Source organism: Paenibacillus sp., assembly GCF_048976745.1.
In the GTDB taxonomy this organism is placed as follows: Bacteria; Bacillota; Bacilli; order Paenibacillales; family Paenibacillaceae; genus Paenibacillus.
In genome coordinates, this window is the sequence record NZ_JBHGUU010000014.1 from 1 (window position 1) to 115,343 (window position 115,343).

Consider the following 115,343-nt stretch of genomic DNA (forward strand, 5'->3'; position numbering starts at 1 on the left):
GGGCCTTTAGCTCAGCTGGTTAGAGCGCACCCCTGATAAGGGTGAGGTCGGTGGTTCGAGTCCACTAAGGCCCACCATATTCCCTGATAGCTCAGTTGGTAGAGCACTCGACTGTTAATCGAGTTGTCACAGGTTCGAGTCCTGTTCGGGGAGCCATTTATGGAGAGGTGTCCGAGTTTGGCCGAAGGAGCACGATTGGAAATCGTGTAGGCGCCACAAGCGTCTCGAGGGTTCGAATCCCTCTCTCTCCGCCACAAAGTTTATTAGCATGGCCCGTTGGTCAAGGGGTTAAGACACCTCCCTTTCACGGAGGTAACATGGGTTCGAATCCCATACGGGTCATAACATGGAGGCTTAGCTCAGCTGGGAGAGCATCTGCCTTACAAGCAGAGGGTCGGGGGTTCGATCCCCTCAGCCTCCACCATAAACATCCCCAAAAAGTGAAGTTAATGCTTCGCTGCGGATTCCGGGTACTTTCCGGGGGCCCAAGGGATTTAATACTTAAGAACGACGCGGGGTGGAGCAGCCCGGTAGCTCGTCGGGCTCATAACCCGAAGGCCGCAGGTTCAAATCCTGCCCCCGCAACCAATTTTCACTTATGCATTATGTCTTTGGAACCGTGGTGTAGTTGGCCTAACATGCCTGCCTGTCACGCAGGAGATCGCGAGTTCGAATCTCGTCGGTTCCGCCATTTAGTTAATTATTGTTGGGGATTAGCCAAGCGGTAAGGCAACGGACTTTGACTCCGTCATGCATAGGTTCAAATCCTATATCCCCAGCCATTTATGAGAGCCATTAGCTCAGTTGGTAGAGCACCTGACTTTTAATCAGGGTGTCGAAGGTTCGAGTCCTTCATGGCTCACCATTATTTTTAAAGTGTGCGCGTGTGGCGGAATGGCAGACGCACCAGACTTAGGATCTGGCGTTTCACGACGTGGGGGTTCAAGTCCCTTCACGCGCACCATATTTTGCGGAAGTGGCTCAGCGGTAGAGCATCGCCTTGCCAAGGCGAGGGTCGCGGGTTCGATTCCCGTCTTCCGCTCCATAATTTTTGCGCCCTTAGCTCAGCTGGATAGAGCGTTTGACTACGAATCAAAAGGCCGGGAGTTCGAATCTCTCAGGGCGCGCCATTTTTATTAATAAGTAATTACATGTTTTGACGGGATGTAGCTCAGCTTGGTAGAGCACCTGGTTTGGGACCAGGGGGTCGCATGTTCAAATCGTGTCATCCCGATTTTATGCTTATGCGGGTGTAGTTCAATGGTAGAACTTTAGCCTTCCAAGCTAATAGCGTGGGTTCGATTCCCATCACCCGCTTACATAATGAAAAAGCCTTTGCAGATGCAGAGGCTTTTTATCTTTATATAGGAATAACAGTTGATTTTATGTAAGAGTATATTGTTAAAGAGCCAAGACCCCCTTACTGTTCAAATAGGGAGGCCTAGGCTCTTCTGTGTATCTCTGTGGATGTGCTGCTTCTAAGACAAAGCAGCTATTATTACGTGATGTGATTCAGTTTAACGTTCATTGTGATCGGTCACTCTTTTACGCATGCCAGCTAAACCAAGCAGACCCAGCAAACCAAGCCAGCCCCAATCCATGCCGTTGTCACGGTCGGTTGTTGTGGCATTTGCACGAACACTGTTGGTACGATAGTCACCATTGTTGCGGTAGTTTCCATTCATATTCACGTTGGTGTTTGTGCGATCCATGTAGTTGATGTCCTGATAAGACCGGACGCGTGATCCGTTGGTGTTGGTATCCATTCCTTTAGCCATTTGGCCATCAGCAGCAGCAGCTGGACCAGCCAGTGCTGCAACCAGGAGTAAGGATGCAATCGTTGTAGTCACTTTTTTCATGATGGGGATTCCTCCTTTTTGGTTAGATCTATAGATTAATCTGCCCAAAAAGCGAAGGACATTATGTAGAAATGGTCTGTTAAAGTATCCCTATGATTACAGCAGGTTAGGAACATACATAAGAAACTCCTCTAATAAGCAGACTTGTAGTGGGAAGAAATTTATAATTATATCTTTAATTTATTGCGTCACTGTGGTAAAGTATACAAAAGCTTGCTTTGCCGGTCATGTTTCTTTGTATATCATCTGTTCTCAAACAATGAATTTATGCGGTTTAACCTCAGTATCAGGTATATTGGACTATATCTAAAAGAACTGTATATTTATGAATTTTTAAGTATAGGTATGAGACATTTGATTTATGTAAAGTACGTGAAAAAGGTATCATGCGACAGCATATGACCATTAAATGAAGCAGAACAAGAAAATGAATAAAAAAGCGTGTTTTTGTGCTGTAAATCGGGGATAATCCCCATTTTTTCTAGTAGAAAAATAAAGATTTTCGTACCATTTTATTGTATGATGTTATGAAGGTGTCAAATTTACGTGTACGAATGGAACGATCAGATGGGAGGATAAGCATGACTGAAACTATGGTAACCGCCAGCAAAAGCCAATCCAACAACCTGCTTCGTAGAGACGTGCGGTTCCTGGGCAATATACTCGGAGAAGTTCTTGTCCATCAAGGCGGCACGGAGCTTCTAGATATCGTTGAGAAGATTCGGGAAACGAGCAAATCGTTACGTGCAGAATTTTTGCCAGAACTGTATGCAGAGTTCAAAACGATGATCCAGGAATTAGACTCGGACAATCGTCACCAGGTTATTCGGGCTTTCGCTATTTATTTTCAATTAGTTAATATTGCTGAACAAAACCATCGGATCCGGCGTAAACGGGATTATGAACGTTCTGCAGGGAACGCTGTGCAGCCAGGATCGATTGAGAAAGCAGTACAGGATCTTAAGGAACGTGGATTGTCTCATACAGAGGTGGAAGAGATTCTCGACGATTTGTCGTTGGAACTCGTTATGACAGCTCACCCAACCGAAGCCATGCGCCGGGTTATTCTGGATATCCATAAACGGATATCTGAAGATGTCATGCTTCTTGATAATCCTACGCTGACGTTGCGTGAACGTGAACAGTTGCGTGAGAAACTGCTGAATGAGGTTATTACTCTTTGGCAGACAGATGAACTTCGCGACCGCAAACCGACTGTACTCGATGAAGTGCGGAACGGGATGTACTACTTTCACGAAACGTTGTTCCACGTACTTCCGGATGTATATCAGGAGCTGGAACGCTGCCTGAACAAATTTTATCCTGACCATGACTGGCATGTGCCGACGTATTTGCGGTTCGGTTCCTGGATCGGTGGAGACCGGGATGGAAATCCTTCGGTAACTTCAGATGTAACATGGCAGACGTTGTTGATGCAACGCAAGCTCGCTTTGCGTGAATACCAACGGATTATGATTGAACTTATGGGTCATCTCAGCTTCAGCACAAACATCATTCATGTATCGGATGAGCTGGTGCAGTCGATTGAGCAGGACCGCAATTCTGTTACATTGAAAAAAGTGGATATCTGGCGGAATGAAAAAGAGCCATATCGCATCAAATTGGCCTATATGATTGCCAAGCTGAACAATGTGCTGGATGAGAACAAATTAGGTCAGGCTGACCGTTATCATAGCGCTCAGGATTTGATTGATGATCTGATGATTATTGATCGAAGTCTGCGCCATCATTTTGCCGATTACGTAGCAGATACGACTATTCGTAAAATGATTCGTCAAGTCGAGTTGTTTGGTTTCCATACCGCTGCATTGGATGTGCGTCAGCACAGTCAGGAACATGAAAATGCGATGTCGGAGATTTTGGCGAAAATGAACATTGTAGAAGATTATGCACGTCTCACAGAAGACGGTAAAATCGATCTGCTTGCTCGTTTGCTGGATGATCCACGTCCGCTTACTTCTCCTTATCACCAATACTCAGAGGGGACCAAAGAGTGTCTGGATGTCTTCCGCACCATTAAGCGTGCCCAGAACGAATTTGGAACCGGCTGTATTACAAGTTACCTGATCAGTATGACGCAGGGCGCAAGTGACTTGCTGGAGGTTATGGTGTTTGCCAAGGAAGTGGGCTTATTCACCAAAGGAAACAATGGTGAGGTTGTAGCTACACTTCAAGCGGTACCGCTGTTTGAAACGATTGATGATCTTCATGCGGCTTCGGACATTATGCAAAAGCTGTTCAACCTTCCTGTATATCGCGCAAGCGTAAAAGGACGGAATGAACTGCATGAAATCATGCTTGGTTATTCAGACAGTAACAAGGATGGCGGAGTGGTTACAGCCAACTGGGAACTGCGTGTAGCCATGAATGCGATCACGGCTGTAGGTAATGAACATGGCGTTAAGCTGAAGTTCTTCCATGGACGCGGCGGGGCTCTTGGACGTGGCGGCATGCCGCTCAACCGCAGTATTCTTGCTCAACCACCGCATACGATTGGCGGAGGCATCAAGATTACAGAGCAGGGAGAGGTTATTTCTTCTCGTTATTCCCTTCAGGGGATTGCATACCGTAGTCTGGAGCAGGCAACTTCTGCTTTGATTACCGCAGCACTGAATGGTCTTGAGCCGCAAGAATCAGAATCCGAGCGTCATTGGGACAGCATCATCAAAGAGATTTCGGAAGTATCCCTGACGAAATATCAGGATTTGATTTTCCGTGATCCGGACTTCTTCACTTTCTTCAAGGAATCCACACCGCTTCCAGAGGTGGGTGAACTGAATATTGGTTCACGTCCATCCAAGCGGAAAGGGAGCGACAAGTTCGAAGATCTGAGAGCGATTCCTTGGGTATTTGCATGGACGCAAAGTCGTTATCTGCTTCCGGCATGGTATGCTGCAGGAACAGGGCTGCAAAGTTTCTATCAGGATAAAGAGGAAAACCTGGTTGTCCTGAAAGAAATGTATGCAAGCTTCCCATTCTTCCGCACGCTGATTGATACGGTTCAGATGGCTGTAGCCAAGGCAGATCTGGTGATTGCCAAAGAGTACTCAGCCATGACTTCCAATAAGGAAGCTCGAGATCGCATATACGGTCAGATTGAAGCCGAATTCAAGCTTACCAAAGAGCTGATCCTGAAAATTACCGGAGAAGCTGAGATTCTGGATGATGTTCCAGTTATTCAAGAATCCATTCGTCTTCGTAACCCTTATGTGGATCCATTGTCCTACATGCAGGTTCAACTGCTAAGCGAGCTTAGAGATATGCGTGAACGTGGTGAGGATGATACGGAACTGCTCAGAGAAGTGTTGCTGACAATCAATGGCATCGCTGCAGGGCTGCGGAATACAGGCTGATCATTGAAGGGCTGCATTTGAATAATGATGTGTAACAAAGTACCCATTACTTTGTTGAATAAAAGCTCCATTCTCTCCTTTACGGAGTGAGAGATGAAACGGGACTCCTGCGGGAGTTCCCGTTTTTACTGTTTTTGGAGGATATTTGTCATACAGTCTTGATTTTTGACCAAAGTTGATTTACGATTTGATTGGTGAATTACAAGTGTGGACGGGTATTAGAAGACGGAAGACCCATCAGCATGTCTGGGGGAATAAGGGTGGACAATTTGGAGAATAGGCTTGTGAAACTGGTGCTCAAGGGTGACCAGAGAGCCTTCGCAGAAATCGTTGAACTATATAAGGACAAGCTATTTCATTTGGCATACCGGATGCTGAACAATCGTCATGAAGCTGAAGACGTTGTGCAGGAGACGTTTTTACGTGTGTTTCGCAATCTGGAGAAGTATGATCCGAACCAGAAGTTCTCAACCTGGATATACCGGATCGCGACTAATCTGTGTATTGACCGACTGCGTAGAAAGAAACCTTTATACTCTTTGGATGCTGAACTGAACGATCAGGAGGGATCTGATGGTTATGCGATGCTTCCAAGTGATGATCGTACACCGGAGAGTGAAGCACTCCTGTCGGAAACGCAGACGCTCATTCGTGAAGCCATTGACAGTTTGCCAGCCAAGTATAAGTCCGTTATGATTCTGAGATATTTACAGGACTTGTCGCTACAGGAAATCAGTGACGTGACAGGTATGCCCGTAACAACGATCAAGACACGCGTTCATCGAGGCCGTGATTTTCTGCGTAAAAAATTGGAGTATAAGTTATAAATGTTAAACGCCTTTAAATATGGGCGAAATTATTTGAAACATATCCGAAACGGATGCGTATGTAATGTATGCAAGTCTTATGTGTGCTATTTAATGGCTCATGGACTAAGTGATTTAAGAAAGGATTGGCTCTCATATGGATTGCAACTCGGCCGTCTCTTTAATGCATGAATGTTTGGATGAGTCGTTGTCCCCGGCCCAGAAGGTTGAATTGAAAAGTCACCTTGTGATCTGTCCGGATTGTCGCATGCGCTTTAAAGAGTTGGAACAGACGGAAATGCTACTCTTTGCCATGAAACACTATTCACCGTCTGCCTCTGATGAGCTGACCAATCGAATTATGAATGCTCTGCCCCAGCCCAAGAGACAGCAAGTATGGCTCAAATGGGTCAAAGGACATCCCGCGCTGACGGCGGCAGCCTTCTTTTTGGTCGTGATGCTCTTTAGCGCCTTGAATTTCTGGAATCAGAATAACGAAATGGTCGTTAAGGGAAATAATTTGGACCAGATCGTGATTCAGGGTAACACGGTTATTGTTCCTGAAGGTAAGTCAATTGCTGGCGATCTTACGATAGAAAATGGAACCGCGCAAGTATATGGGGATGTGAACGGCAATCTGACGGTTATCGACGGACAACTGTTTCAGGCTTCAACAGCGCATATTTCAGGTCAAGTGAAAAGCATTGATCAGGCGCTGGACTGGTTCTGGTACAAAATAACCAATATGGTAAATGAAGTGGCTTATCGCTAGAACAGGGTAAATTCTTCAATGGTATATACCAAGCAGGGTACTCCAGATTGCATGGGGTACTCTTTTTTATACGTAAACTTTGTAATTCATGGTAAATGTGATGTTTATGCGCAGTTTGAGACTGCCGTAACTTGCAACCTGAACGTTAACGTTATAACCTAGATACTAAAGAGAACATACTACTACATATAGATACGCATCTTGCACAAATCAAATGATGCAAAAATGCGGAGACAAAGGATTATATAAAATCCTAATGGGTTAATATGAGATCAGGGTTTACTCATCAATGGGGATAGCGGGGGCTGGCTTATGAATTATTTTGCTGACTTAACGTGGACAGAGTCCATTAAGGACGTTATCGATATATTGATCGTTACCTATATTATGTACAAACTGATTTTGCTTGTGCGGGGTACACGTGCGGTTCAGCTCCTGAAAGGAATTCTGTTCCTTGTGCTGATCTGGGCATTAAGTACGTGGCTAAACCTGTATACGCTCAAATGGTTAATGAACCAGATGTTTACGTTTGGTGTGGTTGCGGTGTTCATTATCTTTCAGCCGGAACTGCGTCGTGGTCTGGAGCAATTGGGACGCGGTAAGCTGTTTGGACGTTCAGCGGCAGCGAGTGATGAAGAATTAACGGTGTTAATTGGTGAGATTATTAAGTCTGTTAATTATTTGTCACGGCGTAAAATTGGCGCATTGGTCGTATTTGAACGTGAAACGGGTCTGAACGATTACACGGAATCGGGCATTAAAATGCACTCTCTGGTCAGCTCGGAGCTGATGATTAACATCTTTATTCCAAATACACCGCTCCATGATGGAGCCGTCATTATACAAGGGAAACAGATTTCGGCGGCAGCCTGTTATTTGCCATTATCAGAGAATCCGTTTATCAGTAAGGAACTGGGAACGCGTCACCGTGCGGCAATCGGGATTACCGAAGTTGCAGATGCGATCTGTTTGGTTGTCTCGGAGGAGACAGGGCAAGTGTCGCTGGCAATGAATGGACAGGTCGTTCGTGATATTAAGGAAGAATCACTGATTGCCAAACTGTATGAGGAGTTGCGCCCTACATCCAATCTGAAAAAGAATGGCTGGACAACCTTCTGGAAACGGAAGGGAGGACGTAACAATGGATAAGTGGTTTAACAATAATAACTTTGCCAAAATACTTGCGCTTGCAGTGAGCCTGCTGCTCTGGTTTATGATTCATCTGGACGAAGTACCAACCACTCCTACGATCACAACTGGGACAACCAACAAGATTGTGGAACGTACGGTGCCTGTTCAACCTTATGGATTAGACAGCAACAGCTATGTGCTTACTTCATTAAGTACGGATGAGGTCCGGCTGGAGATCAAAGGGCAGCGCTCGATGTTAACATCGATTTTTACCAATGACGATTACAAGGTACTGGTCGATCTAAGTCAGGTTAAGGATGGGTCCAATACACTGCCGCTGGTACCTGATTTACCTTCCGGTGTAGAAGTGGTCAGTATGGAGCCTTCCATGGTTACCGTGAATGTAGAAAAATTGGGCACCAAATCCTTCAATGTGAATATTGTACCCGAAGGGGAACCATCCGCCGGATACAGCGCTGGAACGCCCGTAATTGAACCTTCTACGCCAGTTAAGGTAACTCTTCCCGAAGGGCAACTCGAGGCCGTAGCGAAGGTCCTGGGCAGTGTGAGCATCAAAGATGCCAAGGAAGATGTCATACAGAAAAAAGTGAAACTTCAAGCATACGATGCTGAAGGTAAAGTCCTTGAAAACGCGATTATAACGCCTCAAACGGTTGAAGTCCGAGTTCCGGTCAATCAGCCCTATACATCTGTACCCTTAAGGATCAAATATTCGGGACAGCTACCAGAAGGCCTGGTTCTCTCCACAGTAGAGCCTAGCGTGAAAGAAGTCTCGGTGTATGGATCAGAGGATGCACTTGCGGGTATACAGTCCTACGACCAAGTAACCCTTGATCTTACACAGTTTGATCAGTCGGGTACATCGACAGTTAACGTGGACTTGACGCCGCCTTCCGGTTTTGAGAAAATCGAGCCTAGTTCGATTCAGATCAAGGTAACCATATCACCATTTGACGAGGCAGAGAAGACAACCAAAGTCTTTCCGAACGTGCCCATCACACTTACAGGTGCGGGGAATGGACTGGAAGGGACGCTGGTTACGCCTCGAAGCGGCGGTCTGAACCTTACACTCACAGGCTCACCAAGTATGCTTGAGGGTCTAAGCAGTGAGGATCTCACGTTGACCGGTGATCTTGCTGGACTTGCGGTGGGAACGCATGAGATCAAGCTTGAAGCCGACCTGCCCCGTTTTGCCAAACTGGATGAATCATCCAATGCTCTGAGTGCAACGGTCAAAATTAGCGAAAAGGCTGAAGACACAACGACTCCTCCTAGCGAAGATCCGACTGACGAGGGAACGGTAGCACCTGACCCTTCACCAGCCGAGGTCGAAAATGGGGAAACGGAGCCTGTTCCTGATGAAGATGAAACGGAATCGAATACGGATACTCAGGATCAGGGCCAACAGGGGAGCACAAGCAGTCGAGGTAATTTAAATAATAATAACAGCGGTACTGGCAGTAAAAGTGGCGCGAATCCGTAAACGTTCTAATTTTAAAATTCTCAAAAAATAATAATAGTGCTCGTATATGATGCGAATAGAAGGAGTTAAATCATGGGGAAATATTTTGGAACAGACGGTGTAAGAGGGGTTGCCAATAAAGAGTTAACGGCAGAGCTGGCTTACAGCATTGGACGTTGTGGTGGTTACGTGCTTGCAGGTGGTGTGGAAAGACCCAAAGTGGTTATCGGCATGGATACTCGTATCTCGGGATTGATGTTGGAATCCGCACTGGTTGCAGGTCTGTTGTCCATTGGCGCTGATGTGATTCGTCTGGGCGTTGTATCCACTCCGGGAGTGGCGTATATTGCACGTTTGTTGAAGGCTGACGCGGGAGTGATGATCTCGGCTTCCCACAATCCGGTTGAGGATAACGGAATCAAGTTCTTTGGCGGAGATGGCTTCAAGCTGTCTGATGAAACAGAGAACCGGATTGAAGAGTTGATGGATGCGGAGACAGATCAATTGCCACGGCCAGTTGGTGGCGGGCTGGGTACCGTAACGACGGATGAAGAATCTCGTTATCGTTACCTCGACTTCCTGAAAACGACTGTTAATGAGTCGTTCTCTGGTCTTAAAATTGTTCTGGACTGTGCAAACGGAGCAGCTTATGAGCTGGCACCGAAATTGTTCAGTGAACTTGGTGCAGAAGTCATTGCCATTGGCGCTGAGCCTAACGGCCTGAATATCAATGAGCAATGTGGATCAACTCATCCAGAGAACTTGAAACAAGAAGTGCTGAAACATAAAGCGGATCTGGGTCTTGCTTTTGACGGGGATGCGGATCGACTGATTGCTATTGATGAGACAGGCGCTGAAGTGGATGGAGACTTCATTCTCTGTATCTGTGGTGATGCGATGAATCGTGCAGGCAAGTTGAAGGACAGTACCGTTGTATCAACGGTTATGAGTAACATTGGATTCTACAAAGCAACAGAGAAACTTGCACTGAAAACAGCTAAAACAGCTGTAGGTGACCGTTATGTAATGGAGGAGATGCGTCGCGGTGGTTACAACCTGGGCGGAGAGCAGTCTGGCCATGTTATTTTCCTGGATTACAACACAACGGGAGACGGTATGCTGACTGCGATTCAACTCGTGGACACGCTCAAGGCTTCAGGTAAAAAACTGAGTGAACTCAAATCACTAATGACCCAGTACCCACAAGTATTGGTGAATGTGCGTGTTGAAGATAAGAGCAAATACGAGGGCAATTCTGCAATCGAGCAAGCTATTGCTACAGTAGAACAACAACTCGGCGATAATGGACGTGTACTCGTTCGTGCTTCTGGTACAGAATCCCTGATCCGTGTTATGGCGGAAGGACCAGATAAAGGTGAACTGGAGCAGTTTGTATCCCAGATTGCAGACGTGGTGCAAAAGGAACTGGTTTAACACCTTAGATATACATTTTGTGTACACATTCCCACTGTGGGATTGCCATCATAGAATGTTATAATAAAGGGTATATGCTTGAAGCTAGAACAGAAAACCCGCGTCCCGATTGGCAAGGCCTAAGGTCTGATATTCCAGTCGGGATTGTGGGTAAATATGCTGAAATTGTCACAGGTACTTTGCTCCATTGCAAAATGGACCTGACGTGCATATAATGAGTGGAGTCGTCATTCAGACACAGAAAGTGAGGAACGTAAGGTTACAGTTACACAAGCGCCAGAGCTTGGAGTTGCGCGGGAAGATGTTGAACACAGGATTTCTTCAAGATTGAAGGAAAGCTGATTAACATCAACGGCAATCAAGCTGACGAGGTGGAGGTGTTCGGATTGTTCGGCGGGGACCTCCCGGTGAAGCACCAGAGCCGTAAACCGGATTGCGGAAAATGGATAGGTGACTGTCCACACAACGCGCCGGTGCAGGTGCAAGAGTTAAACTAAAATTCAAATGAATGTGCGCGAAGGGCGTAAACAGTACGCGGACGGGAAAATGATGTACATTCATGATTGCATTCATAACAGCTTATGATGACTGCGGGGCGACACGAGGTCGCTCTGATCATTGATAATTGAATAAGTAACAAGTATTCATGAAACGCTAGGCAATCACTCATTTTTTCGATATGCCGCCTCTGCCTGTTTCCCTTCGTGACACAGTATTCATATACAAACGGAGGAAATAAACTATGTGCGGTATTGTTGGATATATTGGTAATAAGAACACTCAATCGGTATTGGTCGAAGGATTGAAGAAACTTGAGTATCGTGGTTATGATTCTGCAGGTATCGCGGTATTCACACCGGAAGGTCTGCAAATCACGAAAGCTCTGGGTCGTCTTGCGAACCTTGAAGCCAAGCTGGATGGTGCACCACTGGTAGGTAATGCCGGAATTGGACACACACGTTGGGCAACTCATGGTAAACCATCAGATGAGAACTCCCATCCACACACGGATGGAAGCCAGAAGTTCTCTGTTGTGCATAACGGTATTATTGAGAACTACCTGGATCTGAAGGACGAATTGATGGCTCAAGGTCACACGTTCACTTCCGAAACAGATACTGAGGTTATCTCTCACCTGATCGCACGTGAATATAATGGTGATATCGTTAAAACAGTGCAAAAAGTAATCACGTTGTTGCGTGGTGCATTCGCACTGGGTGTATTGACAGAGCATGAGCCTGAGAAACTCGTAGCTGTGCGTCAAGCAAGCCCATTGATTATTGGTATTGGTGAAGGCGAGAACTTCATTGGTTCCGATATCCCGGCAATTCTGGAACATACACGTAACGTGTACATTCTGAATGATGGCGAAATGGCTGTATTGACACATGATGCTGTCGAATTGATGACGATTGAAGGCAACTTTATTTCTCGGGAAATGATTCGTGTCGATTGGGATGCTGTAACCGCAGAAAAAGGCGGATTCGAGCACTTCATGCTGAAAGAAATTCATGAGCAACCAAAAGCATATCGTGATACAATGCTTGGTCGCATCGATAATGAAGGCAAAAAGGTTCAACTTCCTGAATTGAAAATGACTGAAGAACAAATTAAAAATATCCGTAACGTTCAAATCATTGCATGTGGTACAGCGTACCATGCAGGTCTGGTTGGACGTACAGTGATTGAACAATTGGTGCGTATTCCGGTTGAAACAGATGTGGCTTCCGAGTACCGTTACCGTTCTCCAATCGTGCACAAAGATACACTCGTGATCGTAGTGAGCCAATCCGGTGAAACTGCCGATACGCTTGCTGCATTGCGTGAAGCACAATCCAATGGTGCACATGTACTGGCAATCACAAACGTAGTGGGCAGCTCCATTGCACGTGATGCAGATGATGTTATCGCAACATTGGCAGGCCCTGAAATTGCAGTAGCTTCTACCAAAGCGTATACTTCACAGTTGATCGCGTTCAATTTGCTCGGTCTGTACCTTGCACAAGTTCGTGGTACACAGTCTGCTGAAGAGATTGCGCACACGCTGGCAGCGATGCAAGCATTGCCTGAGCAAGTGGAATCCATGTTGGAGCAAGCAGAAGCAATCAAAGGATATGCAGAGCAAATCTCCAAACATGAACATCTCTTCTTCATTGGCCGTGGTCTTGACTATGCAGTAGCTCAAGAAGGATCGTTGAAACTGAAAGAGATCTCTTACATTCACTCCGAGGCATATGCTGCGGGTGAGTTGAAACACGGTACGCTTGCCTTGATCGAAGACGGTATCCCTGTTATTGCCTTGGCAACGCAGGAGAACGTACTCGAGAAAACAGTGAGCAATATCAAAGAAGTGAAAGCACGTGGCGCGGATGTACTGGCAATTACGTACGAAGAGCACGTAGCACCATTGCTGAAATCCGTAGACCAAGCGTTTGCGATTCCTAAGACGCTGCCACTGCTTAGCCCGGCTCTGTCTGTAGTTGTTCTGCAATTGTTGGCATACTACGCTTCTCTGGCACTGGGTCACGATGTGGATAAACCACGTAACCTGGCGAAGAGTGTAACGGTTGAGTAAGGTGATAAGAGTCTGGATTTAATAATCTTATAACAAGTAAAAGTTATTCAAAAAGATGATATGACCTGGTCATATCATCTTTTTTTGTTATCCGGTATACTGATCATAGGAATTTTTCATCATTAATGGATCTAAGTTGAATGACCATATCGCAAATCAAGAGAGGTGAAAATGATGGAGACTTGTACAGATGTATTGATCGTGGTCGATCTACAAAATGGTGTATGTTATGATGGGAATCATTTGTATGATTTGAATAATCTACTCCATAGAGTGAATAGAAGAATAGCTATGTACAGAGAATTACAAAAACCAATCATTTTTGTTCAACACTGTGATGAAGCATTAGTGCCTGGAGAAGAACCATGGGCTATACATGCCGATCTTGATGTTCAAGAGCAAGATTTTTTAGTGCGGAAAACACATGCGAATTCGTTTTACGAAACAAATCTGAAAAGTCTCTTGGACGAATTAGCTGTACATCGTATCGAGTTTTGCGGCGCCCAAACAGAGTACTGTATGGATGCTACAATAAAATATGCGCATGGATTGGGATACGAAAACTATATGATCCAGAATGGAACGTCCACTTTAGATAATCTATGGATGTCTGGAAAAGAAACGATTTCTTTTTATGAAAATATATGGAACGACAGATTCTTGAAATGGATAAATGGTGAATCGTAGAGAAACGGATCGTACAAACTCACTACATGATAACTCACTACATGAGAATTCTCATTTGAAACGAAACATCTGTATTTTGATATATGAAATTAAAACCATACAGTACAGAAAGGGTCCTAATGACATAAAACATTGTCATAGGACCTCTTTTTTATTTAAATACAAAGTACGCGTTTTCTATGTTAACAGTAGTCTAGATAAGAAGCATTTACTGATTGCCAAGCTTGAAATACACGTTCAAAACTATACAAATAGATCATCTGTTGTCTCTCCGTGTAATATGAAAAGAGTAAAACCATTGGTTACGCCCAAGTCGTAGTTGTTTCAACGGGGAGACGATAGGAAGGATAACCATCTTTGGCTGCTTTACCTATGGAGATCAACATCACGGGCTGGAATCGTTCTTTATCCAGGCCGAAGGCCTCAGCAATCTGGGCTTTGTCATAACCGGCCATAGGGTTCGTATCATAGCCATGTGCACGGGCAACGAGCATGAGTTGCATGGATATGAGGCCTGAATCAATGAGGTTCATATCACGGAGTTCCGATGCACTTATGTTTGCATAATAAGGTTTTACCTGTTGCATCTGCATATCCATAATGTCTTGGGGCATGTATCCAAGTTCCACCGATTTGCTGAAGATCTCTTCCATGTAATCAACGTTGTTAGCATCGTAAAATATGGCAATGACAGCGGAAGACGTTAGTGCCTGGGTCTGGTTAAAAGAGGCCAGTGGTGCAAGTTTCTCTTTGCCTTCAGCACTGTCAATGACAAGAAAACGCCACGGTTGCATGTTAATGGCCGAAGGAGCACGTGAAGCTTTCGCTAATATTTCGGTCATCTCCTCACGACTGATTTTCACTTCAGGGTCATAAACTTTAACGGAATGGCGCTCCAAAACGATGGTATCAAAATCATTTGTTTTGTTGAATTGGCCAGTAATTGTATTCATATTGAAATCTCTCCTCATATCTAATTTTGGTGAGATTGGGGTATGGGTTATATCTCCATCCGTCTCACTATGAGGAGTGTAAACTATGAAGTATACTTTATAGCAAGAAGAAGAAAAGGAGAGATCCATATGAAAATTAGTGAAGTAGCGAACAGTGTAAACCTTCCGATATCCACGATTCGGTACTATGAGAAAATAGGTATTATCACAGATGAACATGTGCTGAGAGATCATAATAACTATCGCATCTATGCGCAGAGCATAATTCAGCATCTGGAAGTTGTGAAACAATGTTTAGCTGTGGGGTTTACGATTCATGAGATACAGTTGATGATCTCTAAAAATGGGTTTTCAAGTACAGATCAAGCAAGTATTATCCAAGCCAAAATATCAGAAATTGAAGAAGCACAAAAACAATTAGAAAATTCCAAACAAAATTTGTTCGAAATTCTTAAAGCGGATATCACGTGTGAGGATGGTTTTGGTAAGTATTGAGCCGGACGTTCCTCTTGAGCTTTTCAGTCAGCAGGTTTGTACGTCAAATCGAAACAATAGAGTACAGACCATCCTGTAAACGTAGATTACCGGGTAGCCCAGTTTCCACCTTAACCTCAGTAGCAAATACACCGGGCATGCGCCCGTCCGGGAACCAGGGCATCTGTTTATCAATGACAATAAACATGCCTTCTGCATCACCCGTGGGGGAGAATTTCTTTCCGTCTCCAGCAAAGGGTTCAAGTTGATAATGCCCATTCAGTGTGTTCATTGTCTGAGGAACATCATCCACGGGCATGCCGATTTCACTAATACATAACAGATGGTTCGTTTCAAAAGCTTCATCGACTGTATTTTCGAGTGAGTGGTGAGCGATGAATTCCATCAAGTTGCCACTTGGATCATAGAAATAGATGGCCGTTGCATCCCAGTAAGAGAAATAGAATTCATCCTCTCGATCTTTGGAAAGTAACGGAATGTTACGGTCTTGGGCCCACCTTTTCGCGTCAGCAAGTTTATTCGTTGGAATCGTAAACGCTACATGATAGTATGGCTTCTCTTGTTCTGTAGCCTTTTTGAAAGAAATGACCGAGCTTCCTGCACGGAATGAAACAAATGTTGTACCATCCTCCACAAGCTCCAATTCGAGTAGTGTACCGTAAAACTCTTTTATGGCCTCGATCTGATGTGTCAACAAACCAACTTCTCTTATTTTCATTTCAAAATCCTCCTTCTAAACTCATCCTTGATTAAAATACTCGATCGTTTTCTCAATAAATGCCTTGGCTGATTGTGTCAGATAACGGTCGGAGCGATGGATGATCTCAAAGTGTCGGTATGGCGGATCATCTGTTATCCGAATGCAACGTAGCGTGGGCTCATTCATGGCTTGGATCAGAGGATAAGGCAGCAATGTTCCTCCGACGTTGGCTTTGACCAGGCTAATGATGGAGGTTGCCGAACTGGTCTCCATGATGGTGTTTAGGCTGAATCCATATTTACGGCAATAACCGTCAACCAATTCTCTACCCGTGAATCCTTCGGGGAACATCACCGTTTGAATATCACGTAACTCCTGAATTTCAATCGTGTTTCGTTCAGCCCAAACATGATTTTCGGAAACGACAAGTACGTATTCTTCACTGCATAAAGGAATGCGAACAAGCCGATCATCTGGGGCAGATGTGATCTCAATGCCGATATCGACTTCATTCTCCAACACCTGATTCACGACATAGATCGAAGAGATCACCTTCAATTGCACTTTGGGGAAGCGAGCATGAAAATCAACGAGCAATGGTGTGATACGGTAATCCAAATCGGATGGAAGAACACCGATAACCAATCGTCCCCGCTGATCATTGCGGAATTCTGCTAGCGCATCTTGGGTATTCTGAAGATGCCGGATCATCTGTACACAGTGCTCCAGAAACAGAGTCCCTGCCTGGGTCATCACAATCTTTTTGCCGACACGGTCAAACAAAGGGACACCAAGTTCATCCTCTAATCCACGTATTTGTTGACTCAACGTCGGTTGAGATATGCCAAGTTTCTCAGCTGCCCGGGTAAAATGAAGCTCCTCGCACACCATAATAAAGTTTTCCATCTGACGAATCTCCATGAATTCACCTCTAATCATTGGTTTTAGTAATCATTTTAATAGAAATAATAGTATTGTTCAATTATTATGATCATCCTATACTTAATCTTGCACCACCTAAAGATACTGTCATTAACCAATAGGAACTATGGTGAAGGCAAGGATACTACTATCACGAGGTGATCCATAATGAAACTTTTTTATATTATATTGGCGCTGATTCTGGCTTCACTGAACTTAAGACCACCGATTACCTCCATTTCTCCTCTCATGAGCACCATACAGAATGATCTGGGTTTGAGTGGCATGACGGCCAGTCTCTTAACAACACTACCGGTATTATGTATGGGCATATTCGCTCCGTTCTCCGTAAGACTAAGTAGAAGGTGGGGAAACGAAGGGGCCATTGCACTGGCTTTAATCCTTATTGGGATAGGTACAGGATTACGATTGTTCGTGGGCGCATCCCCTCTAATGATGTTTACTTCTTTTCTGTCGGGTGTAGGGATTGCATTGGCAGGCCCGCTGCTGTCCAGCTTTATTAAGCAGTATTTCCCTAACCGAGTGGCAGCCATGGTAGGCATCTACTCTACAGCGATGGTGATGGGGGCCAGCATTAGTGTGGGATTATCGGTTCCGCTTCAGCATACGCTGGGTGGATCTTGGAGAAGGTCTTTAGCCATATGGGCATTGCTCGCATTCATTGCATTGCCAATCTGGTTGAAATTAGCCTGGTCTGCGCGTATAAAGCGGCAATCCGGACAAACTTCATCTGTCATTCATGCACCACTTCCGGTGAAGAACAGGCGTGCATGGGTGCTGACATTGTTCTTTGGACTGATGGCAGCGATCTTCTATTCATTAACCGCTTGGCTTGCATCAGCCGTTCAAAGCCAGGGATATAGCCAAGAGACTGCTGGCAACATCCAAACGTTATTTACATTGATATCACTGCCCTCAACGTTATTCATTCCGATGCTTGTACACCGGTATCAAAGACGAGTATTCTGGCTTGTTGGATGTGCGATGTTGGAGTTGATAGGTGTCCTGATGCTGAATCTCTCTGTTAGCCCGTGGCTCGCGGCGATTCCGCTTGGCATTGGTGCAGGTGGGCTATTCCCGATCGCACTGATGCTGCCGATAGATGAGACAAACAATGCACAGGAAGCCAGCAGCTGGTCCGCTATGACGCAATCTGGCGGTTATATTCTGGGAGCACTTGGCCCGCTTGCGATCGGTTGGCTTCATGATCTGACAGGCAGCTTTGTGCAAGCATTCTATGGTTTGGCTATTATTATTGTGCTGCAGATTATCGTTCAAATAGCTATTGGTAACAAGAAAAGCTCAAAAGTTGTTGACCCAGCGCAGGAGCTAAAAGGCATGTAAAGTAAAATGATTATAGAAATATGATCGTTATACCTGATCCAACAAGTCCATATAGTACTGCCGCAAGGCTTCCTTTAATGTGTCGGGTTCCAAGATCTTAATGGATTTACCGAATCCTGCAAGGTACCGAGTGATGAAATCAAGTTCATGAGGTTCATACGAACCTGCAAGAAACCTTTGTGCCGATGCACTGCCCGACTCTTTGACGTGTATGATCTGCATGGATGGAAAATGTTCTTGCTGGAAAAGTTCAACTCCGGCTTCATCAATTCGACATTGAAATGGAATAGCATCTGGTGATGGTTGCCATAACGAATGGGTATCCTGTGCATGAAGGTCAATAACATGAGGCAAAGGTTCAATGTCGGACACTTCGGTTGAAATGATCCGGTCGCAGCGGAACACACGATATGCCTGCTTATGCAGATCATAAGCCTGGCAATACCAGTAGCCCTTCCTTGCATAAAGTGCAATGGGTTGAATGGTACGGACGCTGGTGCTGGATGTACGAGATGATGAATCTGGTTGCTCAGAATCAGGAAGATTTGCAGGAGATGGCCTGTGATCAGGCGATCTACGTTGATTAGCGTACGTAATCTGGATCACTATACTCTGCACAGCAGCCACCAACAGAAACTCCAAATGTTCACTATCCCGGATCTGCTCCGTATGTCGGAAGGAAACACGGTGTTGGATGTTCTCAATATCCTGTCGTTGCTTGTCGGATAACGCGCTCATAAATTTCTCATGAATGGTCCGGAAAGAGACCTGAAAGGGTAAGCTGGAGAAGCTTCGGAGGGCCTGCATCGCAAAATAAAGGGCATGAAGTTCACCCGTATTAAACGAAATGGGTGGCAGCTGCATCTGTTGCAGCAGTCGATATCCGCCGTAGCGTCCATATTCGACATAGATGGGCGCACCCAACGCTTCCAATGAAGCGATATCTCTTATCGCGGTTCGTTTGGAGATCTGGAACTCCTGCATAAGATCTTGCAGGGTAAACTGTTGTTTTTGATTAATAAAGCGCAGCATCTGGTTCATGCGTTCTGATTTTTTCATATCGAATCCTCTTAATGGTGCCATAGATTGACACCTTTCATTGTTATAGTGATAAGTGTAATCCAATAGGAACAAGGAGGCAAACTAATGAATGTTGAAGTGATACCATTTTTGTCAATGAACGGGGATGCGGCGGCAGCCATTGCTTTTTATGAGGAGTTTCTGGGCGCTAAAGTCATATTCAAGAAAAGTTATAAAGAGATGAAGGAGATGAACCCGGGCTTCGAGTACCCTGCTGGTCAAGATGAGTATATTACACATTCGGTACTTGAGATTGGGGTTAACAAAGTGATGATTGCGGAAGAAGCAATGGACACCGAGAGAGCATGGCAGCTGGGGAACAGCACGTCACTATGTATTCAATCCAAGGATAAACAAGCAATCGATCAACTGTATCATTCTTTGGTGCAACATGAGGGCGTGAAGGTACTGGTTCCGTATGAACAAAATGAATTTAGTCCAGGTTATGGCATTGTGCGGGACCCGTTTGGCATTGCGATACAGCTATGTGTGACTGTGCACGATTTTTAAAATGAGTCCATGCCCCCGGGTACTCACTCGGCAAGTAAGCCTACAACTAACTTCAAAACATCAACAAAGAAGAGCCATGGATATCATGTGCTCTTCTTTCTTCGGTTTCTCACTATCAATCAATTATTTGCTAAGCGTTACCGCTTGAGCTTGGTCATTTTTTTCACTGAAAATCAGAGCTAATGCAGCCAACATCAGGATGAGTGAGACAGCTCGCTGCCAAGAGAATGCAATGAATTCACCACCAAAAAGCCCCATGGCATCGATGATAAAACCGGCAACAATCTGACCTACGATCGCCGTAAGGTTGGCAGGTGTTACGCCCAGCTTATTAACGGCCAATGTGGACAGGAATAAATATCCGAAACCAAGGAAAACCGCAGAAAGCTGTAATTTGGGCGCATGAAGCAAGTCGAGTAGATGTCCACTGCCAAAAAAATTAATGAGTACAGCCAGAATGAGTGTACCTGACGCAAACGTAAAAAAAACGGTTTCCAACAGCCCAATATTTCGGCTAATCGTACCATTGATCGAGGACTGCGCACTAAGTACAGCTCCACCAACTAAGGTGACAAGAACAATCAATAAACCTATACCCATCGTAATCCTCCTCTAGAATAAAGTAAGAGCCAGCGCGCCCAGCATAAGTACCAAGGCGGCAATTCGTTTGCTTCCTACCGCTTTGCGATTGCTCCCAAGCCATCCGTAATGATCAATCAGAATACTGGTCACCATCTGCCCAACAACAATGGCAATCATGGAGATTCCTACACCCACAATGGGAACACCAATGACTAATGTAAGCAGGTAGGTGACCCCAAGCAAACCCCCGAGCAGGTTCCACTTAGGAAATTTGGTGATGGCAGCGAGGTTTCCTCTACCGAAGAAAATCAGCAGAATCAGCGAAATAATTGCCCCCATGAAGAAGTTGTAGAAATCAGCTTCCAGTGTGCCGACTTGTTCTCCAAGTTTGCCGTACAGTGCCCCTTCAAAGCTTAGAAGAGCACCTGTTGCAATAGCGATCATGTAAAAAATCAGCTTTTTCAATCTATTCTCGACTCCTTAAAATGGGTTGAATGTAAAGGTGCATGACTCATCATAAGAAAATGGGGAGGGGAAAACAATGAAAGATCTTGCTTTATTTTTCTGAAAGATTATAGATCTTGCTGTGGCAAAAGGGTATATTAATACATCTAGAAAACAATACACGAATGCAGGAGGAGACTGGAATGACCGAGACAAGCAAACGAGAATCCTCCAGATTGTTATATATAGGAAAAGTGAACGGCAATCCCAATTGGAATTTTCCAAGCCACATGCATGAGGATATCAGCGAAATGGTGTATGTGTCTGATGGAGAAGGTGTTATTAAGATTAATGAACATCCATATACAGTCAAAAAAGGCGATCTGTTAATCTACAACCAAGGTGTAATTCATGAACAATGTACCTCTCCCGAATGTCCACTCAGTCTTTATTATTGTGGAATAGCGAATATCTATTCGGATGGAACGCAAACGGAGCTCATCATTCCTGAAAACGCTTCTCCGTATATCGAAACGGAAGAATATGCTAGCAGGATTGGCAATCTGTTCGAGTTCATGTATGAGGAGTCCTCCAATCAAAAGGGGAGTTATGAGAAGATCTGTGAGGGATTGCTTGGTGTGCTGCTTGCCATCGTTCAGCGGTTAGCTCAACCAAATGCCTCACAAAAACAAGATTCGGACCATCTCGCCGTACGGATCAAGGATTTTCTCGATGACAACTACCTTCAGCACCTGAAGCTTCAGGATATCGCTGCGTACTTTCATATGAACCCTTATTACTTATCTCATGTGTTCAAGGACAAATATAATGATTCCCCGATTCGATATATCGTCTATCGAAGAATGGGAGAAGCGAAGCGGCTGCTAACCACAACGGACATGAAGGTAAGTGAAATTGCACATATATTGGGCTACCAGAATGCAAATTATTTCACAATTTTGTTCACAAAGACGATGGGCGAGTCGCCTACCCAATATAAGAAGAATGAAAGGGTGGAACGTGTTGATTTACTGGAAACTTGAATCTGGGCATGTCTTCCTTGATGGCACGCGATGGGAAGGGGTGATGGTTATAGTGGATACAAAATAACATAAAAATGTTAGAAATACAGAAGTGTAGGCTGCATTGCTATGTGTTACGATACGTTAAATGTAGATACAGAGACAGAGACATTTTACGGATGAGATAAGCCATTTACCAGCGTATGAGGTGAAGCAGATTCTATTTTTTAAAAAAAATGACAACAGGTGATCCAAAAGGCTGCAAATTGGGTATCAATAGTAGAGTCATTAGAAGCTAATGGGTACATATGTTGTTTTTATTGTTGTTTTGCTAGTTAAAAGGCTGTCTATTATGGAATGAACTGTGGGGGTTATCAAGTGCCTATATTAGCTATGGAAAAGAAAGATGTTGTCACCGATGCACTGGTCATCAAGGCGATGGAGAAAAGTCTGGCTATTATTCGATTCGATCTGAATCGACGGGTAACTTATGTGAATGAAGTTTTTGCCCAGACCATGGGATATACGGTCGATGAGATGTATGGCATGAAGCATGAGCAACTATGCTTTGGCAATTTTGCGAATACCCCGGCATATGATGCTTTTTGGAATAGTATATTAAATGGTGTGAGCTTCCAGGACAAGGTTGAACGCAAGGATGCACAGGGAAATTCCGTATGGCTTGAGGCGACGTATATGCCGGTGTACGATGAGATGAATCAGAAGATACTGGGTGTCTCCAAAATTGCCACCAACATCACCAATCGTCAGAATAATATTTCGGTCGTAGTGAATGAGCTCAAAACGATGTCACATGAGCTGAATGGGCAGGCAGATGTAGGTATTGAACGGAGCCAGGAATTAATGTCCAGTATCTCCTATATCTCAGAGGTGTCGGCTACTAATCGTGCAACATTGACTCATTTGCAGGAACAAGCGGGATCGATTCAGGGCGTGGTACGAACCATACGCGAGATTTCATCACAGACACAGTTGCTTGCACTAAATGCTGCCATTGAAGCTGCCCATGCAGGGGAATACGGACGAGGATTCGATATTGTGGCGAAGGAAGTCAAGAAACTATCCGCAATGGTGGAGAGTTCGATCAATGAGATTCGTGATAGCGTGACTGGGATAACCAAGGAAATTGGTAATATTACAGGTGGCACCAAAAAAGTAGAGGAGTACGTCGAGCGGAGCCAGAAGCAGATTGAGATCGCTTTGAATGACTTTATGGCAATTGCTGCATCGGCTCACTTGCTGGATGCCAAGGCGGAGCATGTAACCAGAATCGTATAAGAATATATAGTGATAGCGGTTCCTTACACAGGAACCGTTTTTTTGTCGTTCAGTATACAAAAAAACGGGAATTTTTGTGATCAAACGGGGACACAATACTTGGGAATACCTGCAGCTTCACATGCAGAGAAATGTTGGGGTGGGAACATGTGGTCAACAATTGTATCCTACGTGCCTGATTGGTCCATATGGATTCAGGCATTCTTGGTCTTCATCGTTCCAATTGGTATTACCTTAAGCATGCGCTGGATCAATGCTGCCATTAAGCGTGGAAGCTTCTCTCGTTCGAAGCAATCGTCCATATCCTCGAAGGATATCTCGCCAGCAGCTCAAGGGAAGGGCGAGGGGAACGAAACGGGCCACTATGCCAATATTAAAATAACCGGCAAGTACAATACGGATCTGACCAGTGTAAGAGAAAGTTTTGGTCAAAATGCTGACGTGCATATTCGGGAGTTTACTATTAGGGGTACGAATACACGGGCAGCCGTTATATATACCGAAGGCCTGGTAGATCAAGATTTAATCGATGATCATCTGATTACACCGTTAATGTTGGAGGGCGTTCCAGAGCTTAAGCGGGAGGGTTTCCTCCATCCGGATAATGCACATTTACTGTCGGCCTACCTGCAAGATCAATTACTACCTGTCAGTCTGATTGAGGAGACCCAGTCCCTCCAAAAGGTCTCAGTTGGCGTTCTTTTTGGCAAGAATGCACTATTGGTCGATGGATTGCCGGGGGTTCTGTTAATTGGAGCTCATAAGATCAAAACACGTGGTGTAAATGAACCGGTGTCAGAGGGGTTGCTCCGTGGTCCACGGATCGGTTTTACAGAACAGTTAAGTGATAATACAGGTATTTTACGACGTTATGGAAGTGATCAGAGCCTGTTTATTAAGAAGTATGAAGTGGGTTCACGGATTAAAAAAGATTTGGCGATAGCTTATATTCAGGATATTGCCGATCCGAATCTCGTGGCTGAAGTATGCAAGCGAATTGAAGAGATGGATATGGATTCGATGTTGGAATCAGGTTATGTGGAACAACTCATCGAAGACAGTACCCTGAGTCCTTTTCAACAGGTACTGAATACGGAAAGGCCTGACCGGGTGATGGGGGCACTTCTGGAAGGGCGAGTGGCCATTTTGTTGGATGGAACGCCATTTGTATTAATTGTACCGGTGACCTTTAGCATGTTGCTTCAGTCTCCCGAGGACTATTATGAACGCTGGATTCCCGGAACATTTTTGCGAGTGCTGCGTTTTATGGCCGCGATGCTGGCTTTGCTTGCTCCTGCGCTCTATATCTCGTTTATCTCGTTCCATCCGGGTCTTATTCCTACCAAGCTGGTATTGACGATTATTGAAACGCGTACTGGAGTTCCATTCCCTTCAATTATTGAGGTGCTCATCATGGAGCTATCAATTGAAATTCTGAGGGAAGCCGGGATACGCCTTCCCAAACCAATTGCGCCAGCGATGGGAATCGTGGGAGGTCTGATTATTGGCCAAGCAGCGGTACAGGCGGGAATAATAAGCCAATTTCTGGTCATTGTTGTTGCGGTAACAGCCATCTCTTCCTTTACGATTCCGGTCTATAGTGCGGGATTAACGCTAAGAATTCTGCGATTTGCCGCTATGTTCAGCGCAGCCGTACTCGGATTGTTTGGCGTGGTTATGTTCTTTCTGCTTGTGTGTACGCATTTGGCACGACTCTCAAGCTTTGGCGTACCTTATGTCGCACCAGCGGTTCCTTACCGGTTCGGAGAATGGAAGGATTTTATTATTCGTGCTCCGCTGAATATGATGCGAATGCGTCCTAAGCTGACAAATCCAGTAGATCAGGACAGGAAAAAGTAAATATAGGATCCAAGGTCTGGAGGTGAAATGAATTGAATAATGGCATTCAGGAAAAAATCAGCACAAGGCAAGCCACTGTAATCATTGTCAACTATATGCTTGGTGCCGGGATCTTAACGCTCCCTCGAACTACAAGCAAAGCTGTTGGAACCCCGGACGTTTGGATTTCGATTATTCTCTCTGGAATGATTATTGTAGGTGTCGGAATTATTCTGGTTACCCTGTGTCGAAGATTTCCAGGGAAAACCGTGTTCCAGTTCACCCGTGAGATCACGGGGAGCTGGATTGCTTACATATTGGGATTTGCCATGATTATGTACTTTATGGTGATTGCCGCATTTGAAATTAGGGTTATGGCTGATGTAACAGGAATGTTTCTGCTTGAGCGTACTCCGACTTGGGCGATTATGATGGTCTTCATGTGGATTGGTGTATATATGATCTCCGGTGGACTTAGTGTCATTGTAAGGGTATTCGAGATTATTCTACCGATTACAATCATTATTTTTATCATTGAAATATTGCTTAGTAATCAGCTATTCGAGATTGGGAATCTAAGACCAGTACTGGGGGAAGGGCTTATGCCTGTTTTCAAAGGACTGAAGCCTTCGCTACTGTCATACACAGGTTACGAGGTGATGTTAATCATGACTGCTTATATGAAAAATCCGAAGAAGAGCAATAAAGCGATGACCTGGGGGATATTTTTATCCACTATTATTTACTTGATCACGGTAGTGATGGTTATCGGCAGTTTATCGCTTGATGGTATCAAAACCAGAACCTGGCCAACGCTGGATTTGGTAAGAAGCTTTGAGATACAAGGTCTGATATTTGAACGGTTCGAATCTTTATTGCTGGTCATCTGGATTATGCAAATCTTTTCGACTACAGCGATTACACATTACTGCGCGTCGGTGGGTATTCGTGATTTGTTCCGTTCCAAAAAAATCAAGGGCATTATGTATGGTTTGCTTCCGTTCATCTATTTGACAGCAATGATGCCCAAAAAGGTGGACGATACTTTTGCGCTTGGAGATATGCTGGGTAATGCATCTGTGTTTTTATTTGGCATTCTACCCCTAGTATTACTCTTGATAAGTCTGATTCGCAAAAAAGGAGGCAAGCATGTATGATTCCATTTCGTATGCTTTTGCGTGCAGCCTCTGCCTTTTGCATTCTGTTATTGATATCTGGATGTTGGAGCAGTCGGGAAATAGAGGATCTAAGTCTCTATGTCGGTCTTGGAATTGATGTCGGCCAAGTGACAGAATTTGAGAAGAATATCGCAGCTCAGGGGGGCAATTATGCTAAACAGGAAAATGTGACAGCAACAGTGCAGATCGCTCCAGGATTTTCTGATAGTAAAAAGAGCCAGCAACCCGGCTCGCCTTCTTCTGGAAAAACATCCTATTCCAACGAACAGCTTACTGGAGATTCCTTGCTGCAAATCTTTCGTCAGTTTGCATTAAGGCGAGATCGTCCTCTAATCGGACATCATCTGAAAGTCATTGTAATTTCCAAGGATATTGCCAAAAAATATGGCCTGGATCAACTGTTGGATTTTGTGCTTCGGGATAACGATATTCGCCCGAACTGTCTGGTGCTGATTAGTCATCATCGTGCAGTGGATGTACTGACTTCTCAGGACCCGTCTCGAATCCCAGCATTTTATCTCACAGGAATTACGAAAAATTCGTATCTGTCTAACAAGATTCTTGCTCCCGTCTTACTTTCTAAATTGGATGCTCAAATGCAATCGGGATCCAGCTTCCTACTTCAAAATGTGCTAAATTTCAATGGAGAGGACAAGTTCTCTGGAGGCAGTATTTTTGATGGAAAAACAACAAAATTCATCGGAGAACTTAGTCAAACGGATCTGGAAGGATTGTCGTGGCTCAACCCCGAAGAAAAGGGAGGCATCTTGAAGACATACAACAAGCAGGGATTTACGGTTGTATATGAACTCAAGAAGAAGAAGGTGAAGATCAATCCTATAGTGGTTGGTGATGATATTTCATTTGACGTGAAAATTGAAACCAAAGGATGGCTGATGGAGGATTGGCGTGCTCCAGAGGAAGAGGAGAAAGGTGCGTACCTCAGAGAGTTGGAAAAAGAGTTTTCTGATATGGCTGAACAACAGATTCGTCAGTTATTATACAAACTTCAGCATACCTATAAAGTAGATGTTGCAGACTTTCGGGACAGCTTGCGTATCAAACATCCAAAAACATGGAAAAAAGTTAAAGACGATTGGGATAAAATTTTTAGCACCGTGCCAATCACGTATGAGGTAAAGACCACCATCACCAATCTAGGGTCATCTACAGAATAGCGAGGTGTGCCATTTATTATTTAAATGTTGACACATTCATGATCAATCGCTATATTTATAAAAAATCATTTTCTTATCCAGAGAGGTGGAGGGACTGGCCCTTAGAAACCTCAGCAACAGATCTGAAGGATACTGTGCTAATTCCAGCGGGTGAACAGCCTGATAGATAGGAGCGTTTGTTTTTATTTGTCAGTAACGGCGCACTCTTTAGGCAGAGTGGGTCTTTTTTGTTTTTCTGGATGAAGAAGTAGGGAGCAGCAGGTATGGAGAATAACAACAACAAAGGGCATTTTCAACGGAAAATGCAGGCACGACATGTGGTCATGCTCTCTCTCGGAGGAGTCATTGGAACGGGATTATTTCTGAGCTCGGGTTACACAATCCAGCAGGCGGGACCACTGGGAACCATTCTTTCCTACCTGATCGGAGCCGTCGTTGTATATCTGGTGATGCTCTGTCTCGGTGAACTGTCTGTTCATATGCCAGAGACGGGAGCATTTCATAGTTATGCAGCCAAATATATCGGACCGGCAACAGGTTACACGGTGGCTTGGTTGTACTGGTTAACCTGGACTGTTGCACTTGGTTCTGAATTTACGGCTGCCGGTCTGTTGATGCAGCGCTGGTTCCCCTCGGTAAACGTATGGATATGGAGTGCCCTTTTTGCACTGATGATCTTTCTGTTCAATGCTTTAACGGTGAAATTATTTGCGGAATCCGAGTTCTGGTTCTCATCTGTGAAAGTAGTTACCATTGTTATCTTTATTATTATCGGTGGTGCAGCCATGTTTGGCATCATTCCCATGGCGGATTCAGAACCAGCTCCGTTTCTATCGAATATTACCGCATCCGGGTGGTTCCCTCATGGGGCTACAGCGATTTTGATGACCATGCTTGCTGTAAACTTTGCATTCTCAGGCACGGAGTTAATCGGTATTGCCGCTGGTGAGACGGAGAATCCGGAAAAGACGATTCCCAAAGCTATTCATACCACGCTATGGCGTTTGGTTATTTTCTTCATCGGAACAATTATTATCTTGTCGGCCTTGCTGCCCATGTCGGATGCCAGTGTATTGGAAAGTCCGTTTGTAGCGGTAATGGAGCGGGTAGGAGTACCCTATGCAGCAGACATTATGAACTTTGTTATTCTGACCGCGATCCTCTCTGCTGCGAATTCAGGTCTGTATGCTTCGTCGCGGATGCTCTGGTCTCTCGCAGATAAAAAGACGATCTCCCCATGGTTTGCCAAATTGACCAAACAGGGGGTGCCATTGAATGCACTTCTGATCAGTATGGTTGGTGGTGCACTGGCTTTGCTGTCTAGCATCATTGCGCCAGGTACCGTGTATATTACACTGGTTTCCATCTCAGGTCTGGCTGTCGTTGCGGTATGGATGAGCATCAGTGCCTCCCAATACATGTTCCGCAGACAATATATCCGGGAAGGACATGCGGTCAAAGATCTGGTCTACCGCACACCACTGTATCCGGTGGTACCAATTGTTTCATTTATATTATGCCTGGCTTCATGCATAGGTATTGCTTTTGACCCGACACAGCGAATTGCGCTGTATTGTGGTGTTCCGTTTATCGCAGTATGTTATGCTGCTTATTATCTGACAGAACGTGTGAATAAGAAAAGAGGTCAAGTACATGACGCAAGCACAACAGACTAACCCCATAGAACAGATCCTTCGTGAACATCCGGTCATGATTCTGGATGGAGCGTTGGCAACGGAACTCGAGCAGCATGGATGTGATCTCGATGATCCGCTATGGTCGGCTCGTGTATTGCTCGAAAATCCAGATGTTATCGTTCAGGTCCATGCGGATTATTTTCGCGCAGGAGCCGACTGTGCAATTACATCCAGTTATCAGGCGACGGTGGATGGTTTCCGCAAGAGAGGAATTGGAGAGCAAGAAGCGTTGAACCTGATTCGCAAGACGGTGCAGCTGGCTGCACAGGCAAGAGATGAAGTATGGGCAGAAGTGCAGGACGGGGGATTTGAAAACACGGCAGTCAAACCGGAGGGCAATCTGGTAATCGGCATGGAAAGTCATACATCTGATGTCTTGGAGACAGGGATCTTGTCTCGGCCACGACCGATGGTTGCTGCATCCGTTGGGCCCTACGGCGCTTATCTAGCTGATGGATCGGAGTATGTCGGTCACTACGGTGTGACAGATGAGACGTTGGCTGCATTCCATCGTCCGCGGATGGCCGCATTGCTTGAAGCGGGTGCAGATATTCTGGCTTTTGAGACCATTCCATCCTTGCAGGAAGCACAGGTGCTGGTTGATTTGCTGAAGGAGTTTCCTCATGCATATGCCTGGTTATCTTTTTCTTTAAAAGACGGGACAAGCATCAGCGAGGGTACACCGCTTGAGTTATGTGCACAGACGTTTGGTTCCGAGCCGCAGATTGCTGCGATTGGCCTGAACTGTGCTCCCATGGAAGTGGTGACAGAAGCCGTAAGTATTCTCAGCCGTGCCAGCGACAAACCTGTTATTGTGTATCCGAACTCGGGAGAGGTATACGATGCAGCAACGAAGACGTGGAGTGGACAGGGAACATGTGGCAGTATGAGTGATGCTTCGGAACAGTGGGTCGCTGCGGGCGCAAAAATCATTGGCGGCTGTTGCCGTACTACGCCACATCAGATTGGCGAACTTGCGAAGAAGTGGCGAAATTAAATCATATCATTATGAGAAGCCCTTTCACATCCTATAGAGGTGTGAAAGGGCTCTTTTATGATGTTAGAGCATCCTTATTACATTATTCGATAACCAGCATACGTGGCGATGTTTCCCGAATGATTTGGGAAGAGAACCATGAGCCAAGACCTGCTGCAACGATGCTTAGGCAGGCGAACAGTATCATTCCACCCCAATGCAGGATCAGTGGAAGTTGCACGATACCATAACCGGAAAGGACCATTTCGAGCAGAAGAGGCAGTACATATACGCCAAGAAATATGCCAAGTATGGCTCCCATAGCGGATAGCAGGACCATTCCCATGGTGATCGATAACCGAATTTGACGGGATGTCATCCCTAGCGATTTGTATATCCCGTACGTTCTGCTCTCTTTGCGGATATTGATCCGGCAGGTACTGAAAATAATGATGAACGTCACAAGGATAAACATCAATCCAATCAGGCTCATCGGATAGATCAGGATGTTTGCAGCTTCCGCGTAAACCGAATCAAGCAATGTCTTCTGGCTGATTACCGAAGCGAAGTCCTTAAATTGCTCATTCAACTCCCCGGCAACCTTATCCGCTTGTGCCATATTATTAACATTAATGAAGATAGTATCAAATTCACCATAACCTGGGTTCACACTTCTCATGGCATCAATGGTGATTCGACCTGAAACAGACATGTTGGCAATGGCCTGATAGATGCCTGTGATGAGGAATGTCCGCTTTTCTCCTTCAATATAGATGTCGATGAGATCACCTATATCTTTGTTCGATGTTTTGGCGATACTTACTCCAATGGCAATTTCATTCACGTGCTGTGGGTTATTCCCTCTCAACGTTTCGAATCCAAGCTCCTGATAACTCCCGTCCAGTACACTCAAGTTAAGACTAATGGATTGACCCTTTACTGTTGCCGAGGACTCCAGGCTAATTACACCAGTGATGTTCCCTTGCCAGCCTACATTGCTTATCCTTGAATCCTCTTCTAACGCTTGCTTCAGCTCAGCCTTCGGGAATGTACTTCTGTTTACCACTACTGCTGCGATGTTGGCATTGTCATACCCCCATTTAGCTGCTGTCTGTTCAATCCCGATTATACTGGTCAGCAGCACATATCCTAAGACCAGTACAGAGGAAGCCATGGTGGTCAGTAAAAGTGTGAGAACAGAACTTTTGGTGTTTTTGAAAACATGTCGAAGTCCGAGGACCGCGGTCACAGGCATTCGTGTGAACCCGACCCAGTGTTGTGCCCATGGCGAATTCATTCTACTGGCCATCCGGCTGTGATCTGTTTCCGACATACCATAACGAATCGCCTGAACGGGTTGGATGCTGCGTGCTTTTTTGGCGTATAACACAGTAAACAAAATCACTAAAGCAAATAGAAGCACACCAGCCAGTATGGCCGCGTCCAACCCTTGGACTGGAATGTTCCGATTGTTCACTCGAAGAGAGGACGCGGATATATTAATGATCCACTTGGAGATCCATACGCTGAGTGCAAGTCCTGGGATAATGGCTGCGATGGATAGCATCGCATATTGAATAACATAGGTGCCTATCGTTCTCCGGGCAGTTAGCCCGAGTGATTTGAGAATACCTATCGTTCTGTAATTGGCCAGTATGGCATCCGAAATTGTGAACCCGATGGTCATCAAAGCGATGGAGAGCATGACAACGCCCATGAAGATCATAATGAAGCCAATAACCTGGTTAATAATCAGATAGAAAGAGGAGATCGCTTCGAACTCCATTTTGGATTCCAGGAACGGAGTTCCTGTCTCACGATTGTATCGTTCCCAATACTCCGAATTCATGCTGTAATCGTTAAAATGGATGCCGATCATGTGATGTTCGTTGCCTGCGATTGTCGCGAAATCATGTTGATAGTCGGTAGGATTCATCCAGACCCGTGCTGTATTGGAGAAAGGGGCTCCGTAGGGTACATCGATTACAATTCCGGACACCTTCAGATTCAGCGTACTTGAGCCGGTTTTGAACCCAATGGTATCGCCTACCGAGATTTGGTAGGCATTCGCCATGGACGTTGGTATCCAGACGGAGCCTTGCTCGGGAAGTGTACTGGGCATCCCACTTGAGAACATAAGCTCATCCACATCCCAGGGCGGTAAAGGCGTATTAAACATATACAGATACAGGTTGGGAATGTCCGTTTCATTAAAAACGATGCCTGATAATGTGCGATACGTTAGCACTGGGGATACCTCAACACCATCTTGGGAAGCCCACCAGTCGTGCACAATTTCTGGGTCATTCAGTCCTTTCTCAAACGTCAGGATCTGATGAGATCCATGGGTACGGGTATGCATTTCCTGAAACTGATTACCCGTATTCGCCAGTATGACAATAGCTGTAGATACAAGAAGTGTCGAGAGTAGTAGGAGCAGCGCAATTAACGTATTTTGTATTTTATTTTTACTCAGATAAGAAAAACTCAGCTTCAGTATGGCAGCCATAGATTACTCCTTCCCCGTAACCAAAGCAAAGATGATCGCTTCACGATCCTGAATTTGATGTTCGTCATAGGTATCAAACTCAAGGATTCCACCAATCTTGCCGTCCTGAATATAGATCAGGCGATCTGCCCGGCAGGCCGCCTTAATATCATGCGTGACCATCACTACGGACTGTCCTTTACGATGGATATCCGTAAGGATATTGAGAACGGCTGTGCCGTGTTCCAGATTCAAGCTTCCGGTCGGTTCATCTGCAAAGATGATATCCGGCGAATTGATCAAAGCCCGTGCAATGGCAGCTCGCTGCTGCTGTCCTCCGGATGTCTGGGAGGGGAGACGATTGCGTTGTGCATCGATATCCATCGCAATCATCAGCTCATCAGCTCGGGATTGGATGTCATTCTTCTTGTTTCCCGCGATATATCCCGGTAAAGCAATGTTCTCTTTGATGGAGAGGTCCGGGACCAGATTGATACTTTGATAAATATAACCGATCCGGCGGGTGCGGAAGTTGGACATTGCCCGTTCACTGTAACCATCAATCCGCTGGTCGTGAAAATAGACCTCACCAGCTGTGATCTGATCCAGTCCGCTTAGCAGATATAAGAGGGTTGATTTGCCAGAGCCAGAGTTACCCATGATGACCGTGAATTCCCCTTCATAGATGTCGAGATCAATATTACGGATGGCATGATGTTGATCACTTCCGCTGTTGTATGTCTTGCACAGATTCTGTGCACGGATAATCACTTTTTTGGACAAGTCGAATCACTCCCGAGTGCAGTATAGGATTCATTCTAGAGGAGGGATGTTGAGAAAGCCTTATCAAATTATGAATAAAGTATTACAGGCATCTAAGTTAATTCTGAAATGGAAGGCTGCTCCGCACAATAGCTTTGGAGTGTGGGCTCAGCAGATCGGCAGATAGAATCGGAAGGTCGTACCTTCTCCTTCTTTACTAGTAAAAGAAATACGGCCTCCGTGTGCTTCAATAATGCTTTGGCAGATGGAAAGACCCAGACCTGTTCCTTCCTGAACATGTTGGTCTGCATGACTCGCCTGGCCTTTGAAATAACGCTGGAAAATAAACGGCATGTCCTGTACACGTATTCCCTGACCCGAGTCGGTAATGGTTACTTTCAAATGCCCAGATTCCAGTTCCGTGTCTATACGTATCGTATCTCCCTGAGCTGTATGTTTGAGGGCATTCGCGGCAAGATTGGAGATCACCTGTTCAATTCGGGTGGGGTCGATAGCGATTAACACATTTGGGATGTAGTTGGGCCCTTTATAGATAAGCCCCTTTGTTAGGACAACATGTTCAATAGGTTTCAACATCGTCCCCAGTATAGGCCCACTGTACATTTCACGGGTTTCTACCGAAATTTGCCCCAGCTCCTGAAGTGCATGAACCAGTAGATCCTCCACAAGTCGGGCTGTTTTATCCGTATGGGTCCGCATGACTCCCATATATTCCATCAGCGTCTCCTGGTCATTGCAAAGTCCTTCCTCAATAGCTTCTATGTATGCTTTTATCGTGGTAATCGGTGTTTTAATATCATGAGATATATTGGTGATGAGTTCTTTTTGTGCTTGTTCCTGCTGGATACGCAGGTCGTTCATATGCTTGATTTCTGTGCGCATCAGGTCAAACATGGCAAACACTTCGCCCCATTCATTGATCTGGTTGTACTGAATCTTTTCTTCATAATTACCTTTGAGGATGGATTCCGCATGAAGCTTCAATTGATGGATTGGAGAGAGCAGGTGTTTATCCAGTTTTCGTTTCATCCAGACTAGAAATAAACTCAGGATCAGTGACAGGAGCAAGAGTACGCTAATCAATATAACCGGAAAAGTTATCGGTCTCTGAACCGTAACCATGGCTTGGGGGAGGGAAAAGATGACATTGCCGATCTGGCTTCCCAACGGTCCGTCCAACACGGGAAACGCAATATCAAGGGATTCGTTACCATCCGCAGCCTGCCCGGCGGCATGATGTAGATCATAATGAAGCGATGAACGCAGATTAACTTGGGTTTCTTCGGAGGTAGGGACAGAGGACAGGATTACCGTTCCATCCAAATTCACATAGGTAAGCAGAACCCCGCTTTCTCTGGCGATGGAACGTATATCTTCACGAGTATTTTGTTCACCCAGATGTTGATGATTTTGCTCCAACGCGAGTAAAAGCGGATTGACCTTGAGGCGAACCTGATTCAGGGACAGATTGGATTCATCTGAATTTCGATCATGTAACAGCATCATCGACAGCGCGAGGATACATAAAACCATAATAATGAGAAGGCCAAGTGTTGTTAACAACCAGCGTTTGGACCAGCTGTCCATTGACATGAGGATGCCTCCAATCGTGCTTATTCGTAATTAAATTTGTACCCGACACCCCATACCGTCTTCAGAACGGCCGGATGTGAGGCATCTGCCTCGATTTTTTCGCGCAGTCTGCGAATGTACACAGTTACGGTATTTTCATCACCGTAGGTTGCGTATCCCCAGATAGCGTCAAGCAACTGGGCTTTGGAGAATACCTGATTCTTATGGCTTGCCAGATAATGAAGTAATTCGAATTCCTTGGCGGACAGAGAAACTTCCGATCCGTTCAAAGTAACTTTATAGGCTTTTTTATCAATCACCAGGTTTCCAAGATGCAGTAGATCTGTTCTGTCCCGATCTGATGTCATGCTGTCATAACGCCTGAAGTGAGCATTAATCCGTGCTAACAATTCGCTCAGCGAAAAGGGCTTCGTCATATAATCGTCTGCTCCAAAGCCAAGACCAAGCACCTTATCGGTATCGCTGCCTCTGGCACTCAAAATGAGGATGGGGATATTATTGCGCCGTCTAATCTCTCGGCAGACCTCAATCCCGTCCATGTCAGGAAGCATAATATCCAGAATAATGTAGTCTGGTTGAATAAGCCCCATGATCTGAAGCCCGTCTTGTCCAGTGGTTGCCACGGCGGCTTCATATTGATTTTTGGTTAGATAATCTCGCAGAATGCGCGAAATATCTGGTTCATCCTCAATGATGAGGACTTTACGCGGATGGTTTAGCATATGTATCGCTCCAGTATGATAGATGTCAATCGAATATATATGTATGAATTTGTAAAATGGATGTCTCTATAATTGTACAGTCTTGTTCTGTGGGAGTCACATATAAAAATATTGAAGTGAACTTCATTTTATAAAAATGGTCTGACTTCCATTCGCACTAAAAGCTGTTTACAGTTTACCGTATCAAAAATAACCCATGAACCTCTTTAAGGTCATGGGTTTCTGATCTGATACTGCTCGTCACACATGCTCCAGATCATCGATAGGCTCATGCTGTCTGGATTTGAGATACTCCGCCGGAGACACACCGAAGTGCGCCCGGAATACCCGGTGGAAATAGGAATAACTTGCAAAACCGCAGGATTCGGCGATATGCTCCAGTGTCATTTCACTGTATTTCATTCGTTCCAGCGCTGCATTCAGACGGATCTCAATCGCATATTGAATCATGGTCTGATTGTAATGCTCCTTGAATAAACGGACTGCACGAGACAGGCTGAGTCCGGCATAACGTGCCGCTTCCTCAAGCTTGAACGTAACCGTGGCATGTTCCTCAATATAACGTTTTAACTTTAGCGCAGAGGAAACTGCCCGATCGGTCTGAATATTCTCGGTGATTGCCCGGTCTATATATAGACATAATCCGCGCAGTAACGCATCCTTTAGTTCCGCATTTTCCTCAAGAGGTCCGCGACGCTTCTCAAGTAACATATTTCTCCACAGGCTGATGAGCTTGTCATCAAGTCCAATCCGGCTCACAGTAGAACGTTGCTTCCTTTTCCACCAGTTCTCGATCCAACTGCCCTCGCAGAACAGATAATAATCTCCGCTGGACAACCGTCCTTCCTTATGTGGTTCATCAACCACGAGATGATAGTCGTCGCCAGGTTTGAGCAGCAGCAAATCCCCGCTAGTCATCCTGAATTCTTTATCCTGTACATACACTTTGCACGAGCCTTCGGTCTGCAGACGGAACAGATAGGTTTGCAGCTCGCCCCTCATATTGTGAGTGAACGCTTTATAGTGGTATGAGTAGTCACAGATCAGCACGGATGTCTCTAACGTATCCAAAGATAAAATCCCCCAATATATCGATGTTTTACATAATAGATTAACTTAACATTTACACGATAACGGAGAGGACAGAAAGAACCTGAAGAAACAGAGTGTTCGCCTTTATCCCCGGATTTTATCCATTTGAAAAGGAAATCAAGAAAATCTGGGGATAACAGCGATCGGAAGGTTGTTCTGTCATCGGAGTGCCAGTGTAAATATCTTCAGTTGAATTTAGGTACATTGAATAGATGCAAAATGATGGAAATAAAATTTGACCAGATAGTTCATGTTCTGACTATATTGTATATGTTCATTCTAGCCTGTTTTGCGTTAGGATGATACCAGATAGAGCAATGAAAGCAAATTTGAGAACAGAGGTGTATCCTACATGAAAAAACTTAATATTGGTTTGCAATTGTTTACACTCCGTGATGAAACTGCAGCAGATTTTCGTGGTACGTTGCGTAAGGTAGCGGCCCTTGGATATGAAGGTGTGGAGTTTGCCGGATATGGCGATATTCCAGCTGAGGAAATGAAAGCGCTACTAGACGAACTTGGACTGAAAGGATTCAGCAGCCACGTTTCACTACATGCGATGCGCGAGGACTTGCAAAAACAAATCGATTACCTGAAAACGATTGGTGCACAATATATCATTTGTCCGTACCTGATGCCTGAGGATCGTCCTGAGAATGCAGAAGGCTGGACCAAGCTGTTCGAAGAATTGCAACAATATGGAGCTGAAGCAGCGAAACAAGGATTAATCTTCGGATACCATAACCATGACTTTGAATTCCATGGCCAGGTTGGCGATGAAAATGCCTTTGATGCCATGTTCGCTCAAACATCACCGGAAGCGGTGAAAGTGGAAATGGACGTATGTTGGGTTCAATTTGCGGGACAAAATCCGATCGAGTATATTAATAAATATGCGGGCCGCTTGCCGCTGCTTCATCTGAAGGACTTCAGCAAAGACGAACAGGGCCAGATGAAAACCCTGGAACTGGGACAAGGTTCGGTTGACCTGCCAGCTGTTATTGAAGGCGCTACGAATGCAGGCGTGGAATGGCTGATCGTGGAACAAGACGTATGTCAGAACCCTCCGCTTGAGAGCGTATCCAATAGCTACAACTGGCTGAAACAGAACTATTTGAACCAATTTTAATAGAACCATTGAACGCTGCTAAAATGCTAATCTATATGTCAAAGGAGACTTATATACATGAGTAAAATTAAAGTTGCTGTATTCGGCTGTGGTGCCATTGCCCAGCGCAGACATATTCCTGAGTACGCTGCCAATGAGAACGTAGAACTTGTTGCTTTTGCCGATCCGATCGTGGAGCGTGCGGAAGAAATGGCCGAAACTTATGGAGGTAAAGCTTACTCCAGTTACGAAGAATTGCTTGCTAATGAAACGGTTGATGCAGTCAGTGTGTGTACACCGAACTATCTGCATGCGCCAATGGCGATTGCTGCTGCCAATGCAGGCAAGCATGTATTGGTTGAGAAACCAATGGCCGTTTCCACTGAAGAAGGCGAGCAAATGATCGAAGCTGCCAAGAAAAATGGCGTGTATCTGATGGTTGGACACAACCAGCGTCTGATGCCTCCACACGTCAAAGCAAAAGAAATTCTCGACTCCGGCAGACTCGGAAAAGTCCTGAATTTCCGTACATCATTTGGACACCCCGGTCCGGAAGGATGGAGTGTGGACGGGGCTGAAAGCTGGTTCTTCCGTAAAGAAGAAGCTATTATGGGCGCGATGGGCGACCTTGGCGTGCACAAATCCGACTTCATCCGTTACTTGCTGAATGATGAAGTATCTGAAGTGGCTGGTTTCATCAGCACACTGCACAAGGAAGGTACTCAGGTTGACGATAACGCAACTTGTTTGCTGCGTATGAAGAGCGGAGCGATCGGAACGCTGGTAGCGAGCTGGACGCAATACAGAGCTGGAGACAACAGTACAGTGCTGTGGTGCGAAAATGGTGTCATGAAGATTGGAACAGTGGAAGGCGATGAAGTTATCGTTGAACTGACCAATGGCACAGTTGAGACGTACAAAGTTGGTGCCATGGCTACCAACGAGAAACAAGTGCCGAGTGGTGTCATTGACGCATTTGTAGAGTCAATTGTTACTCAAACCCCTCCAGCGATTTCCGGGGAAGAGGGCTTGCGTTCCCTGCAAGTGATTCTGGCAGCATTCGAATCGGAGAAAACAGGTCAGATCGTTAAACTGTAATCCATACGAATGACAGTACAATTTCTAACATTCTATAGGGCTTAATCAATGGTATAAGGGACTTATCTTCAGAGAAGTGTTCTGGGATAAGTCCTTCTTTATGTGATTTTAGAGATATCATCAAAAAGACTGACGCTTCCGATATCATGCAGAAGTGTCAGTCTCCATATGAAGGTTGAACCGTTCAATCATTTAACCGAAAATCCGTTTTAGATGCCAGCAGGTACATCACTGCCCAGATCCAGCCATGTGATTTCAGCAGGAGTCAGCGTGATGCGGGAGCCTTCGTCACAGGACAGCAGTTCCGCCTGATTCTGGGCACCGATCAGGGCACAGGTTGGGAATGTCTGATTCAATACATAAGCGAGTGCAATCTGAATGGGTGATGTGTTCTTCGAATTAGCCAATTGTTCAGCCCGGCGCAACCGTTCCCAGTTGCCATCACTGTAGAATACACGCACCAGATCTTCGTTATCGCGAACTTCAGGTGTGAATCTTCCCGTGAAGAAACCACGCGCCTGGGAGGACCAGGATAGCAATGGCAGCTTGGTTTGGTCATGCCATGCCAGGGTCTCTGCATCTGCTGACACACAACCTGCCCAGAAAGGTTCGTTTGCTTTGGCGAGACTGAGGTTCGGACTGCTGAAGGTGAAACCCTTCAAGCCGTTTGCAGCTGCATACGCATTGGCTTCCTCAAGCCGCTGCCAGGTCCAGTTAGAGGCGCCAATCGCGCCGATTTTGCCGGATTCAATATGTTCGTTCAATGCTTCAAGAATCACACTTACAGGGATATTTGGATCATCCCGGTGCAAGGCATACATCTCTACGTGATCCGTCTGGAGACGCTCCAGACTATCCATCAAGTCACTGCGGATGGCATCAGCGTTCACGCGTGGCCCATTCTGGTCATGATGTGCGCCTTTGGTGAGAATGACGATCTGGTCACGGTTACCACGTTCCTTCATATAACGACCAAGAACTTCTTCACTCTGTCCGCCACAATAAATATGAGCTGTATCTACGGTGTTACCACCAATCGACAGGAAAGCATCCATGTTTGTAGCTGCCTTATCGTAGGCATCATGCACGAAATAATCGGTTCCTTTAATCAATCTGGAGACGCGTTTACCTGCACCAGCAATTTCGATATATTCCATAAGTCAGTTTCATCCTCTCAATTATAGTGTAATTCGTGTACGTTCTTCCGCTGAACGAAGGCAGGCTTCGAGCACTTTCATATTAGCTACCGCATCGGAAGGTGCAAAGCGCAGATCCTTGCCTTGAAGTACGGCACGAGCCATATCATCTCCCTGTAGGGAGTAGTGGTTCACTTGCGGGACTTCAATCTCTCTGCGTTCACCACCAGCCGTTACATAAAAGTTGGAACTGGAATCCTGACGGCCGATAAATGCAGAAGGAACTTCAATGATGCCATCGGACCCTAACACCTCCAGCGTGTTGCGGAAGGCTGCCCACATGCTGCTGTCAAACGTCACACCAACGTTATTATTGAATTCCAGGAGTCCGGAAGCCATCATATCGACCTGATCATGTTGTGGGGAGAACATGCCAATAACGGTAACTGCGCTTGGTTCCTGACCTAGCAGCAGGCGAGCAACGCTGATGGAATAACAACCGATATCATAGAGTGCGCCGCCACCCCATTCTTTACGAAAGCGAACGTTGCCTGATGAATCAGAATTGTTGAATGAAAATGTGCTGTGCATACTGCGGATCTCACCAATCTCACCACTGGCAATGATATCTCTGATCTGCTCATATCGTGGATGATGCCGATACATGAAGGCTTCAGCCAGATGCACACCTGCATCTGCACAAGCTTGCACCATCTCCTGAGCTTCCTGCGCTGTCAGAGCCAGTGGTTTTTCACACAATATATGTTTGCCTGCTTCAGCAGCCCGGATCGCCCATTCCCGATGCAGATGATTCGGCAGTGGGATATATACGGCATCAATGGAATCATCAGCGAGCAAAGCTTCATAACTGCCATAAGCCTTGTCGATCCCAAGTTGTTCGGCCGTCTGTTTGGCTTTATCTTCGTCTCGACTGGCAATCGCGGTTACTTCATTCAACTCGGATTGCTGCAGGCCTGGAATGACGGATCCCACAGCAATGCTAGCGCTACCAAGAATGCCCCAACGCAATTTTTGAACTGAATTCATGTGTTGTATCCTCCTGTGTATAAATGTATATTGTGATTATAAAGAATAGACGAATGAATTAAAATGATAATATATTGAAGTTAGTTAACACAATATTGTTGATCAAGGAGAACGGGCTATGATGAGACAAACCGTATTGCTTACCCTGCAGGATATTCCATATTTTTGTTATCCCGAATCCGTTGGACATTATATGGATCACCCCCAGCATTCCGTGTTGCGGGAGGCAGGTGTACTGAACAACTTTAATATTCACTACGTCGCTTCGGGCAAGGGATATGTGGAAGTGGACGGGGTGGAGCATGAACTGCGTGCAGGTCAGGCCGTACTCTATTTCCCGCAGCAGCGACAGCATTATTATAGTAGTGAAGATGATCCGTGGGATGTACGATGGGTTCATTTTTACGGTGAACGTCTGCATGATTATATGATCGAGCGTGGGTTACATCGCAATCTATTATGGACACTGCGGCAGCGCAACTCTTGGGAAGAGGCTCATCTGGCCTTGCTGACTGAAGCGGAACAGAACACGATGCTGCGTCCGGCTCAGCTATCCACGTTGACCTATGCCGTACTTGCCGAATTCGTGCAGCATGCGGTACCTCTAAAGAGCACACGTACTACAAGTAAGGCGGAGAGTCGGGTACTTGCCCTTCTTCCACAGATGCAGCAAGAGGCCTGTCAACCGTTCCTGTTACAGGACTGGGCGGATCTTGCAGGTGTGAGTTCGTATTACTTTTGCAAAATGTTCAAGAGTGCTGTAGAGATGACGCCTATGGAGTTTATCACCCGTTCACGTCTACAGATGGCGAAGCAATGGTTACTCGAACGGCCTACGGCCAACATTGGACAGATCGCGGAGGAAGCGGGGTATCCCAATGCCAGTTATTTTAACCGCCAGTTCATGGCTCATGAGGGGATGACACCTACGGATTATCGCGGATTGTACCACAATTAATCGTTAGTCTTTCGATGTTGCCACGCTTGAAGTGTAGTAGTTTGACAGTAAGCTCAATCAAGTCTATTATGGATAAATTAAATCCGTGTATAATGAGGTGCCCTCATGAAATATTCAAAAGCGACCAATTATGCTTTGCATACGATGCTTCATCTTGTAAGCACTGCCCCCGAACAGCTGGTTAGTGTACACCAACTTGCAGAATTGCAGAAGGTATCACCAACCTACCTATCCAAAATTTTGACCAAATTGGTTAAGGCGGGCATGATCGAATCGACTTCTGGTGCCAATGGTGGCTACCGGCTTAGTCGTAAAAATCCCGACCCTTCTTTCCTGGAGATCATTCATGCTATTGAGGGTCAGGCCTCTCTGTTCGAATGTTCCCTGAATCATAACGCAGGCTGTTTGATCCAGCAGGTGATGGTGCAGGCGGAAGAAGAGATGGAGAGTTTCTTGCACAATAAGAAAATGTCAGAACTGGCCTCCCAGATGAAAAGTTGGAGTGCACACTCTCAGTAAATTGTACTGGAAGTGAAGCCTCAGTCGACTTGTGGACTCTTCTGGCACATAGGTATATCCAGATCTTCCTTCAACCTCGCAAGAGGTAAGGAAGATCTTTTTGTATCGTTGTACCTCATTGAAGTCGAATGGTACAATAAGGAAGGTATAGTTGCATACATACTTGATCCAAATCTTACATTATATTTTACATCTCTGGAGGGACAACACATGAGCCAATCAACGATCACAGGACTGGAACAATTGCTCGCGCTGGAAAACATTCGGAACACCAAGGCGCGTTATTGCCGCTATATTGATACAAAACAGTGGGATACCTTGGGTGATGTGTTTGCTCCCGATGCAGTGGCCGATTTCAGCACAGAAGGCAATCCGATTCCGGTATTAACGGGCCGCGATACCATCGTACAAGTATTCCGTGATCTGGTGGATGTTGCTGTAACCGTACATCATGTGCACAGCGCCGAAGTTGAATTTGTATCCGAGAATGAAGCAAAGGTCATCTCCCCAATGGAAGATTGGGTGACGTTCCCGGAGGGCAATGAGAACAAATCCTTCCACGGATTTGGGCACTACCACGAAACTTTTGTCAAAATCGACGGCCAGTGGTACATCAAACATACAACTCTGAAACGTCTTCGTCTGGACCTGTTTGAATAGTAGAATCCGTGTAGAAGAATAGAGAAGTTGGTCAACCCTAAAATAACGGCCCCGAGGAGCGTGATCAACGCGTCCTTGGGTTTTTTTTATATTTGTGGGAGAGGTGCAGCAGCTGACACATGCATAGAAAATAGGTAGAAAAAAAGTCAGGTTCAGAACCCGTGGGTCCTTTCCTGACTTCTTTTAGTTAAGATGAAATTTTAGATCCGAATACTTGTTTTCGTGACTTTCCGTGACTGCATTCTCAGATACACCTGAGAGAAAATAACGGATGCCAGTGCGACCACGGTCATACCCCAGAAAATATTGGTGTACGCCGAGGAGAGTGGCAAGTTCTGCATCGCCGTTAAGGCTACGCCCGTAACTGCAACGCTGAAAGCACCGCTGAAGAACTGACTGAGTTGGAACAGTCCCATACCTGCGCCCACCTGATCCATGGTCAGGTTACCAGACAATTCATTTGACACGCTGGTGGTCAGGGATGAGAAACCAACGCTGAGCAGGACATACACAGCCATAATGGCGTAGATGTTATTGTCTGCAAATAAGGCGAACAATCCGGCAGCGGCCAAGAGCAACCATGGCGCAAACTTCAGTAATAATGTATTGCCGTGTCGGTCAATCATGCGGCCGATTCGATTGGAGAGCAGCATGGACACGACTGCACCCGGGAAGATGACGAGTCCGGATTGAGCAGGGGTTAATCCATACAGATGCGCCAAAATTTGCGGCAGCAGGAACAGCGTCGAGAAGTTATTGATGTACGATACAATACCCAGCGAGCTGAGCATCATGTATTTTTTGTTTTTGAATAAAGCAGGTTGTACAAATGGGTCTGCCGCGCGCCGAATTCGGAGCCAGAACAGAAGCAGTGCCGCTGCACCGATGACAAGTGTGAACCACTGCCGGGAAGTCAGGAATAACAGCACACCGGTCGTACCGATGGCAAGAAACACGGCACCGAGCAGGTCAAATGAACCTTTTTGCGGTGTTTCCCTAGGAAGCAGTTTGAAGAATACAGGAATCAAAAATAACGTTAATCCTGTAACGATAAACAGATCATGCCATCCCAGAAATTGAGTAATACTTCCGCCGATGACGGGACCAAGTCCAAGCCCCAGTGAACTGGCGGACATGATGACAGCCATCGATTTACCCCGGCGATCATTGGGAATGTATCGTGTAATCAGTACAATGGCGAGCCCCGGAACAGAAGCAGCACCCGCAGCCTGAATCAGACGTGCAATAAGCAAAATGATGAAATGATTACTGAAGAAGCCAAGAACGGATGCTGCACCAAGTAATGTAAGTCCGGTCGTGAATAAGGTACGAATGGGTATGAAATCCGATAGACGTGAGAACGTTATCGAGGAAATGGCAAATACAATGGAATATCCAGTAACTATCCATGAGGAAGCGACAGAAGTAAGCATGAATTCAGCTGCAATTTTGGGCAGCGCCAGATTAAACATCATTGTATTCATAACAACGAGTACAACGGTGAAGCCAAGCAAGCTTACAATTAATCCTTCCTGTATTCCGGTCCGTTCCCCTGATGATGCGGTTGCGGTGTTGTTCATAAAAACCTCCTAAAGTGATGTGTATTTCGCAACATTTCAGAAACGGTGTGTAACATTTGCAAAATGTAGTATGATGTCAATCCCGTGCCTGACAGCAGGGGTTACATAACGAAATCATTAAAGTTCGATTGGTGTCGAACATTAGAAATATATCATGGATTTGTGTTAAAATACAATGGATAGTCTGAGAAAAGGGGACTACAGTATGAAAATTTTACATCATCCACAGGTGTCAGATATTGAACTTTCCTCCGTGTTGTATGCGTTAAGCGACCCAACCCGTCTTGGGATTGTTGCGGAAGCAGCCAGAAGCGGGGAGCAACCGTGCAGTCATTTTCATGCACCTGTTGTGAAGTCAACGATGTCACACCATATTCGCACGCTGCGGGAAGCCGGAGTTATTCGGGTCAGAGTACAGGGCACACAGCATTTTCTCACCTTGCGATCCGATGATTTGGAAACGCGTTTTCCAGGTCTTTTGCAACCGTTATTGCAGGCCGCAGCTCAGTCGAGTACAGATCCTTCCTAAATGTTGTCCTTTCTTCAGGTCGAAGAGGGGACATTTTTATTTTCTGATACTGAACAACCTCTAAAACTGATGCGACATTCTGTGTCGTACCATGCCATATATAATAACGGTGAACACACAAACCATATCGAAAAGAGGTTCACAACCATTGGCAAAAACTAAAAGAGGACGCGTCTTGTGGAGTCTTCCTTCCAGGGGCCGGGGAACATGCCCGGTGTGCAGCAGTACCCGAATTAAATTGTTGTATACGCAAACAAAAACAGACGGTACAAGTCTGAAAGTATGCAAGAAATGCTTCAAAGCCGTGCAATCCAGAGTGGATAATGCACACGTATAACATAACTGGCCTGTTCTGCGGAATGGGCCATGTCTTTTGATATAATGGAATATATTAGGAATGGAATGAGATGGGGGCGGGAAGATGAGTAACATGCATCGGATTCACTGGTTTGACGAACAGATTCGGGGTGGACGTTTTCCGAATAGCAGCTGGCTTGCCCGTGAATTTGAAATCTCCCGTCGTCAGGCTCAGCGTGATATTGAATATATGGCAAGTTCCCTGCGAGCCCCTTTGGTGTATATGGCAAAATATCGGGGCTATTGTTATGAAGATCAGACTTTTCGATTGCCCCATTTGTATATGACCGAAGAAGAGCAGCGAGTGCTGAAATATCTGGCCCATCGCTATAGACATTACAATTATGATCAAGCAGACACGGTGAAACGTGTAGCACATTTGCTGGAGCGTTTTACATTGGAGGAACAACAGATGAGAACTATCGATCTTCCGTTGTTTTCTGCACAACCGAAGCAGCTACAATTCTTTGAATTGTTGTCCTATGCTATAACTGACTTGCGCAGAGCACATATTCATTACAGGGATCATGATGGAGAAAGGCAGTTTGCCTTGTGTCCATTGAAGATGATATCCCAGTTTAACGCCGATTACGTGGTGGGTTATGAAGCAGATCCTGTGCAGCAAGTGGCCATTCGATTGGAGGGCATTGTTGGTGTATCGATCTTGGATGAAAGATTCGATTACAGGCCAGATGCTCTGTTAGCTGGATGGGAAGAACCACTGCCTGTGCGTAAACCGTTTGTAGCTGAGATTCGATTAAAGGAATTGCAGGAAATGGACCTATGGCAAGGGTATCGTATTCGGGCTAGGCAAGATCAGATTTATTCTATTGAATTTTATGATACGGACACTTTCCTGCAGCATTTGTTTATTAGCGAATGGGAAGAAATTTTGTCTCCTGGGTGGCTTAGACGCAAGCTTCAGCAAAGCGCAGAAGAATTAATTGACAGGCTTGCGATAGAACATAAACAAAACGTGGAGTAAACCGGCGTAGAGAGGAGAAGGTACGTTCTTGGCTGAGAATATTTTAGATCACCTCATCATGAAGCGGGAGTCCAAATCGTACGTGGATAGTCTGCATGCGATACTCACCCATACGGGCAAGTTTCAAGGTTCCAAGGTTTTACTTGCCGGATATACGGGCATGGCTTTTAAGCTGGCGGTACATCGCAGACTACTTCCCATGTCGGTTACAGCGTATGGGCAGTGGGGGGAAGCGCACCGTCCGGGAATTGATAACCTGGGGATATTCACGATCTGGGATGGGGGACGTACACGTCATTCCACGTTCGGTTATTACCAGCGAGATGCAGTGAATTGGGTGAGACGGAGTATCGATGAAGGTACTGGAGTGATTTACTGGATTCCTGAGTTCGGTGTCATTCATGGATATGATGACAGTGATCGCATCTTTTATGTGCAGGACGGATGGAGCAAGGAACCTCAGATACTGCTGTATGATAATTTCGGATTGAACTTTACTGGATTTTGGTATTGTCAGGTGTTTGGTGATCAGGTCCGTATTCCTGAACAGCAGATGCTGCTGGAATCCCTGCGACTGGCGATTGAGGATTGGGATATCCCGTATCGTCTGCTGCCTGATCGGAATATTGCTTCAGGAAGACAGGCATATGATGTGTGGGTGCAGGCCCTGCGGAGTGGGGATTTTGATGAATCAGGTGCGGCTTATATTTTGGAATCCTTCTGCCATGCTCGAACTGAAATAAGGATGTATTTGCAGGATGTTCGAGGGATATGGAACGAACTGGACCAGGCTTTTGCATGTTATGAACATCTTGGGACGTTAATTGACCAAATGAAAGGTTATATGGTTCAGCAGAAGAATAGACGTGTCTTGCGACCAGATACGACAGAAGATCTAGCGCAGGTACTAGTGAAGGCAAAAGCATTGGAAGAGCAGGCTATTGATAATTTTCGATTGATCTCCAGGAAGTATCCAGACCGTAAAAGGTCCACTATACCACGGTGGGGAGCACATTCAGCACGATAGGATAAGGGAGGAAGGAGTGACGGACGATGGCAGCCAAAGTATTGCAGGACTTGATTCGCTTCCCGCAAGCCCCAGCCTCTGCTGATGCACACCTATCATGGAAAGGTGTGGGTTCGTATATCGATGCGATGTACCGAATTTTATTGCACACACAGTGGATGGATTTCCCGCGTCACATGATTGCAGGTATGACGGCAAGTGCATTCCGATTAGTGGTGGATCGGCGTCTGACCGCAGAATCAATCTCGGCATACAACTGGATGGCAGAGAACTTTGTGGCGGCTGATTTTCTTGGCGTAACAACGGGACAACATGGTGGATTTTCATTTGAACCGACTTTTTCGCTCTATCAGAAGCAGGCTGTGCTGGACATCAAGGCGTCCATTGACCGGGGCGTAGGTGCGATTCTCTGGCATGATCAATTTGTCATTGCTGCCGGATATGATGATGAGGAGCAGGTGCTGTTTATTGGAGAAAGTGAAGGACATGAAGTCATTCGTCTGCCCTATGATTCATTTGGCAGGAACAGTACGCCATACTGGTACTATCAGGTGCTGGAATCTCATGAATCTGTGGATCTATGGGAAGTCTGCAAGGAATCATTAATTCAGGCCGTATACAAATGGGAAAACCATGACTACATGCTGCCGTCCCAGGATTACGCCTGTGGAGCGGCTGCGTATACGGTTATGGCTGCTACTTTGCAGTCTGGAACATATGACACAGAACAAGCGGCAACTGTACTGCACTATTATGCCAAATCAAGACTGGACATTGCCTCTTATGTTGCAGGGCTCAAGCATCTGTCCATTCATATGGATCAGGTTATAGACGAGTATGAGCAACTCGCAAGCCTGTATACAATGATCGTTGAGGTGATAGATGACTCCATCTCGTGGGATTCAAGAGAACCAGAATGTGTGCAGAGCGTGATGGAGCTTATACGGAAAGCGGGGGCTACGGAACAGCGTGCCATTGATGCCATTAAACTTGCCTTTCGAGAGACGATAGGCAATCGTTTTGATGACGTTGGTTTAAGATGAATAGCATGATAGATAAAATTGAAAAGCTCAGCATGAATAAAACCGGACAGGCCGCAGCCGATCCGGTTTATTTGCATTCAACATATATGCACATCAGGTTATGTGATCCACGCTAATAAAATTTTTCACAAGAAAAAATAACCAAAATTTTAATTTTGGGGTAATCCAAACCCCTTGTTGTTCCGAATATTATATTAGATGGTCTTTTTTGGATGTTGGATATTCAAGGACAACAGGGGGCGGGAGTATGGTACATAATCCGGAAACCATTCAGGAATGTATCGAACATGCACGGCAAAGGCTCTACCAGATTGCTGATCAATATGCGGAATTGTGGCATCCGGAGGTTATTCGCCAATCCATGGTGCTGGATGAGTTAATTAATGAATATAACAACGCAACTCGCGGAAGAACGAATTCGAATCAACTGAAATAATGAACGTATAGAATGCACTTATAAAATGAAGAAGAATAGAATCCCATGACGGGATTCCATGTGTTTGTGTTACTCTTTTACCGCCCCGAGCACAATTCCCTTTACGAAAAAACGCTGCAAGAATGGATAGACGAGCAGGATTGGCAGAGCGCCAATAAAGATCTGAGCAGCGTTCACCGTACGCTGAGACATGTTCTGGAGCTGTGTGGCATCCACGTTCATGTTGGAGAAATCCTGCTGTACGATAATAGTTTGCATTAACGTGGCGAGTGGATATTTGGAAGCATCATTCATATAGATCAGCCCGTCGAACCAGGAATTCCACTGCCCTACCATGGTGAATAAGGAGATCGTCGCAATGGCGGGCATGGATACGGGCAGATAAATTCTGAATAGCGTCGTGATGTGGTTGGCTCCGTCAATAAATGCGGCTTCTTCCAACTCTTTTGGCACGTTACGGAAAAAGTTCATCATGAGAATCAGGTTCCAGACAGCCACCGCTCCCGGCAAAATGAGAGCCCACATCGTATTAATCAGTCCAAGCTTCTGGATTAAGATATAGGATGGAATTAATCCCCCGCTAAACAGCATCGTGAAGATGAAAAACCACGCATATAACGAGCGCCCCTTGAAGTGCAGACTCTCCTTGGATAACGGATAAGCCGTCAGAAAGACAAGTGTCATACTGAGCAGTGTGCCCAGAACCGTACGCTGGACTGAGATCCAGAGTGCACTGAGAAAGTTACTGTTACCAAATGTTTTGGTGTACGCGTCCACCGTAAAATCAATCGGCCAAAGTGTCACCAGATTGGCGGATGCTGCCGCTTTGCCACTGAAGGAAACGGCCAGAATATGGACCAGCGGCAGGATGCACAGGATCGATACGGCCGCGATAAATATCAGGTTGAAACCATTGAATATACGGTACCCGGTTGTTTTGTGATACACCTTGATTCCCCCTTAATGCATTATGCTAACCCTTTAGAAAATACGATAATTGGCGATTTTGTAAGCCATCCGGTACGCAGAGATGACCAGGAACATCGCGACAAATGATTTGAATAGTCCAACGGCGGTCGCAAAGCTCATTTTGCCATTCAAAATCCCCATCCGATAGACAAAGGTATCGATAATATCGCCTTTCTCATACACCAGCGGATTGTACAGGTTAAAGATCTGGTCAAAACCTGCATTCAGGATATTGCCCAGCGATAACGTACCTACCACGATAATCATCGGCACAAGTGCAGGCAGGGTAATATGTAATGTCTGTCTGAGCCGAGTTGCCCCGTCCACCTCGGAAGCCTCATACAATGCAGGATTAATGCCCGCAAGTGCTGCCAGAAATACAATTGTACCGAATCCAAATTCCTTCCATACATCACTGACAACCACGGTTACACGGAACCAGTCCCCATCCCCCAGAAAGAAGATCGGTTCAACACCAGCCGCCGCCAGCACCTGGTTTACCAGACCACCTTCCGGTGATAACATATCGAGCAGAATGCCGCCCAGGACAACCCAGGACAGGAAATGGGGCAGATACACCAAGGTCTGTGAGAAACGTTTGAACGTGGAGTTCCGTACCTCATTCAGCAAAATGGCGAACACTACGGGGGCCACAAGTCCGGCCACAATCTTCATCGATGCGATCAGTACCGTGTTCCAGATGACCTGAACGCTGTCGGGATATTCGAACATGAACCGGAAGTTGTCCCAGCCCACCCATTTGGAGCCAGTGAACCCCAGCCACGGTTTGAAGTCTTGAAAAGCAATAATAATGCCGCCCATGGGCACATAGGCAAACAGTAAAGTGAGCAGTACAGCAGGCAGCAGCATCAGATGCAGCGGCCACGTGCGTTTGAAATTCCAGCGAGTACGTTTGCGTGGATGGGGTGTCATTTTTCGTACCGGCGTATTGGTTGTTAGCGGTTGTTCCATAGCCATCAGGGTCCCTCCTTTATCTCGTCCACCCCCGGCAACATGAGGCGAGCAAGCCTCTGCACAGAGTGGAGCAACTGAATTATAACAACGGAAAAGGGCGGACTATAGAACAACATTTCAATGCGGATGTTGAAATATTAACTTGTTGATGGAAACAGGGGATTACGAGTTGCAGGAAAGCAGGCGAATATAAATTCAACTAGAAATGTAAGGGTTTTCAATATAAAATAGGACTTCGATGTAGAACGACTTCAAATCAGGGACAGGGTGAAACGATGAAATTCACAGTATTTGCGAAGACGGTCATTCTCTTGATCTGCCTGCTCGTACCGATTCTGCTGCTCTATACGTACGCGAACCAGGCAAATGTCGATATGGTCGTCGAAGAGAAACAGCAATCGAGTCTGAATCAGTTCAATTATTTCAGTTCCCAGGTGGATAAAAATATCGAGCAGCTCTCGCTGTATGGCCTGACATTGCTGCGAGATCCGAGTATTCTGCATTACCGTTACATGACGGACTCAACCAGTCAATATGAGAAAAACAGCATCTATCTGGATATTCTCGACAAACTGTCATTGTACCAGTCCACCAGCCGTTGGAAGAACGATATTACCATTGTCTTGCCACAGGCAGAACTTGTGTTATCCACCATGTCCAGCCGGACGGTCTACGATGAAAAGATGTTGACGTTCCCGCAACCTGGCCAATGGCAGCTGGAGAAGGGGAGTTTCACCTACTTTTTCACGGACAACTACGAGTGGAATGAAAAACCGGTGAACACGGGCGTGCGAACGGTGATGGAGATTAATTTTGACCCGATGAACGTGGTTGCCATGTTGGATGATTTCAAAGAAACGCAGGGCGGAGATCCATTCTTAATCGTCCCAGGTAACGAACCGTTGCTGAACCGTACGGCAGACCCTGAACTGGTCGAAGCGATCATGCGAGATATCCCCTTTGACGGACCGGAGCGGGAAGGCAATCATCAGCTGGAGGTAGGTGACAAACAGTATCTGGTCAGTTACGTGCATTCGAAACAACTGCAAGCGGTATATGTGAACCCGGTCGTATTGGATGATCTGTTGAACCCGATGGACAAGAGCCGAAATATGTTTATTACCTCCATTCTGTTACTGCTCGTGCTGAGTATCGGGGCTGCACTGCTTTTGTATCGAAAAGTCCAGGTGCCCATCCATCGCTTGATGAGAGGGCTGCAACAGATTCGCAAAGGGCAGTTGTCCACGCGGATTCCAGTCGATCACTCCCGTGATGAATTCGCGTATCTGACCCAGAGCTTCAACCATATGGCAGAGCAGATTCAGGAATTGATCGAGAAGGTATACGAGGAACGTATCCGCTCACGGGAAGCAACATTGAAACATCTGCAATCACAGATCAATCCGCATTTCCTGTACAACTGCCTGTTTTATATCAAAAATATGACCCAGCTCGGCAACCGGGAAGCGGTTATTGCCATGTCGCTAAGTCTGGGAGACTACTACCGCTACATTACGCGGGGCGAGAATGACATGACGACAGTGGAAGAAGAAATCCGGCTGCTGGACCATTATCTGTCCATTCAACAGATGAGAACCAACCGGCTGACCTACGAGATCGCCGTACCGCAGCAATTGATGCAGCTCCATATTCCACGGCTGCTCATTCAACCCATCGTAGAGAATGCGGTGATCCATGGCATTGAACCGATGGAGGGCAGTGGGCATGTCGTCGTAACGGGGATGGCGGTACCCGAATATATTGAGGGCCGCAAATATACCAGATATAGCCTGTTTGTTGACAATGACGGTGTCACGCTGACAGCGGAAGAGATTGCGGAATTGGAACGGGAGATCAATGAACCGATGGGCGAGGAGATTGGAACAGGCACGTGGAATGTACACCAGCGTCTCGTTACGCGATATGGGTTCTCGTCCGGCCTTCATTTTGGAGCGATTCCCTATGGTGGACTTAGTGTAGAAATTCGATGGTTTGAGGAGGAACAACCGCATGATGAATCTGATGGTCGTGGATGATGAACATTCCGCAGTTGAGTCGATCGCTGTCTCCATACCGTGGAGACAACACGGGATTGGTCAGGTATTTAAAGCTTATTCAGTCAAAGAAGCACTGGAACATATGGCAACACATCAGATCCATATTATTATCACAGATATCCGAATGCCGGGGTTGTCCGGTCTGGATCTGGTCAGTCACATAAGGCAAAAATGGGAACAGACAAAATGCATTATTTTATCGGGGCATGCTTCCTTCGATTATGCGAAGCAGGCGCTCAAACATGGGACAGTCAGTTATCTGCTCAAACCGGTCCGGGATGAGGAACTGATCGAATCCGTGCAGCAGGCCGCCGTGCAGATTCGCCTGGAGGGGGAGAAACAAATGCTGCATCAGCGGGCTATGTATTCGGTAAGGGAACATCTGCCGGAGAAGCGGGCGGAGCTGATGAAGGATGTACTGTTGGGGCATAAATTTGCGAATGCCGAACTTGTAGGCAAGCTTGAGCAACTGGAGATCGGATTTCGTCCTCAGGATAAAATGCAACTGCTGCTCATCCGGTATGATGACCATCAACCCACACATAAAGCGTTTCGACTGATGAAGTATGCCATCTCCAATGTGGTGGAGGAGATCTACGGCAGTACCTATCATCTCTGCCATACGGATGACGCCTATGATGATCTGGTCTTCATGGCCAGTCCCAAACAACCCCAAGCCGAACCGGAAATACGAATGGGCCGACTTGGAGAACGGTTAATCCACAGTGTAAGGCAGTATCTGAACGCGACCATTTCCCTGTCCGTTAGTCGTATGGGACGTTTCCCGGATCAGGTGCCCCAGTTATATCATCAGGCCGTGAGTGCACTTCGCAAGCAGGCAGAGGCGGGCAAAGGATTGCATTTGAATGCGGCGGCAGGAACCAGCGGGGCCACATTAAAGTCACTTGCGGCGCTGTATGAACCGCCGGGTCTTACGACGTTAATGGAAGCGGGGCGCATGGAGGATGCTCACCGCAAGATTGATCAGATCTTTGCCGAACTGTCGAACAGTGTGTTCCCGGAGCATGTGTATGTCGCTTTTCATTATCTGGCGGCTGCATTCTCAACCATGGCTCATCGGGAAGGAAGACAGTTAACCGAAGTGCTTGGCGAGCAGTATCAGCAGTTGCTCAAGGACGGCTATGGTATCTCGCTGCGCAGTCTGGAAACGTGGACTCGGTCTGTGATGCAGCAGTGGGCTGAGAGCACCAGCGATGCGGGTCAGGATGCCGGATCAACGCTGATTCGGCAGGTGCAGCAATGGATCGACCATCATCTGGGCGAGGATCTGTCGTTGCAGGTCATTGCCGGTGAGGTGCATCTGCACCCGGTATATCTGTCGAAAATGTACAAACAATCCACAGGTGAAGGCATTAGTGATTATATTATTCGTTCCAGAATGGAACGTGCGGTTCATTTGCTCAAGCATACAGCGATGAAGATCTATGAAATCGGTCAGGAAGTGGGGTACAACAACACGCCTTATTTCATTCAGGTGTTCCGCAAACATTATGGACTGACCCCGCAAGATTTTCGGAACGGTTAACAAATCAATATGAACATTGAAATTGTGATATATGTTTGCCTCCCCGGCTGCACTATCCTTTTCATGTAAGGTGCATTTGGCATCAATCGACTTGGCACAAAAGGGTATCCAAGTTACCTGAGGAGGGGTTAGTTCATGTATAGAAAAATGATGACGACATTGCTCGCAATCACGATGGTTGCCGTAACGGCATGCAGTTCGGGGGCCAAGGAAGAACCAGCGAAGGAAGCCGCGGCACCACTTGCTCTGCAAGACGGGAAGTATGAACCGGCGGTACAGATGAGTTATTTGCGGGCCTGGAATGATGATACGAAATTCAAGAATGGGGAAACGGCACAGAACAATGTGCATAGCAAATGGGCCAAGGAACGACTTGGCATCGATCTGACTACGCCATGGGCTGTATCGGTGACCAATGATGCATTTTACACGAAATTGCGCTTGTCTCTGTCCGCTAACGAAGAATTGCCGGATATCGTCTCCATACGGGGAGATTACAATCTGGTACGGGAATTAATTGAGTCTGGCAAGTTTGCCAATGCAGGCGAATTGTTTGACAAGTATGCTTCGGACACCTGGAAACAGGCATCTGAATCAGCACCAGAGGAATGGTATCCATACATGTATGAGGGCGAGCGTTATGGCATTCCAATCTTCGATTATGCATACAACGGTGATTCGGTCATGTTCATCCGTGAAGACTGGCTGAAGAAGCTGGGACTGGAAGAACCCAAAACCATGGATGAGCTGGTTACGGTCATGGATGCTTTTACGAATCAGGACCCCGATGGGAACGGCAAGAAAGATACGTATGGTCTGACCGTGGGCATGAAGAATGCGCTCAATACCTGGATGACGGAATCCGGCTGGATCTTCGGCATGTACAACACAATGCCTGGACAGTGGAATGATGCCGGAGACGGTACATTGCAATATGGCTCCATTCAGCCTGGTGTGAAGGAAGGCCTGGCAACGATGAAAGATTGGTTGTCCAAAGGTTATCTGCCCAAAGAAGCAGGTGTCTATGACGAGATCAAGGCAGCAGAACTGTTCACCGCAGGTAAAGCAGGCATTATCGTGGGGCCACACTGGATGCCAAACTGGCCGATTGATGATGTGAAGAAAAATGTGGACGGTGCCACGTACAAGGCTATTGCCTTACCTACAGGACCCACTGGCGAGAGCCACCAACATGGTTCCGGGGCAAGCAACGGGGTGGTGCTGATTAACAAGGACATGGCGAACCCGGAGATTTTCTTCACATATCAGAATTATCTGTTCGACAACTTTGCCAACCCGGAAGTGGGCAGCGAGTTCGAACATGGCTTCGCGCAAGGATACGACTATGACATCGTGGACGGCAAAGTGGTTGGTGAAGCCGAAGTGAAGGACGGGGTATCACCACTCAAATATACGATTACGTATGATGGTGCACGGATTCCGAATCTGATGATGGATACGCTGGCGGAACTTGCGAAGGGTAAAGAGCCGGAGACCCCTTTCGAGAAAAATACGAAGATGGCCAACAAACCTGAAGTATTTGCAGCCGCTGAAGTCGTCGTTGCGAATAAAGATAATGCGATTAAGAACAAGTTCACCGGGGCACCGACGGAGACGATGAAAATGAAGAAGGACGCAATCGACAAGCTGGAGAAGGATACGTTCAGCAAGATCATCTATGGTCAAGTGGGCATTGAGGAATTTGATGCGTTTGTGACGAAGTGGAAGTCCATGGGTGGCGATGATATTACCGCCGAAGTGAACGAGTGGTATAAAACAGTCAATTAAACAACAAAAGCAGGGTAGAACGATGAATTCATCGGATCTACCCTGCTTTTTGGTATGTCTCAGACCGATGATGACTCGCACCGGACAAAGGTAACGTTTTTTCCTAAAATCACATGATCCACCTTCCATCCGGCATTTAACCAGGATAGTGCCTGTGTATGATTCATGGAATTATTCACCCACCATTGCTCGCGATTATAGGCTGTCGGGGGTAACGTAAATCCGAGAATTTCCTCAAGCTCTGCATATGTAAGGGTGATTGAAACCTGATTCAAATAGTTTTCCAAAGGGAAGTATTTGCTGTAGCTCATTTAGTCAGACCTCCTGAAAAGGAATACAATGATTATACAACGTGGGAATGATGATAGCGAGGGCATACCGAGAGCCTACATAGATGTGAAAGGTATCCGTAGATCTCTTTGACTAGGGCGTGTCTTAAATACCACTTATGGACATCTTTCACCACCTTTTCTCCCCCTGCTGCCTTATTGTTCCCGGTGTACTTGAGAGAGTAAAATAATAGGTAGTATGCGAACATCAATACGTATTTATAACAGAGATGCCCTGGATTGGTCCGGGATTCATAGAGGTTCAAGTTTGGTTGATGAACATCATTAGATGCGAGGGAAGGCAGGAGATTCGATGAGTACACTTTATGACCAGGCAATGGAAGAGATGATGACGACAATTCATGAATGGTTTGATGAACAGGAAAAGCGGGATGACTTGGAAAATGTTACGAAGCGAACTACGCTGCAAATAGGCATCTTCAATGATATTTTGCTGGATTATAGACCTGGACGGACTACAGTGGATAGTGTGGATTTGGGCCTGGATGATGGCCTGAAATCGAAGCAGGCAGGAGCCTTTACCGAAGAACAGGTTCGTAACGAGATTGGACCTAAGCTTGTAGAGGTTGTTCAGGGAAGATTGGACAAGCTGTCCGATTCCCCGTTGATTGACTATCAATTTACCTTCCGTGGTAAATTCCCTACAACAGAAGGAAAGCTGCAACTGACTTTGCTGGAATATATCCATGAAGAGAAAAAGCAGCAGTTGCTTGAGCGTATTCATACATACATTGATCAGAAGCTGGAGAACGGTGCATATCCAACAAAGCCCTTGGAGTCCTTCTTTTTGACACGTCATCTGCTTGACCCGAAACTGTTTCCTGAGCTGGATGTAGCCTGGGTCATCAGGCAGTATGACCGGATTCAAGAGTTGAATCAGGGTCGCCCGGAGGCACTTGCCGAACACCGTGGTGATATTACTCGTGCGTTGAAGGCATGGGCGGAGAGTCAGTTCTTGCCACAGTATTATGATGTGCAGTCTTCTGCGTATCGTGCCAATGAATATTCGCTTAAGCCAGGGGCGACGTTGGAATGGAATGTTGAATCACAGACAGACCAATTGTCGGATAAGAAGCAGAAGGCGCAAGTAGCCGGGACTCAACCGATAGATCTACTGTTATACGCGGCGGTGATGATTCTACGATATGAGCCGAATTATAGCAAAGTCGAAGGTCAGACTTACCTAGAACTCGCGAAGCAACTCGGCAGCAGACGAGCGGCACTGATGATGACGGAAGGTAGCGGGACGTATGCGAAGGACGATATTTATGTGAAAACGGAAGAAGTGGAATGCAAAGCAAATGATGTATTTGCTCTGATGACCATTCACATTCGGAAGGAAGAGCCGGGTGCCTATCAGCAAGCACTTACCTTTATCACTCATTTGTTGAAGCAGGGCTTTCCGAAAAGTTATAAGATCAAGCTGAAATCTGCCGTAAAGCAGTATTTGTCGATCAAAGGTCTCGCGAAGTCGGATACCCACCGATTTTTTGCCAATGCACTGGCGTATCCGGAGTTGCATCCACTTCTGGAAGAGTATGCGCGTGAGGCTATCCAGGAGTTCGAGTTCTACGAGGATACCGAGGGCGAGAAGAATTGTATGCCAGGCAGTTATGCAACCTTTGGACTGGGGCTCATAGATGAGCGGTATTTCCCGCTGGTTGAATATTACATGGGTGAAGTGGATGATGAGCATCAGTTAATTCAGGACAAGTTCATTGGGGTATTTGTAGAAAAACAGGGAGTAACGGCTCAATCCATACCTGCCTTAGTCGCCAGCTTGCGTCGTTCTACGGACAGCTTGAAGCTGAAGATTCAGACTGAGCTGGAGAATGACGAGATACTTGAACGGTTGGTTAGGCAGATTCAAGGACTTGAGCATTACGAAGTGGAACGTGTACTTTACCCAATCTTCGGCAAGATGGAGAAGCTCACAACGCTCGCTCGCAAAGCGGAAGGAATACGGAAGGAATTATTGCTGAAACTATTGCAGGCCGCAGGAAAATAAAAGTGTAAACAAGACAAGTAAGATTGTACTGGGCCAGACAGTGGAGCATTTTAGCGAATTGAAAGTGCATTAGGAGAGGCGGGGGAAGTTGTGGAAGCTTTGAGTCGAGACATGTGGCAGGAGTTGAATGCCCAAGACAAAGATGCTTGGATGCGTAGGCTGGTTCGTCAGTTACCAGATGGCATGCAATATGAGGGGCTTGAAACATTTGAACGATTCGGTCAGCGAATGGAGACAGGTGTATTTACGGAGGATGGGCTTAGATTTGTATTTGTGCCAGGGGATCAGGTCACGCTTGGCTGGGATCGTTGGCAGCATGGCATGAACCAAGAGACCTCAGCCGACTTGCATGAAACGGTCAGTGAGTATGGTGTGGAGGACGTGGATTCGTTTCTGGCGAGTCAGATGTCACCTGTGAGAGAAGTTACTATTGCGCCGATGCTTGTGGAATGTGAACTGATCTCGCTTGGCTGGATTGAAGTGTCCGAGGAGGAAGCATTTGCACAGGAAGATCCTGATTTCCCCGCAGCATTGGAGCAGTTTAAGCAGTCGGATATCCGTGAGTATGAATTGCATCAACAATTCCGTCTGATTCGCCAAAGTGAGGATGAAGTGCGAATCCTGTGGTTCAACGAAGGAATAGAGCTGGAAGACGTGGTGAGAGAGGAAGCAGCGGCGGGCTTTGGTTTGCTGACTGAAGATGAATGGGAGTATATCTATGGTGGCGGTTGTCGCACGTTATTTCCCTGGGGGGACAGCTTCGACTATACGATGAGATTGAAGCACTTTGGAATTCTGGAAGGTGTGGATGGGATTGTGGATGGATCGGGAGAGTCGGCCTCTTCACGGGTTGAAGAAAAGGAAGATGATCGTGCTTATGATCTGGAACTGCCGAATTTCTTCGGGGTGCAATTTGCCGGTGATCCCTACAAGGTTGAGCTTACGCTCGATTCGGATGGAGACGTGATGCCTAAAGGCGGGGACGGCGGTAGCCTAATATGTGGTGGTACAGGTCCATTGGTTGGTTTCTTGCCTGCTGCTGCGGTGTATTATCGAGACGTTAATGCCAGTGAACTCGACTGGGAGGATTTGATGGATGCGATGTACTATCGCAGGGTTGTTCGTTTGCCAGAACTAAAGGTTTGATGGGTTAACCGAAACAGCTATTAAGCGGTAGCATCCCATACGTAGAAAGAGATTTAGTGAATTCTAAAGAGCAGTTGACAGATAAATGAATAGATCTGTCTCTGTCCTTTGGAATGTTCCATTAGGGCCAGAAGATGGAAGAAAAAGTAATGAATATTTAGATCAAAAGTTCTATACTTAACGAGTCTCAACCAAATCCATTACACAGAGAAGGAGTTAAGTATGTCCAGAGTATCCAAATGGCTCATCGTTAGTTTAGTTTCAATTTTTATACTTAGCATGTCGGAATTCACAGTCTCAGCGTCTACTTCAATAGTTCAAACCGCACAGAACGCAGAGCGATCCATTTCATCCAAAGATCGGGTACAACACAACATTCGTTTTGCAGTCAGAGGCACGGAGGTGGCCGTGACTACGCTTCGAACGAGTTTTGATACTGGTGAACTCAAAGAAAATGAGTACCATTTTACCGATCCAGCTATTCTCCCTAGAATACATACCGGTCTGACGACAACTTCCCATCAGTATGATCCTATTGTTAGTGACACACCAGCAGGATTAAAAGGATACATAACTTATTATGCCACGGATGATAAGCAGCATTATTACGTTTTGTATGAGTATGACTATAGATCGAACACACTTCGCAAAGTCCATGAGGGAGAAAACCGTATCTACTTGGAACCTCAAATCGGAATATATTATACGATCTACGAGAAAAACGTTCCTAAATCCAACTACTATTCCATGGTCACAGGAAAAAAAGTATACACTCGCGGAAATATTTTGCTGGAAAGGGATTTTACAGATACTAAATATGTGGTATCACCGATTCCACAAACCCGTAATTTTGGGGTATATTGCACAGATACTTTAGATTGCCACTATCTTGAATATGGCGGTATAAAGGGGAAAAAGGCCAAAGTAAGCGACTTGTGGATGAAGCCTGACCAGAAGACAGGCTTGTCTACTAAAGCTTTTCAGGTAAGTGCAGATGTTCATTTAAATGTTTCTCAAGGTAACACGAGGGATCGTAAATCAGACTGGACCGTGGTTGTAACCAAGAATGGTGAAAAAACCACACTGATTAAAGAGCGAGTAGGCTATGTGCATTCATTTATCTCGCCCGAAAGAAAAACATTGGTTCTGGTCACAGAGAACGGTCTGGATAGTAAGATGGAGTCTTCCAAGGTGCAAGTTTATGATCTGAAGACCCTTAAACGGATTCGATCCTATGATTCTCCATACCGTGCTCGTACCCAAAGTATCCAGTGGATTACTGAGGATGAGTATATTATTGAACAGTACTTTTCCAATCCAGGTTCTTACCCGCCATCCTTATATGTTATTTCAGAAAATAAACATCTTAAATTGAATTATGAAAGGTACATTGACTGGAAAAATTACTGGAATTCCTTTCAGTTCTCTACTATCTTTTTCCCCATGGAGCCTGTAGGCATTAAGTCTGATCAGGGTGTATTGGAGTATAAAGGACAGCCCACCTTCTATATGGAAGGGCAGCATTATGTTCCTTTAGAAGAATTCACTAAAGCATTTCATATTCAATATAATCTGGGCAAGGATAAGATCACCTTCACTCGTGGACAGCGTTCTTCCAGTGTGAATCAACCTTCAAAACAATTGTTGACGCTATACAATCAGACCTTTATTCCTTTAGGTCAGTGGAGTAAGGACTTGGGGCTCAAAGTATCGGAAACAAAAGGAAGTAGGTACAACAAACAATTAAGCATAAGCGATGAAGAAAAGGGTACTGATCTGGCCATGGAGCCCAAAATTCTCCCTTTTCAGGCAAGTGCACGATGGATGGATCGGGTAGGGGACAGTTACCAATTAGATCCGGTAAATACAAGGCCGATGGAATCAGCTGTGCCAGACCGAATTGATGGTGTAGTGCTAAATTTTGATCGAACATTGACCATTTCCTCCTCTAAAGATTCAATTACAGAGTTGCTGTTCACCAATCCAGACTACACTTCGGTGCTCGGGAAAGTATCTTTAACGGACATACCTGAGAGGAAGTGGGGATTTAGCACAGCCGAGATTCCAGAAAACATGTTACAAGATGGTGTGCTTAACGTGATTGTTCCCGTGAAAGAAGGAAAATCAACGATGGTGTACTCCTTAAAGCTTCCAGAACCATTTGATAAAAATAAATTCTAAAGAAAATAAGCAGTTCCGGTACAGCATCATTTTTGCTGTGCCTTTTTCATTTTTTTGGGTAAATATAATCAGGCCTAATGGCTTAAGATCAGGAGTGGGGGCGCATTGAGCCCAGCCAAGGTTCCTTTTACAATAAAAGAATAGAATCTTTTGCCAACGTCTTTAAATTGACAGCATGGAAAAGGGGAATGACTTTGCCTTCATATACATCATTTCAGTGTTGCGGCCGGGAGGCCTTGTTGTTGTTCCAACTGATGAATATTCCGGAAGCGGATCAGCTTCTCATGGATCTGAAAGACCCTCCATTACAGGGTGAACAGGCCAAGCATAGTTATGAACAAATTCTCACAGGTCTTGTTGAAGAAGGTATTATTGAATTGGACAATCAACAGATCATCATAGACCCGCAAATATACAACCTGCTTACAGGCTGTAAGCTCAGTAGTGCAATAACCAGACTAGATTTGCGTGCAACAGATGGAAAATCATCGGTGACCTATGGATTTTTGTCAGGCATGCAGTTGGTTGAGTTGGTCTGGGAACCTGCACAAGATCAGGCGCTACTCACTTCTTTTGACGAATTCGAAAAAATGTTTCAGGTCATTGGGAATCGGATTGAACTACCTGATCCATTAGCTTCCAATGTAAACCCTCAATCACAGGATACAATTCGTACACCCATGCAGGTAGAAACGTTGCAGCGTCTGTCTGCATTGGCGGTCGATTCAGTACTGGAGATGTTCGAATCTATTTTGCAAGAGGACCGGCATCTGGATCAGGCTTTGATGCAGACATTGGCTAAAGGCTTTGCCGCGCTGGAGAAGTGGGGGCAGTATGAAGTGTACACCCGAGGACAGGAAGGACAGCCGCAAACCATTTATTTTATAGGTAGTATCCACGGTAATTGGTTGTTCCTTGAGGGGGAAGAGAATGGTCTATTTACAGCTTTCAAGATAACGGAAGAAGAACTGGTGCAAAGCCTGTTTCTGCTAACGACGCGTTCATTATCCGTACTGTCCGGAGTTTAAGTCCGATATGAGTCATACATATATGTAAACTAAGGGGGAATCCAGTTGACCAAAATTGTCATGAAGTCAGACTATCTGAATTCACTCGCACAGCAGATTGAACAGGTGACGGCACAACTGCAACAGGTGGACAGTGTTCTCCAACATGCCATTCAGGGAGTTGCCTGGCAGTCGGGGAATCGACAGACTATTATTGGTCTGTACCAGACACATCAGCATCGGTTTCAGACGGCTGGACAGAGCATGCAGCAGCTGGCTGCATATGTAAAGACAACCCGTGAGAAGATGGAACAGGAGGATCAGTCAGGGGGGACATTTGGGCTTACGGGTATCAATCCACTCGCTCCGTTTGATGGCCCTGGGAGCACGGTAGGAACATTGACAGGAGCAGCAGCAGTTGCCAGATTGGGTTATCGCGTGAAGAACGGTTATATGATCAAGGCTCAATTGGATCGGAATTCTCCTCGCGTTCTGGTCCGTGAGAGCTATGATTCAGTTAAAGACAATAAGGCTGCGAACGGCAGACCAAGGGATTACAAAATACATTATGTGCGTGATATCGAAGCCAAAATTGCCAATGGAACGGCTACTCCTCAGATTAAAGAAGTAGCTTCTATGATCAAGCCTGGTTATGCCGTAAAATCGGCCTTGACAGACAAGCTTGGCTGGGCAAGTGTGGGAATAGACGTGTTTACAGATACCCAAGAGAACATCAATCAGAACGCGGGCAGTGACAAAATTGCTGGTGATATCATTGGGAATGTTGTCGTAGGCGGTGCAACAACGGTAGGTGCAACGCTGTTGACTGCGGCCATCTTGCCTGCGGCGGCACCTGTGCTTGCAGTAGGTGCAGTGGGGTTGGGCGTTTCCGTAGGTCTGACTTACCTAGCTGAAGGGGTTACGGTGAATATGGATTTGGACGGTGACGGAAAGGATGATTCGGTGAAGGATGTTGTTAAGCATGGTGCAAAGAAAGCCTGGTCCACAGTGGCGGGGTGGTTTAAATAAATGGCGAACAAAAAACGTTCAAAACCCTCGGCCCGTGACGTCGTTGTTTCTACAATGTATGAAGGCACTCCTTACCCAAGGGAAACATTTGAGAACTATCTGGTCATCTATGCGGCAGATGGTATTCGACTGAGTGTAGGTACGCTTGTTCTGTTTTTTCTTAACGTATTTCTGCTCATTCCCGTGTTCAGTGTCCCGTTCCAATCTATGTATGCGTATATTCTCGTGCCACCGCTAGTCTTTATGAATATATGGGCGATTGCCCTTATTGCTGCCCCACGCAGACTCCAACTGAATTATGTATTGTTCCGAGGGGTATTTGGCATCGTTTGTTCTGTGGGATTTATGGTGATTATACAGAAATTTGCCTACGGGACACTTGCTCTGACGACACCTTGGTACGCCATTGGATCATTTGCAGTATATGGTTTTGCCTTGTTTCAATACGTGAAGTTTCGTTTGCGTAAGCTACGGCAGCCCCCTCAGCGGAAAAAAGGGGATAAAAGCCCGGGTATGCCTGTTGCCACATTAACGATGATTACGGGCGGAGCATATCTTCTGGCCAATATTTCACTGGCCTTTGTTACGCAGCAGACTGTGGCTGTTGTGCTGATGTGTGTATACATTATGCTGGCCTTTGTCGTGTTTCACTTCATTATGGACTTGCATCGGTATTACTGGCTTCGCCAGGTTATGAACAAATCAGAGGGGTAATTGCAGGATAGAGTCATAATTAAGGAGGGCGATCATTTTGGAAAAAAATATAGCTTCGTTTCTACCGAATGGGTCTGTTATTCGTTTAAAAGAAGGCACCAAGAAGCTTGTCATCTATGGACGCAAGCAGATGTTAATGACAGAACCACCCCGTCAATTTGATTATATTGGCTGTCTATACCCTGAGGGTTACATTAATCCGGATTATACGTATGTATTCAATCATGAAGATATCGAAGAGATCATTTTCAGAGGGTATGTGGATCAGGAGGAAGAGACATTTGCGGCGGAACTGGAGCGTAAGTAGCCCGAGTTGTAAAGGTCGGTCCTACATATGAGGAAATGAAAAAAACGGATCAGTCCTAACGTGACTGATCCGTTTCGCGGAAACGCGTCGCTGTCTGTTGAAGACTGGTGCTGGTTTCCTGTAAACCGCGCAAATAATGACCTATGTTTGTCATGCTGTCATTCATACGCCCGAGAAACTCTCGCTGGCGTTCCCCTTCCCACTGTCCCTCAGACTGATCAATCATCGTTTTGAGTTGGGTAAGAATATCATGTCCGTTCTGGCATGCCTTATTGAACTCACCCGCAAGTTGTTGCAGTTCTTCTGGGGACAGATCAATACGCTGGTTCATGAGGTCCACTCCGTTTCTCTTCTTGCATAAGATAATGTATATTCCATTATAACCCCATCTTTTTCAAAATGAAGCTGGACAAAAGCCTTGTTTTCAGATCAGTGTAGCCTGTCTTACATAGGACAAAACACACATCAAATCAGCCCCAGCTCATAGAGCGGGACCGAAATGATGTGTGTTATTTTAGTTTATTTCACTTTTTGTACGGATACCGCCATTTGCTCCAGTTGATTGTGAGTCAATTGGTTATTCGGTGAGCTGATGGTTACATAACGATCATCCAGCTTGAACGTGAGCATATCCGTTTGGTCTGGTGTATACCATTTGGCGGATACGCCATTAGGCAGTTTTACCGTTTTGCCATCATAGCTGAAGGAGTAGTCTTTAGGAGATACCGTGACATTCATGCGATTAAAAACAAAGTTTACACCATCACCGCCTGCACCTACACTTTTGAACGTATCTCCAGCAACCATATGTTGTGGGGCATAAGCTGTTGTAAACCCGTCAAACTTCGCAAATGCTTTGCGAATGTTATCCAATTGTTGCTTGCTGTAGTTCACATCTGCGAATGCAGTGATCCCTTGATCGTTGTTGCTGTTAGACTTTTGAACAGAGACAGCGACTTGTTGCAACTGAGCTTGACTCAGCTTATGATCCGGCGAGCTAAGGGTAACGTAGCGATCATCCAGTTGGAATGTGAGCATGCCCGTTTGATCGGGTGTGTACCATTTGGCAATTACGCCATTGGACAGTTTCACGTCTTTGCTCGTATAGCCGTCCGAATAATCTCTTGGAGACACATCCACTTTCATATGGTTGAAAATAAAGCTTACGCCGTCGCCACCCGCACCCACACTTTTGAACGTGTCACCTGCGATCATCTGCTGAGGGGCATAAGCTGTCTCGAACCCATCAAATTGTGCAAAAGCCTTTTGAATGGCCTCTTTTTGTGCGCCGCTATACGTTACATTTGTCAGAGCTGATGGATTGCTCGTAGCTTGGCCGATAATGACTTGCCCTTTTTTGCCGTCATAGGATACAGGCACATGCAACGCATCGGCAAGCGCACGTACAGGCAGATAAGTAGAGTTGTTATAGGTAATTGGCGCCAGTTTGTTGCCATTGCCATCCGTTGGTGAGTAAGCCGCTCCATCGACATTAAAGCTGATTCCATGGTTAAGATATGCGGAGATCTTCTCCAGTTGCGTTCCGGCAAATACGCCCGTTGCTCCTGTTAATGTCATGCCAAGTACCATCATCGTTGCTACGGATTTCTTCATGTTTTTTTTCATCATATATCTCTCCTTCAAGTTGGTGTTTGGTTTGTTTAATGGGCTCGCTGTCCCTTATGGCTTTATATTAAACGCCGAACATATCCAGAATAATTCTGAATTGTCTCCAACTTGTAAACATGTGTATATAGACAGGAGAATGTAGAACGAAAACTGAAGCTGCTAGGCATGTTTGAGCGTATTCTTTGCGGAATCGAAACATTTTAGTTAAACAGATAGAGGATTAGTCCGCCAAAACCAAGTACAATCGCACCAACGTATACATAGGAAAGTTTGCTTAGGTTTTGTTTGGTGCGGCGGTCATATTCGGGGTTGCTGGTCTGATTGGCTTTGGAATTTCCGATGATCATGGTAGCAACACCTCCAAATAAGGCGATACCTATAATTAAAACATAAGGCAGCCAGGTCATGAATGGACCTCCTTCGCGAATAAGTTGATATGTCTTTATTGTACTTCAGGATAACCTTTGATGTAAGCTTTAGTTGAGAAAATAAGGGAAATGAAGTATCTGTCTTACAGTATCTATGACGTCTTGGATCGGAAAGATCACTATAATTTAAAATTTTTTAATTCAAAAAAACCTTGATATAACAGGCATTCGCAGCTTTCTTCACTGAAGGTTGCGAATTTTTTTGCCTACAGAGTGATCCAGACTAGAGAACCTTGCGTTACACCCTATGAAGACAACGACAAGGAAAGAAATTATACACAAAACATAATCGAGGAGTGAACACGTAATGAAAATGAAGATGAAGAAGTTTATCGCACCTGTACTTAGCTTGACACTGTTGATGCCGGGAATCGCTGGAGCAGCTTCCGCACCACAGACACCAATGACCATGATGAAAGCATCCGTGAACACACCTGCAGCTGACCTGAGAGCGAACCTGGACCACCTGCTGTCCGAGCACTTTGCACTCGCCGTAACGGCCATGGCAAAAGCATATGACGGAGCAAAAGATGCAGATGCAGCTTATAAAGCACTCGACCAGAATGCACTGGATATGCAACCAGCGATCGCTTCCCTATACGGGGATGCAGGTGCCAAAGAATTCGAACGCATCTTCCGCGCTCATAACAAATACACCGATGATCTGGTGAAAGCAACCAAAATGGGCAACCAGGCTGGCATCAAACAAGCACAGGCAAACATCAACGGTTTTGTGGATGAGTTCTCCACATTCCTGAGCACAGCTACCGAAGGCAAGTTGCCAAAAGCAGCAGCCAAACAGGCGCTGCAAGTACATGAAGATCTCGTGCAAAAAGTATTTGATGAGTATGTAGCTGGAGATTATGCGGATGCATACAAGGCTTACCGTGAAGGTTTCAAAGAAATGTTCGACGTAAGTAAGGCACTCTCCACGGCAATTACTACACAAATGCCTGAGAAATTCGAAAATACCAAAGCGGATACCAAAGCAGCCGATCTGAGATCTGCACTCAACCACTTGGCTTCCGAGCACTTTGCGCTTTCGGCACTGCAAATGCAAGAGGAGTTTGATGGACGTACAGCCGCTTCCAACGCACTGATTACGGCTGAAGCTGGAAACACAGCTGACTTCAAAGCAGCGATTGCTTCTGTTTACGGTAATGATGGTGCCAATGCTTTCGAGAAAATTTGGGTAACCAATCATGTTAATGCGCAAAGCGACTACGTAAAAGCGGTTAAAAACAACGATGCTGCGGCTCGTGCAGCAGTAGAGAAACGTATTGATGGATTTACAACAGAGTTTGCTACATTCCTGGATTCTGCCACAGCTGGCAATCTGCCAAAAGCAGCAGGACAACAAGCGCTGACAACGCATGAAAAACAAGTGCAAAACGTATTGAATCAATATGCAGCAGGTAACTATGATGCTTCTTACACAACCAATCGTGAAGGTTTCAAAGTGATGTTTGGTGTAGGTCAAGCCCTGGGTAACGCTATTGTGACTCAATTCAATGACAAATTCCAAGAGCCAGCAACACCTGCACCAACGCCAGAAATGACAACGGTGTGGATGAAACTGAACAGCAAAATGCTGAAAATTAACGACAATACAACCAACATGGACACCACACCAGTGCTTTGGAAAAACACAACATACATTCCACTGCGTTTCTTGAGTGAAGGTATTGGCGCAACGGTGAAATGGGACAAAAAAGCACAACAAGTAACGGTAATGGCTGGCGATGATACCCTTGAATTCTGGGTGAACAACAACGTTATGGAAGTGAACGGCGTGAAGAAAAACGTGGGTGCAACGGTATTTGTAAACAAAGATGGACGTACGCAAGTACCCCTGCGCTTCATTGCTGAACTTCTGAACTGGGACGTGAAATGGGCACAAAAAGATGGTTCCATTACACTGACAAAATCCATGTAATACAACGTTTTTTATATAAGTCCAACAAAAGAGCTGCCCCATACGGCAGCTCTTTTGCATTCACCCATAAGTTCAAATATTTGGTATAATCATCGAGTAATGACCTACATAACAGCTTGAATAGCCGATGGAGTCTAGAATGATGTATGATAATTTGGTATAAGCAAAATGAAAAGGGGGACAGAGGAATGAGTACATCATCAACATCATCTAAATCGGAACGCCCAGCGAGAAATGTGGATACCCGGTTATTTATTGCTTGGGCCGTTTCCGTTATTGCCACAGGGGGGAGTCTCTATTTCAGTGAGATCAAGGGCTTTCTTCCATGTGATCTGTGCTGGTTCCAGCGCATATTCATGTATCCACTAACCATCTTGCTGGGCATTGCGTACTTTAAGGATGACGTGGGCATCACCAAATACGTACTCCCACTTAGTTTCATCGGGGGCGGCATTTCGTTATATCATGTAACGATCCAGCGTATTTTTTCGGCTACAGGTAATGCCGTAGCCTGTGGGAAGGTTCCGTGTTATACCGACTATTTGAACTGGTTTGGTTTCATCACCATTCCATTACTGGCACTGATCGCCTTTATTATCATCATCGTGATGCTGTGGGGCATCGGCAAAACACCAAAATCTTCTTAATAAGAAAGGATAGATGGTGATGAGCGGACAAGCTCGTTGGTTCATGCCCTTCATTATTCTGCTCCTCCTGACGGTGGGATGCTCTTATGAGGAACAGTCACAATCGGGCGAGATGCCAGAGATGATCAAAGTGAAGCTTGACGTTCCAGAGAAGGCTTCTCTTCATCAACCAATACAGTTGCAGGTGAAGCTTACACAGGGCGATGCACCATTAAGCCATGCCGACCATGTGCAATTTCAGATCTGGAATGAGCTTGAAGATCCGCCTTCTGTATCCCCGGAACAAGGTATGATGACAGCAGAAGAACTGGAGAATCAGGGGGCTATTACGGCCAATGAGACAGAGGAAGGACTGTATGAGATCCAGCATACCTTTGAAGAACCAGGCACGTATGTGGTACAGGTCCATGTTACACACGGAGCTATGCATAGCATGCCCAGAGCAAGAATTGTAGCGGAGTGAAGCAGCGGGTGGATACCGGGGGTTTGGTTCAGGGTTAGCAATAGGTTTATAATAATATGGGTATGAAGAATGTTGTAGGAAAAGAGGCTGTTATGGCAACTATTCATGATGTTGCACTCAGGGCAGGAGTTTCTGTAACTACCGTCTCGCGTGTATTAAACAATCGGGGATATATCAGTCAGAAGACTCGGGACAAAGTGTATCAAACCATGGACGAATTGAACTATCGACCCAACGAAATTGCCCGTTCTCTTCTGCGTAAGCAATCCAATGTGATAGGCTTGATTATTCCGGATGTATCCCATCCTTTTTTTGGAGAACTGGCTAGCTATGTTGAGTATCATGCTTACCAGAATGGATTTAAAATTATGTTATGCAATTCCCACATGGACCCTTCCAAAGAACGTGAATATGTGGAAATGCTCAAGGGTAATCGCGTGGATGGCATTATTATGGGAAGTCATACACTGGAAGTTGATGAGTATATGAATCTGCATTCCCCAATCGTAACCTTTGATCGTAAGATCGGTGAAGACATCCCGTTTATCTCATCTGATAACTATCAGGGAGGGGTTATGGCTGCTGAATTGCTGCTCGCGAAGAACAGGCGGCATCTGGCACATATTTGCGGTAATTTGGAATTGCAAATGCTGTCCAATCGCCGGACGACAGGTTTCGTTGATACATTGCAGGCTCATGGAGTCAAACCAGTCATGATTCATGAAACCGATCTGAATGTGTTTGATCAGCATCAGTATACGGAATTGGTGGATCAGCTGCTTGCACAACACCCGGAGGTGGACGGGCTCTTTGTAACGAGTGACCTGATGGCGGTGCATGCGCTGAAGCAGATCGTGTTAGGCGGGCGCAAGGTACCCGACGATATCGCTATTGTTGGTTATGATGACAGTCGTGCGGCAGCGTATACGATGCCTGGCATAACAACGATCAGGCAGCCGGTGGAGGCTATGGCTAAGCTTGCGATTGATCTGATTCGGCACCAGCTCGCGGAAGAGCAGATTGGTATGGAGCATATTTTGCCGGTTACCATCGTGGAGAGAGAGACGACCTGATACAGGTCGTTTTTTCCTGTTTTTCCGTTTACCACGATAAAATCAAGGCGGGATAATTTTTTAAAAATGTTATGTCAAACGATTGACATGTCAAACCTTTGACATTATAATTCGATTTGTAAGCGTTTCCTTTTAAACTATTGAACGGGGGCCATAACAAGATGAAAAGAGAACAGAGATGGATGATGAAATTATCGGTATTGTCTTTGATTATGATGCTTGTATTGTCGGCATGTGGAAGTAAAGCGGCAACGGATTCCAACTCCTCCTCAGAGGAGAGCAACAGTGGGAGTGTCAAAATCACCTTGCTCAATTCCAAGTCGGAAATTAATAATCAGCTGGAGCAAGCGGCTAAAGACTTCCATGCCGAAAATCCAAATATCACACTCGAAATTGTACCTGTCGGCAGTGGACAGTCTCCGTTTGAAAAAGCGTCTGCATTGTATGCCTCTGGCAGCCCTACAACGATGATGATGCTGGATACAGGGGATGTTGAGAAATTCAAGGATCGTGTTCTGGATCTGACATCCGAGTCTTGGATGAAGGATGCTGTGGAGAACAGCACCGCGGCTACAACGTTTGATGGCAAAAATTATGCCTTCCCATTCTCAATTGAAGGATATGGATTCATCTATAACCAGAATGTATTGGATCAGGCAGTAGGTGGAACATTCGATCCAAAGTCTGTACAGACCACTGCACAGCTTGATGAACTGTTCCAAAAGATCGCTGCTACTGGAAAATCCCCTTTGATTGTATCTCCGATGGATTGGTCGCTTGGTGCGCATTATCTGGGGCTTGCATACGGTGGGCAGTCGGCAGACCGTGCGAAGGTTGATCAATTCATTACTGATCTGAAGGCTGGTCAAGTGGACCTTGCTTCCAATGCCGTGTTTAATGGCTTGTTAGATACATTTGATCTGATGAAAACCTACAATATTGACAAGGCTTCTCCACTGTCCGGAACTTATGAGCGTGGACCTGAGGTGCTTGGCAAGGGTGAGGTTGGCATCTGGTTCCAGGGCAACTGGGCTTGGCCGCAAATTTCAAGCTTTGATACAGCAGATGGGAAATATGGTTTCCTCCCGGTACCTGTGAGCAATAATCCGGAGGATTTCGGTAATACGCAAATCTCTGCTGCTGTATCCAAACGAATATTGCTGGATAAGGAAAAGAGCACACCAGCACAGCAGGAAGCGGCAAAGAAATTTTTGGATTGGATCGTTTATAACGAAAAAGGTCAGGATTTCCTGGTGAATCAAGCCAGTATTATTCCGGCATTCAGCAACATTACACTGGAGCCAACCGACCCGCTTGGCAAATCCATTAGTGAATACATCAAGGCAGGCAAAATCGAGGAATCAATGAGCACACTTCCTGCGGATCACTGGTCCAAACTGGGTGCATCCATGCAGAAATATTTGGCTGACGTCATTGACCGTGCCGGACTTGCCAGCGAAATTCAGGCATACTGGAGCAACGTGAAATAAAGGAATTAATTTTAGCACTATGTAGCACATAGAGAGAGACTTGCGGTACGCCGGAGATGAATGTACAGCTTCCACATGAGGTCTGTTCAATTTGTTTCCGGCATAACCGTTAGGCTAATTATTTGGATAGAGTGGAGGTTGACAATGCTGACCGAAAAAGGATTATGGACACGTCTGCGCACCCGCCTGATCTTTACAGGCCCGACATTATTTGCGTTTGCTACAGTGATGATTATTCCATTTTTGTATGGTATTTATTTGACGTTTACGAACTGGGATGGCATTGCCATCGATCAAACCTTTGTTGGCTGGGATAACTATATTGGTGTGTTCAAGGACACCGTGTTCTGGAAATCATTCGGGATGACGCTGGAGTACGTATTTATTACCGTTGTGCTGACCAATGCGGTTGCCTTCCTGCTCGCTTACGCGGTAACTCGGGGAATGAAGGCACAGGGCTGGTTTCGGGCCGGATTTTTCCTGCCGAATCTGGTGGGTGGAATCGTGCTTGGTTTCATCTGGCAGTTTATTTTTAATCAGGTACTCGTTTTTGCAGGACAAAAAATGAACCTTTCGCTGTTCTCCAGCTCTTGGCTGGCTGACCCGGATAAAGCATTCTGGGCACTCATTGTGGTGACCGTTTGGCAGTATGCGGGCTATATGATGGTTATCTACATTGCAGGACTGATGAATGTGCCGAAGGATGTTATGGAAGCAGCCAGCATTGATGGGGCTAGTAATCGTAAAATGCTGGCGCGCATTGTATTGCCACTGATGGTTCCCTCATTTATTGTATGCATCTTTTTGTCACTGCAACGGGGGTTCATGGTGTATGATCTGAACGTCTCCCTGACCAGTGGTGGACCCTTCAAGAGTACAGAGATGGTATCCATGCACGTCTATGAGCAGGCCTTTCTTGCTCGTGACTACGGTTTGGGTCAGGCAGAAGCCTTTGTTCTGTTTATCCTTGTAGCCGCCATTACATTGCTCCAGGTCTATTTCAGCAAAAAACTGGAGGTCGAGGCATGATGGCTGGACAATCGCGTATTCTCAACTGGATGAAGTTTATTGCATTAATCGTTGTGATGATTTTGTTTGTATTTCCGTTTGTACTTCTAATCGTCAATTCGTTCAAGGCTAATCAGGCAATTACCTCCGATCCGCTGGGGTTGCCAAGCTCCTTTCAATTCGATAATTATGTCAATGCGTTTGACAAAATGGGATATGTATCCGCCTTCAGCAATTCGTTGCTCATTACCATAGCAGGTGTATTACTGATTGCTCTTTTTGCGGCGATGACAGCCCATTACTTTGTCCGTCACAAAAGCAAGCTGAATCAGTATCTCTTTTTCCTGATGGTAGCTGCAATGATTATTCCGTTTCAGGCCATTATGATTCCGCTGGTTAAAATATACGGATCGCTCAGCCTGCTGGATAACAAGTGGTCGCTGATCTACATGTATATTGGCTTTGGCAGTCCGCTCGCCGTATTTATCTACCATGGCTTTATCAAAAGTATTCCACTGGAGCTTGAAGAAGCGGCTCTAATGGATGGCTGCGGCAGAGTGCAGACCTTTTTCCGCATCGTACTGCCGGTGTTACTGCCAACAACCGTTACCATTAGCGTACTGAATGTATTGTGGATATGGAATGATTTTCTGCTGCCTTCCCTGGTACTGACTTCATCCGAGCAGCGAACGCTGCCGCTGTCCACGTTTTATTTTTATGGGACTTACACCGTGGATTACGGCCCATTGATGGCCGGTCTGGTGTTGACTCTCCTGCCTGTACTGATCGTTTATCTGTTTGCGCAGAAGTACATTATTCAGGGGGTCATGCAAGGAGCTATTAAATAAGTTCAGTTGGGTGATATAGAGAGAGACAGGAGTGAAGGACATATGAATCAGGAACGATACGGGAAACAGGAAATAGACACAAAGCAAGAGACAGACCTTGGACTGACGAGTTCTTCGGATCAAACAAAGGAGAGTTATACACTCGCTCGGGCCAACGCATATATCAAGGAGCATCGACATCAGGTTGATCCAACCTATCGAATGGCCTATCATTTGATGCCAGAGGTGGGCTGGATGAATGATCCTAACGGCTTCATATACTTCGGTGGGATGTATCATATGTTCTATCAGCATTATCCGTACGAGCCGGTATGGGGGCCGATGCACTGGGGCCATGCGGTGAGCCGTGATTTGGTTACGTGGTCTTATCTGCCTGTTGCTCTGGCACCCGATCAGAGCTACGACAGTGGAGGCTGTTTCTCCGGAAGTGCAATCGTGCAGGATGGCAAATTGGTGCTGATGTACACGGGGCATGTTGTGACTGGACCCGACAAGGATAACGATTACTTGCAGACACAGAATATCGCTGTCTCGGACAATGGAATTGATTTTGTCAAAAGCGTGATGAATCCGGTTATTCGGCTGGATCAAATCCCAGCGCATACCAGTCCAAAGGACTTTCGTGATCCAAAAGTGTTTGAACGAAACGGTGTGTACTATTGCGTCCTTGGATCAAATGATGCTGCGGGCAAAGGTGTCATTCTATTATACCGTTCAACGGACTTGCTGGATTGGAGTTATGTCAACATTATGGCCCAGAGTGACGGGACGCTTGGCGACAATTGGGAATGTCCCGATTTGTTCACACTGGATGGCCGAGATGTGCTGATCATGTCTCCGCAGCGCATGCCTGCTCAGGGAGATAACTATCGCAACTTGCATTCGACCGTTTATATGATGGGAACGTTGGATGAAGCCCAGGGGTTGCTGAAGTATGAGCAGTACGTTCCGTTGGATTGTGGCTTCGACTTTTACGCTCCTCAGACGATGGAGGATGCACAGGGGCGACGAATTATGATGGCCTGGATGGATACGTGGGAGACGGAAATTCCGACACAACAGTCCCATGCCTGGGCGGGAGCGATGACTTTGCCTAGACAATTGATTCGCAGGGGAGAACGATTGATATTCCAGCCTCTTCCTGAGCTTAAACAGTACAGGTCGGAAGGCACCCAGCAGTATGATATACATTTAAACGGTGATGAGCATGATCTTGATCTTGGCGGTAGCGGAGACTGTTACGAACTTTATGCTGTATTCGAAGCGGAACAGGCACGACACTTCGGGTTGAAGCTGCGCACGGGTGAGGATGAAGAAACCGTGATTTCCTATGATGTAGAGCGGCGTCGTTTATGTTTAAATCGCGAGCACGCCGGGCAAGGGCCGGGCGGAGAACGAGCTGCGACAGTGGAACTGTTTGACGGGAAGCTGGAACTTCATATTTTTATGGATGTCAGCTCCATTGAGGTGTTCATTCAGCAGGGAGAGCAGGTCATGACAGGGCGAATATATCCTGGGCCGAACTCAACAGGTATTAAGGCTTTCTCGTCTGGAACGTGTACGTTGACCGAACTTCGCAAATGGGATATACAAATTCCTCGTTAAAAAATTAAAAAAATACAGCCTTGACCTTGAAGTATACTTCAAGGTTTATCCTTGTTTCATCAAGAAATATTGGAGGCTGAATGATGAAATTAATGGAATGGATATTGGTACTTGTAACGATTGCCGCAGCGGTGTGTATCCCCATGTATTCGAAGCGTCGGAAGCTCGTGGCAGGCATGTTTGCTGCCATGATATTGGCAGTGGCACTTCACGGCATACTGGATTCGTTTCGCGTGATGCTGCTGCCAACGTATCTTGTTGCAGGCATAATCTTCATCGTATTAATCATTAAGTTAGTGAAAGGGTATCGTAACAGAGTCACTGGGCAATTAGCAGAGAAGCAGAAACCGAAATGGCGTTTGTGGCTTCAACTCACGCTGGTTGGGGTGCTGGCTCTGGTCTCTGGCGCCGGATCAGGTCTGCTCACTTGGTATTTTCCAGCGTTTACAATGCCTGAGCCTACAGGGAAGTTTGCTATCGGTACGTTTTCTCAACAATTGGTGGATGAAACCCGTGAAGAGACGTTTTCTCCCGAAAGCGGGGACAAACGGGAACTGATGATTAACGTGTGGTATCCGGTAAACCCGGAGGATGCGAAGGGGTTATCTCCTGAGTCTTACCCGTCTGAACTCGGAGAAGCCATCAGTCTGGTATTTGGCATCCCGCCTAAGGTGTTCAGCTACCTCGATACCATTCCGACACATGTGGTTAAAGGTGCAGCCATGTCAGACGCAAGCCGTTCTTATCCGGTGGTGCTGTTCTCTCCTGGTGTCCGTTCTGCCCGTTTCCAGAGCATGACTGCTGTCGAGGAACTGGTAAGCCATGGCTATATTGTTGTAGGTATGGATCATCCATATACCTCAGCACGTGTTACCTTCCCCGATGGGCGTAAAGTGTCTTATGAAGCCGGGCCTGAATTTGCAACGTCAGAAGAACTGTATCAATATAATGTGGAAGGCATAGGTATTCGTGCAGCAGATGCACGGTTTGTACTCGACACGCTTGAACAGTGGAACCTGAATGATCCCAATCAGGTGCTGGAGGGCAAACTTGATCTGGATCACGTCGGCATCATGGGACATTCGTATGGCGGGGCTACAACAGCCGAAGCACTCGCACAGGATGAACGTTTTCAAGCAGGCCTGAGTTTGGAAGGCGGATTCTGGGGATCGGTATCCACGACAGCCCTGAAACAGCCTTTTATGTACATCATGTCTGGCGAAACAGCTAAAAGCTTCGATCCGAATGCTTCGTCCAAAGATAAAGTGTTTTACCCTGAATTTGAGCCTGATCTGGACCATGTGATGACAAGTAGTCTTAATGATACCTATTATCTGACGGTGGACAACTTCTTCCATCAAAGCTTTACGGATATTTCATTAATTTCACCGAAACTATTTGCCAGAGGCATGACGCCAGAACATAATGTGGATATAACAAGATCCTATGCGCTGGCATTCTTTGACCGTTATCTGAAAGGGGAAGAACAGCCATTGCTGCAAGGAACTTCAGTGAATTATCCCGAGGTCACTTATGATGCCACATATACTAAGATACGCAGCGAACAAACACAATAAATCCGCAGAAGGGTGGAGGAGTAGGCATGGAAACCATGACAAGAGGAATGTTGGCCAGGCGTACCGGTGTGAGTATGGCAACCCTCCGTTACTACGAGGATAGTGGAATTCTGCCTGCTCCCCGTCGTTCCTCCAACGGATATCGGGTGTATACCGAGGATTATCTGGTCAAAATTAAGTTCATTAAGGATGCCCAGTTACTGGGTTACTCCTTAAAGGAGATACAAGAGACCCTGCAACTGCTTAGCCAGGAAGACATGGAAAAGGATACGTTAAAAACACTCGTCCGTGACCGAATCGCTGATATTCAGAAGCATATTGAGCATCTGGAACAGATGCAGATCCATCTGGCACGACTGTTGCATACACCGGAGGACGATATCGACAATTATATTCAATCGTTCAGAGTGCAGAAGAAAGAGCCGTAATCGCGGCTCTTTTCCTGTTTAGGAGAAAACAAGGCGTCGGCTAACAAGCAGGGAATCGGAGATGTAGAACGAATACATAATATAGTTTGCCAATACATAGTGGTGGTTAACGTGACTTCAATCTTCAATGATAAAATTCACACCATAAAAGGAGTTACATTTTCTATGAGGGATTTACAAGGTTTTGTATCCGATTACATTAAGGGCAAAAAACATCTGCATCTTGAGATTGGCGTTATTACGAAGGAAGATATCGAATATCACTCATTAGGCAATCCCCAAAAGAAGAGTACGGCTGCTCCTGAACACAGATTGTTTGAAATCGGCTCTGTAACCAAACTTTTTACATCGATCCTTCTGTTAGAATTGGAACGTGAACAGCAGCTTTCCACGGATGACACGGTAGGCAAGTACATACACAACGGTAAAAACGATTATTTGAATAAGGTTACCTTAAAAAGTCTTGCTACGCATACCTCTGGATTACCAGGAGTTGCCACCAATCTGTCCTCGAAGAAAAATCGATACAATCCGTTTTCAAATTATACCGAGGATGATTTACTTGCTTTTTTATCCGATGCTGATTTTACGGATCAGATGGGTTCATTTGAGTATTCCAATACCGGCGTGGGCTTACTGGGTTATATCCTATGTAAAGTATCAGGCAGTACATATGACGATCTGCTGAAAAAATATATCACAGGTCCATTAAAGATGACGGAGACAGCTGTTATGCTGAATGCAGAACAGAATGGCAGATTTGTGGATGGACATACGTCAACAGGGAAAAAGATGCCTCACTGGGATACGGGTGTACATGAAGGCGCAGGGGCGATCAAGTCATCTCTTCACGATATGTGTTTATTTGTGCAGGCCAATTTGAATGAAGATCATCCTGCAGTCTCTGCAATACAACAAAGTCACATGCCCGTAATGATTGGAGATTCAACTCAGCGTTACGGATGGTTTAGTGATACTATCTCAGATCAGAATATTCTCTGGCATAACGGCAGCACATTTGGTTTCTCCAGTTATTTGGCCATAAATAAAGAACAGAGTATGGGCGTTGTATTATTGTCCAATTATTGTTTTGGATCAGCCTCCATTGTGGATGAGTATCTGGATGCGATATTCAAGTACATAACTAAAAAAGACCTTTATCCACTCATGCCGCTGGAACCTGTGGGCAATAAAATATTGGAAGCGATGATGCAGAGATAAATGCACGAACAGAGAGCACCTGAGGATGTACTTTGGGCGCTCTCTGTTTGTGGTTTCTTTTAGGTTGATCTTCATGGTTTCAATCATGTCATGCCCGCTTCACGCAGAAAATGGTGCACAATCTCCGTCTGATACTTGATACGGGTCGAGCGTTTCAGACTCCAGCAGGTCTCAACTGTAACAGAACGGGCTTGCAATAGTCTTGAAGCCGCTGTACGGGCAGATCCCGGCAATTCATGCTGCTTGAGGTTAAAGTGACGATCACGAATGGATATCGACCGATTCATCCGTTCGATCACTCTTCTGCAAGCCGGAATGGTACGACTGCCCGGATTGGTAATCAGCGTCTGTCCAAGCACTCGTGAACTCAGTTGAGACAGGCCGTTGGCTTCATGCAGATCGAGCCACCAGTCGGCCTGATATTCACGCGCCAACTGATAAACCGCCGCAGCGAGCGGATGTTTGGCCTTGCCTGACATACGTCGTGGAAACGTACGATTCAGATCCGGCTTGCCTCTGATTTTCTTAGCGTAGGCTTGCTGGTTCACACGTGGCACGATAATTAACAGCCCTCGCTGAATGACGTGACGACCTGTCGCACAATCATCTGCGAGTTTTTGCGCAGCAGCCATGCTCGCCGTTTCGTTCCCGTGAACCCCGGATGTAATGAACATCACCGGTCCCGACATCATGCCACGTACGATGAAATAGGGAGTGGCGTGTACGCTGGATGCTGCAAGGACATGTTTGGTCACAAGCATGACGCTTCACCTCCATTAGTACAGTACGCCATGTCCCTCTTTCATGTAACGGCGTAAGAACAGGTCTTCATCCTATTTCCTCACAAAATGGGCCAATTAATACACCCGGTGGATGATATCTTCGAAATCGGGTTCCTTCATCTCTACATCTTCAATCTCACCCCAATGTTCCAGCTGTTTCAGAATCTCCATCGTGCTCCATTCCTTCCGGTTCACTTCCACGGTGACAATCTGCCCTTCCACTCCTGTAATGTGTATAACGGACGGAATAACGTCAGGGAGGTGAAACGCTCCCCGGAACGTTACCCGAATCAATGTAGGTAGTCCGATGGTTTCGCGAAGGGATGAGATCGTGCCGTCATATGTCAGTTGACCATGGTTAATTACCATGACCCTGCTGCATAACTGCTCAATGTCGTCCATATCATGTGTGGTCAGCAGAATCGTTTTGCCAAATGTTTCATTTAAAGTACGTAGGAATTGGCGTATGTTCCGTTTCGCATTCACATCCAGGCCAATCGTGGGTTCATCGAGAAAAAGCAATTCGGGATCATGCAGCATGGAAGCTGCGAGATCCGCACGCATGCGTTGTCCAAGCGAGAGCTTGCGGACAGGCGTGGCCCAGAACGATTCAAGATCCAGCAGCTCCGCGAACTGGGACAGGCGTTTCTTTTTGTCCTCGGTACGGACGCCGTACATCTCGGCCAGAATATCATATGAATCTTTCACGGGCAGATCCCACCAGAGCTGGCTGCGCTGTCCAAACACAGCGCCCAGTCGACCAACGGTTCTGCGCCTGTCCAGATGCGGGTTCATACCGTCAAGCCTTACCTCACCCGAGGTTGGGTGCAGGATACCTGTCAGCATTTTAATCGTGGTAGACTTGCCAGCCCCGTTTGGGCCGATGTAACCCACAAACTCACCTGGGCCGATATCAAAACTGATATCGCGTACCGCTTCCTTGGACACATACTCACGTGAAAATAACGTACGTAACCCGGAGAAACGTCCTTCGCGAATAACAGGAGTTTTGAATTCCTTTTGCAGATGCCTTGCTGTGATCATGTTCATGATTCGTTTCCGCCTCCTTAGCTACCTGTACTTTGATATTTGGTCATGCCGAATTGCCAGAAACGCAGACTTGCAGTCAAACTCAGTACGGCAACCGCCGCAACAACAACAAGAACCCACGCTCCTCCTTCACCTCGTAGCAGGTAAAGTGATGGAATATAGTTGACGAACCCCACGGGAATCACCGTTAATAGAATGCCGGACATCCATTTGGGATATAACGTTAGCGGATATTGGGCAGCCGTTCGTGCTGCATCCTCGGTGATCGTCTGTAATTCCTCGATGCGTGTGGTCCAGAATCCGAGTGTGGCAGTAGCGAGACCAATGGAAAAGAGAATGACTGCCCCCGTCAGGATTATGAACAGGGAGAAAGGAATGGCAGTCCAGCCGATCTGTCCGCTCTGCATCATGCCTGCCAGAGACCAGCAGAGAATGAACCCGCCTTGCAGGACTTCTCCAGCCATGATGCGGAAGTTTTGGGGCAACAGTGCCAGCAATACAGGCATGGGACGGGTTAACAGTTGATCGAGCTCACCATTAACCAGATATTTTTCCAGATGATGAACCTCGTTGCCAAACGTTCGATACAGTGTTTTGGATAACGTCATGATGGCAAAGAGATAACCGATCTCATGGAGGGACCAGCCTTTAATGGCTCCGAATTGGTGCAGCACGAGAGCAACCATCAGAAACTCGGAGATCTGTATTAAAGCAGCCAGTACGGACGCCATGATGAAATTGAACTTGTATTGCATCCGGCTGCGGATGCTTGTTCGAATGAGCATTTTATATAAATTGAACCAGGAAGTTTGTTTCATCCGCCCTGCACCTCCACTTTACGACGTAACACGTGGGTGATCATAAGACAGATTAACGTCATGAAGACGCACCAAAGCAAGGTTCCCCATAACAAGGAGCCATCTTCGAAACCAAGATAGATTCGGGTAGGTACATAGAGCAGGAATGGGTAGGGTGTTATCCAGGCAAGTTGTTCAAGCCAATTCGGTAGCCATTCCAGCGGAATGAAAAAACCAGCCAGCAGATTCATCATCGCGTGATTGCCCCAGTGAAGCCAGGAGGACTCCGTGGTCCACATCGACGTGGCGCCAATGATGTAGTTCATACAGATGGACAAGTATGAGGCGCCGGCAAGACCAAGTGCGGCATAACCAAGTGTTGAAACGTCTGAAGGCCAATGTAGGGAAAAGACAATGGAGAAGAGCAGGTAGATCGGAATACTTTTGTACACGAACTGGTAGGCAATCTGCCCCCATTCGCGTGCCATCAGGTGTGTGAACAGATGAACTGGCCTCATCAGGTCCAGTGCGATCTGCCCTGTCCTGACGGACAGGGGAATACCCAATCCATTCGTGAGAAAACCCGAGATCCAGAGAGAGGATTGCGTGAACGCAATGTAACTGATCATCCCTTGTGTCCCGTATTCTCCGAGAGTATGGTCGGCCCCGATGCCGATCCAGAGGCAGGCATACATGTATCCAAACATGGCGCTTGCCAGGTTATGTACCATGTGTGCCCCGCGGTATTGCAGATTCCGGGCGTAGGCTTTGGAAGCCAGAGTGAAATAAAGCATGTGACACCTCCGATAAGTGGATTGAACGGCGTTTCCGTTCACTTCAGTCAAGGCGAAAAAGAGAGAAGGACAACAGCATACCAATATATTCCTTCACAGGCAAGACATTTTTTTAGCTAATAATGGTAGTAATAGGGGTGTTCATGATTGCGCCACAAGACAACGCTCTGTCCGTTCATTTATAATTGAGAGGTAGTATCGCAAACGTTTACAATGTGAAATATTCAAATTTTAAATAAACCGCCGGGCTTGTGCCTGACGCTTGAGGATACAGAACGAACAATCCGGCAAGAGAGAAGGATGTCATGAAGAAAATTGCATGGGTCACCGATAGTACCAGTACACTGGATCCCGTTTTTGCGGAGCAAAATCATATCTACATCGTACCGCTGCGCATCGTATTTGGAGAGGAATGTTACCGGGAAACCGATGACATTACATCTGAAATGTTCTATGAGAAACTTGCGGAGGCTTCACGTGCGAGCAGTTCGCAGCCACCCATTGGCGAGTTCATTGAACTGTATGAATCGCTTAAAGACAAGTACGATGAGATTATTACGATTCATTGCTCTACTGAGCTAAGTGGAACGCTGCATACATCTATGCAGGCTGCGGAGATTGCAGGGGTGACGGTGACCGCAATTGATTCAAAGGCAGGCGCCTATCCTCTTCGCGAGATGGTTATGCAAGGGTTGGAATGGCAGAAGCAGGGGTGTTCGGCTTCCGAGATCAAAGCAAATATTGAACAGATGATTGATAATATGTCCTTTTACCTCATACCGGCCAGCCTTCAGCATCTTCATCGCAGTGGTCGGGTGTCCGGCACCCAGCTAATCATCAGTCAACTGCTCAAGATCCATCTGCTGCTCCGATTTGAAGAGGGCAAAGTGGTTGTGAATGAGAAGATTCGCACGTTCAAGCGGACGAAAGATCGCATGCTGGATATGCTTAAGCTGGATATGGAGAAAGTGAAACATGTGTGCATTATGCATGCAAACAATCAAGAAGAAGCCGTCACGATCAAGAAGCAGATTGCTAATCTGCTCCCCAAATTAAAGACCGAAATTATGCCGTTCATCCCTGTGGTAAGTATCCATGCAGGTGCAGGAACCATTGGACTGTGCTGGATACACAGCGAGAACGGATATAGGAATTAAAGCATAAATACTCAGCTATAGACCACATAGACCTGACAGGAAGCACACTTTATCCCAAAGTGATGACTTGTCAGGTCTTTTTGTAATGTCATTGCCAATTCATACAAACTGTGAGGTAATAAAGGAAAATGTTCGTGTTGGAGGGAAACTTGTGTCAAGTCAGCGCTTATTGCTTGTTGAAGATGATCGTTCAATTAGTGAAATGGTTGGACCTTATCTGGAAAAAGAGGGATACGACGTCACGTATGCATATGACGGCTTAGAGGCAGAGCGTCAGTTCAGCCAATCACAACCGGGGTATGACCTGGTTATTTTGGATTTGATGCTGCCCCGCAAGAGTGGGATGGATGTGCTGCAAACCATTCGAGCGGTCAGTTTGGTGCCTGTGCTTATTTTGTCTGCGAAGGATGGGGAGGTGGACAAAGCACTGGGTCTGGGTTTTGGCGCCGACGATTATTTGAGCAAACCATTCTCATTAATTGAGCTGACTGCCCGCATTAAAGCTGCGATTCGCCGCGCCAATTATACCGCTTTGCCTGTGACTGAAGTGGCTAAAGATCAGCGTATTCGCATTGGCGGACTTCTGGTCGACATGGAGACGTACGAGGTGGAGCGTGAAGGTACACCCGTCAAGCTGACGTCCAAGGAATTTGGCATCCTGAAGTTATTGGTTACTCATCCCGGCAAAGTGTTCACCAAGGCTCAGATCTACGCTTCGGTCTGGAACGATCATTATTATGGAGACGAAAATATCATTAACGTACATATGCGTCGGTTGCGTGAGAAATTGGAGGCGGACCCTTCGGCTCCCCAGTATATCAAGACGCTCTGGGGCATCGGATATAAGTTGGAGGCAGAGCAAACATGACACTGATTTTTGCTATTGCAACAGGTATTCTAACCATTGTAGTCATTGGGTTGTGGATGAGGTTGCGGAAACGCAGTCAACACCTGTCCTATATTCATCACAAAGTATCCGATATCCTGGATCAAGGTACCTTTGAGCGCTTGCTCGTATTCAACAGTGATGATCAAGTTAGCCAGCTTCTGAAAGATATGAACCAGCTGCTGGATCATGCGCACCGCGCTAAGGCCGGTTATGCAAACCAGGAGAAGGAGATGCGCAATATGCTCTCCAACATTTCGCATGATCTGAAAACACCGCTTACGGTTGTGCTGGGTTATAGTGAGACTTTGCTGCACAGTCCATCACTGACTGATGAGGAACGGAAGAATATGACGGAGAAAATACAAGATAAAGCACAGGAAGTGTTGCGTCTGATCCATTCCTTTTTTGACTTGGCAAAGCTGGAATCTGGGGACACTGAGCTGGTGCTTAGTCGAGTAAATATAAGTGAATTAAGTCGCTTGAAGATGCTCTCCTTTTATGAGATGTTGACGAATCTTGGATTGCACGTGCAGTTGGAGATACCTGATGGGGATATCTTCGTGCAAGCGAATGAAGAAGCTCTGGATCGTGTGTTGGATAATCTCATTACCAATGGGATGAAATATGGGGCAGAGGGTAACGTGCTGGGGCTATCGCTTGAACATTCGATAGGTGGATCTGTGACGCTGCACATCTGGGACAAAGGGAAGGGAATTCCTGAAAGTGAGCATAGCCGTGTGTTCGAACGTATGTATACACTGGAGGATTCTCGCAATCGACTCTATCAGGGCAGCGGCCTTGGGCTGACGATCACGAAGCGACTAGTCGAACGGATGGGTGGAAGGATTCATTTACATAGTGTGCCACATAAAAGGACTGTATTTTCAGTTACCTTAAAGGCCTGGTAGGAGGACCTGTTTTGGCGTTTTTGGTCAAGCTTAAGGTTTTTGTAAGATTTGATTAATAAAAAAGCAGACTTTTCTCTTTACAATACAGATATAGGAACCCGGACAGGGTGCGTAAAGGAGAACAAGACGATGAATTATATCGCACGAACGATAGATGTGACCAAAGTATATGAAGGGACAGAGGTTGTATCCAACGTTAATATGAATATTAAACAAGGTGAGATCTATGGGTTCCTCGGTCCAAATGGTGCAGGCAAAACAACCATCATGAAGATGCTGACCAATCTCGTCAAACCAACAACAGGGGAGATTGAATTGTTTGGGGAGAAGCTTACGCCGACCTCCTATGAAGTGCTGAAACGAATGGGCAGCATTATTGAATATCCTTTTTTCTACGATAGACTATCTGCTCGCGAGAATCTGGAGCTTCACTGTGAATACATGGGATTTTACAATAAAAAGATTATCGACAACACGATGGAAACGGTAGGTCTGAAGGATACAGGCAAAAAACCGGTTAAGGATTTCTCACTGGGCATGAAGCAGAGGCTGGGGTTGGCTCGTGCACTCATAACAACACCCGAATTACTCATTTTGGATGAACCCATCAACGGATTGGACCCTGTAGGGATTCGGGAAATGCGAGATTTGTTCAAGCGCCTTAGCAATGAGTATCGAATCACCCTGTTGGTCTCCAGTCACATTCTTGGCGAGATGGAGCAGATTGCTGACACGGTTGGTGTCATTCGCGGCGGTCGCTTGGTGGAGGAGGTGTCGATGGAGAGCATTCGGGGAAGTCAAAATGAATACATTGAGTTACAGGCGGTGGATATTCGCAAAGCGACCTATATCATTGAGCATCAGCTTGGTTTGAGTAATTATAAACTTGTCGATGACCATACGTTACGCATCTATGATCTGGGAATCATTCCATCAGAATTGAACACAAAGCTGATCCAACACGGCATTGAGATCGAATCGATATCCAAACGGGCGCATTCCCTGGAAGAGCACTTCATGAAGCTGGTAAAAGGGGATGAAGATGTTGCTTAAACTGATTAGGCTTGAGTTGCGGAAGCATCGCTTTGCACGAAATTTTGCAGTTGCAGGAATTGCCAATATAGCCATTCTTCTTTTTCTGATCATGATTGGATTTGTGGATGTGGGGGCAGAAGATTATGCCTATGCCAGTTACCAGACCGCCTTCATGATTGTTGATACCTTTGTGAGAGCGACCTTTATCGTATTTGCAGGAGTGTTATTATCCAAGTTCGTCATTAGTGAATATCGAAATAAAACGATGAACGTCATGTTCACGTATCCAATCCAGCGTCATAAAATCATAGCTGCCAAATTGATTATCGTGTTTGTTTTTACATTTGTGATGATTATGTTTACCGATCTGTTGATGGGTTCACTGTTATTGATTGCTAATCATTTCTACTCCTTTATTCCTGGATCATTAACGAATCGGGATGCACTGGAATTTCTGGTGAAGTACAGTATGAGTTCCTTATCGGCTGCGAGTATGGCACTCATTCCCTTATTCTTCGGTATGCGTAAGCATTCTGTTACAGCCACAATGGTCTCGTCCATTCTGCTGGTTTTGATTGTCTGCTCCGGATTCAACGGGTCTGAATATTCCATTCATTCGCTTATTATAATCCCCCTGACCCTTGGAGCTGTTGGGATATGGATTGCTTCCATGTCCATGATTCGTCTGGAGACCAAAGATGTGAACTGAATCATCGTGAAAGCCATGCACCGTATGGCTTCAGATGCCATTGACATCCGCTCGTACAAGGGATAGGATAATGTCAACTGAGACACGAAGGAGAATGCAACGATCATGACGATTCCAAAGACATTAACAATCGCTGGTTCGGACACGAGCGGCGGTGCAGGTATTCAAGCTGATTTGAAAACTTTTCAGGAGCTGGGTGTGTATGGCATGACCGTACTGACTACAGTTGTGGCGATGGAGCCCGATACTTGGGATCACCAAGTTTTTCCTGTGGAATTAAATGTGGTTGAAGCCCAGCTTCGCACTGTTCTGGATGGTATCGGTTTTGATGCCATGAAGACAGGTATGCTTGGTTCTGTAGATATTATTGAATTGGTAGCAAAACATATTCGCCGTAGTGGCCTGCCACAGATCGTTATCGATCCAGTGATGGTCTGCAAAGGTACAGATGAAGTGTTGCAACCGGAAAATACGGAAGCGATGATCGAATTCCTGTTGCCAGGTGCTGATCTGGTTACACCTAATCTGTTCGAAGCATCTCAACTGGCGAAGAGTGGACCGATCCGTTCCAAGGAACAGATGGAAGCAGCGGCAGCAGCAATTCATGCCCATGGCTCGAAACATGTTCTGATCAAGGACAGAGGTGTAATTAGCCCGGGTAAAGCAATGGATCTACTCTATGATGGAACCAACTACGAATGGTTTGAAGCCGATGTTGTCGGCTCCGGATATACGCACGGTGCGGGCTGCACAACATCTGCGGCGATTACCGCAGGATTGGCTCGTGGTCTTTCAGTGAAAGAGGCTGTTCGTGAAGGTAAAGCCTTCGTGACCAAAGCAATTGCCGGCGGATTCCCGCTGAATCGTTTTGTGGGTCCTACACTGCATGTGGCACACCGTCTGGAGCAACAACGTTAAGTGTTATCTGTGAACGCGCAGCAGCGCATCACCTCTGGATAACACACTTCGATTTCATTCAAGTAGCTGTCAATGAGCAAGAGATTGCTCGTTGATGGCTTCTTTTTTGTGCGAATTTTGATAAAAATTAGTAACTTTTGGCTTATATTAATCGTATATATCATGGGGTTCATTCCAAAACATGTATGGACACATGAACGACACATGGAATAGGTATGTTATCATCAGAAATCCAAAAAGGAGAGTCGGTCATGATCAGAACAGTGCTTCTGGTGGAAGATGAAAGCCGCATTCGTGAGATTGTGGCCGATTATTTCATAAAAGAACAATGGAACGTTATAGAAGCAGAACATGGAGTACAGGCATTGGAACTGCTGGCTCTGCATGAGGTGGATCTGGTCATTCTGGATGTTTTGATGCCTGAAATGGATGGATGGACGTTATGTGGGCATATTCGTTCCCAATCTACCGTACCTATTATCATGCTGACTGCACGGTCCGAGGATGACGATAAAATTCATGGATTTCAGCTGGGCGTAGACGATTACGTTACCAAGCCGTTTAGTCCGCGTGTGCTGGTTGCACGTGCAGAGACATTAATGAAACGTGTTGAAGGCGCAGTTGGACGAGAGCAAGGTGTCATTCGTTTCGGACAGGTAACCCTTGATCCATGGGCTCGGCGGCTGGAGAAGGACGGAATTGAAGTGGAACTCGCGCCAAAGGAATATGATCTGTTGTTATATTTGGTACGAAATGCAGGTATTGTGTTGTCCCGGGATGCCATTTTGAATCGGATCTGGGGATTTGATTTTGAAGGAGACTCACGTGTTGTGGATACCCACATCAAGAAGCTGCGCAGCAAACTGGGTGATGAGGCCAAGTGTATCCGGACTGTGATTGGTACTGGATATCGTTTCGAGGCAGAAGCATGAGAAGAAATGGCGTAACGATGAAGCTTTTCCTGGTCATGGCAGGATGTCTGGTTCTTCTATATGGGACGACAGTATTTGCCCAATTGGTTTGGTTTCCCGATTTTTATCAGCATCAAAAGGTAAGCAGTATGAAGAAAAAGCTGTCCAAGTTCGAACAGCAATATTCCAATGGACATTGGAGTGATTTGCAGCTAGCCAAGGAGACCGGCAAGTTCATGCGTCAGAATCAGTCACATCTGGTCATTCTGACGAATACCGGAAGACTGGTTAATGACCCGTTCCACATTACCTTGCTTCAGGAGGATGGGAGTCACGTGAAGGTGTCCTTGTCCTTGTTTATCAATAGTGAGAATGCTGGCTGGATTACATCCCATCTGAAATATGGGCAGAAACTGACGGTGAGAGGCCCGGCCAGCAGGTCCATGGTCTACCCATTCAAAATCCAGGATGCCACATCTGCCGCATGGGGAACCGAAAGCTTTCAGGAATCAATTGAACCGGTGAAGGAATGGTCAGGTGTATTGACCGAGGTGGTTCTCCCCAATCTGGCAACGTGGAGTCAGAGACAGGGATTGCTGGTGCAAGCACTGGATAGCCGGTTCCCTTTGTCGACGGAAGATCAACTTGCGTTGGCCAATGGCAAAATGCTCAATGAAGAATGGATGGATAGCTGGAGTGGTGTTCGCAATGTCATCACCATTGCTCCAGTGCATCGTTCCGGACCCGAGCAGCAACTGATTTTCTCGCTCACCTCTCTTCAGGAGATGAGGGAAGCAAATGAGGCAACACGTTTGTTCTATGGGTATTTTGGCATCGGGGCATTTATATTGATTCTGTTACTGGCATTGCTCCTGTCCCGAATTGTAACGAAGCCGCTCTTGGCCCTGAACCATGTCGCCAAGAAAATGTCTACGCTGGATTTCACGGTGAAATCACCCATCCGGCGTAATGATGAAATTGGCAGTCTGTCTAACAGCCTCAATGCCTTATCGGGAACCTTGGGTCAGACATTGGAAGAGCTGAGGCAGGCCAACACGCAGATGCGCACAGATATGGAAATGAAGCAGCAGATTGAACAGCGTCAGCGCAAGTTTTTTGCCGATGCATCTCATGAACTTAAGACACCAATCAGCATTATTAAGGGATATTCCGAAGGGCTGAAGGATGGCGTGAGTGAGAGCAAACGGGAGCGCTATATTGAGATCATTGCCGATGAGGCGATCAAAATGGAAACGATGGTTGAAGAGATGCTGGATCTGGTGCGACTGGAATCCTCAGCAATTCAATTGAATACGGATGCTGTTGCACTGGCTGACATGATTGAAGATATCGCCGGCCGTTTGGGTCCGCAACTGAAGGACAAAGGATTGGATGTAGTGCTTGTATCCACAACAGAACAGACGGTTGAGGGTGACCGAAGCAAGCTGGAGCAAGTTATTTTTAATATCATGATGAATGCTATACGTCATGCGATACCACATACCGATATAACTATTGAGATTAGCAGGCGTGAAGGTTTTGTCCATATTTCCATTGAGAACAAGGGCGAGCAGATCGCTGAAGCAGAGCGTCAGTATATATGGGAGAGGTTCTATCGGGTAGAGCGCTCACGTAATCGCAAAATGGGGGGAACCGGGCTCGGTCTGGCCATTGCGAAGCAGATCCTCGATCTGCACGGGTGCAATTATGGAGTGGAGAATACACCGGATGGCGTCCGTTTTTATATTATTTTTCCTAAAGCCTAGTACGAAAGGGAGTCAAATCTTATGAAGTCTTTACCATCGATTTTAACCTTGGGGAATCTGAGTTCAGGCATGCTGGCAGTCATTATGGCTATTCATGGTGAATTCGCCCTGGCTGTGATGATGATATGGGTAGCGATGTTCTTTGATCTGTTTGATGGGTATGCGGCCCGCAAATTGCATTGTGAGGGTGAGTTCGGCAAAGCGCTGGATTCGCTTGCGGATGTAGTTTCATTCGGAACAGCTCCAGTGCTGATTCTGTACCTGAACTCCATGAATGAAGTGAGTGTGCTGGGGATGGCACTGACCGCATTGTTTCCGGTTTGTGGTGCATTACGACTGGCCCGTTATAACTGTCAGAAGACAGCAAGCAGTGGTTTTGTCGGGATGCCGATTACATTTGCCGGTGGTCTGATGTCCTTTTTCGCGCTCTGGAGTCCTTATTTCACACATGGTGTAGCCTATCTTGTCATTATTGTATTATCCGGTCTTATGGTGAGCCAAATCCGATTCCCGTCTCTAAAACAAGTGTTAGCCTCACATGAGAAGGATATTGTGGAACCGAAATAAGGAGCGAGTCAGTATGGAATTTGCAAAAGAATTTATTGGTCAATATGGTTATTTCGCAATATACGGATTACTGGCTCTTGGTGTTATTGGTATGCCGATTCCGGATGAGGTGATGATGACTTTTGTCGGGTATCTCGCCTCCATCTCGGTTTTAAATTACTCCGTCTCCATAGCCGTCAGTTTTGGTGGCGCGTTTACCGGAGGGCTGCTCAGCTACATGATTGGCAAGAAGGCTGGCCGACCGCTGGTAGAAAAATACGGCAAGTGGGTTGGCGTTAATGCCAAACGATTCAGCAGGGTGGAGTCGTGGTTTCTCAAATATGGGTATTGGTCCATCATCCTGGGTTACTTCATTCCAGGCATTCGTCATCTGATGTGCTGTTTCTCCGGGATCAGCCGCATGGCTCTTGGCAGGTACGTCGTTGTATCCAGCATCGGTGCCTTCGTCTGGTGCGTTGTCTTTATCTCGATTGGGTTTTATGTTGGCGTGTTAACTTAAAATGGGACAGCCTGTTGTAACAACGGGCAAGGATGGAAGACCTCTTGAGTGTAAGGTGGTCTTTTTTTGTTTTTCCACCATATAACAAACTTGAATGAGTAACGAATACGGATTACTTTGTAAAATACAATACGCCGCTCTGACCATCTCTAACCTTCATATCGAAGGAGAAGAATGGATCAAAGCGGCGTATGCTTCACGAACGTAATGAATTTTATAGAGCTATAAATACAAAAATGATTTCAGTACTTTACCCACTTAAATGTGATTCCTCAATTCCTCTTTCGACTCGCTTTTCCCCTTTTTTGCGTGCAAAGGTGATTTTGAGGAGTGGCGGAGTAACCAGTGTAGTAATAATAACCATGATTACAACGCTCGTAAAGTATTCTGGATCAAGCAATCCGGAAGCAAGTCCCGTTGAAGCGATAATCAGGGCAACTTCACCTCTTGATATCATTCCTGAGCCAATGGCCAGTGAAGATGACATATTAAATCCGGTCAGTCGGGCACCCGCTCCACCACCGATAAGTTTGGTAAGAATGGCGATAAGACTGATAACAACAATAAACCAAATTTGTGAACCCACACCATCAAAGGTGACATTTAAACCGATACTGACAAAAAACACCGGAACAAAAATTCCGTAGGCGATCGGTTCCAGTTTGGTTTCGACTTCATGTTTGAAGTTGGTTTGGGAGATGGCGATACCAGCAGCAAATGCACCAATGATTCCAGCAACACCCATCCACTCTGCAAAATAGGAGAAGCCAAAACAAATAATAAGTCCGGCAGTAATAACGGTCTCGGTTACTTTCAGTGGTGCCATCCATTTCATGACGCGTGGAACAAGGAACCAGCTGGCAGCGATGATGATCACAAAGAATAACAGCTTTTTGCCGATAAGCAGAGAAATTGAAGTGTCTCCTCCACCTGTACCCAGCAAGCTCATCATAACGGCAAGAATGACAACAACCAGGACATCATCAACGACAGCGGCACCAAGGATGGTTGTACCCTCACGAGAGCTGAGTTGATCCATGTCTTTCAGTGTCTGAACGGAGATGCTGACGGAAGTGGCACAGAATAAAAGTCCAAAGAACAGTGCGTGTGTCTGTGACATACCAAACGCCATGGCCGAACCGTATCCCCCGATAAAAGGCAAAATTATACCGCCGACCGCTACGGCAAAGGCCGCCTTCCAGTTTTTCTTTAACTGCTCCAGATCGGTTTCCAATCCGGCAATGAACATCAGCAGGAGTACCCCGATCTCAGCCATATAATGAACGAAATCACTTTGCTGAACCCAACCGAGCAGGGCAGGGCCGAGTATGACACCAACAATCAATTTTCCTAATACCGATGGCTGACCCAATCTTACGGATAAGTCACCAGCAAGTTTGGTAAAGATTAGAATAAGTGCAAGAACTAAAATAAATTCCATAGGTGTGCTCCTCTCGAGTAGTAGCGTCTTTAGATTAACCAACCCAAGGGCGATCCATCCTCAGCTTCAACAATACAAAAAGGCACAGAAAGGCATTAGGAAAAGTGCCGTTCTGTGCCTGAAAAAGACAAAGAGGGGCCCTTGGTGACAGGCTCCTCCAGTTTCAACGCGTATGTGATTAATTACGTTAATTATACCACAAAAAAGGACTTCGGTAAATGGGAGCCGGCCCGGATTTGATTGAAAATAGCCGCAAAGGGGCATTTTATAGGGAAGTACTGAGGTTTTTGTTCAGAGTGTTGTCACTTAACAGCCCGGAATTGCCGCGATATAATGATATAGAACATAGAAGTTAGGATATGAGGAGGATTTTGCATTGGGCAAAAATAACAAAGGGGAACCGAACATTGCATCCCCGACGAGCAATAAAAATTTCGCAGGCATCATTATTACGATTTCCATTCTCGCTAATGTCATTATTTTATTATTGTTCTTTGCACCGTCCATTGGTTACAAAGGTGATGTAACCTTTGATATTACGGTGTTGCCACGGTTTAATGCCGTGTTTAACAGTTTTACCTTCATCTTCCTGCTCGCAGCACTTATTGCTATTATCAAGCGGAATGTGAAGCTGCACAAACGATTTATTCTTGCTGCATTCTCAACAACACTGTTATTCCTCGTGACATATCTGACGTTTCATTACCTCTCCCCAGAGACGTCCAAATACGGAGGCGAGGGTATCATTCGTTCCATTTATTTCTTTATTCTGATTACCCATAGTATACTTGCGGCCCTGATCGTTCCATTGGCATTGTTTACACTGGTGTGGGGCTGGACGAATCAATTGAAAAAACATCGCAAAATTGCACGTTGGACGATGCCTATCTGGCTGTATGTCAGTTCCACAGGTGTTGTGGTATACCTGATGATGGCACCTTATTATTAATGTAATGAACGTTTCACTGTGCTAATTAGTTTGACCTGCGGGTAATTTTCCATGGAAGGAGGGTTCACGGTTATGTACAGAGTTGTTTTGATTCGCCATGGACAGAGCATGTGGAATGTAGAGAATCGTTTTACCGGTTGGACAGATGTGGATCTGACGAAGGATGGTTACGCAGAAGCACGTAAGGCAGGCAAGATCATGAAGGAACAGGGATTTGATTTTGATTACGCCTATGCATCCGTGCTGAAACGTTCTATCCGAACACTTGATATTGCGCTGGATGAAATGGACCTCATGTGGATCCCCATTACAAAGACCTGGAAGCTGAATGAGCGCCATTATGGTGCACTGCAAGGACTGAACAAACAGCAGACTGCGTTGAAGTATGGGGAAGACCAAGTGAAGGAATGGAGACGCTCCGTTAACGTATCTCCCCCTGCATTGGACGAAACTGATGAACGATATGTGCAGGATCTGGACAAGTACAAGCGGCTCGGGTGCACCATCCCGTTTACGGAGAACTTGATGGATACATCCAAGCGTGTGCTGGAGTACTGGAATGCGGAGATTAAACCGATGGTGTCTGCTGGCAAAAGAGTGCTGATCTCTGCGCATGGTAACACGCTTCGTTCACTCGTCATGCATCTGGACCAATTGTCCGAAGCAGACGTGATGGCACTCAATATTCCAACGGGCATTCCGCTTGTCTACGAATTGGATGAAGATCTGCATCCCATCGGTCACTTCTATCTGACCGCGGATGGTTCGACCTACAAACATGAAGAAATGGCCCATGTGGCAACACCGTCCGATTAAGCAGACGTGAATGTTGATGCCTCAACCGAGCAAGTGAAAGATGACCGCTGAATTTTAATTCGGAGGTCATCTTTTTTTATGCGATCAAGCCTCCACTTCGTTTCGTTTTGCTCTCACAGGGTAATTGTCAAACAAGACACGATGTACATTTATCCTGAAGGAGGAGAAGCACATGTCTAAAAGAAGAGGAATACTCATGACGGCTATCGGCGCAGGTGTAACTTATCTGATGAGGAACAAACAAGCAAGAGATAAGCTGTTTAGTACTGTCTCGGGTATGATGAAAAGCTCCAATTCGTCCAATGGAACAAGTAAAGCCAGACCACGCGTGGAAGTGAAATAGATTTCGATCGATCGTTTATCGGTTGAATTAAAATGATGATCATGAGAAACCTGGAGATGAAGTCGTTCCAGGTTTTTTTTGTGCAATCTGAAGGCAATCTCTTGCTTCTGAGTGTAATGCGATTTTTGCCAGCAAGAATGATACAATGGATACTTGCAGAACGTATGGAGGGAGATGCACATATGAAGAAAAATCGTCTGGGTACATCCGAACTGATGGTGTCTGAGATTGGGCTGGGATGTATGTCACTTGGAACCGAAATGGAGCCCGCTATGGGCCTGATTCATGAGGCTCTGGATCATGGGGTCAATCTGTTGGATACAGCCGATCTGTACGACGCAGGGCGTAATGAAGAAATTGTAGGACAAGCTATTAAGGGGCGTCGGGACCAAGTCATTGTGGCGACCAAAGTAGGTAATCGTCGTGTGCCCGGCAAAGAGGGCTGGTCATGGGACCCTTCCAAAGTCTATATCAAGCAGGCTGTACATGAAAGTCTGAAACGACTCCAGACCGATTATATCGATCTGTATCAGCTGCATGGCGGGACCATGGACGACCCCATCGAAGAGACGATCGAAGCGTTTGAGGAACTGAAGAGGGAAGGACTTATCCGATATTACGGTATTTCCTCCATTCGCCCCAATGTGATTCGGGAGTATGTACAGAGGGCATCCATCGTCAGTGTGATGAACCAGTATAGTGTTGCTGACCGCAGAGCGGAAGAAGAAGTGCTGCCTTTATTGGAACAAAAGGGGATCAGTGTAATTGCCCGTGGGCCCGTAGCTAGCGGAGTGCTCGCCGATTCCGGATCTGCCAAGGCAGACAAAGGTTATCTGGACTATACGCCAGAGCAACTATATACCATTCGGCAAGGGCTGAGTCGTCTTGTTACAGACCAACGCAGCATGGCTCAGACGGCTATTCGTTATGCGTTATCCCATTCTGCCGTAGCAGCTGTTGTCCCCGGCGCCAGTTCAAGAGATCAGTTGCTGCACAATATTGCCGCTTCGAATTCACCTGCACTTACCGCTGCAGAAATTCAGGAAATACAAGAGCTCAGTCCCGCTAATCTGTACAAGCAGCATCGTTAACTCCATTGAGCCTATTTTCAATTGTAACTATACAAGGTACAATGGAGGTCAGCCATTAAAGGAACATATAAGGGAGAGAAGACATATGGAAAGAATTCAAAGTGAACAGCAATATTTGGATACAATTAACTCTGATGGTTATACCGTCATTAAATTTGATACAACCTGGTGTCCGGATTGCAAAAACCTGGATCGTTTTATCGGGGATGTTATCGACCAACATACGGACAAAACCTTCTATGCCCTGGATGCAGAAAAGTTCCAGCCGTTTGCCGATGAGAACGGTGTACGCGGCATTCCAAGTCTGCTCGTCTTCCAGAACGGTAAGAAAATCGCACATCTGCATAGCAAATGGGCTAAAACACCTGCTCAAATCTCCGAGTATCTGGAGACACTTGAATCCAAAGTTTAAGCGTATGAAGAAAAAGCAGTTTGTTAATTAACTTAACTACGGAGACCTCTTCTTGTCCTGCGACAGGAAGGGGTCTTTCTGCTTCATTCCTGCACGTATGATGTGCATTCGAATAACTGAAGTTGAGGTCCAACGCTTGTTTAGAATTTGTTCAGTGCTTCCCTGTATACTGTGAGAACAAACTGAATATTTGGAGTGAACAAGATCCATATGAAGAATGAAATTTTTGAGGAAATGCATCAATTAAGTCACAATGATGACCGAAGATACCGATTGTTGATGATCGGGGTGAAACAACTGCTGCAGGAACAAAAGGAGAATAGATATAATCTGCGTGAGAGATTAAAATATCGGAAGAAACACCGGAGTATTCAAGTGAAAGAGTGGTAATAAATCAGATCGCTTTCTAGAAGTGAACATGAATCTGAATGTCCATGATACATAATAACCCTGGTCGGCATCACCATTGATCCAACCCAGGAAAGAAGGAAGTAATGAAGGGCAAGACTTCCTCTAATTACACATATTCCTGTCTCTAAGCAGCCAAAAGAATGATGAACCAACAGAATCATGAAGTAACGGAAGCAAAAAAAGAATATAAAATATGGCGGCCTTGTTCCAAATGGAACGAAAGGCCGCCATTGATTTTGCCTGTCTAATTACTTGATCGTAATGATTACATCAAAATAATAAAGAACACGGCTGCCAAGACAAAGCGATACACAGCAAAGACGGTCAGGCTCAATTTTTTCAAAATGGACAGGAACGTCTTGATCGCAAGCATGGCGACGATGAAAGCAGCGATGAATCCAATCGCAAAGATTGGGAAATCACTGCCGTTCAGGTGATCGATACTTTTGTACAGGTCATATCCCGTAGCACCAATCATAATTGGCACAGACACGAGGAATGTGAACTCCGCAGCGGCTACACGGCTTACCCCTGCAAAGAGACCGCCTGAGATCGTTGACCCAGAACGGGAGAAGCCTGGCCACAATGCCAAGATCTGAAATATACCCACAGCGAATGCCTGTTTGTAGGAGATATCATCGACATCATGGGTAGTAATTCGTTCACTCTTACGGCTCCAGCGTTCGGCCACGATCATCAATATACCACCTATAACGAGGCTGTACAGCACTGTTTCCGGACCAAACAAATGTGCTTTGATCCAGTCGCGGAATACAAGTCCGATAACTACGGCAGGAACCATCGCCAGGAAGATATGTCCCAGATTGAGGCGGCGGGAGTATGGTCTGCTGCCTCCGGTGAAGCGGAACATATCAATGAATTTGTTCCAGTACAGTACAACAACAGCAAGTACAGCTCCGAGTTGAACAACCACCTCAAACGTTTTGACTGACTCGTTGTCCTCCGATAAACCCAGCAAGTGGGCAGTCAGAATCATGTGTCCAGTTGAGGACACGGGCAAAAACTCAGTCAAACCTTCGATGATGCCCATAATAATGGATGATATAATGTCCAATTCTCTTCCTCCTTGAAATGCAGGTGACAGCACAGGCTGTCCTGCTTGACCATGCCTGTTCATTTGAACAAGGCTATCACCTATTATGATCACAAATGCACTCAACTTCAACTTATGCTTGTAATCATTTGTTTAAAACTATATTGACAAAAACCTAGTTATCCCATAGGATATAACTTAACTGACTGACTGATCAATCGGGAGGGTACATGAATGACCAAAATCAACGGTTTGGAACCCGGTGAAGAACGCCGGGACCAAATAATACGCATAGCGATGGAGCGTTTTGCAACCCAAGGCTACCATCAGACGAAAATTTCCGATATCGTCCGTGAGGCTGGTGTGGCGCAAGGCACGTTCTACTGGCACTTCAAGAGTAAAGAAGCCATTGCTTCGGAGATTGTCTTAACGGGCAAGGAAAAGTTGCTTGAATCGATTGGACAAGGGTATCGCAAGGATGCCGGATCGGTAGAAGATATGGTGAAAGCATCGGAAAGGCTGTTCACTGACCTGTTCATGTTTGCCGCGCAGAATCGTTATTTTATGGAACTGTTGCTCAAAGGCATCGTGACGGAAGAATCCGTACAACGCCTGGTTGAGGAGACACGTAATGCTGTCGAAACGGCGTTCCGTCACAATATGGAGCGTGCCATCGAACTCGGCATGTTGCCTAAGGGCATGGATGTACCTCTTCGAGCAGCGCTGTTGGTAAGCATGATTGAAGGCATGATATCACGCTGGTTGTTCGGTTCCGATGAGTTGCACAGCAAGTTTTCAGCGATGACAGCTTCTTCGCTGGCCGCAGAGGCAGCAAGCTTTGAGTTTTACGGACTATTGGGCACATAAACAATGTGCAGAGTCCGGAGCTTTATTTTCAAGCGATAGACCAGAGATTCACATGATTAAACAAGTAGCAGGGAATAATGGGTACAACTGCGGTTTGGTCACATAATAAAGTAACCTAATGTACATCCAGAACAATACATGACTGAGAGGAAGTTAACGTAATGAACAAAACATATGGATCGAAAACTCGTAAAGGCTGGTCTTTGACGGCAATTCTGCTGATGACCGTGCTGGTACTTAGTGCTTGCGGAAGTAAAGCAACAGACAATGGAAGCACGAATGGTGCACAGGCAAGTAATGAACTGGAGCAGATCAAGTCTGCTGGCGTGATCAAAGTGGGCATGATGGGCACATACGCACCATACAACTTCTTGAATGATAAAAAAGAAATGGACGGTTACGATGCCGATATCGCACGTGAGGTTGCAAAACGTCTTGGGGTTAAAGTTGAATTTGTATCCCAGGAGTTCTCCGGTCTGACACCGAGCCTGCAAGCCAAAAAGCTGGACGCAATCATCAGCCAGATGACGATCACCGATGATCGTAAGAAAGTACTCGACTTCAGTGATCCGTATATTACGAACCAAGTTAAAATCATTGTAAAAGAAGACAATAACGATATTACCAAGCTGGAAGATTTCAAAGGGAAAACGATTGGCGTAGGTCTGGGTACAAATGATGAGACGTATCTGCGTAATGAAGTATTGCCGAAAGTGGGAGAATTCACCATCAAGACGTATGACGATGTCATCTCTTCACTCAAAGACCTGAATGCTGGACGGATTGATGCCACAATCAACAACATGTATGCACTGAAACCGATTGTGGATGCCAATGGATTAAGTATCAAAGCCGTAGGTGAACCAATTAAGAGTGACCAAGCAGGTATTGCTGTTCGCAAAGACAATCCGGAACTCGTAGCAGCGCTAAATGATGCTCTCAAAGGCATGAAAGATGATGGCACGTACAATACCATTTTCAAAAAATGGTTTGGTGAAGAGCCTGCGCAATAATGAACTGGCAAGGCGAAGGGAAGATTTAACCCATGGAACTGGTATTTGAGAATATCCCCTTCTTTCTGAAGGGGGCTTACTATACGTTATACGTAACTGTGATCTCCATGTTTTTTGCATTCATCATCGGATTACTTGTTGCTATTGCTCGTCTAAAGGGGCCGATGTGGCTTAGGTTGATCGCAAGGTTTTATGTATCCATCATGCGGGGAACCCCGCTGCTGGTGCAATTATTCGTCATTTATTACGGATTGGTCGATTATGGAGTGACCCTGGGATCACTCACTGCAGCATGTCTGGGACTGAGTCTGAATGCAGGTGCGTTTCTGTCGGAGACGTTCCGTGGAGCGATTCAGGCTGTACCAAAAGGGCAGATGGAAGCTGCATACGCAACCGGAATGACCCCGGCTCAAGCGATGAGACGGATCATCTTCCCGCAGGCTGTGCGTATTGCCATCCCGCCGATGGGGAACACCTTTATTGGTATGTTGAAGGAAACCTCACTTGTGGCGGCGATTGGTGTTACCGAGTTGTTGCGTTCAGCACAATTACTGGTATCACAATATGCGGTGAATATGCCGTTTTATCTGGCGATTGGTGTGATCTACTGGATTATGAGTATCGGCTTCTCGGCCATTCTGGAACAAGTGGAGCGCCGGTTAGCCCGGGCTTACTGATGGGAGGAGAGAACCGATGATTACCACAACTGGACTTACCAAACGTTTTCAGCAAAATGAAGTGCTCACCAACATCGATTTGCATGTCGATGCCAAAGATATTGTTGTATTGCTTGGTCCAAGTGGTTCAGGAAAGAGTACTTTGCTGCGCTGCCTGAATGGACTGGAAGAGCTGTCTGGCGGACAGATTGAAGTGAATGGCATTGTGGTTAACAGTGCTGATCCGCTGCGTGTCCAGCGTGCCCGGGTATTGGAGATCCGTCGCCAGACCGGGATGGTATTCCAGCAGTTCAATCTGTATCCGCACAAGACGGTACTTGGCAATGTGATGGAAGGTCTCGTTACGGTGAAAAAAATCAAGCGTGACGAAGCGGCTGAACGCGGCCGAATTCTGCTGGATCGGGTCGGCTTGTCGGATAAGCAGGATGCGTATCCATCCCGATTGTCCGGTGGGCAACAACAGCGGGTTGCCATTGCACGCGCACTCGCGATGGAACCGGAAGTGATGTTGTTTGATGAGCCAACTTCAGCCCTTGACCCCGAACTGGTCGGAGAGGTACTTTCCGTCATGAAGGAGCTGGCAGAGGAAGGCATGACGATGCTGGTCGTGACACATGAATTGAAGTTTGCCCGTAATGTGGCGAACAAAATTGTCTTTATGGCGGATGGATCAATTGTGGAAGAGGCAAGTCCACAGGCCTTTTTTGAAGATCCGAAGCAGGAACGCACCCGTCGTTTCCTGCAACAAATTACTGAATTCTAATTACATTACTACAATTTATACTGATTGATACGATCGATTATAGCGATAAACTGCTGAGTGAAGGGGACGGAATCGATTCTGAAGAAGCGTAGCGCTCGCCTTTGTCTCCGAATATTGTCCTTTGTGAATAAAAATCAAAAATATTTGGAGACAACAGCGATCGGAAGAACGAACCTTACCCGGAACGGAGTTCTGCAAATCGTAACCTATTTTAAGAAAGAAGGATAACATCATGAATGTAACAACCGTATGGAAAGGCAAACGCGCGTTTACTTCCGAAGGACCCTCTGGCTATGCCGTTGGCATGGATGCCACTGCTGCGTATGGTGGTGACAGCAAGGGTGCGACCCCGATGGAATTGTTACTGGCCGGTCTCGGCGGCTGTATGGGAATCGATATTACGATGATTCTGGACGCTTTTCTGGACAAAATCGAATCGATTGAGATTGAAGCGCAAGGCACACGCAGCGAGGATATGCCAAAGGGCTTCACATCCATTGATCTGATCTTCAAAGTTGATGGTGATATCCCGGATTATCGCATCTGGAAAGCGATCCAGATGGCCGAAGAGAAATATTGTGCTGTCTCCGCTTCGCTGAGCGCCGATATTCATCCAAAACTGATCCTGAACGGGGTAAGCACACCTCGTCCTTAACAGCATATGAGTAAATCTTATACTGAGCAGGCACTTCCAATCCGTGGGAGTGCCTTTTTTGGCTTTTCTTCCCCATCAATAGTTCCTAGGTAAAGTCAGCCTGGCTTGTTGCTCGGTAATATATACCCATATCAATGACAATCCGAATTCTGGCGGTTATGTGGTATGATTAATTCAGAGGACAGAACATCCTGATCCTGCTCATTATATGTAAGCGCTTATACAGATGACGGAAGGTGCAGACATGTTTAACAGGCTAATACGAACCACTAATAATCTCAAACTAAAGCATAAATTGCTCATTTCCTATGTGCTGGTTGTTATGATTCCGGTCCTGATTGTTGGTCTTGCTGTGACCAGTTATTTTCGCCAACAAGCCCTGAACAATGCGATAGGACAGACGATCATCAATGTGGACAAGATCAAGAGCCAGACGGCGACCATGCTGCGTGTACCAACCGATATATCCAATCTTTTAATGTTTAATGCGGATCTCAAGGAGATCGTGAATAAACGGTACAAGAGCGTTGTGGAGCTAACCTCGGCTTATCTTGCATACAAAGACTTTCAGGAGTACAGGCGTTTGTACCGCGAGATAGCCGGCATCCGTTTTTACTCCACGAACCCAACATTGATCAACAACCTTGAATTCATCCCGGTAGACAAGAAGACGGAAGAGAGTTACTGGTACCAACAGGCACTGAAAACAACCAGTATCGGGTGGTTCTACATTCCGGACAAGGAGGATAATCCTGTACACAAGCTCAGTTTGGTGCGCAAAGTACCTTTTGCCGAATATCGGACTGAGGGCGTATTGATGATTGTGATCAATCAGGATGAGCTGAATGGATTGCTCCGTCAGGAACAATTCGAGACGATGATTACGGACGAGCAGGGTTATGTGGTTGCAGCCAAGAATACCGAACTCGTAGGGAAAACGCTGGACGAGCTTGATTTTGGCGTTGATCTGCAGAATCAGGCAAAAGGCACCATTGAAGCTGATTTTCGGGGGGAGCCGTCCAACATTGTTATTGATGAGTTAGGCCCTGGATCGAGCATGAACAGCCTGAAGGTTATTTCGGTTTTTGCTACCAAAAATATTGTGAAAGATGCCAACACCGTCAGCATGATTGGCATGATTTTCATTATCCTTGTGCTTGTTATCGCCCTACTATTCGTATATATCATCTCGTTCCTCACGTCGAACCGATTGCTCCGGCTGAGTAAACACCTCAACAAGCTGGCATTAGGTGACCTGAACGTGACTTCGCGGATTGATGGAAACGACGAGATTGGACAACTGTCACGACAGTTCAACTATATGGTGAAAAGTATCAATGAACTTATGACACAGGTGGTAGAAGCGACAGAACAGAACAATCAATTGGAAATCGCCCAAAAAGAGATTAAACTGAAAATGATGGCGAGCCAGATCAATCCACATTTCTTGTTTAATGCACTGGAGTCCATTCGGATGAAAGCGCATATTAAGGGAGAAGCAGAGATTGCGAACATCGTCCGGCTGTTGGGTAAGCTGATGCGCAAGAGTCTGGAGATTGGCAGTGGAAAAACAACCTTCCGGGCTGAACTTGAAATGGTACGTTCCTATTTGGAAATTCAGAAATTCCGTTACGGCGACCGCCTTGCATTCCAGATCGATATCGATCCCGAGGTGGAGAAGATGTACATTCCGCCTCTGATTATTCAACCTTTGGTTGAGAATGCGATTGTCCATGGTTTGGAGAATAAAGAGGGTACAGTCCGTGTTCATATAAGTATTCGTTTGGTAGAAAACATTGTGCAGATCCGTGTGGATGACAATGGTGCAGGCATAACGCCAGAACGATTGGTTGAGGTGATGCAGTTTATCTGTGGACCGGAGGAACAGGAGAAAAGCCGGATCGGCATGCGGAATGTACATCAACGCTTAACATTGACGTACGGGGAGCCATATGGATTGCAGATTAAGAGTGTATATGGGGAAGGAACAGAGGTTTCTTTCACTTTGCCAGCAGGAGGGGACCAACATGTATAAAGTGTTTTTGGTGGATGATGAACCGAGCATTCGTGAGGGACTGACCACCATTATCGAGTGGGAAAAATACGGATTTCAGGTCATCGCTACAGCTGCCAGCGGGCGTGAAGCCATCTCCCGGTTTACGGAATTGGAGCCTGATCTGACAATTATTGATATTCGCATGCCCGGTATGACCGGGCTGGATGTGATTGAAGAAGTGCGCCGGAATCATCCGGATTCGCACTTTTTGATATTGAGCGGTTATGCGGATTTTGATTATGCCAAGAAAGCCATCAGTTTTGGTGTGGATGGTTATCTGCTCAAACCGGTGGATGAAGAAGAGATTATTGGTGAACTAGAGCGGATTGCTACGATCCTGACCCGTGAACGGGAGACGATGGCACGTCAAGCTGGTGAGGACACCGTCTTTAGGGAGCATCAGATTGAGGCTTTGCTCTTTGACAGTCTGGAGGGTGAAGGCAGCATGGAAGAAGATAGCCTGGGACTGCACTGGCCTCACTATCAGATTGTGCTGCTTGAGATGCATGCGGCGCCTGACCTGCAACGGGGAAGTGTTATGAAACGCAAACTGATTGAAGCATTTGACCAGAAAGACCGAGGCATCGTATTTTCGTTCCATTCCGGTCTGGGGTTGCTAAGCAAGGAAACCATCACATCCGAGTCATCCGCAAGAAATCTTTATGATGAGTTGGAAGGACTTCTGGGAGAATGGGAGGTTCACATGTACGGTGCTGCAGGTGAACCCGTACATTCCACTTCTGAAATTGCGCGGTCATACACGCAGGCGAATCGTATACTTGGTGAACGCTTTTTGTTCACGGAGAAACGTATCATGCTGTGGACTGCAGGTAGCGAAGCTGTTGTTAAGCCAGGAGTTGAAGCTGTGGACGGAGCACATGAGCCAGTTGAGGACGAACTTGCGGACAAGCTGTATTATGCGTTAGACATTCGCAGCAGTGAGTCAGTCATGCGGGTACTGGGTGAGATGGAAGAGCGCTTGGTCCCATACCATCGAACAGAGCAAGCCATCAAAACGGCTTTCTCACAGGTGTTCTCCCTGGCGTTCAACAAGCTTGCAGCGACGAATCAACATATGCACTCCATTATGCAGGAACATTCGGTTCTGATTAATGAAGTCTATCATCAATTTACGATGTCGGATCTCAAAGTCATGGCATTAGAACATTTTAATCGTCTTATTCAACGTATGGGTGGGGGGAGCAAGGATACTGTATTGAAACAGATGATTGAATTTATCCAACGTAACCCTGGCGAAAATCTCAAGCTGGAGGTACTTGCTGAAGTGTTTAACTATAACAGCAGCTACTTGGGTAAGTTGTTCAAGAATCATACTGGAGAGTATTTCAATGCATTTCTGGACAAGGTTCGTATGGAAAAGGCCAAGGAATTGCTGGATGAAGGACTGAAGGTACATCAGGTCGCGGCAAGAGTGGGGTATGCGAATGTGGACTACTTCCACGGTAAGTTCAAGAAATATGTAGGGGAATCCCCTTCCGCTTACAAACAGGCCAGAACCCAATCTTCATTGAAAGGAACAGCTACAGATACAAACGAGGAATAAGTAAGGAGTGCTGGGCCTTGCCCTTGCCTATTGTGTAAAACGTTTTCGATATTCAGGAATTTCAGATTCATCATATTGTCCATGCACTTCCCATGATAAGCAATGGTTACGGAATGCTTCACATCATAGACTGGATTTACAAGAATCCAGATGAAGGGATGGCTATACGATATGAATTTGTCTGATATAAGTGCTGTACGTCATACATTGAACTTAAATGGAACATGGCAGTTTCGTTTGGATCTGGAGTACGATGAACTCGTTGAACAAGAGATATCACCGCCTTCACAGTGTGAAAATACATCATGGGAGACCATTCAGATTCCCGGTTCATGGGAAGAGCAAGGATACGGAGCTGAGCCTGAATATGAGAGGCTCGATACCTGGACCAAGGTTCGCGAGTATGAAGGCTCAGCCTGGTATGCTCAGGATGTGCATGTTCCATCAGACGACCCCGGATGTCACTATGTATTCAGATTGGAAGGTGTCCGATGGACAACGAATCTCTGGATCAATGGACAGTATGCCGGGGTGCAGGATAGTCTGGTGAATCAACAGAAGTGGGATGTTACCTCTCTGGTGAAGCAGGGAGAAGTGAATCGGGTGGAGATCCGCGTGGATAATACGATGAAACTTCCGCTGGCTGGTAGCCATATTCATTCATTGCATACGGCCACAGCCTGGGGGGGAATCACAGGTGGTGTATATCTGGATGTTCTGCCCCCCTGCCGATTACAGACATTACGGATTCAACCAGATGCTGAAAATGGAACCCTTCTGATTGATTGTACTGTAAGCGCTCCCTCAAATGAATCAGCTAGATCCATGCAATTACATGTGGATATCCAGCATCCAGACGGCACATGGCTTGATCGATATAGTTGTAATGTGAATCTGAGTGTTCAAGCGCATGTGGATATAAGCTCAGCAGGTGTAACTGACAACAACGCTTTAATAGATCATTGGCGATTGGAACTGGGAACAGGGAAGCCTATCGCAAGATGGTCGGACGAATCCCCTGAATTATACAAGGCAGTGATCCGTCTGTGTAGCGGTGAACAGGAACTGGATCGGTTGGAGCAATCATTTGGTGTTCGCTCCTTTGCAACAAACGGGAAGCAGCTTGAATTGAATGGAACACCCGTGTATCTTCGCGGGTACGTCGATTGCTGTATCTTTCCACTGACGGGTTATCCCGTATGGGACAAGGAGCATTATCTTCAGCAGTTTCGAGTCGCCAGATCGTATGGATTCAATCATGTCCGTCTGCATGGGTGGAGCGCGCCGGAGCCCTTCTGGGACGCAGCTGATGAAGAGGGCATGCTGGTGCAGGCAGAACTTCCACATTGGTCTCGTTTCTTTGAGCAATCGAATCAGTCTGCGCCAGTTGAAGTGCTGTCTTATCTGACACAAGAACTGGATGGGTTGCTCCAATCGTTGCACAGACATCCTTCATTCGTCATGTTCTCCATGGGGAATGAACTTATTGGTCCGAATGGTCATCCTGAACTCAATGCATTGGTATCGAGGGCAAGGGATACAGACCCGACGCGCTTATATACGGACAATACAGGTTTTGGACAGCTTCCGGCGCAAGGGCGGGAGGGGGATTATTATATTCAGTCTTTAAACTGGCATCCCCCGTTGGAATCCGCATATTCTGCTGTACCGGATACCACGCTGGATTATCATGCAGTCACCCGGCTTGCGGAGCATCCCGTCATTGGGCACGAACATGCACAATACACGATGTATGTGCGTCCCCAAGAGCGAGCCAAGTATACGGGCGTATTGCGCCCCAGCTGGTTAAAGCCGATCGAAGAATCGTTGACAAACAAAGGGTTGATGGCGGATCTGGAGCATTTTCAACAGGTCAGTGGTACCCACCTGATACGTTCCCTCAAGGAAGCCATGGAGCGGATTCGGCGAACACCGGACGCTGCTGGCGTACAGCTGCTGGATATTCGTGATTTTCCAGGACAGGGACATGCTACAACGGGCATTTTGGACGTATTTTGGGATGACAAAGGCATTACAACACCGGAAGAATTCATGCGTTTCAACGCAGATGTGGTAGTGTTGCTAAGCTGCAAGGAGCGTACATTCTACGCCGGTGAACCCATTCATGTCGATGTACGCATCTCTCACTACGGTAAAGATCCGATTGAGGAAGCGGTCATTCAGTGGAGGTTAATAAGCGATGATGTGATACTTAATGAAGGGGGATGGAAGACTGGAGATATCCCATGTGGGTCTGTCATGTCACTGGGAAGTATTGTGGCTATAGCCCCTCATGAAGGAGCAGCAGCTTTTCGGATTGAAGCGGAACTAATATCGGGCGATTCGGAAAGGGTCGCATTCAATGTGTGGAAGGGCTGGTCCTTCCCATTTTATCGAACTCAATCTCAACCTCAATCAAAACGAATCTGGAATACCGTGGCAGAGCTGCAGCCATTTCTCGGGGAAACACAACATGATGCTGTGGATCGTATCGATGGATTCCAGTTGTTGAAAAATCGGGAGATTGACTTGGTTATCGTTCAGTCGTTAACACCCAATGTCGTTGATTATGTGGTCAACGGGGGGAGTGTTTGGCTACAGCCAACCGCAGAAGGGTTATATGATTCAGTGGAGACCAAGTATCTGCCTGTGTTCTGGAATTACCTGATGTTTGCTACACAGCCTGGTGCAACGATGGGCATGTATTTGAGAGATCAGGAAGCACTGCTGGGCTCCTTCCCGCATGATGGGGCTTCGGACTGGCATTGGTATCACTTGGTGAACGGTACGCCAGCGATATGTTTGGATACGTTGCACGGGGTGAAGCCACTGATTGAAGTGGTGGATCATTTCCATCGGGCGAAACGGCTGGCTTATGCATTTGAGGCAAATGTAGGGAAGGGCAAGATTCTGGTATCCTCACTTCCATTTGCCGATCTGGCGGTAATGAAACGTCCGGAAGCCGCCTACTTATTTCAGGAGATACTGGCGTATCTGAATGGGGATCAATTTCGTCCAGCAACCTCCATATCTGTAGCACAATTGCTCGGGATCGTGAAACTGCAAACCATTCAATTTACATTGTAATCCTAGGGACCTGAAAGGGTCCCTTTTGTATGTTATTCAGTTGAAGTAAACGATTACTATAAAACGTTTTCGAAATAACCCATTTAAACTTAATTTTTCCTTTATATTGCTTATGTTGCTTTTAAAAGTAGAATTTAGCACTGATTTTAACGAATTAATGTCTGATTATATATGTCTATATCTAATTTTTATATGATTTTCTCTAAAATCCAGATGGTATTTTGAAAACGCTCTATCGAGTATGATTATTTTATAAAACAGAGGAGGGGGAACGGAGATGGAAACGCTAACAAAAAAATCCGCTTCCGCGAACAGAAGCAGTGACCCCAAACCGCCTTTAAAGAATCGGCGGAACGGAATTTGGGACAGAATGAAACAGCAGAAATATCTCTATCTCATGTCATTGCCATTCGTAGCTTGGGTTTTCGTATTTAACTATCTGCCACTATGGGGATGGACGATGGCTTTCCAAAATTATAAACCTGCCAGATCGTTTGGTGATCAGGAGTGGGTTGGTTTTAAACACTTTGTAGAGCTGTTCAGTGATGAACGTTTCTATCTGGTACTTCGGAATACGCTTGCAATGAGCTTGATGGGACTAGTTGTCGGTTTTATCGTGCCGATATTCTTCGCTATTCTCCTGAATGAAATGAGAGGCATGTTCTTCAAACGTGCCGTGCAGACGGTATCCTATCTGCCTCACTTTGTATCCTGGGTTGTTGTAGCGGGGATCATTACCAAGATGCTCTCCACCGATGGAGGGATTATCAATGACATTTTGGTAGGCCTGAACATTATCGATCAGCCGATCCAATTCATGGCTAAGGGGAACTTGTTCTGGTACATTGTAACCGCTTCAGATATGTGGAAAGAAACCGGTTGGAATGCCATCATCTATCTTGCAGCAATTACCGGTATTGACCAAGAGTTGTACGAAGCTTCCCGTGTAGATGGAGCCAACCGCTGGAGACAAATGTGGCACATTACGCTGCCTGGCATACGGACCACGATTTCCGTACTTTTCATCATGTCGATTGGACATCTTATCAGTATCGGTTTCGAGAAGCAGTTCTTGCTTGGCAACAGTCTGGTCACAGACTACTCGGAAGTGCTTGATCTATACGCGCTCAATTATGGTTTGAATATGGGACGATTCTCATATGGTACAGCCATAGGTATATTCAACTCCGTTGTCAGTATCATCCTTCTGTTTACTGCGAACGGCTTGTTCAAAAAATTCACCAAAGAAAGCATCATGTAGGGAGGGGACGACATTATGGCGAACAAAGCATTCAATGCTAGTCGAGGCGATAAACTGTTCGATATATTCAACATCCTCGCGATGACCATGGTGCTGATCGTAACACTATATCCATTCCTTAACGTACTAGCCATCTCACTTAATAACTCAACGGATACAGTACGTGGCGGGATTTACTTGTGGCCTCGCGAATTCACATTACAGAACTACAAAACGATCTTCCAATATGATGGATTGTTACAAGGTTTGCAGATCTCCATTCTGCGTACACTTGTAGGTACTGTGCTCGGATTGATCAGTTCCTCTATGATCGCCTTTACACTGAGCAGACCTGACTTTGGGCTTAGAAAATTTGTATCTACAACGCTTGCACTCACGATGTATTTCTCCGGTGGTCTGATTCCGGTATACATCCTGATGCGTGACCTGAACCTGATCGGTACATTCTGGGTATATGTATTGCCAGGCATGATCAGTGCATTTAACGTTTTCATTATCCGTTCATTCATTGATGGTCTGCCGTATGCATTGCAGGAATCCGCCAAGCTGGACGGTGCAAACGACTTTACGATCTATTACAGAATCATCCTGCCACTGTGTAAACCGGTACTTGCAACCATTGCGTTGTTCCTGGCTGTAGGTCAATGGAATGCATGGTTTGATACGTACCTGTACAATGGTTCAAAGGCACATCTGACCACACTCCAATATGAGCTGATGAAAGTACTGCAAAGTACACAGCAAGGCTCAGGGGCTGGACGGAATGCCAATGATATGGCACAACAAATGACACAGATTTCACCAGAATCGATCAAAATGGCGATTACGATCGTTGTTACGGTTCCAATCCTGATTGTATATCCGTTCCTTCAGAAATATTTTGTTGGCGGTATGACATTGGGCGCAGTAAAAGCATAAGCAAGCTTGTACAGGCTGCCACATAGAGCGGCCGTACATCTACAAATGAAGCATCAGGATACCCGAAGCGCAGCCTTGTGGTCTGCGCTTCACCGTATAGGGCTGCGGCGTGGTATTCATGAAGCTATAGACAGGGACAAAAAAGTCCCGGATAAGACAGACATATGAAACAGGGAGGATTACCATGATGGCAAGTTCCAAAATGAAGATTGCACTGGCTCCAGTGCTTGCGATGTCTTTGCTCGCAGGTTGTGGTGGAGGAAGCGGCGGTGATACGTCCTTTAAGGATACAAGCGCAGAGACAACTCCACTTACATTCGATTTCTTCAGTGTCGATCCCAGTCCGAACTGGAATGGCATGAAAGATGAAATTGGCAAAGTCCTTACAGAAAAAACAGGGGTAACCCTTAATGGTGAATTTGCCGTTAGTGGTGGTCAAGATAAGATATCCTTAATGGCGGCGAGCGGAGACTATCCGGATATCGTGTCACCCAAAGGAGAACTTAGCAAACTGGTGGATGCCGGGGCAATGCTCGATCTGACAGATCTGATCGACCAATATGCTCCCAATCTGAAGAAGCTGTATGGTAATTACATGGACCGGTTGAAATACAGTAATGAAGATCAGGCTATTTATGTGCTGCCAACGTATTATGCGGTAGACCAGAAGTACTTTGATGCAGGTGGTGGATTTGGTATTCAGCACCGTGTACTGAAAGAACTCGGATATCCGGAAGTAAGTACACTTCAGGACTACGAGAATGTATTGAAGGCTTACAAAGAGAAACATCCAACGATTGATGGTCAGCCAACCATCCCGTTAACATTGGACGCGGATGATTGGAGAATCATGATTACCGTAACAAACCCGGCCTTCCAGGCAACGGGTGCACCGGATGACGGTGAATATTACATCGATCCAGAAACGTATGAAGCAACGCTGCATTACAAACGTCCAGAGGAAAAAGAGTACTTCCGCTGGTTGAACCATATGTACAATGAGGGACTGCTTGATCAGGACAGCTTCATCCAGAAAACAGACCAATACAAATCCAAAATTGCAAGTGGGCGTGTTCTTGGTGTCATTGACCAGGATTGGGGTTATTCCGATGCAGAAAATGCATTGAAATCCGCGGGTAAGACTGAAGCAACGTATTCACACTTCCCGGTAACCCTGTCCAAGGAAATCAAGGATCATTCCTTTCAAGACCCTGGTTTTGTGTCCGGTTGGGGTGTAGGGATTACAACCACGAATCCGGATCCGGTTCGTACGATCAAATTCTTCGATTACCTGGCTTCTGAAGAGGGGCAAATACTGATGAACTGGGGAATTGAAGGTAAACAGTACGAAGTGAAGGACGGCAAACGTGTTATTCCTGCCGACATTCAGGACCAAAAAACAAATAATGCAGCCGTATTCCAGAAAGAAACGGGTATTGGACTGTACACCAATTTGTCCGGTCATTATGGAGACGGTGTGAAAGATTCAACGGATAACTACTATACTACGAATTTCCCTGAACAGATCGTGGCGGCATATTCCGAAGCAGAGAAAGAAACACTCAAAGCTTACGGCGCTACAACGTGGAAAGATCTGTTCCCTAGTGAAGACGAGTTCCCAATCAAACCATGGGGAGCAGCGTACAATCTGCCAACACCTGGTGACTCTAACTATAACGTCATCTTCAAGAAAACACAGGATATCATCCGGAAACGTGTACCTGAAGCGATTCTGAGTACGCCTGAACAGTTCGATGCGATCTATGACGGCATGATTGCAGAAGTGAACCAAGCAGGCGCAGAGGATATGGAGAAACAATATACAGAACTCGTTCAAAACCGTGTTCAATTATGGAGCGGGGAAGAGGCTAAGTAAACGGTTAGCAAGTCATATTTCAAACGGAAAAGAACCCAGATATTTTGGGTTCTTTTTTATCACCTAAAACGTTTTCTGAAAAACGTTTTCAATTTTACAAATTCACTATTGACAAGGACTATAGGAGCGATTATTATTCAAATATGAAAGCACTTACATTTACTTGTACAGCTTGTGATTTTCACCTGAAGCTCAAAGTAAACAGGTACAGGAATGAAGCAGAAATAAGGCAAGAGAAGAACCATTTTATATTCAGGAAAACGCTTCAAATGTTATAAAAACAAGAAAATTACATTCGTTTCATCTGGTCACGGTATGCGCAGGTCAGCCTGTTATACAAATATACAGCTTCATTATATCCATAAGGGGGATTACACATGAAGGGCAAAACACCAAAAACATTCGCAATGCTTCTGTTAGCCAGTGCTCTTGCAATTACAGCAGGATGCAGTGGCAATGGAGGAGGATCTAACGCTTCAGAAAAGCCGGTTGATTCCGGAGACACAACGAGTCCAGTAACCTTTACATTCTTTGGTGCAGACGCGAGTCCAAACTGGAATAACATGAAGGATGCTGTCGGTCAAGAGATTACGAAGGCAACGGGAGTTACAATTGAAGCTGAGTATGATGTGAATAATGGTGGTGACCAAAAGATTCCTTTGATGGCTGCCAGTGGTGATTACCCTGATATTATCTATCCTAAAGGCAACTTGTCTAAGCTTGTGGATGCAGGCGCGATGCTGGACCTGACCGATCTGATTGAGGAGCATGCTCCCAATTTGAAAAAAATCTATGGTGATCAGATGAACCGTCTGAAATACAGTCTTGAAGATCAAGCCATTTACACGATCCCGACGAATATGGGTGTAGATAACGTTGCGTTTGATGCTACGGGCGGATTTGAAATTCAACAAAGAGTATTGAAAGAGCTCGGCTACCCTGAAGTAAAAACGCTTGAGGACTATGAGAACGTACTGAGAACGTATTATGAAAAACATCCAACGATTGATGGTCAACCGACGATTCCATTAACATTGAATGCAGATGACTGGAAAATTATGATCACGGTAACGAACCCTGCATTCCAAGCTACGGGTGGACCGGATGATGGTGAGTATTATATCAATCCTGAGACTTACGAAGCCGTTCTGCACTACAAACGTCCTGAAGAAAAGGAATATTTCCGTTGGTTGAACAAAATGTACAATGAGGGTCTGCTGGACAAAGATACATTTGTTCAAAAGGATGACCAATATAAATCCAAAATTGCCAGTGGCCGTGTACTCGGTCTAATCGACCAGGAGTGGAACTATGGTGAGGCGGAGAATGCTTTGAAATCGTCCAACGGTGGCGATA

At 46.0% G+C, this 115,343-nt stretch carries 105 protein-coding genes, 14 tRNA genes and 1 riboswitch (1 of these 120 running past the window's edge); of the genes, 92 read left to right on the forward strand and 27 right to left on the reverse strand.

Going from position 1 to position 115,343, the window contains the following annotated elements; all coding sequences use genetic code 11:
* The 14 genes from ACE3K2_RS20865 to ACE3K2_RS20930 all read left to right on the forward strand — a co-directional run bounded on the left by ACE3K2_RS20865 (position 1) and on the right by ACE3K2_RS20930 (position 1,317).
* A tRNA-Ile gene (locus tag ACE3K2_RS20865) sits at positions 1-77 on the forward strand.
* A gap of 3 nt (positions 78-80) precedes the next feature.
* Positions 81-156: transfer RNA gene (locus ACE3K2_RS20870), tRNA-Asn, on the forward strand.
* Between the two features lie 5 nt (positions 157-161).
* Positions 162-254, forward strand: a tRNA-Ser gene (locus ACE3K2_RS20875).
* A 16-nt stretch (positions 255-270) separates the two neighbouring features.
* Positions 271-342: transfer RNA gene (locus tag ACE3K2_RS20880), tRNA-Glu, on the forward strand.
* A 6-nt stretch (positions 343-348) separates the two neighbouring features.
* A tRNA-Val gene (locus ACE3K2_RS20885) sits at positions 349-424 on the forward strand.
* Between the two features lie 87 nt (positions 425-511).
* Positions 512-588: transfer RNA gene (locus ACE3K2_RS20890), tRNA-Met, on the forward strand.
* 25 nt (positions 589-613) lie between these two features.
* Positions 614-691 (forward strand) — tRNA-Asp (locus ACE3K2_RS20895).
* Between the two features lie 16 nt (positions 692-707).
* Positions 708-782 (forward strand) — tRNA-Gln (locus tag ACE3K2_RS20900).
* Positions 783-789: 7 nt separating this feature from the next.
* Positions 790-865: transfer RNA gene (locus ACE3K2_RS20905), tRNA-Lys, on the forward strand.
* A 15-nt stretch (positions 866-880) separates the two neighbouring features.
* Positions 881-964, forward strand: a tRNA-Leu gene (locus ACE3K2_RS20910).
* Between the two features lie 6 nt (positions 965-970).
* A tRNA-Gly gene (locus ACE3K2_RS20915) sits at positions 971-1,045 on the forward strand.
* An 8-nt stretch (positions 1,046-1,053) separates the two neighbouring features.
* A tRNA-Arg gene (locus ACE3K2_RS20920) sits at positions 1,054-1,130 on the forward strand.
* Between the two features lie 30 nt (positions 1,131-1,160).
* Positions 1,161-1,234, forward strand: a tRNA-Pro gene (locus ACE3K2_RS20925).
* Between the two features lie 12 nt (positions 1,235-1,246).
* Positions 1,247-1,317 (forward strand) — tRNA-Gly (locus ACE3K2_RS20930).
* 200 nt (positions 1,318-1,517) lie between these two features.
* Here ACE3K2_RS20930 and ACE3K2_RS20935 read toward each other — a convergent pair.
* Positions 1,518-1,859 carry a WGxxGxxG family protein gene (locus ACE3K2_RS20935; protein WP_421894540.1) on the reverse strand — a complete coding sequence of 114 codons (342 nt, stop codon included), beginning with the start codon at positions 1,857-1,859 and terminating at the stop codon, positions 1,518-1,520.
* A gap of 581 nt (positions 1,860-2,440) precedes the next feature.
* On the opposite strand from ACE3K2_RS20935, the gene ppc reads away from it, so the two are divergent.
* The 8 genes from ppc to ACE3K2_RS20975 all read left to right on the forward strand — a co-directional run bounded on the left by ppc (position 2,441) and on the right by ACE3K2_RS20975 (position 14,121).
* Entirely contained in the window at positions 2,441-5,233 is a 2,793-nt protein-coding gene (gene ppc / locus ACE3K2_RS20940; protein WP_421894543.1) for a phosphoenolpyruvate carboxylase, read from the forward strand.
* Positions 5,234-5,493: 260 nt separating this feature from the next.
* Entirely contained in the window at positions 5,494-6,060 is a 567-nt protein-coding gene (gene sigW / locus ACE3K2_RS20945) for an RNA polymerase sigma factor SigW (RefSeq protein WP_421894546.1), read from the forward strand.
* A gap of 136 nt (positions 6,061-6,196) precedes the next feature.
* The gene (locus tag ACE3K2_RS20950; protein WP_017692118.1) at positions 6,197-6,811 is read left to right on the forward strand and encodes a zf-HC2 domain-containing protein; all 615 of its coding nucleotides are present in this window, start codon (positions 6,197-6,199) and stop codon (positions 6,809-6,811) included.
* A 312-nt stretch (positions 6,812-7,123) separates the two neighbouring features.
* Complete coding sequence (gene cdaA, locus ACE3K2_RS20955) at positions 7,124-7,960, forward strand: diadenylate cyclase CdaA (protein WP_017692119.1); 837 nt, start codon at positions 7,124-7,126, stop codon at positions 7,958-7,960.
* Positions 7,953-9,446 (forward strand): YbbR-like domain-containing protein, encoded by a 1,494-nt coding sequence (locus tag ACE3K2_RS20960; protein WP_421894551.1) that lies wholly within the window; start codon positions 7,953-7,955, stop codon positions 9,444-9,446. Before cdaA ends, ACE3K2_RS20960 begins: the two co-directional genes overlap by 8 nt.
* A gap of 72 nt (positions 9,447-9,518) precedes the next feature.
* Positions 9,519-10,859 carry a phosphoglucosamine mutase gene (gene glmM / locus ACE3K2_RS20965; protein WP_421894554.1) on the forward strand — a complete coding sequence of 447 codons (1,341 nt, stop codon included), beginning with the start codon at positions 9,519-9,521 and terminating at the stop codon, positions 10,857-10,859.
* A 742-nt stretch (positions 10,860-11,601) separates the two neighbouring features.
* Entirely contained in the window at positions 11,602-13,434 is a 1,833-nt protein-coding gene (gene glmS, locus ACE3K2_RS20970) for a glutamine--fructose-6-phosphate transaminase (isomerizing) (protein WP_421894557.1), read from the forward strand.
* A 174-nt stretch (positions 13,435-13,608) separates the two neighbouring features.
* Positions 13,609-14,121, forward strand: a complete 513-nt coding sequence (locus tag ACE3K2_RS20975) for a cysteine hydrolase family protein (RefSeq protein ID WP_421894996.1) — start codon at positions 13,609-13,611, stop codon at positions 14,119-14,121.
* Between the two features lie 302 nt (positions 14,122-14,423).
* On the opposite strand, the gene ACE3K2_RS20980 is transcribed toward ACE3K2_RS20975, so the two are convergent.
* On the reverse strand, positions 14,424-15,074 hold the full coding sequence (locus ACE3K2_RS20980; RefSeq protein ID WP_421894560.1) for a nitroreductase family protein: 651 nt from the start codon (positions 15,072-15,074) through the stop codon (positions 14,424-14,426).
* Positions 15,075-15,203: 129 nt separating this feature from the next.
* On the opposite strand from ACE3K2_RS20980, the gene ACE3K2_RS20985 reads away from it, so the two are divergent.
* Positions 15,204-15,569, forward strand: a complete 366-nt coding sequence (locus tag ACE3K2_RS20985) for a MerR family transcriptional regulator (RefSeq protein ID WP_421894563.1) — start codon at positions 15,204-15,206, stop codon at positions 15,567-15,569.
* A gap of 43 nt (positions 15,570-15,612) precedes the next feature.
* On the opposite strand, the gene ACE3K2_RS20990 is transcribed toward ACE3K2_RS20985, so the two are convergent.
* Together ACE3K2_RS20990 and ACE3K2_RS20995 are read right to left on the reverse strand one after the other, a co-directional pair.
* Positions 15,613-16,287 carry a VOC family protein gene (locus ACE3K2_RS20990; RefSeq protein ID WP_421894566.1) on the reverse strand — a complete coding sequence of 225 codons (675 nt, stop codon included), beginning with the start codon at positions 16,285-16,287 and terminating at the stop codon, positions 15,613-15,615.
* Between the two features lie 21 nt (positions 16,288-16,308).
* On the reverse strand, positions 16,309-17,190 hold the full coding sequence (locus ACE3K2_RS20995; protein ID WP_421894569.1) for a LysR family transcriptional regulator: 882 nt from the start codon (positions 17,188-17,190) through the stop codon (positions 16,309-16,311).
* Between the two features lie 168 nt (positions 17,191-17,358).
* Here ACE3K2_RS20995 and ACE3K2_RS21000 point away from each other — a divergent pair, with 168 nt between their 5' ends.
* On the forward strand, positions 17,359-18,555 hold the full coding sequence (locus ACE3K2_RS21000) for a CynX/NimT family MFS transporter (protein ID WP_421894572.1): 1,197 nt from the start codon (positions 17,359-17,361) through the stop codon (positions 18,553-18,555).
* A gap of 27 nt (positions 18,556-18,582) precedes the next feature.
* On the opposite strand, the gene ACE3K2_RS21005 is transcribed toward ACE3K2_RS21000, so the two are convergent.
* The gene (locus ACE3K2_RS21005) at positions 18,583-19,614 is read right to left on the reverse strand and encodes a helix-turn-helix transcriptional regulator (RefSeq protein ID WP_421894575.1); all 1,032 of its coding nucleotides are present in this window, start codon (positions 19,612-19,614) and stop codon (positions 18,583-18,585) included.
* Between the two features lie 87 nt (positions 19,615-19,701).
* Between ACE3K2_RS21005 and ACE3K2_RS21010 the strand changes: the two genes are divergently transcribed.
* Positions 19,702-20,145, forward strand: a complete 444-nt coding sequence (locus tag ACE3K2_RS21010; RefSeq protein ID WP_421894578.1) for a VOC family protein — start codon at positions 19,702-19,704, stop codon at positions 20,143-20,145.
* 123 nt (positions 20,146-20,268) lie between these two features.
* Here ACE3K2_RS21010 and ACE3K2_RS21015 read toward each other — a convergent pair whose 3' ends face one another.
* Together ACE3K2_RS21015 and ACE3K2_RS21020 are read right to left on the reverse strand one after the other, a co-directional pair.
* The gene (locus tag ACE3K2_RS21015) at positions 20,269-20,745 is read right to left on the reverse strand and encodes a DMT family transporter (protein ID WP_421894581.1); all 477 of its coding nucleotides are present in this window, start codon (positions 20,743-20,745) and stop codon (positions 20,269-20,271) included.
* 12 nt (positions 20,746-20,757) lie between these two features.
* The gene (locus ACE3K2_RS21020; RefSeq protein ID WP_421894584.1) at positions 20,758-21,192 is read right to left on the reverse strand and encodes a DMT family transporter; all 435 of its coding nucleotides are present in this window, start codon (positions 21,190-21,192) and stop codon (positions 20,758-20,760) included.
* Between the two features lie 182 nt (positions 21,193-21,374).
* On the opposite strand from ACE3K2_RS21020, the gene ACE3K2_RS21025 reads away from it, so the two are divergent.
* The 7 genes from ACE3K2_RS21025 (at position 21,375) to mmuM (ending at position 30,381) form a co-directional block, all read left to right on the forward strand.
* The gene (locus tag ACE3K2_RS21025) at positions 21,375-22,214 is read left to right on the forward strand and encodes a helix-turn-helix domain-containing protein (protein WP_421894587.1); all 840 of its coding nucleotides are present in this window, start codon (positions 21,375-21,377) and stop codon (positions 22,212-22,214) included.
* A 357-nt stretch (positions 22,215-22,571) separates the two neighbouring features.
* Entirely contained in the window at positions 22,572-23,492 is a 921-nt protein-coding gene (locus ACE3K2_RS21030) for a methyl-accepting chemotaxis protein (RefSeq protein ID WP_421894590.1), read from the forward strand.
* 147 nt (positions 23,493-23,639) lie between these two features.
* Entirely contained in the window at positions 23,640-25,352 is a 1,713-nt protein-coding gene (locus ACE3K2_RS21035) for a spore germination protein (protein ID WP_421894593.1), read from the forward strand.
* Between the two features lie 32 nt (positions 25,353-25,384).
* Positions 25,385-26,488 carry a spore germination protein gene (locus ACE3K2_RS21040; RefSeq protein ID WP_421894596.1) on the forward strand — a complete coding sequence of 368 codons (1,104 nt, stop codon included), beginning with the start codon at positions 25,385-25,387 and terminating at the stop codon, positions 26,486-26,488.
* The gene (locus ACE3K2_RS21045; protein ID WP_421894599.1) at positions 26,485-27,687 is read left to right on the forward strand and encodes a Ger(x)C family spore germination protein; all 1,203 of its coding nucleotides are present in this window, start codon (positions 26,485-26,487) and stop codon (positions 27,685-27,687) included. Before ACE3K2_RS21040 ends, ACE3K2_RS21045 begins: the two co-directional genes overlap by 4 nt.
* A 70-nt stretch (positions 27,688-27,757) precedes the next feature.
* Positions 27,758-27,860: riboswitch (SAM riboswitch) on the forward strand.
* Between the two features lie 90 nt (positions 27,861-27,950).
* On the forward strand, positions 27,951-29,363 hold the full coding sequence (mmuP, locus tag ACE3K2_RS21050) for an S-methylmethionine permease (RefSeq protein ID WP_421894602.1): 1,413 nt from the start codon (positions 27,951-27,953) through the stop codon (positions 29,361-29,363).
* Positions 29,341-30,381: a homocysteine S-methyltransferase gene (gene mmuM, locus ACE3K2_RS21055; protein WP_421894605.1), complete on the forward strand. Its 1,041-nt coding sequence runs from the start codon at positions 29,341-29,343 to the stop codon at positions 30,379-30,381. Before mmuP ends, mmuM begins: the two co-directional genes overlap by 23 nt.
* A gap of 82 nt (positions 30,382-30,463) precedes the next feature.
* Here the strand turns inward: mmuM and ACE3K2_RS21060 are convergent, their stop codons facing one another.
* The 5 genes from ACE3K2_RS21060 to ACE3K2_RS21080 form a co-directional block, all read right to left on the reverse strand.
* Complete coding sequence (locus ACE3K2_RS21060) at positions 30,464-32,869, reverse strand: ABC transporter permease (RefSeq protein ID WP_421894609.1); 2,406 nt, start codon at positions 32,867-32,869, stop codon at positions 30,464-30,466.
* A gap of 3 nt (positions 32,870-32,872) precedes the next feature.
* The gene (locus tag ACE3K2_RS21065; RefSeq protein ID WP_421894612.1) at positions 32,873-33,631 is read right to left on the reverse strand and encodes an ABC transporter ATP-binding protein; all 759 of its coding nucleotides are present in this window, start codon (positions 33,629-33,631) and stop codon (positions 32,873-32,875) included.
* A gap of 147 nt (positions 33,632-33,778) precedes the next feature.
* Positions 33,779-35,224: a sensor histidine kinase gene (locus tag ACE3K2_RS21070; RefSeq protein ID WP_421894615.1), complete on the reverse strand. Its 1,446-nt coding sequence runs from the start codon at positions 35,222-35,224 to the stop codon at positions 33,779-33,781.
* Positions 35,225-35,244: 20 nt separating this feature from the next.
* Positions 35,245-35,946: a response regulator transcription factor gene (locus ACE3K2_RS21075; RefSeq protein ID WP_421894618.1), complete on the reverse strand. Its 702-nt coding sequence runs from the start codon at positions 35,944-35,946 to the stop codon at positions 35,245-35,247.
* 240 nt (positions 35,947-36,186) lie between these two features.
* The gene (locus ACE3K2_RS21080; protein WP_421894621.1) at positions 36,187-37,017 is read right to left on the reverse strand and encodes an AraC family transcriptional regulator; all 831 of its coding nucleotides are present in this window, start codon (positions 37,015-37,017) and stop codon (positions 36,187-36,189) included.
* 373 nt (positions 37,018-37,390) lie between these two features.
* Here ACE3K2_RS21080 and ACE3K2_RS21085 point away from each other — a divergent pair, with 373 nt between their 5' ends.
* Both ACE3K2_RS21085 and ACE3K2_RS21090 read left to right on the forward strand, forming a co-directional pair.
* Positions 37,391-38,167 (forward strand): sugar phosphate isomerase/epimerase family protein, encoded by a 777-nt coding sequence (locus tag ACE3K2_RS21085; RefSeq protein ID WP_421894624.1) that lies wholly within the window; start codon positions 37,391-37,393, stop codon positions 38,165-38,167.
* 57 nt (positions 38,168-38,224) lie between these two features.
* Entirely contained in the window at positions 38,225-39,244 is a 1,020-nt protein-coding gene (locus tag ACE3K2_RS21090) for a Gfo/Idh/MocA family protein (protein WP_421894627.1), read from the forward strand.
* Between the two features lie 209 nt (positions 39,245-39,453).
* Here ACE3K2_RS21090 and ACE3K2_RS21095 read toward each other — a convergent pair whose 3' ends face one another.
* A complete protein-coding gene (locus tag ACE3K2_RS21095) occupies positions 39,454-40,401 on the reverse strand; it encodes an aldo/keto reductase (protein ID WP_421894630.1) in 948 nt (315 codons plus the stop codon).
* Between the two features lie 21 nt (positions 40,402-40,422).
* Complete coding sequence (locus ACE3K2_RS21100; RefSeq protein WP_421894633.1) at positions 40,423-41,427, reverse strand: Gfo/Idh/MocA family protein; 1,005 nt, start codon at positions 41,425-41,427, stop codon at positions 40,423-40,425.
* A 118-nt stretch (positions 41,428-41,545) separates the two neighbouring features.
* Between ACE3K2_RS21100 and ACE3K2_RS21105 the strand changes: the two genes are divergently transcribed.
* From ACE3K2_RS21105 to ACE3K2_RS21115, 3 genes are all read left to right on the forward strand, one after another.
* A complete protein-coding gene (locus ACE3K2_RS21105) occupies positions 41,546-42,385 on the forward strand; it encodes a helix-turn-helix domain-containing protein (RefSeq protein ID WP_421894637.1) in 840 nt (279 codons plus the stop codon).
* Between the two features lie 105 nt (positions 42,386-42,490).
* On the forward strand, positions 42,491-42,904 hold the full coding sequence (locus tag ACE3K2_RS21110) for an RrF2 family transcriptional regulator (protein ID WP_421894640.1): 414 nt from the start codon (positions 42,491-42,493) through the stop codon (positions 42,902-42,904).
* Positions 42,905-43,114: 210 nt separating this feature from the next.
* Positions 43,115-43,564 carry a nuclear transport factor 2 family protein gene (locus ACE3K2_RS21115; protein WP_421894643.1) on the forward strand — a complete coding sequence of 150 codons (450 nt, stop codon included), beginning with the start codon at positions 43,115-43,117 and terminating at the stop codon, positions 43,562-43,564.
* Between the two features lie 200 nt (positions 43,565-43,764).
* Here ACE3K2_RS21115 and ACE3K2_RS21120 read toward each other — a convergent pair whose 3' ends face one another.
* Positions 43,765-45,144: an MFS transporter gene (locus ACE3K2_RS21120; protein WP_421894646.1), complete on the reverse strand. Its 1,380-nt coding sequence runs from the start codon at positions 45,142-45,144 to the stop codon at positions 43,765-43,767.
* Positions 45,145-45,349: 205 nt separating this feature from the next.
* Between ACE3K2_RS21120 and ACE3K2_RS21125 the strand changes: the two genes are divergently transcribed.
* From ACE3K2_RS21125 to ACE3K2_RS21150, 6 genes are all read left to right on the forward strand, one after another.
* A complete protein-coding gene (locus tag ACE3K2_RS21125; protein ID WP_036606795.1) occupies positions 45,350-45,673 on the forward strand; it encodes an ArsR/SmtB family transcription factor in 324 nt (107 codons plus the stop codon).
* Between the two features lie 148 nt (positions 45,674-45,821).
* Entirely contained in the window at positions 45,822-46,010 is a 189-nt protein-coding gene (locus ACE3K2_RS21130; RefSeq protein WP_338588603.1) for a hypothetical protein, read from the forward strand.
* An 84-nt stretch (positions 46,011-46,094) separates the two neighbouring features.
* On the forward strand, positions 46,095-47,015 hold the full coding sequence (locus tag ACE3K2_RS21135) for a helix-turn-helix transcriptional regulator (protein WP_421894651.1): 921 nt from the start codon (positions 46,095-46,097) through the stop codon (positions 47,013-47,015).
* 28 nt (positions 47,016-47,043) lie between these two features.
* Positions 47,044-48,042 carry a hypothetical protein gene (locus ACE3K2_RS21140; protein WP_421894654.1) on the forward strand — a complete coding sequence of 333 codons (999 nt, stop codon included), beginning with the start codon at positions 47,044-47,046 and terminating at the stop codon, positions 48,040-48,042.
* A gap of 26 nt (positions 48,043-48,068) precedes the next feature.
* On the forward strand, positions 48,069-49,085 hold the full coding sequence (locus tag ACE3K2_RS21145; RefSeq protein WP_421894657.1) for a hypothetical protein: 1,017 nt from the start codon (positions 48,069-48,071) through the stop codon (positions 49,083-49,085).
* A 247-nt stretch (positions 49,086-49,332) separates the two neighbouring features.
* The gene (locus ACE3K2_RS21150) at positions 49,333-49,521 is read left to right on the forward strand and encodes an aspartyl-phosphate phosphatase Spo0E family protein (RefSeq protein ID WP_091038444.1); all 189 of its coding nucleotides are present in this window, start codon (positions 49,333-49,335) and stop codon (positions 49,519-49,521) included.
* Positions 49,522-49,590: 69 nt separating this feature from the next.
* Here the strand turns inward: ACE3K2_RS21150 and ACE3K2_RS21155 are convergent, their stop codons facing one another.
* On the reverse strand, positions 49,591-50,469 hold the full coding sequence (locus ACE3K2_RS21155; protein WP_421894660.1) for a carbohydrate ABC transporter permease: 879 nt from the start codon (positions 50,467-50,469) through the stop codon (positions 49,591-49,593).
* A gap of 33 nt (positions 50,470-50,502) precedes the next feature.
* Positions 50,503-51,423, reverse strand: a complete 921-nt coding sequence (locus ACE3K2_RS21160) for an ABC transporter permease (RefSeq protein ID WP_036668173.1) — start codon at positions 51,421-51,423, stop codon at positions 50,503-50,505.
* Between the two features lie 317 nt (positions 51,424-51,740).
* On the opposite strand from ACE3K2_RS21160, the gene ACE3K2_RS21165 reads away from it, so the two are divergent.
* From ACE3K2_RS21165 to ACE3K2_RS21175, 3 genes are all read left to right on the forward strand, one after another.
* On the forward strand, positions 51,741-53,501 hold the full coding sequence (locus ACE3K2_RS21165) for a sensor histidine kinase (protein ID WP_421894663.1): 1,761 nt from the start codon (positions 51,741-51,743) through the stop codon (positions 53,499-53,501).
* Positions 53,476-55,068 carry a response regulator transcription factor gene (locus ACE3K2_RS21170; protein ID WP_421894666.1) on the forward strand — a complete coding sequence of 531 codons (1,593 nt, stop codon included), beginning with the start codon at positions 53,476-53,478 and terminating at the stop codon, positions 55,066-55,068. The genes ACE3K2_RS21165 and ACE3K2_RS21170 overlap by 26 nt, the downstream gene beginning before the upstream one ends.
* A gap of 135 nt (positions 55,069-55,203) precedes the next feature.
* The gene (locus ACE3K2_RS21175) at positions 55,204-56,856 is read left to right on the forward strand and encodes an extracellular solute-binding protein (protein ID WP_421894669.1); all 1,653 of its coding nucleotides are present in this window, start codon (positions 55,204-55,206) and stop codon (positions 56,854-56,856) included.
* Between the two features lie 59 nt (positions 56,857-56,915).
* Here ACE3K2_RS21175 and ACE3K2_RS21180 read toward each other — a convergent pair whose 3' ends face one another.
* The gene (locus ACE3K2_RS21180) at positions 56,916-57,167 is read right to left on the reverse strand and encodes a DUF7662 domain-containing protein (RefSeq protein WP_421894672.1); all 252 of its coding nucleotides are present in this window, start codon (positions 57,165-57,167) and stop codon (positions 56,916-56,918) included.
* 331 nt (positions 57,168-57,498) lie between these two features.
* On the opposite strand from ACE3K2_RS21180, the gene ACE3K2_RS21185 reads away from it, so the two are divergent.
* The 7 genes from ACE3K2_RS21185 (at position 57,499) to ACE3K2_RS21215 (ending at position 65,598) form a co-directional block, all read left to right on the forward strand.
* Positions 57,499-59,214 (forward strand): DUF6138 family protein, encoded by a 1,716-nt coding sequence (locus ACE3K2_RS21185; protein WP_421894675.1) that lies wholly within the window; start codon positions 57,499-57,501, stop codon positions 59,212-59,214.
* A gap of 90 nt (positions 59,215-59,304) precedes the next feature.
* Positions 59,305-60,360: a hypothetical protein gene (locus ACE3K2_RS21190; protein WP_421894678.1), complete on the forward strand. Its 1,056-nt coding sequence runs from the start codon at positions 59,305-59,307 to the stop codon at positions 60,358-60,360.
* Between the two features lie 222 nt (positions 60,361-60,582).
* Positions 60,583-62,541 carry a hypothetical protein gene (locus ACE3K2_RS21195; RefSeq protein WP_421894681.1) on the forward strand — a complete coding sequence of 653 codons (1,959 nt, stop codon included), beginning with the start codon at positions 60,583-60,585 and terminating at the stop codon, positions 62,539-62,541.
* Between the two features lie 242 nt (positions 62,542-62,783).
* Complete coding sequence (locus ACE3K2_RS21200) at positions 62,784-63,569, forward strand: hypothetical protein (RefSeq protein WP_421894684.1); 786 nt, start codon at positions 62,784-62,786, stop codon at positions 63,567-63,569.
* Positions 63,570-63,614: 45 nt separating this feature from the next.
* Complete coding sequence (locus ACE3K2_RS21205; RefSeq protein WP_421894687.1) at positions 63,615-64,577, forward strand: hypothetical protein; 963 nt, start codon at positions 63,615-63,617, stop codon at positions 64,575-64,577.
* 54 nt (positions 64,578-64,631) lie between these two features.
* Positions 64,632-65,291 (forward strand): hypothetical protein, encoded by a 660-nt coding sequence (locus tag ACE3K2_RS21210; RefSeq protein WP_339301917.1) that lies wholly within the window; start codon positions 64,632-64,634, stop codon positions 65,289-65,291.
* Positions 65,292-65,328: 37 nt separating this feature from the next.
* Positions 65,329-65,598, forward strand: coding sequence for a DUF4176 domain-containing protein (locus tag ACE3K2_RS21215; protein WP_076212877.1), 270 nt, complete (start codon positions 65,329-65,331; stop codon positions 65,596-65,598).
* A 55-nt stretch (positions 65,599-65,653) separates the two neighbouring features.
* Here ACE3K2_RS21215 and ACE3K2_RS21220 read toward each other — a convergent pair whose 3' ends face one another.
* The 3 genes from ACE3K2_RS21220 to ACE3K2_RS21230 form a co-directional block, all read right to left on the reverse strand.
* Complete coding sequence (locus ACE3K2_RS21220; protein ID WP_421894690.1) at positions 65,654-65,929, reverse strand: WXG100 family type VII secretion target; 276 nt, start codon at positions 65,927-65,929, stop codon at positions 65,654-65,656.
* A 188-nt stretch (positions 65,930-66,117) separates the two neighbouring features.
* On the reverse strand, positions 66,118-67,227 hold the full coding sequence (locus tag ACE3K2_RS21225; protein ID WP_421894693.1) for a stalk domain-containing protein: 1,110 nt from the start codon (positions 67,225-67,227) through the stop codon (positions 66,118-66,120).
* Positions 67,228-67,427: 200 nt separating this feature from the next.
* Positions 67,428-67,634, reverse strand: coding sequence for a hypothetical protein (locus ACE3K2_RS21230; RefSeq protein ID WP_421894696.1), 207 nt, complete (start codon positions 67,632-67,634; stop codon positions 67,428-67,430).
* 334 nt (positions 67,635-67,968) lie between these two features.
* Between ACE3K2_RS21230 and ACE3K2_RS21235 the strand changes: the two genes are divergently transcribed.
* The 11 genes from ACE3K2_RS21235 (at position 67,969) to ACE3K2_RS21285 (ending at position 79,951) form a co-directional block, all read left to right on the forward strand.
* A complete protein-coding gene (locus tag ACE3K2_RS21235; protein ID WP_421895001.1) occupies positions 67,969-69,591 on the forward strand; it encodes a copper amine oxidase N-terminal domain-containing protein in 1,623 nt (540 codons plus the stop codon).
* Between the two features lie 188 nt (positions 69,592-69,779).
* Positions 69,780-70,238 carry a disulfide oxidoreductase gene (locus ACE3K2_RS21240; RefSeq protein ID WP_421894699.1) on the forward strand — a complete coding sequence of 153 codons (459 nt, stop codon included), beginning with the start codon at positions 69,780-69,782 and terminating at the stop codon, positions 70,236-70,238.
* Positions 70,239-70,257: 19 nt separating this feature from the next.
* On the forward strand, positions 70,258-70,701 hold the full coding sequence (locus ACE3K2_RS21245; protein WP_421894702.1) for a FixH family protein: 444 nt from the start codon (positions 70,258-70,260) through the stop codon (positions 70,699-70,701).
* Positions 70,702-70,793: 92 nt separating this feature from the next.
* Entirely contained in the window at positions 70,794-71,774 is a 981-nt protein-coding gene (locus ACE3K2_RS21250) for a LacI family DNA-binding transcriptional regulator (protein WP_421894705.1), read from the forward strand.
* Between the two features lie 161 nt (positions 71,775-71,935).
* A complete protein-coding gene (locus tag ACE3K2_RS21255; protein ID WP_421894708.1) occupies positions 71,936-73,264 on the forward strand; it encodes an ABC transporter substrate-binding protein in 1,329 nt (442 codons plus the stop codon).
* A 144-nt stretch (positions 73,265-73,408) separates the two neighbouring features.
* Positions 73,409-74,293 carry a carbohydrate ABC transporter permease gene (locus tag ACE3K2_RS21260; RefSeq protein WP_421894711.1) on the forward strand — a complete coding sequence of 295 codons (885 nt, stop codon included), beginning with the start codon at positions 73,409-73,411 and terminating at the stop codon, positions 74,291-74,293.
* Positions 74,290-75,120 carry a carbohydrate ABC transporter permease gene (locus ACE3K2_RS21265; RefSeq protein WP_397387109.1) on the forward strand — a complete coding sequence of 277 codons (831 nt, stop codon included), beginning with the start codon at positions 74,290-74,292 and terminating at the stop codon, positions 75,118-75,120. Before ACE3K2_RS21260 ends, ACE3K2_RS21265 begins: the two co-directional genes overlap by 4 nt.
* A 42-nt stretch (positions 75,121-75,162) precedes the next feature.
* Positions 75,163-76,725 (forward strand): glycoside hydrolase family 32 protein, encoded by a 1,563-nt coding sequence (locus ACE3K2_RS21270; RefSeq protein WP_421894715.1) that lies wholly within the window; start codon positions 75,163-75,165, stop codon positions 76,723-76,725.
* 80 nt (positions 76,726-76,805) lie between these two features.
* Positions 76,806-78,302, forward strand: a complete 1,497-nt coding sequence (locus tag ACE3K2_RS21275) for a prolyl oligopeptidase family serine peptidase (protein ID WP_421894718.1) — start codon at positions 76,806-76,808, stop codon at positions 78,300-78,302.
* 26 nt (positions 78,303-78,328) lie between these two features.
* Positions 78,329-78,730 carry a MerR family transcriptional regulator gene (locus tag ACE3K2_RS21280; RefSeq protein ID WP_421894721.1) on the forward strand — a complete coding sequence of 134 codons (402 nt, stop codon included), beginning with the start codon at positions 78,329-78,331 and terminating at the stop codon, positions 78,728-78,730.
* A 165-nt stretch (positions 78,731-78,895) separates the two neighbouring features.
* Positions 78,896-79,951 carry a serine hydrolase domain-containing protein gene (locus ACE3K2_RS21285; protein WP_421894724.1) on the forward strand — a complete coding sequence of 352 codons (1,056 nt, stop codon included), beginning with the start codon at positions 78,896-78,898 and terminating at the stop codon, positions 79,949-79,951.
* Between the two features lie 83 nt (positions 79,952-80,034).
* On the opposite strand, the gene ACE3K2_RS21290 is transcribed toward ACE3K2_RS21285, so the two are convergent.
* The 4 genes from ACE3K2_RS21290 to ACE3K2_RS21305 form a co-directional block, all read right to left on the reverse strand.
* The gene (locus ACE3K2_RS21290) at positions 80,035-80,712 is read right to left on the reverse strand and encodes a deacylase (RefSeq protein WP_421894727.1); all 678 of its coding nucleotides are present in this window, start codon (positions 80,710-80,712) and stop codon (positions 80,035-80,037) included.
* A gap of 96 nt (positions 80,713-80,808) precedes the next feature.
* Positions 80,809-81,777, reverse strand: a complete 969-nt coding sequence (locus ACE3K2_RS21295; protein ID WP_421895004.1) for an ABC transporter ATP-binding protein — start codon at positions 81,775-81,777, stop codon at positions 80,809-80,811.
* A gap of 23 nt (positions 81,778-81,800) precedes the next feature.
* Positions 81,801-82,601, reverse strand: a complete 801-nt coding sequence (locus ACE3K2_RS21300) for an ABC transporter permease (protein WP_421894730.1) — start codon at positions 82,599-82,601, stop codon at positions 81,801-81,803.
* Complete coding sequence (locus ACE3K2_RS21305) at positions 82,598-83,374, reverse strand: ABC transporter permease (protein ID WP_421894733.1); 777 nt, start codon at positions 83,372-83,374, stop codon at positions 82,598-82,600. Before ACE3K2_RS21305 ends, ACE3K2_RS21300 begins: the two co-directional genes overlap by 4 nt.
* 305 nt (positions 83,375-83,679) lie before the next feature.
* Here ACE3K2_RS21305 and ACE3K2_RS21310 point away from each other — a divergent pair, with 305 nt between their 5' ends.
* The 10 genes from ACE3K2_RS21310 to ACE3K2_RS21355 all read left to right on the forward strand — a co-directional run bounded on the left by ACE3K2_RS21310 (position 83,680) and on the right by ACE3K2_RS21355 (position 92,733).
* On the forward strand, positions 83,680-84,531 hold the full coding sequence (locus ACE3K2_RS21310; RefSeq protein ID WP_421894736.1) for a DegV family protein: 852 nt from the start codon (positions 83,680-83,682) through the stop codon (positions 84,529-84,531).
* 151 nt (positions 84,532-84,682) lie between these two features.
* On the forward strand, positions 84,683-85,399 hold the full coding sequence (locus tag ACE3K2_RS21315; RefSeq protein ID WP_421894739.1) for a response regulator transcription factor: 717 nt from the start codon (positions 84,683-84,685) through the stop codon (positions 85,397-85,399).
* A complete protein-coding gene (locus ACE3K2_RS21320) occupies positions 85,396-86,328 on the forward strand; it encodes a sensor histidine kinase (RefSeq protein WP_421894743.1) in 933 nt (310 codons plus the stop codon). The genes ACE3K2_RS21315 and ACE3K2_RS21320 overlap by 4 nt, the downstream gene beginning before the upstream one ends.
* 129 nt (positions 86,329-86,457) lie before the next feature.
* A complete protein-coding gene (locus ACE3K2_RS21325; RefSeq protein ID WP_421894746.1) occupies positions 86,458-87,381 on the forward strand; it encodes an ABC transporter ATP-binding protein in 924 nt (307 codons plus the stop codon).
* Complete coding sequence (locus ACE3K2_RS21330) at positions 87,371-88,072, forward strand: ABC transporter permease (RefSeq protein ID WP_421894749.1); 702 nt, start codon at positions 87,371-87,373, stop codon at positions 88,070-88,072. The genes ACE3K2_RS21325 and ACE3K2_RS21330 overlap by 11 nt, the downstream gene beginning before the upstream one ends.
* A gap of 105 nt (positions 88,073-88,177) precedes the next feature.
* Positions 88,178-88,990, forward strand: a complete 813-nt coding sequence (gene thiD, locus ACE3K2_RS21335; protein ID WP_421894752.1) for a bifunctional hydroxymethylpyrimidine kinase/phosphomethylpyrimidine kinase — start codon at positions 88,178-88,180, stop codon at positions 88,988-88,990.
* A 251-nt stretch (positions 88,991-89,241) separates the two neighbouring features.
* Positions 89,242-89,922, forward strand: a complete 681-nt coding sequence (locus tag ACE3K2_RS21340; RefSeq protein WP_421894755.1) for a response regulator transcription factor — start codon at positions 89,242-89,244, stop codon at positions 89,920-89,922.
* Complete coding sequence (locus tag ACE3K2_RS21345; RefSeq protein WP_421894758.1) at positions 89,919-91,667, forward strand: sensor histidine kinase; 1,749 nt, start codon at positions 89,919-89,921, stop codon at positions 91,665-91,667. The genes ACE3K2_RS21340 and ACE3K2_RS21345 overlap by 4 nt, the downstream gene beginning before the upstream one ends.
* A gap of 21 nt (positions 91,668-91,688) precedes the next feature.
* Positions 91,689-92,234: a CDP-diacylglycerol--serine O-phosphatidyltransferase gene (gene pssA, locus ACE3K2_RS21350; RefSeq protein ID WP_253441014.1), complete on the forward strand. Its 546-nt coding sequence runs from the start codon at positions 91,689-91,691 to the stop codon at positions 92,232-92,234.
* Positions 92,235-92,247: 13 nt separating this feature from the next.
* The gene (locus ACE3K2_RS21355) at positions 92,248-92,733 is read left to right on the forward strand and encodes a DedA family protein (protein ID WP_421894762.1); all 486 of its coding nucleotides are present in this window, start codon (positions 92,248-92,250) and stop codon (positions 92,731-92,733) included.
* A 250-nt stretch (positions 92,734-92,983) separates the two neighbouring features.
* On the opposite strand, the gene ACE3K2_RS21360 is transcribed toward ACE3K2_RS21355, so the two are convergent.
* Complete coding sequence (locus ACE3K2_RS21360; protein ID WP_421894765.1) at positions 92,984-94,174, reverse strand: cation:proton antiporter; 1,191 nt, start codon at positions 94,172-94,174, stop codon at positions 92,984-92,986.
* Between the two features lie 376 nt (positions 94,175-94,550).
* Here ACE3K2_RS21360 and ACE3K2_RS21365 point away from each other — a divergent pair, with 376 nt between their 5' ends.
* The 6 genes from ACE3K2_RS21365 to ACE3K2_RS21390 all read left to right on the forward strand — a co-directional run bounded on the left by ACE3K2_RS21365 (position 94,551) and on the right by ACE3K2_RS21390 (position 98,175).
* Positions 94,551-95,123: a DUF420 domain-containing protein gene (locus ACE3K2_RS21365; protein WP_421894768.1), complete on the forward strand. Its 573-nt coding sequence runs from the start codon at positions 94,551-94,553 to the stop codon at positions 95,121-95,123.
* Between the two features lie 72 nt (positions 95,124-95,195).
* Complete coding sequence (gpmA, locus tag ACE3K2_RS21370; RefSeq protein ID WP_421894771.1) at positions 95,196-95,939, forward strand: 2,3-diphosphoglycerate-dependent phosphoglycerate mutase; 744 nt, start codon at positions 95,196-95,198, stop codon at positions 95,937-95,939.
* Between the two features lie 172 nt (positions 95,940-96,111).
* Positions 96,112-96,282 (forward strand): hypothetical protein, encoded by a 171-nt coding sequence (locus ACE3K2_RS21375; protein ID WP_190945097.1) that lies wholly within the window; start codon positions 96,112-96,114, stop codon positions 96,280-96,282.
* A 182-nt stretch (positions 96,283-96,464) separates the two neighbouring features.
* Complete coding sequence (locus ACE3K2_RS21380; RefSeq protein WP_421894776.1) at positions 96,465-97,373, forward strand: aldo/keto reductase; 909 nt, start codon at positions 96,465-96,467, stop codon at positions 97,371-97,373.
* Positions 97,374-97,458: 85 nt separating this feature from the next.
* A complete protein-coding gene (locus ACE3K2_RS21385; RefSeq protein ID WP_062836412.1) occupies positions 97,459-97,785 on the forward strand; it encodes a thioredoxin family protein in 327 nt (108 codons plus the stop codon).
* A gap of 210 nt (positions 97,786-97,995) precedes the next feature.
* On the forward strand, positions 97,996-98,175 hold the full coding sequence (locus tag ACE3K2_RS21390; RefSeq protein ID WP_133387174.1) for a hypothetical protein: 180 nt from the start codon (positions 97,996-97,998) through the stop codon (positions 98,173-98,175).
* Between the two features lie 286 nt (positions 98,176-98,461).
* Here the strand turns inward: ACE3K2_RS21390 and bacA are convergent, their stop codons facing one another.
* Positions 98,462-99,271 (reverse strand): undecaprenyl-diphosphate phosphatase, encoded by an 810-nt coding sequence (gene bacA / locus ACE3K2_RS21395; RefSeq protein WP_421894780.1) that lies wholly within the window; start codon positions 99,269-99,271, stop codon positions 98,462-98,464.
* Between the two features lie 213 nt (positions 99,272-99,484).
* Here bacA and ACE3K2_RS21400 point away from each other — a divergent pair, with 213 nt between their 5' ends.
* The 12 genes from ACE3K2_RS21400 to ACE3K2_RS21455 all read left to right on the forward strand — a co-directional run.
* Positions 99,485-100,117, forward strand: coding sequence for a TetR/AcrR family transcriptional regulator (locus ACE3K2_RS21400; protein WP_421894783.1), 633 nt, complete (start codon positions 99,485-99,487; stop codon positions 100,115-100,117).
* Positions 100,118-100,278: 161 nt separating this feature from the next.
* Positions 100,279-101,130 carry a substrate-binding periplasmic protein gene (locus ACE3K2_RS21405; RefSeq protein ID WP_421894786.1) on the forward strand — a complete coding sequence of 284 codons (852 nt, stop codon included), beginning with the start codon at positions 100,279-100,281 and terminating at the stop codon, positions 101,128-101,130.
* A gap of 32 nt (positions 101,131-101,162) precedes the next feature.
* Positions 101,163-101,807, forward strand: coding sequence for an amino acid ABC transporter permease (locus ACE3K2_RS21410; protein WP_253441002.1), 645 nt, complete (start codon positions 101,163-101,165; stop codon positions 101,805-101,807).
* Between the two features lie 16 nt (positions 101,808-101,823).
* Complete coding sequence (locus ACE3K2_RS21415) at positions 101,824-102,570, forward strand: amino acid ABC transporter ATP-binding protein (protein WP_421894789.1); 747 nt, start codon at positions 101,824-101,826, stop codon at positions 102,568-102,570.
* A gap of 232 nt (positions 102,571-102,802) precedes the next feature.
* Positions 102,803-103,225 carry an OsmC family protein gene (locus tag ACE3K2_RS21420; RefSeq protein WP_421894792.1) on the forward strand — a complete coding sequence of 141 codons (423 nt, stop codon included), beginning with the start codon at positions 102,803-102,805 and terminating at the stop codon, positions 103,223-103,225.
* A 244-nt stretch (positions 103,226-103,469) separates the two neighbouring features.
* Entirely contained in the window at positions 103,470-105,260 is a 1,791-nt protein-coding gene (locus ACE3K2_RS21425; protein ID WP_421894795.1) for a histidine kinase, read from the forward strand.
* The gene (locus ACE3K2_RS21430) at positions 105,253-106,845 is read left to right on the forward strand and encodes a response regulator (protein WP_421894798.1); all 1,593 of its coding nucleotides are present in this window, start codon (positions 105,253-105,255) and stop codon (positions 106,843-106,845) included. Before ACE3K2_RS21425 ends, ACE3K2_RS21430 begins: the two co-directional genes overlap by 8 nt.
* Before the next feature lie 171 nt (positions 106,846-107,016).
* Positions 107,017-109,932, forward strand: coding sequence for a glycoside hydrolase family 2 protein (locus ACE3K2_RS21435; RefSeq protein ID WP_421894801.1), 2,916 nt, complete (start codon positions 107,017-107,019; stop codon positions 109,930-109,932).
* A gap of 277 nt (positions 109,933-110,209) precedes the next feature.
* Positions 110,210-111,193: a sugar ABC transporter permease gene (locus ACE3K2_RS21440; RefSeq protein ID WP_339257451.1), complete on the forward strand. Its 984-nt coding sequence runs from the start codon at positions 110,210-110,212 to the stop codon at positions 111,191-111,193.
* Positions 111,194-111,208: 15 nt separating this feature from the next.
* The gene (locus tag ACE3K2_RS21445) at positions 111,209-112,111 is read left to right on the forward strand and encodes a carbohydrate ABC transporter permease (RefSeq protein ID WP_421894805.1); all 903 of its coding nucleotides are present in this window, start codon (positions 111,209-111,211) and stop codon (positions 112,109-112,111) included.
* A 187-nt stretch (positions 112,112-112,298) separates the two neighbouring features.
* Complete coding sequence (locus ACE3K2_RS21450) at positions 112,299-113,987, forward strand: ABC transporter substrate-binding protein (protein ID WP_421895007.1); 1,689 nt, start codon at positions 112,299-112,301, stop codon at positions 113,985-113,987.
* A 377-nt stretch (positions 113,988-114,364) separates the two neighbouring features.
* Positions 114,365-115,343 carry the 5' portion of an ABC transporter substrate-binding protein gene (locus tag ACE3K2_RS21455; protein ID WP_421894808.1) on the forward strand. The gene runs 725 nt beyond the window's last position, so the window shows 979 of its 1,704 coding nt (coding positions 1-979); the start codon lies at positions 114,365-114,367; its stop codon lies off the right edge, out of view.

Coding starts and splice junctions, on each gene's coding strand:
- ACE3K2_RS20935 (WP_421894540.1), bottom strand. CDS start 1,859: ATGAAAAAAGTGACTACAACGATTGCATCCTTACTCCTGGTTGCAGCA.
- ppc (WP_421894543.1), top strand. CDS start 2,441: ATGACTGAAACTATGGTAACCGCCAGCAAAAGCCAATCCAACAACCTG.
- ACE3K2_RS20950 (WP_017692118.1), top strand. CDS start 6,197: ATGGATTGCAACTCGGCCGTCTCTTTAATGCATGAATGTTTGGATGAG.
- cdaA (WP_017692119.1), top strand. CDS start 7,124: ATGAATTATTTTGCTGACTTAACGTGGACAGAGTCCATTAAGGACGTT.
- ACE3K2_RS20960 (WP_421894551.1), top strand. CDS start 7,953: ATGGATAAGTGGTTTAACAATAATAACTTTGCCAAAATACTTGCGCTT.
- glmM (WP_421894554.1), top strand. CDS start 9,519: ATGGGGAAATATTTTGGAACAGACGGTGTAAGAGGGGTTGCCAATAAA.
- glmS (WP_421894557.1), top strand. CDS start 11,602: ATGTGCGGTATTGTTGGATATATTGGTAATAAGAACACTCAATCGGTA.
- ACE3K2_RS20975 (WP_421894996.1), top strand. CDS start 13,609: ATGGAGACTTGTACAGATGTATTGATCGTGGTCGATCTACAAAATGGT.
- ACE3K2_RS20980 (WP_421894560.1), bottom strand. CDS start 15,074: ATGAATACAATTACTGGCCAATTCAACAAAACAAATGATTTTGATACC.
- ACE3K2_RS20985 (WP_421894563.1), top strand. CDS start 15,204: ATGAAAATTAGTGAAGTAGCGAACAGTGTAAACCTTCCGATATCCACG.
- ACE3K2_RS20990 (WP_421894566.1), bottom strand. CDS start 16,287: ATGAAAATAAGAGAAGTTGGTTTGTTGACACATCAGATCGAGGCCATA.
- ACE3K2_RS20995 (WP_421894569.1), bottom strand. CDS start 17,190: ATGGAGATTCGTCAGATGGAAAACTTTATTATGGTGTGCGAGGAGCTT.
- ACE3K2_RS21000 (WP_421894572.1), top strand. CDS start 17,359: ATGAAACTTTTTTATATTATATTGGCGCTGATTCTGGCTTCACTGAAC.
- ACE3K2_RS21005 (WP_421894575.1), bottom strand. CDS start 19,614: ATGAAAAAATCAGAACGCATGAACCAGATGCTGCGCTTTATTAATCAA.
- ACE3K2_RS21010 (WP_421894578.1), top strand. CDS start 19,702: ATGAATGTTGAAGTGATACCATTTTTGTCAATGAACGGGGATGCGGCG.
- ACE3K2_RS21015 (WP_421894581.1), bottom strand. CDS start 20,745: ATGGGTATAGGTTTATTGATTGTTCTTGTCACCTTAGTTGGTGGAGCT.
- ACE3K2_RS21025 (WP_421894587.1), top strand. CDS start 21,375: ATGACCGAGACAAGCAAACGAGAATCCTCCAGATTGTTATATATAGGA.
- ACE3K2_RS21035 (WP_421894593.1), top strand. CDS start 23,640: ATGTGGTCAACAATTGTATCCTACGTGCCTGATTGGTCCATATGGATT.
- ACE3K2_RS21045 (WP_421894599.1), top strand. CDS start 26,485: ATGATTCCATTTCGTATGCTTTTGCGTGCAGCCTCTGCCTTTTGCATT.
- mmuP (WP_421894602.1), top strand. CDS start 27,951: ATGGAGAATAACAACAACAAAGGGCATTTTCAACGGAAAATGCAGGCA.
- mmuM (WP_421894605.1), top strand. CDS start 29,341: ATGACGCAAGCACAACAGACTAACCCCATAGAACAGATCCTTCGTGAA.
- ACE3K2_RS21060 (WP_421894609.1), bottom strand. CDS start 32,869: ATGGCTGCCATACTGAAGCTGAGTTTTTCTTATCTGAGTAAAAATAAA.
- ACE3K2_RS21070 (WP_421894615.1), bottom strand. CDS start 35,224: ATGTCAATGGACAGCTGGTCCAAACGCTGGTTGTTAACAACACTTGGC.
- ACE3K2_RS21075 (WP_421894618.1), bottom strand. CDS start 35,946: ATGCTAAACCATCCGCGTAAAGTCCTCATCATTGAGGATGAACCAGAT.
- ACE3K2_RS21085 (WP_421894624.1), top strand. CDS start 37,391: ATGAAAAAACTTAATATTGGTTTGCAATTGTTTACACTCCGTGATGAA.
- ACE3K2_RS21090 (WP_421894627.1), top strand. CDS start 38,225: ATGAGTAAAATTAAAGTTGCTGTATTCGGCTGTGGTGCCATTGCCCAG.
- ACE3K2_RS21095 (WP_421894630.1), bottom strand. CDS start 40,401: ATGGAATATATCGAAATTGCTGGTGCAGGTAAACGCGTCTCCAGATTG.
- ACE3K2_RS21100 (WP_421894633.1), bottom strand. CDS start 41,427: ATGAATTCAGTTCAAAAATTGCGTTGGGGCATTCTTGGTAGCGCTAGC.
- ACE3K2_RS21105 (WP_421894637.1), top strand. CDS start 41,546: ATGATGAGACAAACCGTATTGCTTACCCTGCAGGATATTCCATATTTT.
- ACE3K2_RS21110 (WP_421894640.1), top strand. CDS start 42,491: ATGAAATATTCAAAAGCGACCAATTATGCTTTGCATACGATGCTTCAT.
- ACE3K2_RS21115 (WP_421894643.1), top strand. CDS start 43,115: ATGAGCCAATCAACGATCACAGGACTGGAACAATTGCTCGCGCTGGAA.
- ACE3K2_RS21120 (WP_421894646.1), bottom strand. CDS start 45,144: ATGAACAACACCGCAACCGCATCATCAGGGGAACGGACCGGAATACAG.
- ACE3K2_RS21125 (WP_036606795.1), top strand. CDS start 45,350: ATGAAAATTTTACATCATCCACAGGTGTCAGATATTGAACTTTCCTCC.
- ACE3K2_RS21135 (WP_421894651.1), top strand. CDS start 46,095: ATGAGTAACATGCATCGGATTCACTGGTTTGACGAACAGATTCGGGGT.
- ACE3K2_RS21145 (WP_421894657.1), top strand. CDS start 48,069: ATGGCAGCCAAAGTATTGCAGGACTTGATTCGCTTCCCGCAAGCCCCA.
- ACE3K2_RS21150 (WP_091038444.1), top strand. CDS start 49,333: ATGGTACATAATCCGGAAACCATTCAGGAATGTATCGAACATGCACGG.
- ACE3K2_RS21160 (WP_036668173.1), bottom strand. CDS start 51,423: ATGACACCCCATCCACGCAAACGTACTCGCTGGAATTTCAAACGCACG.
- ACE3K2_RS21165 (WP_421894663.1), top strand. CDS start 51,741: ATGAAATTCACAGTATTTGCGAAGACGGTCATTCTCTTGATCTGCCTG.
- ACE3K2_RS21170 (WP_421894666.1), top strand. CDS start 53,476: ATGATGAATCTGATGGTCGTGGATGATGAACATTCCGCAGTTGAGTCG.
- ACE3K2_RS21175 (WP_421894669.1), top strand. CDS start 55,204: ATGTATAGAAAAATGATGACGACATTGCTCGCAATCACGATGGTTGCC.
- ACE3K2_RS21180 (WP_421894672.1), bottom strand. CDS start 57,167: ATGAGCTACAGCAAATACTTCCCTTTGGAAAACTATTTGAATCAGGTT.
- ACE3K2_RS21185 (WP_421894675.1), top strand. CDS start 57,499: ATGAGTACACTTTATGACCAGGCAATGGAAGAGATGATGACGACAATT.
- ACE3K2_RS21195 (WP_421894681.1), top strand. CDS start 60,583: ATGTCCAGAGTATCCAAATGGCTCATCGTTAGTTTAGTTTCAATTTTT.
- ACE3K2_RS21210 (WP_339301917.1), top strand. CDS start 64,632: ATGTATGAAGGCACTCCTTACCCAAGGGAAACATTTGAGAACTATCTG.
- ACE3K2_RS21220 (WP_421894690.1), bottom strand. CDS start 65,929: ATGAACCAGCGTATTGATCTGTCCCCAGAAGAACTGCAACAACTTGCG.
- ACE3K2_RS21225 (WP_421894693.1), bottom strand. CDS start 67,227: ATGATGAAAAAAAACATGAAGAAATCCGTAGCAACGATGATGGTACTT.
- ACE3K2_RS21230 (WP_421894696.1), bottom strand. CDS start 67,634: ATGACCTGGCTGCCTTATGTTTTAATTATAGGTATCGCCTTATTTGGA.
- ACE3K2_RS21235 (WP_421895001.1), top strand. CDS start 67,969: ATGAAGATGAAGAAGTTTATCGCACCTGTACTTAGCTTGACACTGTTG.
- ACE3K2_RS21240 (WP_421894699.1), top strand. CDS start 69,780: ATGAGTACATCATCAACATCATCTAAATCGGAACGCCCAGCGAGAAAT.
- ACE3K2_RS21245 (WP_421894702.1), top strand. CDS start 70,258: ATGAGCGGACAAGCTCGTTGGTTCATGCCCTTCATTATTCTGCTCCTC.
- ACE3K2_RS21250 (WP_421894705.1), top strand. CDS start 70,794: ATGGCAACTATTCATGATGTTGCACTCAGGGCAGGAGTTTCTGTAACT.
- ACE3K2_RS21255 (WP_421894708.1), top strand. CDS start 71,936: ATGAAAAGAGAACAGAGATGGATGATGAAATTATCGGTATTGTCTTTG.
- ACE3K2_RS21260 (WP_421894711.1), top strand. CDS start 73,409: ATGCTGACCGAAAAAGGATTATGGACACGTCTGCGCACCCGCCTGATC.
- ACE3K2_RS21265 (WP_397387109.1), top strand. CDS start 74,290: ATGATGGCTGGACAATCGCGTATTCTCAACTGGATGAAGTTTATTGCA.
- ACE3K2_RS21270 (WP_421894715.1), top strand. CDS start 75,163: ATGAATCAGGAACGATACGGGAAACAGGAAATAGACACAAAGCAAGAG.
- ACE3K2_RS21275 (WP_421894718.1), top strand. CDS start 76,806: ATGATGAAATTAATGGAATGGATATTGGTACTTGTAACGATTGCCGCA.
- ACE3K2_RS21280 (WP_421894721.1), top strand. CDS start 78,329: ATGGAAACCATGACAAGAGGAATGTTGGCCAGGCGTACCGGTGTGAGT.
- ACE3K2_RS21285 (WP_421894724.1), top strand. CDS start 78,896: ATGAGGGATTTACAAGGTTTTGTATCCGATTACATTAAGGGCAAAAAA.
- ACE3K2_RS21290 (WP_421894727.1), bottom strand. CDS start 80,712: ATGCTTGTGACCAAACATGTCCTTGCAGCATCCAGCGTACACGCCACT.
- ACE3K2_RS21295 (WP_421895004.1), bottom strand. CDS start 81,777: ATGATCACAGCAAGGCATCTGCAAAAGGAATTCAAAACTCCTGTTATT.
- ACE3K2_RS21300 (WP_421894730.1), bottom strand. CDS start 82,601: ATGAAACAAACTTCCTGGTTCAATTTATATAAAATGCTCATTCGAACA.
- ACE3K2_RS21305 (WP_421894733.1), bottom strand. CDS start 83,374: ATGCTTTATTTCACTCTGGCTTCCAAAGCCTACGCCCGGAATCTGCAA.
- ACE3K2_RS21310 (WP_421894736.1), top strand. CDS start 83,680: ATGAAGAAAATTGCATGGGTCACCGATAGTACCAGTACACTGGATCCC.
- ACE3K2_RS21320 (WP_421894743.1), top strand. CDS start 85,396: ATGACACTGATTTTTGCTATTGCAACAGGTATTCTAACCATTGTAGTC.
- ACE3K2_RS21325 (WP_421894746.1), top strand. CDS start 86,458: ATGAATTATATCGCACGAACGATAGATGTGACCAAAGTATATGAAGGG.
- ACE3K2_RS21330 (WP_421894749.1), top strand. CDS start 87,371: ATGTTGCTTAAACTGATTAGGCTTGAGTTGCGGAAGCATCGCTTTGCA.
- thiD (WP_421894752.1), top strand. CDS start 88,178: ATGACGATTCCAAAGACATTAACAATCGCTGGTTCGGACACGAGCGGC.
- ACE3K2_RS21340 (WP_421894755.1), top strand. CDS start 89,242: ATGATCAGAACAGTGCTTCTGGTGGAAGATGAAAGCCGCATTCGTGAG.
- ACE3K2_RS21345 (WP_421894758.1), top strand. CDS start 89,919: ATGAGAAGAAATGGCGTAACGATGAAGCTTTTCCTGGTCATGGCAGGA.
- pssA (WP_253441014.1), top strand. CDS start 91,689: ATGAAGTCTTTACCATCGATTTTAACCTTGGGGAATCTGAGTTCAGGC.
- ACE3K2_RS21355 (WP_421894762.1), top strand. CDS start 92,248: ATGGAATTTGCAAAAGAATTTATTGGTCAATATGGTTATTTCGCAATA.
- ACE3K2_RS21360 (WP_421894765.1), bottom strand. CDS start 94,174: ATGGAATTTATTTTAGTTCTTGCACTTATTCTAATCTTTACCAAACTT.
- gpmA (WP_421894771.1), top strand. CDS start 95,196: ATGTACAGAGTTGTTTTGATTCGCCATGGACAGAGCATGTGGAATGTA.
- ACE3K2_RS21375 (WP_190945097.1), top strand. CDS start 96,112: ATGTCTAAAAGAAGAGGAATACTCATGACGGCTATCGGCGCAGGTGTA.
- ACE3K2_RS21380 (WP_421894776.1), top strand. CDS start 96,465: ATGAAGAAAAATCGTCTGGGTACATCCGAACTGATGGTGTCTGAGATT.
- ACE3K2_RS21385 (WP_062836412.1), top strand. CDS start 97,459: ATGGAAAGAATTCAAAGTGAACAGCAATATTTGGATACAATTAACTCT.
- ACE3K2_RS21390 (WP_133387174.1), top strand. CDS start 97,996: ATGAAGAATGAAATTTTTGAGGAAATGCATCAATTAAGTCACAATGAT.
- ACE3K2_RS21400 (WP_421894783.1), top strand. CDS start 99,485: ATGACCAAAATCAACGGTTTGGAACCCGGTGAAGAACGCCGGGACCAA.
- ACE3K2_RS21405 (WP_421894786.1), top strand. CDS start 100,279: ATGAACAAAACATATGGATCGAAAACTCGTAAAGGCTGGTCTTTGACG.
- ACE3K2_RS21410 (WP_253441002.1), top strand. CDS start 101,163: ATGGAACTGGTATTTGAGAATATCCCCTTCTTTCTGAAGGGGGCTTAC.
- ACE3K2_RS21415 (WP_421894789.1), top strand. CDS start 101,824: ATGATTACCACAACTGGACTTACCAAACGTTTTCAGCAAAATGAAGTG.
- ACE3K2_RS21420 (WP_421894792.1), top strand. CDS start 102,803: ATGAATGTAACAACCGTATGGAAAGGCAAACGCGCGTTTACTTCCGAA.
- ACE3K2_RS21425 (WP_421894795.1), top strand. CDS start 103,470: ATGTTTAACAGGCTAATACGAACCACTAATAATCTCAAACTAAAGCAT.
- ACE3K2_RS21430 (WP_421894798.1), top strand. CDS start 105,253: ATGTATAAAGTGTTTTTGGTGGATGATGAACCGAGCATTCGTGAGGGA.
- ACE3K2_RS21435 (WP_421894801.1), top strand. CDS start 107,017: ATGAATTTGTCTGATATAAGTGCTGTACGTCATACATTGAACTTAAAT.
- ACE3K2_RS21440 (WP_339257451.1), top strand. CDS start 110,210: ATGGAAACGCTAACAAAAAAATCCGCTTCCGCGAACAGAAGCAGTGAC.
- ACE3K2_RS21445 (WP_421894805.1), top strand. CDS start 111,209: ATGGCGAACAAAGCATTCAATGCTAGTCGAGGCGATAAACTGTTCGAT.
- ACE3K2_RS21450 (WP_421895007.1), top strand. CDS start 112,299: ATGGCAAGTTCCAAAATGAAGATTGCACTGGCTCCAGTGCTTGCGATG.